The organism is Bathymodiolus japonicus methanotrophic gill symbiont (assembly GCF_019721995.1).
Taxonomy (GTDB): domain Bacteria; phylum Pseudomonadota; class Gammaproteobacteria; order Methylococcales; family Methylomonadaceae; genus Methyloprofundus.
In genome coordinates this window covers 1-83,576 of sequence record NZ_BLYC01000016.1, presented here as the reverse complement: position 1 = coordinate 83,576, position 83,576 = coordinate 1, and the positions used below count along the sequence as shown (strand labels likewise).

At 43.6% G+C, this 83,576-nt stretch carries 115 protein-coding genes, 12 pseudogenes and 1 riboswitch; of the genes and pseudogenes, 65 read left to right on the top strand and 62 right to left on the bottom strand.

Annotated elements, in window-relative coordinates:
- Both K6984_RS18725 and K6984_RS18720 read right to left on the bottom strand, forming a co-directional pair.
- Positions 1 to 314: pseudogene (locus K6984_RS18725) on the bottom strand (hypothetical protein); the annotation flags it as partial.
- Between the two features lie 151 nt (positions 315 to 465).
- A complete protein-coding gene (locus tag K6984_RS18720; RefSeq protein ID WP_221896887.1) occupies positions 466 to 618 on the bottom strand; it encodes a hypothetical protein in 153 nt (50 codons plus the stop codon).
- On the opposite strand from K6984_RS18720, the gene K6984_RS18715 reads away from it, so the two are divergent.
- Positions 575 to 805: a hypothetical protein gene (locus K6984_RS18715; protein WP_221894506.1), complete on the top strand. Its 231-nt coding sequence runs from the start codon at positions 575 to 577 to the stop codon at positions 803 to 805. The genes K6984_RS18720 and K6984_RS18715 overlap by 44 nt on opposite strands.
- On the opposite strand, the gene K6984_RS18710 is transcribed toward K6984_RS18715, so the two are convergent.
- A complete protein-coding gene (locus tag K6984_RS18710; RefSeq protein ID WP_221896886.1) occupies positions 782 to 1,108 on the bottom strand; it encodes a hypothetical protein in 327 nt (108 codons plus the stop codon). The two genes, K6984_RS18715 and K6984_RS18710, sit on opposite strands and share 24 nt — an antisense overlap.
- Between K6984_RS18710 and K6984_RS34180 the strand changes: the two genes are divergently transcribed.
- Together K6984_RS34180 and K6984_RS18705 are read left to right on the top strand one after the other, a co-directional pair.
- The gene (locus K6984_RS34180; protein ID WP_263458596.1) at positions 1,072 to 1,200 is read left to right on the top strand and encodes a hypothetical protein; all 129 of its coding nucleotides are present in this window, start codon (positions 1,072 to 1,074) and stop codon (positions 1,198 to 1,200) included. The genes K6984_RS18710 and K6984_RS34180 overlap by 37 nt on opposite strands.
- 27 nt (positions 1,201 to 1,227) lie before the next feature.
- Positions 1,228 to 1,434 (top strand): hypothetical protein, encoded by a 207-nt coding sequence (locus K6984_RS18705; protein ID WP_221896885.1) that lies wholly within the window; start codon positions 1,228 to 1,230, stop codon positions 1,432 to 1,434.
- Here K6984_RS18705 and K6984_RS18700 read toward each other — a convergent pair.
- From K6984_RS18700 to K6984_RS18675, 6 genes and pseudogenes are all read right to left on the bottom strand, one after another.
- On the bottom strand, positions 1,344 to 2,483 hold the full coding sequence (locus tag K6984_RS18700) for a transposase (protein WP_221896884.1): 1,140 nt from the start codon (positions 2,481 to 2,483) through the stop codon (positions 1,344 to 1,346). The two genes, K6984_RS18705 and K6984_RS18700, sit on opposite strands and share 91 nt — an antisense overlap.
- An 80-nt stretch (positions 2,484 to 2,563) precedes the next feature.
- Positions 2,564 to 2,857, bottom strand: coding sequence for a Rho-binding antiterminator (locus K6984_RS18695; RefSeq protein WP_221896883.1), 294 nt, complete (start codon positions 2,855 to 2,857; stop codon positions 2,564 to 2,566).
- 19 nt (positions 2,858 to 2,876) lie between these two features.
- Complete coding sequence (locus K6984_RS18690) at positions 2,877 to 3,701, bottom strand: symmetrical bis(5'-nucleosyl)-tetraphosphatase (RefSeq protein WP_221896882.1); 825 nt, start codon at positions 3,699 to 3,701, stop codon at positions 2,877 to 2,879.
- A gap of 2 nt (positions 3,702 to 3,703) precedes the next feature.
- A pseudogene (gene apaG, locus K6984_RS18685) lies at positions 3,704 to 3,943 on the bottom strand (Co2+/Mg2+ efflux protein ApaG); the annotation flags it as partial.
- A gap of 3 nt (positions 3,944 to 3,946) precedes the next feature.
- Complete coding sequence (locus K6984_RS18680; protein WP_221896880.1) at positions 3,947 to 4,255, bottom strand: hypothetical protein; 309 nt, start codon at positions 4,253 to 4,255, stop codon at positions 3,947 to 3,949.
- 403 nt (positions 4,256 to 4,658) lie between these two features.
- The gene (locus tag K6984_RS18675; RefSeq protein WP_420831687.1) at positions 4,659 to 5,006 is read right to left on the bottom strand and encodes a transposase; all 348 of its coding nucleotides are present in this window, start codon (positions 5,004 to 5,006) and stop codon (positions 4,659 to 4,661) included.
- A 57-nt stretch (positions 5,007 to 5,063) separates the two neighbouring features.
- Here K6984_RS18675 and K6984_RS34175 point away from each other — a divergent pair, with 57 nt between their 5' ends.
- The gene (locus K6984_RS34175) at positions 5,064 to 5,189 is read left to right on the top strand and encodes a hypothetical protein (protein WP_263458613.1); all 126 of its coding nucleotides are present in this window, start codon (positions 5,064 to 5,066) and stop codon (positions 5,187 to 5,189) included.
- A 41-nt stretch (positions 5,190 to 5,230) separates the two neighbouring features.
- On the opposite strand, the gene K6984_RS18670 is transcribed toward K6984_RS34175, so the two are convergent.
- Positions 5,231 to 5,749 (bottom strand): IS110 family transposase, encoded by a 519-nt coding sequence (locus K6984_RS18670; protein WP_263458804.1) that lies wholly within the window; start codon positions 5,747 to 5,749, stop codon positions 5,231 to 5,233.
- Between the two features lie 85 nt (positions 5,750 to 5,834).
- Between K6984_RS18670 and K6984_RS18665 the strand changes: the two genes are divergently transcribed.
- Entirely contained in the window at positions 5,835 to 6,053 is a 219-nt protein-coding gene (locus K6984_RS18665; protein WP_221896879.1) for a hypothetical protein, read from the top strand.
- Positions 6,054 to 6,232: 179 nt separating this feature from the next.
- Here K6984_RS18665 and K6984_RS18660 read toward each other — a convergent pair whose 3' ends face one another.
- The 3 genes from K6984_RS18660 to K6984_RS18650 form a co-directional block, all read right to left on the bottom strand.
- Positions 6,233 to 6,454: a hypothetical protein gene (locus tag K6984_RS18660; protein ID WP_221894859.1), complete on the bottom strand. Its 222-nt coding sequence runs from the start codon at positions 6,452 to 6,454 to the stop codon at positions 6,233 to 6,235.
- Positions 6,455 to 6,600: 146 nt separating this feature from the next.
- Positions 6,601 to 7,371, bottom strand: coding sequence for a glycosyltransferase family 2 protein (locus K6984_RS18655; protein ID WP_221896878.1), 771 nt, complete (start codon positions 7,369 to 7,371; stop codon positions 6,601 to 6,603).
- The gene (locus K6984_RS18650) at positions 7,371 to 8,669 is read right to left on the bottom strand and encodes a transposase (RefSeq protein ID WP_221894003.1); all 1,299 of its coding nucleotides are present in this window, start codon (positions 8,667 to 8,669) and stop codon (positions 7,371 to 7,373) included. Before K6984_RS18650 ends, K6984_RS18655 begins: the two co-directional genes overlap by 1 nt.
- 655 nt (positions 8,670 to 9,324) lie before the next feature.
- On the opposite strand from K6984_RS18650, the gene K6984_RS18645 reads away from it, so the two are divergent.
- Positions 9,325 to 9,696, top strand: coding sequence for a hypothetical protein (locus tag K6984_RS18645; protein ID WP_221896877.1), 372 nt, complete (start codon positions 9,325 to 9,327; stop codon positions 9,694 to 9,696).
- Between the two features lie 116 nt (positions 9,697 to 9,812).
- On the opposite strand, the gene K6984_RS18640 is transcribed toward K6984_RS18645, so the two are convergent.
- Positions 9,813 to 10,016: a hypothetical protein gene (locus K6984_RS18640; protein ID WP_221896876.1), complete on the bottom strand. Its 204-nt coding sequence runs from the start codon at positions 10,014 to 10,016 to the stop codon at positions 9,813 to 9,815.
- A gap of 263 nt (positions 10,017 to 10,279) precedes the next feature.
- Here K6984_RS18640 and K6984_RS18635 point away from each other — a divergent pair, with 263 nt between their 5' ends.
- Positions 10,280 to 11,206 (top strand): transposase, encoded by a 927-nt coding sequence (locus K6984_RS18635; RefSeq protein ID WP_338024554.1) that lies wholly within the window; start codon positions 10,280 to 10,282, stop codon positions 11,204 to 11,206.
- Positions 11,207 to 11,222: 16 nt separating this feature from the next.
- Positions 11,223 to 11,489 carry a PQQ-dependent sugar dehydrogenase gene (locus K6984_RS18630; RefSeq protein WP_221896874.1) on the top strand — a complete coding sequence of 89 codons (267 nt, stop codon included), beginning with the start codon at positions 11,223 to 11,225 and terminating at the stop codon, positions 11,487 to 11,489.
- Between the two features lie 14 nt (positions 11,490 to 11,503).
- Here the strand turns inward: K6984_RS18630 and K6984_RS18625 are convergent.
- A pseudogene (locus K6984_RS18625) lies at positions 11,504 to 12,160 on the bottom strand (IS66 family transposase); the annotation flags it as partial.
- Positions 12,161 to 12,392: 232 nt separating this feature from the next.
- Entirely contained in the window at positions 12,393 to 13,214 is an 822-nt protein-coding gene (locus K6984_RS18620; protein ID WP_221896873.1) for an IS66 family transposase, read from the bottom strand.
- A 314-nt stretch (positions 13,215 to 13,528) separates the two neighbouring features.
- Here K6984_RS18620 and K6984_RS18615 point away from each other — a divergent pair, with 314 nt between their 5' ends.
- On the top strand, positions 13,529 to 13,726 hold the full coding sequence (locus tag K6984_RS18615; protein WP_221896524.1) for a hypothetical protein: 198 nt from the start codon (positions 13,529 to 13,531) through the stop codon (positions 13,724 to 13,726).
- 319 nt (positions 13,727 to 14,045) lie between these two features.
- Here the strand turns inward: K6984_RS18615 and K6984_RS18610 are convergent, their stop codons facing one another.
- Positions 14,046 to 14,192: a hypothetical protein gene (locus tag K6984_RS18610; RefSeq protein WP_221896872.1), complete on the bottom strand. Its 147-nt coding sequence runs from the start codon at positions 14,190 to 14,192 to the stop codon at positions 14,046 to 14,048.
- Here K6984_RS18610 and K6984_RS18605 point away from each other — a divergent pair.
- Together K6984_RS18605 and K6984_RS18600 are read left to right on the top strand one after the other, a co-directional pair.
- Entirely contained in the window at positions 14,149 to 14,415 is a 267-nt protein-coding gene (locus K6984_RS18605) for a hypothetical protein (protein WP_221896871.1), read from the top strand. The two genes, K6984_RS18610 and K6984_RS18605, sit on opposite strands and share 44 nt — an antisense overlap.
- Complete coding sequence (locus tag K6984_RS18600) at positions 14,369 to 14,671, top strand: PQQ-dependent sugar dehydrogenase (protein ID WP_221896870.1); 303 nt, start codon at positions 14,369 to 14,371, stop codon at positions 14,669 to 14,671. The genes K6984_RS18605 and K6984_RS18600 overlap by 47 nt, the downstream gene beginning before the upstream one ends.
- A gap of 50 nt (positions 14,672 to 14,721) precedes the next feature.
- On the opposite strand, the gene K6984_RS18595 is transcribed toward K6984_RS18600, so the two are convergent.
- From K6984_RS18595 to K6984_RS18580, 4 genes and pseudogenes are all read right to left on the bottom strand, one after another.
- Positions 14,722 to 15,297, bottom strand: coding sequence for a hypothetical protein (locus tag K6984_RS18595; protein WP_221896869.1), 576 nt, complete (start codon positions 15,295 to 15,297; stop codon positions 14,722 to 14,724).
- Positions 15,298 to 15,307: 10 nt separating this feature from the next.
- Positions 15,308 to 16,255 carry a tRNA (adenosine(37)-N6)-dimethylallyltransferase MiaA gene (miaA, locus tag K6984_RS18590; RefSeq protein ID WP_221896868.1) on the bottom strand — a complete coding sequence of 316 codons (948 nt, stop codon included), beginning with the start codon at positions 16,253 to 16,255 and terminating at the stop codon, positions 15,308 to 15,310.
- Positions 16,255 to 16,518 (bottom strand): annotated as a pseudogene (locus tag K6984_RS18585) (GNAT family N-acetyltransferase); the annotation flags it as partial. The pseudogene K6984_RS18585 and the gene miaA, both read right to left, overlap by 1 nt.
- A complete protein-coding gene (locus K6984_RS18580) occupies positions 16,478 to 16,633 on the bottom strand; it encodes a hypothetical protein (protein ID WP_221896867.1) in 156 nt (51 codons plus the stop codon). The gene K6984_RS18580 and the pseudogene K6984_RS18585, both read right to left, overlap by 41 nt.
- On the opposite strand from K6984_RS18580, the gene K6984_RS18575 reads away from it, so the two are divergent.
- Positions 16,590 to 16,865 (top strand): hypothetical protein, encoded by a 276-nt coding sequence (locus K6984_RS18575; RefSeq protein WP_221896866.1) that lies wholly within the window; start codon positions 16,590 to 16,592, stop codon positions 16,863 to 16,865. The two genes, K6984_RS18580 and K6984_RS18575, sit on opposite strands and share 44 nt — an antisense overlap.
- A 99-nt stretch (positions 16,866 to 16,964) precedes the next feature.
- Here K6984_RS18575 and K6984_RS18570 read toward each other — a convergent pair whose 3' ends face one another.
- From K6984_RS18570 to K6984_RS18545, 7 genes are all read right to left on the bottom strand, one after another.
- Positions 16,965 to 17,102, bottom strand: a complete 138-nt coding sequence (locus K6984_RS18570; protein ID WP_221896865.1) for a hypothetical protein — start codon at positions 17,100 to 17,102, stop codon at positions 16,965 to 16,967.
- Positions 17,103 to 17,129: 27 nt separating this feature from the next.
- Positions 17,130 to 17,258, bottom strand: a complete 129-nt coding sequence (locus tag K6984_RS34170; protein WP_263458596.1) for a hypothetical protein — start codon at positions 17,256 to 17,258, stop codon at positions 17,130 to 17,132.
- Between the two features lie 67 nt (positions 17,259 to 17,325).
- Positions 17,326 to 17,598, bottom strand: a complete 273-nt coding sequence (locus K6984_RS18565) for a type II toxin-antitoxin system TacA family antitoxin (RefSeq protein WP_221896864.1) — start codon at positions 17,596 to 17,598, stop codon at positions 17,326 to 17,328.
- Between the two features lie 117 nt (positions 17,599 to 17,715).
- Positions 17,716 to 19,560 (bottom strand): DNA mismatch repair endonuclease MutL, encoded by a 1,845-nt coding sequence (mutL, locus tag K6984_RS18560; RefSeq protein ID WP_221896863.1) that lies wholly within the window; start codon positions 19,558 to 19,560, stop codon positions 17,716 to 17,718.
- 46 nt (positions 19,561 to 19,606) lie between these two features.
- On the bottom strand, positions 19,607 to 20,539 hold the full coding sequence (locus K6984_RS18555; RefSeq protein ID WP_221896862.1) for an ABC transporter ATP-binding protein: 933 nt from the start codon (positions 20,537 to 20,539) through the stop codon (positions 19,607 to 19,609).
- 41 nt (positions 20,540 to 20,580) lie between these two features.
- The gene (locus K6984_RS18550) at positions 20,581 to 21,501 is read right to left on the bottom strand and encodes an IS701 family transposase (RefSeq protein ID WP_221896861.1); all 921 of its coding nucleotides are present in this window, start codon (positions 21,499 to 21,501) and stop codon (positions 20,581 to 20,583) included.
- Positions 21,392 to 21,784, bottom strand: a complete 393-nt coding sequence (locus K6984_RS18545) for a hypothetical protein (RefSeq protein WP_221896860.1) — start codon at positions 21,782 to 21,784, stop codon at positions 21,392 to 21,394. The genes K6984_RS18550 and K6984_RS18545 overlap by 110 nt, the downstream gene beginning before the upstream one ends.
- Positions 21,785 to 21,796: 12 nt before the next feature.
- Between K6984_RS18545 and K6984_RS18540 the strand changes: the two genes are divergently transcribed.
- The 4 genes from K6984_RS18540 (at position 21,797) to rlmA (ending at position 26,303) form a co-directional block, all read left to right on the top strand.
- Complete coding sequence (locus K6984_RS18540; RefSeq protein WP_221896859.1) at positions 21,797 to 21,982, top strand: hypothetical protein; 186 nt, start codon at positions 21,797 to 21,799, stop codon at positions 21,980 to 21,982.
- A 555-nt stretch (positions 21,983 to 22,537) separates the two neighbouring features.
- A complete protein-coding gene (gene ppx / locus K6984_RS18535) occupies positions 22,538 to 24,049 on the top strand; it encodes an exopolyphosphatase (protein WP_221896858.1) in 1,512 nt (503 codons plus the stop codon).
- Positions 24,050 to 24,054: 5 nt separating this feature from the next.
- Positions 24,055 to 25,302 carry a YfiM family lipoprotein gene (locus K6984_RS18530; RefSeq protein WP_221896857.1) on the top strand — a complete coding sequence of 416 codons (1,248 nt, stop codon included), beginning with the start codon at positions 24,055 to 24,057 and terminating at the stop codon, positions 25,300 to 25,302.
- 176 nt (positions 25,303 to 25,478) lie between these two features.
- On the top strand, positions 25,479 to 26,303 hold the full coding sequence (gene rlmA / locus K6984_RS18525) for a 23S rRNA (guanine(745)-N(1))-methyltransferase (RefSeq protein WP_221896856.1): 825 nt from the start codon (positions 25,479 to 25,481) through the stop codon (positions 26,301 to 26,303).
- A gap of 292 nt (positions 26,304 to 26,595) precedes the next feature.
- Here the strand turns inward: rlmA and K6984_RS36375 are convergent, their stop codons facing one another.
- Positions 26,596 to 27,012, bottom strand: a complete 417-nt coding sequence (locus K6984_RS36375) for a DUF2066 domain-containing protein (RefSeq protein WP_420831688.1) — start codon at positions 27,010 to 27,012, stop codon at positions 26,596 to 26,598.
- Positions 26,990 to 27,367 (bottom strand): DUF2066 domain-containing protein, encoded by a 378-nt coding sequence (locus tag K6984_RS18515; RefSeq protein ID WP_221896854.1) that lies wholly within the window; start codon positions 27,365 to 27,367, stop codon positions 26,990 to 26,992. Before K6984_RS18515 ends, K6984_RS36375 begins: the two co-directional genes overlap by 23 nt.
- Positions 27,368 to 27,432: 65 nt before the next feature.
- Between K6984_RS18515 and K6984_RS34165 the strand changes: the two genes are divergently transcribed.
- From K6984_RS34165 to K6984_RS18430, 19 genes are all read left to right on the top strand, one after another.
- Positions 27,433 to 27,561: a hypothetical protein gene (locus K6984_RS34165; RefSeq protein ID WP_263458596.1), complete on the top strand. Its 129-nt coding sequence runs from the start codon at positions 27,433 to 27,435 to the stop codon at positions 27,559 to 27,561.
- Between the two features lie 27 nt (positions 27,562 to 27,588).
- The gene (locus K6984_RS34160; RefSeq protein ID WP_263458690.1) at positions 27,589 to 27,717 is read left to right on the top strand and encodes a hypothetical protein; all 129 of its coding nucleotides are present in this window, start codon (positions 27,589 to 27,591) and stop codon (positions 27,715 to 27,717) included.
- Positions 27,718 to 27,806: 89 nt separating this feature from the next.
- The gene (gene purM / locus K6984_RS18510; RefSeq protein ID WP_221896853.1) at positions 27,807 to 28,856 is read left to right on the top strand and encodes a phosphoribosylformylglycinamidine cyclo-ligase; all 1,050 of its coding nucleotides are present in this window, start codon (positions 27,807 to 27,809) and stop codon (positions 28,854 to 28,856) included.
- Positions 28,857 to 29,071: 215 nt separating this feature from the next.
- Positions 29,072 to 30,031, top strand: coding sequence for a Tim44 domain-containing protein (locus K6984_RS18505; RefSeq protein ID WP_221896852.1), 960 nt, complete (start codon positions 29,072 to 29,074; stop codon positions 30,029 to 30,031).
- A gap of 63 nt (positions 30,032 to 30,094) precedes the next feature.
- The gene (locus K6984_RS18500) at positions 30,095 to 30,331 is read left to right on the top strand and encodes an acyl carrier protein (RefSeq protein ID WP_221896851.1); all 237 of its coding nucleotides are present in this window, start codon (positions 30,095 to 30,097) and stop codon (positions 30,329 to 30,331) included.
- Positions 30,307 to 31,653, top strand: a complete 1,347-nt coding sequence (locus tag K6984_RS18495; protein WP_221896850.1) for a hypothetical protein — start codon at positions 30,307 to 30,309, stop codon at positions 31,651 to 31,653. Before K6984_RS18500 ends, K6984_RS18495 begins: the two co-directional genes overlap by 25 nt.
- A gap of 95 nt (positions 31,654 to 31,748) precedes the next feature.
- Positions 31,749 to 33,179: an amino acid adenylation domain-containing protein gene (locus K6984_RS18490; protein WP_221896849.1), complete on the top strand. Its 1,431-nt coding sequence runs from the start codon at positions 31,749 to 31,751 to the stop codon at positions 33,177 to 33,179.
- Positions 33,180 to 33,352: 173 nt separating this feature from the next.
- A complete protein-coding gene (locus K6984_RS18485; RefSeq protein ID WP_221896898.1) occupies positions 33,353 to 34,141 on the top strand; it encodes an ABC transporter ATP-binding protein in 789 nt (262 codons plus the stop codon).
- Positions 34,142 to 34,143: 2 nt separating this feature from the next.
- A complete protein-coding gene (gene mlaE, locus K6984_RS18480; RefSeq protein WP_221896897.1) occupies positions 34,144 to 34,926 on the top strand; it encodes a lipid asymmetry maintenance ABC transporter permease subunit MlaE in 783 nt (260 codons plus the stop codon).
- Positions 34,913 to 35,392: an outer membrane lipid asymmetry maintenance protein MlaD gene (gene mlaD, locus K6984_RS18475; RefSeq protein ID WP_230988174.1), complete on the top strand. Its 480-nt coding sequence runs from the start codon at positions 34,913 to 34,915 to the stop codon at positions 35,390 to 35,392. Before mlaE ends, mlaD begins: the two co-directional genes overlap by 14 nt.
- Positions 35,385 to 35,708 (top strand): STAS domain-containing protein, encoded by a 324-nt coding sequence (locus K6984_RS18470; protein WP_230988173.1) that lies wholly within the window; start codon positions 35,385 to 35,387, stop codon positions 35,706 to 35,708. The genes mlaD and K6984_RS18470 overlap by 8 nt, the downstream gene beginning before the upstream one ends.
- Before the next feature lie 6 nt (positions 35,709 to 35,714).
- Positions 35,715 to 36,980 carry a UDP-N-acetylglucosamine 1-carboxyvinyltransferase gene (gene murA, locus K6984_RS18465; protein WP_221896848.1) on the top strand — a complete coding sequence of 422 codons (1,266 nt, stop codon included), beginning with the start codon at positions 35,715 to 35,717 and terminating at the stop codon, positions 36,978 to 36,980.
- Between the two features lie 15 nt (positions 36,981 to 36,995).
- Positions 36,996 to 37,622 carry an ATP phosphoribosyltransferase gene (gene hisG, locus K6984_RS18460; protein ID WP_221896847.1) on the top strand — a complete coding sequence of 209 codons (627 nt, stop codon included), beginning with the start codon at positions 36,996 to 36,998 and terminating at the stop codon, positions 37,620 to 37,622.
- A 6-nt stretch (positions 37,623 to 37,628) separates the two neighbouring features.
- Entirely contained in the window at positions 37,629 to 38,930 is a 1,302-nt protein-coding gene (gene hisD, locus K6984_RS18455) for a histidinol dehydrogenase (protein ID WP_221896846.1), read from the top strand.
- A 221-nt stretch (positions 38,931 to 39,151) separates the two neighbouring features.
- Positions 39,152 to 39,481 (top strand): ASCH domain-containing protein, encoded by a 330-nt coding sequence (locus K6984_RS18450; protein ID WP_221896845.1) that lies wholly within the window; start codon positions 39,152 to 39,154, stop codon positions 39,479 to 39,481.
- A 10-nt stretch (positions 39,482 to 39,491) separates the two neighbouring features.
- Positions 39,492 to 40,571 carry a histidinol-phosphate transaminase gene (gene hisC, locus K6984_RS18445; RefSeq protein ID WP_221896844.1) on the top strand — a complete coding sequence of 360 codons (1,080 nt, stop codon included), beginning with the start codon at positions 39,492 to 39,494 and terminating at the stop codon, positions 40,569 to 40,571.
- Between the two features lie 218 nt (positions 40,572 to 40,789).
- Positions 40,790 to 41,389 carry a ubiquinol-cytochrome c reductase iron-sulfur subunit gene (petA, locus tag K6984_RS18440; protein WP_221896843.1) on the top strand — a complete coding sequence of 200 codons (600 nt, stop codon included), beginning with the start codon at positions 40,790 to 40,792 and terminating at the stop codon, positions 41,387 to 41,389.
- On the top strand, positions 41,386 to 42,783 hold the full coding sequence (locus tag K6984_RS18435; RefSeq protein ID WP_221896842.1) for a cytochrome b: 1,398 nt from the start codon (positions 41,386 to 41,388) through the stop codon (positions 42,781 to 42,783). Before petA ends, K6984_RS18435 begins: the two co-directional genes overlap by 4 nt.
- A gap of 1 nt (position 42,784) precedes the next feature.
- The gene (locus K6984_RS18430) at positions 42,785 to 43,507 is read left to right on the top strand and encodes a cytochrome c1 (RefSeq protein ID WP_221896841.1); all 723 of its coding nucleotides are present in this window, start codon (positions 42,785 to 42,787) and stop codon (positions 43,505 to 43,507) included.
- Positions 43,508 to 43,602: 95 nt separating this feature from the next.
- On the opposite strand, the gene K6984_RS18425 is transcribed toward K6984_RS18430, so the two are convergent.
- On the bottom strand, positions 43,603 to 43,752 hold the full coding sequence (locus K6984_RS18425) for a hypothetical protein (protein WP_221896840.1): 150 nt from the start codon (positions 43,750 to 43,752) through the stop codon (positions 43,603 to 43,605).
- A 144-nt stretch (positions 43,753 to 43,896) separates the two neighbouring features.
- On the opposite strand from K6984_RS18425, the gene K6984_RS18420 reads away from it, so the two are divergent.
- Entirely contained in the window at positions 43,897 to 44,238 is a 342-nt protein-coding gene (locus tag K6984_RS18420; RefSeq protein ID WP_230988172.1) for a hypothetical protein, read from the top strand.
- Between the two features lie 64 nt (positions 44,239 to 44,302).
- Here K6984_RS18420 and K6984_RS18415 read toward each other — a convergent pair whose 3' ends face one another.
- Positions 44,303 to 44,863, bottom strand: coding sequence for a thioredoxin family protein (locus K6984_RS18415; RefSeq protein WP_221896839.1), 561 nt, complete (start codon positions 44,861 to 44,863; stop codon positions 44,303 to 44,305).
- Positions 44,864 to 45,022: 159 nt separating this feature from the next.
- Between K6984_RS18415 and K6984_RS18410 the strand changes: the two genes are divergently transcribed.
- A complete protein-coding gene (locus K6984_RS18410; protein ID WP_221896838.1) occupies positions 45,023 to 45,217 on the top strand; it encodes a hypothetical protein in 195 nt (64 codons plus the stop codon).
- Positions 45,218 to 45,345: 128 nt separating this feature from the next.
- Here K6984_RS18410 and K6984_RS34155 read toward each other — a convergent pair whose 3' ends face one another.
- On the bottom strand, positions 45,346 to 45,468 hold the full coding sequence (locus K6984_RS34155) for a hypothetical protein (RefSeq protein WP_263458803.1): 123 nt from the start codon (positions 45,466 to 45,468) through the stop codon (positions 45,346 to 45,348).
- Positions 45,469 to 45,480: 12 nt separating this feature from the next.
- Here K6984_RS34155 and K6984_RS18405 point away from each other — a divergent pair, with 12 nt between their 5' ends.
- Entirely contained in the window at positions 45,481 to 45,645 is a 165-nt protein-coding gene (locus tag K6984_RS18405) for a hypothetical protein (protein ID WP_221896837.1), read from the top strand.
- Between the two features lie 31 nt (positions 45,646 to 45,676).
- Here the strand turns inward: K6984_RS18405 and K6984_RS18400 are convergent, their stop codons facing one another.
- The 5 genes and pseudogenes from K6984_RS18400 to K6984_RS31350 all read right to left on the bottom strand — a co-directional run.
- Entirely contained in the window at positions 45,677 to 46,357 is a 681-nt protein-coding gene (locus K6984_RS18400) for a Crp/Fnr family transcriptional regulator (protein WP_221896836.1), read from the bottom strand.
- Positions 46,345 to 47,052: a DNA polymerase III subunit epsilon gene (gene dnaQ / locus K6984_RS18395; protein ID WP_420831684.1), complete on the bottom strand. Its 708-nt coding sequence runs from the start codon at positions 47,050 to 47,052 to the stop codon at positions 46,345 to 46,347. The genes K6984_RS18400 and dnaQ overlap by 13 nt, the downstream gene beginning before the upstream one ends.
- A 33-nt stretch (positions 47,053 to 47,085) precedes the next feature.
- Positions 47,086 to 47,537 (bottom strand): annotated as a pseudogene (locus K6984_RS36370) (REP-associated tyrosine transposase).
- 65 nt (positions 47,538 to 47,602) lie between these two features.
- Positions 47,603 to 48,127: pseudogene (locus K6984_RS18385) on the bottom strand (Eco57I restriction-modification methylase domain-containing protein); the annotation flags it as partial.
- 563 nt (positions 48,128 to 48,690) lie between these two features.
- Positions 48,691 to 48,861 (bottom strand): annotated as a pseudogene (locus K6984_RS31350) (HNH endonuclease family protein); the annotation flags it as partial.
- A gap of 189 nt (positions 48,862 to 49,050) precedes the next feature.
- Positions 49,051 to 49,258, top strand: a riboswitch (cobalamin riboswitch).
- Positions 49,259 to 49,513: 255 nt separating this feature from the next.
- On the opposite strand from K6984_RS31350, the gene K6984_RS18375 reads away from it, so the two are divergent.
- Positions 49,514 to 50,866 carry an OprD family outer membrane porin gene (locus tag K6984_RS18375; RefSeq protein WP_221896834.1) on the top strand — a complete coding sequence of 451 codons (1,353 nt, stop codon included), beginning with the start codon at positions 49,514 to 49,516 and terminating at the stop codon, positions 50,864 to 50,866.
- A gap of 98 nt (positions 50,867 to 50,964) precedes the next feature.
- On the opposite strand, the pseudogene K6984_RS18370 reads toward K6984_RS18375, so the two are convergent.
- The 5 genes and pseudogenes from K6984_RS18370 to K6984_RS18350 form a co-directional block, all read right to left on the bottom strand.
- Positions 50,965 to 51,420: pseudogene (locus K6984_RS18370) on the bottom strand (IS6 family transposase); the annotation flags it as partial.
- 234 nt (positions 51,421 to 51,654) lie between these two features.
- Positions 51,655 to 51,903: a restriction endonuclease subunit S domain-containing protein gene (locus K6984_RS18365; protein WP_230988171.1), complete on the bottom strand. Its 249-nt coding sequence runs from the start codon at positions 51,901 to 51,903 to the stop codon at positions 51,655 to 51,657.
- Between the two features lie 70 nt (positions 51,904 to 51,973).
- Positions 51,974 to 52,249 (bottom strand): RhuM family protein, encoded by a 276-nt coding sequence (gene rhuM, locus K6984_RS18360; RefSeq protein ID WP_221896833.1) that lies wholly within the window; start codon positions 52,247 to 52,249, stop codon positions 51,974 to 51,976.
- Positions 52,250 to 52,457: 208 nt separating this feature from the next.
- Positions 52,458 to 52,580, bottom strand: a complete 123-nt coding sequence (gene rhuM, locus K6984_RS18355) for a RhuM family protein (RefSeq protein WP_221896893.1) — start codon at positions 52,578 to 52,580, stop codon at positions 52,458 to 52,460.
- Positions 52,581 to 52,659: 79 nt separating this feature from the next.
- Positions 52,660 to 54,795 (bottom strand): molybdopterin-containing oxidoreductase family protein, encoded by a 2,136-nt coding sequence (locus K6984_RS18350; RefSeq protein ID WP_221896832.1) that lies wholly within the window; start codon positions 54,793 to 54,795, stop codon positions 52,660 to 52,662.
- Positions 54,796 to 55,076: 281 nt separating this feature from the next.
- Between K6984_RS18350 and K6984_RS34150 the strand changes: the two genes are divergently transcribed.
- On the top strand, positions 55,077 to 55,205 hold the full coding sequence (locus K6984_RS34150) for a hypothetical protein (protein ID WP_263458802.1): 129 nt from the start codon (positions 55,077 to 55,079) through the stop codon (positions 55,203 to 55,205).
- A gap of 34 nt (positions 55,206 to 55,239) precedes the next feature.
- On the opposite strand, the gene K6984_RS18345 is transcribed toward K6984_RS34150, so the two are convergent.
- The 4 genes and pseudogenes from K6984_RS18345 to K6984_RS34145 all read right to left on the bottom strand — a co-directional run bounded on the left by K6984_RS18345 (position 55,240) and on the right by K6984_RS34145 (position 56,567).
- The gene (locus tag K6984_RS18345; protein ID WP_221896831.1) at positions 55,240 to 55,959 is read right to left on the bottom strand and encodes a DUF1566 domain-containing protein; all 720 of its coding nucleotides are present in this window, start codon (positions 55,957 to 55,959) and stop codon (positions 55,240 to 55,242) included.
- 135 nt (positions 55,960 to 56,094) lie between these two features.
- Positions 56,095 to 56,196, bottom strand: a pseudogene (locus K6984_RS18340) (IS6 family transposase); the annotation flags it as partial.
- A gap of 60 nt (positions 56,197 to 56,256) precedes the next feature.
- Positions 56,257 to 56,430, bottom strand: coding sequence for a type II toxin-antitoxin system RelE family toxin (locus K6984_RS18335; RefSeq protein ID WP_221896830.1), 174 nt, complete (start codon positions 56,428 to 56,430; stop codon positions 56,257 to 56,259).
- 14 nt (positions 56,431 to 56,444) lie between these two features.
- A complete protein-coding gene (locus tag K6984_RS34145; protein WP_263458801.1) occupies positions 56,445 to 56,567 on the bottom strand; it encodes a hypothetical protein in 123 nt (40 codons plus the stop codon).
- A 333-nt stretch (positions 56,568 to 56,900) separates the two neighbouring features.
- Between K6984_RS34145 and K6984_RS18330 the strand changes: the two genes are divergently transcribed.
- On the top strand, positions 56,901 to 57,584 hold the full coding sequence (locus K6984_RS18330) for an IS6 family transposase (RefSeq protein WP_221896829.1): 684 nt from the start codon (positions 56,901 to 56,903) through the stop codon (positions 57,582 to 57,584).
- Between the two features lie 100 nt (positions 57,585 to 57,684).
- On the opposite strand, the gene K6984_RS18325 is transcribed toward K6984_RS18330, so the two are convergent.
- The 4 genes and pseudogenes from K6984_RS18325 to K6984_RS18310 form a co-directional block, all read right to left on the bottom strand.
- Positions 57,685 to 58,401 (bottom strand): DUF1566 domain-containing protein, encoded by a 717-nt coding sequence (locus K6984_RS18325; RefSeq protein ID WP_221896828.1) that lies wholly within the window; start codon positions 58,399 to 58,401, stop codon positions 57,685 to 57,687.
- Between the two features lie 425 nt (positions 58,402 to 58,826).
- Entirely contained in the window at positions 58,827 to 59,552 is a 726-nt protein-coding gene (locus K6984_RS18320; protein WP_221896827.1) for a DUF1566 domain-containing protein, read from the bottom strand.
- A 15-nt stretch (positions 59,553 to 59,567) separates the two neighbouring features.
- Positions 59,568 to 60,389 (bottom strand): DUF1566 domain-containing protein, encoded by an 822-nt coding sequence (locus tag K6984_RS18315; RefSeq protein ID WP_221896826.1) that lies wholly within the window; start codon positions 60,387 to 60,389, stop codon positions 59,568 to 59,570.
- A 114-nt stretch (positions 60,390 to 60,503) separates the two neighbouring features.
- Positions 60,504 to 60,716, bottom strand: a pseudogene (locus K6984_RS18310) (DDE-type integrase/transposase/recombinase); the annotation flags it as partial.
- 247 nt (positions 60,717 to 60,963) lie between these two features.
- Here K6984_RS18310 and K6984_RS34140 point away from each other — a divergent pair.
- The 4 genes and pseudogenes from K6984_RS34140 to K6984_RS36365 form a co-directional block, all read left to right on the top strand.
- Positions 60,964 to 61,092 carry a hypothetical protein gene (locus K6984_RS34140; protein WP_263458600.1) on the top strand — a complete coding sequence of 43 codons (129 nt, stop codon included), beginning with the start codon at positions 60,964 to 60,966 and terminating at the stop codon, positions 61,090 to 61,092.
- A 27-nt stretch (positions 61,093 to 61,119) separates the two neighbouring features.
- Positions 61,120 to 61,278: a hypothetical protein gene (locus K6984_RS18305; RefSeq protein ID WP_221896825.1), complete on the top strand. Its 159-nt coding sequence runs from the start codon at positions 61,120 to 61,122 to the stop codon at positions 61,276 to 61,278.
- The gene (locus tag K6984_RS18300; RefSeq protein ID WP_221896824.1) at positions 61,275 to 61,478 is read left to right on the top strand and encodes a hypothetical protein; all 204 of its coding nucleotides are present in this window, start codon (positions 61,275 to 61,277) and stop codon (positions 61,476 to 61,478) included. The genes K6984_RS18305 and K6984_RS18300 overlap by 4 nt, the downstream gene beginning before the upstream one ends.
- A 226-nt stretch (positions 61,479 to 61,704) precedes the next feature.
- Positions 61,705 to 61,956: pseudogene (locus K6984_RS36365) on the top strand (IS701 family transposase); the annotation flags it as partial.
- Here the strand turns inward: K6984_RS36365 and K6984_RS18295 are convergent.
- Positions 61,899 to 62,048 (bottom strand): hypothetical protein, encoded by a 150-nt coding sequence (locus tag K6984_RS18295; protein ID WP_221894623.1) that lies wholly within the window; start codon positions 62,046 to 62,048, stop codon positions 61,899 to 61,901. The pseudogene K6984_RS36365 and the gene K6984_RS18295 sit on opposite strands and share 58 nt — an antisense overlap.
- A gap of 12 nt (positions 62,049 to 62,060) precedes the next feature.
- Between K6984_RS18295 and K6984_RS18290 the strand changes: the two genes are divergently transcribed.
- Positions 62,061 to 62,516, top strand: coding sequence for a hypothetical protein (locus K6984_RS18290; RefSeq protein WP_221896823.1), 456 nt, complete (start codon positions 62,061 to 62,063; stop codon positions 62,514 to 62,516).
- On the opposite strand, the gene K6984_RS18285 is transcribed toward K6984_RS18290, so the two are convergent.
- On the bottom strand, positions 62,426 to 63,385 hold the full coding sequence (locus K6984_RS18285; protein ID WP_221896822.1) for a transposase: 960 nt from the start codon (positions 63,383 to 63,385) through the stop codon (positions 62,426 to 62,428). The genes K6984_RS18290 and K6984_RS18285 overlap by 91 nt on opposite strands.
- A gap of 250 nt (positions 63,386 to 63,635) precedes the next feature.
- Between K6984_RS18285 and K6984_RS18280 the strand changes: the two genes are divergently transcribed.
- The 11 genes from K6984_RS18280 (at position 63,636) to K6984_RS18240 (ending at position 70,031) form a co-directional block, all read left to right on the top strand.
- Complete coding sequence (locus K6984_RS18280; protein WP_147883717.1) at positions 63,636 to 63,851, top strand: hypothetical protein; 216 nt, start codon at positions 63,636 to 63,638, stop codon at positions 63,849 to 63,851.
- Positions 63,852 to 64,159: 308 nt separating this feature from the next.
- Positions 64,160 to 64,888, top strand: a complete 729-nt coding sequence (locus K6984_RS31340) for a transposase (protein WP_230988170.1) — start codon at positions 64,160 to 64,162, stop codon at positions 64,886 to 64,888.
- Positions 64,849 to 65,565, top strand: a complete 717-nt coding sequence (locus K6984_RS31335) for a hypothetical protein (protein WP_230987978.1) — start codon at positions 64,849 to 64,851, stop codon at positions 65,563 to 65,565. Before K6984_RS31340 ends, K6984_RS31335 begins: the two co-directional genes overlap by 40 nt.
- Before the next feature lie 407 nt (positions 65,566 to 65,972).
- Positions 65,973 to 67,352 (top strand): cupredoxin domain-containing protein, encoded by a 1,380-nt coding sequence (locus K6984_RS18270; RefSeq protein ID WP_221896821.1) that lies wholly within the window; start codon positions 65,973 to 65,975, stop codon positions 67,350 to 67,352.
- Positions 67,353 to 67,372: 20 nt separating this feature from the next.
- Positions 67,373 to 67,591 carry a hypothetical protein gene (locus K6984_RS18265; protein WP_221896820.1) on the top strand — a complete coding sequence of 73 codons (219 nt, stop codon included), beginning with the start codon at positions 67,373 to 67,375 and terminating at the stop codon, positions 67,589 to 67,591.
- Positions 67,516 to 67,851: a hypothetical protein gene (locus K6984_RS18260; RefSeq protein WP_221896819.1), complete on the top strand. Its 336-nt coding sequence runs from the start codon at positions 67,516 to 67,518 to the stop codon at positions 67,849 to 67,851. Before K6984_RS18265 ends, K6984_RS18260 begins: the two co-directional genes overlap by 76 nt.
- A gap of 186 nt (positions 67,852 to 68,037) precedes the next feature.
- Entirely contained in the window at positions 68,038 to 68,166 is a 129-nt protein-coding gene (locus K6984_RS34135) for a hypothetical protein (protein WP_263458596.1), read from the top strand.
- Between the two features lie 27 nt (positions 68,167 to 68,193).
- Positions 68,194 to 68,355, top strand: coding sequence for a hypothetical protein (locus tag K6984_RS18255; RefSeq protein ID WP_221896818.1), 162 nt, complete (start codon positions 68,194 to 68,196; stop codon positions 68,353 to 68,355).
- 284 nt (positions 68,356 to 68,639) lie between these two features.
- Positions 68,640 to 69,053, top strand: a complete 414-nt coding sequence (locus K6984_RS18250; protein WP_221896817.1) for a hypothetical protein — start codon at positions 68,640 to 68,642, stop codon at positions 69,051 to 69,053.
- Positions 69,054 to 69,104: 51 nt separating this feature from the next.
- A complete protein-coding gene (locus K6984_RS18245) occupies positions 69,105 to 69,551 on the top strand; it encodes a multicopper oxidase domain-containing protein (protein ID WP_221896892.1) in 447 nt (148 codons plus the stop codon).
- A gap of 129 nt (positions 69,552 to 69,680) precedes the next feature.
- Positions 69,681 to 70,031: a BAR domain-containing protein gene (locus K6984_RS18240; RefSeq protein WP_221896816.1), complete on the top strand. Its 351-nt coding sequence runs from the start codon at positions 69,681 to 69,683 to the stop codon at positions 70,029 to 70,031.
- 184 nt (positions 70,032 to 70,215) lie between these two features.
- On the opposite strand, the gene K6984_RS18235 is transcribed toward K6984_RS18240, so the two are convergent.
- A complete protein-coding gene (locus tag K6984_RS18235) occupies positions 70,216 to 70,665 on the bottom strand; it encodes a DUF934 domain-containing protein (RefSeq protein ID WP_221896815.1) in 450 nt (149 codons plus the stop codon).
- Positions 70,652 to 72,307, bottom strand: coding sequence for a nitrite/sulfite reductase (locus tag K6984_RS18230; protein WP_221896814.1), 1,656 nt, complete (start codon positions 72,305 to 72,307; stop codon positions 70,652 to 70,654). Before K6984_RS18230 ends, K6984_RS18235 begins: the two co-directional genes overlap by 14 nt.
- Before the next feature lie 198 nt (positions 72,308 to 72,505).
- Here K6984_RS18230 and nhaD point away from each other — a divergent pair, with 198 nt between their 5' ends.
- Both nhaD and K6984_RS18220 read left to right on the top strand, forming a co-directional pair.
- Positions 72,506 to 73,840 carry a sodium:proton antiporter NhaD gene (nhaD, locus tag K6984_RS18225; protein WP_221896891.1) on the top strand — a complete coding sequence of 445 codons (1,335 nt, stop codon included), beginning with the start codon at positions 72,506 to 72,508 and terminating at the stop codon, positions 73,838 to 73,840.
- A 138-nt stretch (positions 73,841 to 73,978) separates the two neighbouring features.
- A complete protein-coding gene (locus K6984_RS18220) occupies positions 73,979 to 75,331 on the top strand; it encodes an AmpG family muropeptide MFS transporter (protein WP_230988167.1) in 1,353 nt (450 codons plus the stop codon).
- Positions 75,332 to 75,496: 165 nt separating this feature from the next.
- On the opposite strand, the gene K6984_RS18215 is transcribed toward K6984_RS18220, so the two are convergent.
- The 3 genes from K6984_RS18215 to K6984_RS18205 form a co-directional block, all read right to left on the bottom strand.
- Positions 75,497 to 76,354: a glycosyltransferase family 2 protein gene (locus tag K6984_RS18215; RefSeq protein ID WP_230988166.1), complete on the bottom strand. Its 858-nt coding sequence runs from the start codon at positions 76,352 to 76,354 to the stop codon at positions 75,497 to 75,499.
- A 113-nt stretch (positions 76,355 to 76,467) separates the two neighbouring features.
- Entirely contained in the window at positions 76,468 to 76,740 is a 273-nt protein-coding gene (locus K6984_RS18210) for a hypothetical protein (RefSeq protein WP_221896813.1), read from the bottom strand.
- 161 nt (positions 76,741 to 76,901) lie between these two features.
- Positions 76,902 to 77,081: a hypothetical protein gene (locus K6984_RS18205; protein ID WP_221896812.1), complete on the bottom strand. Its 180-nt coding sequence runs from the start codon at positions 77,079 to 77,081 to the stop codon at positions 76,902 to 76,904.
- Between K6984_RS18205 and K6984_RS18200 the strand changes: the two genes are divergently transcribed.
- Positions 77,038 to 77,346 carry a hypothetical protein gene (locus tag K6984_RS18200; RefSeq protein ID WP_221896811.1) on the top strand — a complete coding sequence of 103 codons (309 nt, stop codon included), beginning with the start codon at positions 77,038 to 77,040 and terminating at the stop codon, positions 77,344 to 77,346. The two genes, K6984_RS18205 and K6984_RS18200, sit on opposite strands and share 44 nt — an antisense overlap.
- Positions 77,347 to 78,052: 706 nt before the next feature.
- On the opposite strand, the gene K6984_RS18195 is transcribed toward K6984_RS18200, so the two are convergent.
- Positions 78,053 to 78,913: a transposase gene (locus K6984_RS18195; RefSeq protein WP_221896810.1), complete on the bottom strand. Its 861-nt coding sequence runs from the start codon at positions 78,911 to 78,913 to the stop codon at positions 78,053 to 78,055.
- The gene (locus K6984_RS18190; protein WP_221894278.1) at positions 78,850 to 79,014 is read right to left on the bottom strand and encodes a hypothetical protein; all 165 of its coding nucleotides are present in this window, start codon (positions 79,012 to 79,014) and stop codon (positions 78,850 to 78,852) included. Before K6984_RS18190 ends, K6984_RS18195 begins: the two co-directional genes overlap by 64 nt.
- A gap of 130 nt (positions 79,015 to 79,144) precedes the next feature.
- Here K6984_RS18190 and K6984_RS18185 point away from each other — a divergent pair, with 130 nt between their 5' ends.
- The gene (locus K6984_RS18185) at positions 79,145 to 79,726 is read left to right on the top strand and encodes a transposase (RefSeq protein WP_221896809.1); all 582 of its coding nucleotides are present in this window, start codon (positions 79,145 to 79,147) and stop codon (positions 79,724 to 79,726) included.
- A 566-nt stretch (positions 79,727 to 80,292) separates the two neighbouring features.
- Positions 80,293 to 80,523 (top strand): annotated as a pseudogene (locus tag K6984_RS36360) (hypothetical protein); the annotation flags it as partial.
- An 11-nt stretch (positions 80,524 to 80,534) separates the two neighbouring features.
- Here the strand turns inward: K6984_RS36360 and K6984_RS18180 are convergent.
- Complete coding sequence (locus K6984_RS18180) at positions 80,535 to 80,750, bottom strand: hypothetical protein (RefSeq protein WP_221896901.1); 216 nt, start codon at positions 80,748 to 80,750, stop codon at positions 80,535 to 80,537.
- On the opposite strand from K6984_RS18180, the gene K6984_RS31330 reads away from it, so the two are divergent.
- The 3 genes from K6984_RS31330 to K6984_RS18170 all read left to right on the top strand — a co-directional run bounded on the left by K6984_RS31330 (position 80,707) and on the right by K6984_RS18170 (position 82,759).
- Positions 80,707 to 80,994, top strand: coding sequence for a hypothetical protein (locus tag K6984_RS31330; RefSeq protein WP_230988165.1), 288 nt, complete (start codon positions 80,707 to 80,709; stop codon positions 80,992 to 80,994). The genes K6984_RS18180 and K6984_RS31330 overlap by 44 nt on opposite strands.
- Positions 80,958 to 81,656, top strand: coding sequence for a transposase (locus K6984_RS35795; RefSeq protein WP_338024553.1), 699 nt, complete (start codon positions 80,958 to 80,960; stop codon positions 81,654 to 81,656). Before K6984_RS31330 ends, K6984_RS35795 begins: the two co-directional genes overlap by 37 nt.
- 437 nt (positions 81,657 to 82,093) lie before the next feature.
- Positions 82,094 to 82,759 (top strand): precorrin-8X methylmutase, encoded by a 666-nt coding sequence (locus K6984_RS18170; RefSeq protein WP_221896807.1) that lies wholly within the window; start codon positions 82,094 to 82,096, stop codon positions 82,757 to 82,759.
- A 62-nt stretch (positions 82,760 to 82,821) separates the two neighbouring features.
- On the opposite strand, the gene K6984_RS18165 is transcribed toward K6984_RS18170, so the two are convergent.
- Positions 82,822 to 83,576, bottom strand: a 755-nt coding sequence (locus K6984_RS18165) for a M48 family metallopeptidase (RefSeq protein ID WP_420831683.1), incomplete at its 5' end; no start/stop codon positions are given.

Here is an 83,576-nt window from a genome sequence, read left to right as displayed (position 1 = left end):
AAAGTATAGGCAACGGCTTCGTGCATAAACACATATAGTTCTGGCTCATAAACACCCAGCACCTGTATATGCTCTAATAATGCACCCAGGCCTTTAGCTGCATAGATCAGCATTTCACGGGCGGCATGTAAATCAGCCGCATCGCCGGATAACTCTCCAGCTGCATTAACTCCAACTGTTTCGCCTTTTTTTACAAAAGCTGTTAGTTCAATACTGTCATATTGCCACTGAGCTTCAGCAGGCTCCTGCTCCTTGATATCAACGCCTTTAGTCTTTAACTGAAGTTTCCCAATTATTGAGTAGCTGAAGTACACAATGCTGGTGTATCGAGGTTTATTTTAGGTGGTTTTGCCATGTTTATAGCAAACCCCTACTTAATTCCCCTTAGGAAATAGCATTTGAAACGAATGAAAAGACTATTTTTTTCATATAGTTGTAGCATATTTTCAATTTTACCATAAATAATTATTGGGAAACTTCAGTTTTGATACACATTATACACTTACAGGCGCGCCATGCTACCTCACGAAATTCCGAGACTCCTGTCGCCATAATTCGTTCACCTACGCAGCGGATGGGAGATGCCCTGAACGCCCTGCGTCCGCAACGACTACGCACAAAAGCCGCTTCGTCATTACTACCTCACTGGCTGGACGGCTATTCGGAATGCAATTCTTGCTCCTCTCGCGTGCTGCTAGCACACGTCGAATCAGCGAATTGCCCTGTCGCCTATCACTCGATGTTCAAGTTTTTCCATCCCATTGCCATCAAACTCTTACCTTCACCCAGCAGAACAATACTTTAATGATGCTGTTGACCCTAAGCGCCCTAAATCTCTGCCAATCATATGTTTTCCTGATGGCATCAGTTGAAACACATCCTTTATTAATTCACCTAACTCTTTCAGCTTATCACCAGGATCTGGAAACTCTAGCAATGACGTGATGAACTCAAGCAGTACATCCATTTGAGACTTGCGCTGTAAGCTTCCTACGGTATACGCAGGTAGTTTGCTTTCAATGCGGGCTATTTGCTCTGGGTGAAGGAGAAGGCATCGGGGAGTCGCTATTTTTGCGAAAGCTTGTTTTGGGCATCCCAGCCCAAGCAAGCAGCAAAAACTTAACGCGACCACTTATGCCTCCGGCGGCCCCGATTCGTCCTCGCCACCTCGTCCCGACCCAACAAGGGGTCGGAACATAGGCTCCAAATGACTTGACGCCGTGTCGGATGGCCTTTTATTTTGTCTCCACCTTCGCTAACGCTCAGACTCCGAAAAAACAACGGCCCTACGGCTATCGCGGACTAAAAATCATCACTTCGCTTAGGCTACGTTTCCCTGATTTTCAGCGATGGTCAAACAAAAGACTCAGAATCAGGCCACGGCTTGACCCCTCTTCATCTAATTGTTTGGCCTCACGCCCCCATCCTTCATAAAGGTTCCAGTCCTCAAAGAAAACCTCAATCAGCCATCTCAACGTATAGGCTTGAATAATATCTTGTGTGCGCCAAGTCAGGTCTGTCGCCACTAAATAGCGGTAGTCGTTTTCACCGTCATATTTTAAGGCAATGACAAAGCGTTTTTTACTGTGAGAACTCACCTTTAATCGTGCACTGCTGACAGTCACTTTAAACTCTTTGCCGCCACGTACACGTATTATCTGATCAATGCCTTTGTTAATCGAATTAAAGTAGCTCTCGACTGACCTTATTCTACCTCTATATTCAATATTTTGGTTTTTACGTAATTGGCTAATCACCTGCGAGCCTCCAGATTCTTTAGCGGCTTCGTCCATAAAGGCTTTTTCACCATACAGCGCATCAGCCAGTACGCCTTTAATTTTAATCAGGCTATGCGCAACTTTAAACTCTTTTAATAAGCCTAATGCAATCTCTGTTTTGGTCGGGTAGGCACTGTCACGTTCAGGCTTAATAGGCCGATCTTTTCTTGCTATACCGCTCTTTTTCAACCGTTTATCTTCTTTATCCCACTGCTTTAAGGCTGGATCCGGCATATAAAAGAAAAAACCGACAGGCACTGTAATGGATGAGGTAACTAGCAGCAATAATACTATCGTTTGTCCATTAACATACCCGCCGGAGCCTTTGTGTTTCTGCTTGTAAACCTTATAAATACGTTTTGTAGACTTAGATCGTGCTCGGTCTGATTCATCAAAGGCCAACACACCTTCAGTAATGCCATAACGTTTTAAAATTAAGACCACACTCACCCGTAGCAACCAGTCCCAGGGTATACTTGCTTTACGAAACACCCAGGATAATGCGGCTACTTTGCAATCTCCAAGGCTTGCTCGCTCAAACTTAGCCCAGCAAACAGAGTTCATTAGCAGTATGCACGTTAAACAAGTGCCCAACCAAGCGGCTTGAATCCGTGTCAAAGCGGCTCCGGGTTTTAGCTGATTGAGCGCATCATTTAAATCGTCAATATAGCTTTGGATAAAGGTGGCTGGGGCATTCATTAACATGGGCTTACACCGATAAAATTACAACAACCTCAGAATACCTGATTTTACCTTCTCAATATCAAAAACTTGAACATCGAGTATCAGGGACTAAAAATCACCACTTCGCTAAGCTCCGTTTCCATGATTTTCAGCGTTTGAAATTTCGCCCCTGGCATCAATACCTGTAATTGCTTAATTTCAGTTAGTTCTATTTTTATAGGTGGCAGAGATTCCAGCAGCAAATATTCACGTTTTTCAGCACTGCTTATTATATCAACCGCCTTGCCGGTAATGGTTTGCTTATCATGCAATAGCAATTTTACCTGATAGCCATACAGGCAGGAAACTTCAATATAGTCATGTAACGCACATGAAATAGTACGGGCTTGCGGCATTTTCAGTTAGCTTACAGGGTTATTTATTCGGTACTTGATAGCCTTTGCAGGCGATGCTGATTCTTTGCATTTTTGTACCCAGTTTTAAAGCGGTTAGCTCTCCACCCCACAAACAGCCAGTGTCAATAGCATAGGTATTATTTGAGTGATGATAGCCCAATGCAGACCAGTGGCCAAAAATGATCTTCAGCTGCGCATTTTTTCTATTAGGTAAATCGAACCATGGCATTAAATGCTCAGGTTGGTCGCCCAGCTTGCCGCTATATTTAAAATCCAGGTGCCCGTTTTGATCACAAAAGCGCATGCGAGTAAAGCAGTTCACAATAAAGCGCAATTGAGCATAGCCCGTTAACTTATTGCTCCACAGCACAGGCTTATTTCCATGCATATGTTTAAAAAACGTGGTGTATTTATCCCCGCGTAACGCCTGCTCCACTTTTGCAGCCATTTTCTTTGCTGTGGCAAAGTCCCATTGCGGTGGCAAACCGGCATGTAACAAGCAAAAGTCATCATTGTAATGGAATAAAGGCTGGTGTCTTAGCCAGTCTAATAATTCGTTTTTATCCTTAGCATCCAGTATCGGAGTTAAAGTGTCTTTGGCTCGGATAGGCGAGTGTTTATAAGCAACCGCCAGTAAGTGTAGGTCGTGGTTTCCCAATACGCAAATAGCTGATTTACCAAGTGATTTAATAAAGCGCAGGGTTTCTAATGATTTTGGCCCGCGATTAACTAAATCGCCGACAAACCAGAGTTGATCCGATTTCTTATTAAAATCAATCTTGTCTAATAAGCGCAACAAGTCATCAAAGCACCCCTGCACATCGCCAATTGCGTATATAGCCATGTTTAGTGCAAAGTTCTGGGGATAGACAAAGTAAACCTGGGTATAGCTGCGGTAAAATTTTCTCCTGAATCGGAGCGCATAGTGTACTCTCCCTGCATCACCCCAACGGATGTTTCGATTAATGCCCCACTGGTGTAAGTAAAGGCCTCGCCCGGCTTTAGATAAGGTGTTTTACCGATTACCCCTGCTCCACGCACTTCTTCAACCTTGCCATTGGCATCGGTAATCAACCAGTGCCGACTGCATCAGTGTTCCCCTATCAATTGAGGCCGTGAAACTAACCTCGCCACAAGAGAGCTCATAAAGCACTGTAAAGACATTCCTGTTATTATTGCGTTTTGAACTGCCCGAATGGTATACGAGCTGATACGAGATATTCTTGCCTGGAAAAATAATGGATTCACAAAACGATCTCGTTTTTGAGCCTGTTGCTGCCTTATCTCCAGAGCCTCGCTATATTTTTTATCCGATGGATGAATCAATTCTGGCTGTTGTGTTTTTGAAATCTCTTCAAACACGCGCATTAAATTATAGCTCATTGCAGTCAGGCACATTTGATTTTCAAGTGAGCGGGTATTGGAAGACCAAGCTTTAGTTTCCTTGGAATTACTTTTAGTGTTATTGAATGTCTTTTCAGATGCTAATAACAGTGAACAAGATTGCAGCCATATATTCGGTCTCTAACAGAGGCTTTTTTGCCTCAGGACTCCTGATGAATCTATTCGCATACTTTTTGACCCTACCAGCCTAACGGTCTCGCAATGGACTCTCTGGGTTGCACGGGTTCTGTAAAAGTATCGGTCTGACCTGTTGTTGTCATCAATATTGGTTAACTTGCCTCCGCAATCTTGGTTACTCGGTTATCTCAGGGTTATCCACGCTTTGTCCACAGACGAAGAGCCCTCCTAGCTCGCAGTCGGTGGGCAAAGGGTGGGTAACCCTGCTTATGCACTCTAACTATGTCAGAGCTGCATCATATTCTTTATCCTGACTCGCCATCGCCCACAGTATTCGGGCATTTTCATTGGCCAGCGCAACGGCGGCTTTATTAAATCCACGCCGCTCAATGAGTGCTTGTAGCCATAGGCTTAATTTATCTTTTTTACCACTACAGTGCTTTAACACCGATCGTGCTCCATGAATTAACATCGTACGAATATAGCGGTTACCTCGCTTACTAATTCCTAAATAAACCTGATTATCACCACTGCTATGTTGTCTCGGAACAATCCCTAAGCTAGCTGCATAATCTCGGCTACTCTGATAGCTTTTACCTGTCCCTATGTCTGAGGCCAGGCGCGCCATGCTACCTCACAACATTCTGGGACTCCTGTCACCAACATTCATTCGCCTACGCAGCGAATGGGAGATGCCCTGGTCGCCCTGCGTCCGTCTCAACTACGCACAAAACCCTGCTCCGTTAAGACTACCTCAAATGGCTGGACGGCTATTCGGAATGCAATTCTTGCCTCCCTCGCGCGCTACTAGCGCACTTCGGATCAGCGAATTGCCCTGTCGCCTACCAGGGACTAAAAATCATCACTCCGCTTAGGCTCCGTTTCCCTGATTTTAAGCGAATGATGGTGTGCTGTTATTGCCCCAATACCTGGCACATCAAGAAAACGCTGGCTTAACTGATTGCTATTACATAGCCGGCTAATACGTCTGTCCTGTTGTTTAATCTCTTCATCTAGTGCAACTAGTTTTTCATATTGCTCAGCAAACATTTCCCGACTTAAATCAGTCAAATCATTGTCGCTATCTTCTAAAATCAACGGTAATTCTACTCTTACTTTCTTTATACCTTTAGGAATAACAATGCCTCTTTCACTGAGTAGCCCTCGCACTTGATTAACCAGCGCAGTACGTTTGCCAACAAGGCCTTCACGTATTCTATGAACAAGTTGAATGTCTTGCTGTTCAATCGTTTTTATCGACACTGTGCGCTTATTTGGACGGGTAACCGCATCAAATATAGCAGCGGCATCATTAAAGTCATTTTTGTTCCCCACCACAAAACCCTTTACATAACGGGCATTAAGAAAAATGACTTCATGCCCTTGTCAGGCGCGCCATGCTACCTCACGAAATTCCGGGACTCCTGTCGCCATAATTCGCTCACCTACGCAGCGGATGGGAGATGCCCTGAACGCCCTGCGTCCGCAACGACTACGCACAAAAGCCGCTTCGTCATTACTACCTCACTGGCTGGACGGCTATTCGGAATGCAATTCTTGCTCCTCTCGCGTGCTGCTAGCACACGTCGAATCAGCGAATTGCCCTGTCGCCTATCAGGGACTAAAAATCACCACTTCGCTAAGCTCCGTTTCCATGATTTTCAGCGTTAGCTGAAGTTTCCCAATAATTATTTATGGTAAAATTGAAACTATGCTGCAACTATATGAAAAAAATAGTCTTTTCATTCGTTTCAAATGCTATTGCCTAAGGGGAATTAAGTAGGGGTTTGCTATAAACATGGCAAAACCACCTAAAATAAACCTCGATACACCAGCATTGTGTATTTCAGCTACTCAATAATTGGGAAACTTCAGTTGTTTAGTTAACTCTCTTGCCCAGTGATGAGCTCCGCCACAGGCTTCTATTCCAATTAAGCTCACTGGATAATTTGCAAAAAATATTAAAAGCTCAGCTCGTTTTAGCTTTTTCTTAACAGGTTGTGATTTTTTTTCATCAAATGTATACATGTGAAAAATATTTTTTGCTATATCCAATCCAATTACGCTATTATTCATGTCGGGCTCCTCTTTGCTCCGTTATTACTCTTAGGTGCATTATACACTGTTGGTGGGAGAGGAGTACATATCATCAGCCTACAGTCTACCTCATTGAAATTTAAGAAATAATCTCTTAAGTAAGCAGTATTAGACTAAGGGGGAGGTTAGTCATCCTCTGCATGTCGATAATGTAGGGCGGAAACCTGTTCGGAGAGAAAGCCCATTAAGAAGGTAATGACCGAGGTGTTGAGCAAGAGTGCGCTCATATTGGTAAACCGGTGCTGTGTGGTGAATGTATAACCATAATACCCCATGCCGAGTAAGAACAGGGTAATGCTGACTGGCAGGAATAAGCGCATCGGGGAAAATAATGAACCGATACGCAGAATGATAATAAAGAAGCGAGTGCCGTCTCTGAATATGCGTATATGGCTTTTCCCTTTACGCTGTCCGGCATGTATTGGCACATAGGCTACCGGAAATCCCGAGCGAAAAAAAGCCATGGTACTGGTGGTCGGGTAGGAAAAGCCGTTGGGTAACAGGTAGAGGAATTTCTTGAATTTATCTTTTTTAACAGCACGAAATCCTGATGTCAGGTCATCAATTTTGTGCCCGGTCATGATGCTTGCAAAACGATTATAAAAGGCATTGCCAATACGCCTGAATAGCGACGCCTGAGATTTTGCATTTCTGGCTCCGACAACCATGTCATAGCCTTCGTCCATTTTTTGCAGAAACATGGGAATATCGACTGGATTATGCTGACCATCACCATCCATAAATATGATCACATCGCCTGTTGCATTTCTGGCGCCGGTTTTAATCGCTGCGCCGTTACCCTGGCAGTACGGGTGGGTGATGACTTTTGCGCCCGCCTGTCGCGCTAATTCAGCCGTATTATCAGTAGAGCCATCGTTAATAACTAATATTTCCATCAGTGTTCCCCTATCAATTGAGGCCGTGAAACTAACCTCGCCACAAGAGAGCTCATAAAGCACTGTAAAGACATTCCTGTTATTATTGCGTTTTGAACTGCCCGAATGGTATACGAGCTGATACGAGATATTCTTGCCTGGAAAAATAATGGATTCACAAAACGATCTCGTTTTTGAGCCTGTTGCTGCCTTATCTCCAGAGCCTCGCTATATTTTTTATCCGATGGATGAATCAATTCTGGCTGTTGTGTTTTTGAAATCTCTTCAAATACGCGCATTAAATTATAGCTCATTGCAGTCAGGCGCATTTGATTTTCAAGTGAGCGGGTATTGGAAGACCAAGCTTTAGTTTCCTTGAAATTACTTTTAGTGTTATTGAATGTCTTTTCAATCGTCCATCGCTTGAAATACAGCATGGCAATGGTTCCAGGGTTAATAGTCATTGGCAAGGTTGTCACAAACCGGTGAAGTTTTCCGGTTTCTGGATCACGGTAATCCACCACGTTAAATTTGATGCCCTTGTTTTCGTACACACTGTATGCTTCAACCCCTGTATTGATCTCATGGCGGGAGTCAAAAGGGATAGACTCAACCAGAGTCGCAATTGAATTTTCTTTTAGCATTGAAATCATGTAATTAGCATGTCGTTTCTGCCGATCCCACCAGACAAAGTCGGTGACGGCTTTATCGTAGACATAGAGATGTTTCTGAGAGCTGTTATTTCCCTTGTTTTGCTTTTCAATATGATCTCGTAACACAGGTATTTCTTGATGCCTCTGAGTTCCGTTTGTCACCAGACAAAGAAATCTGAGCAACCCACTTCTGAGATTCAACGCGTAAATCCCCCCGGCCGCATAAACTTTCCCCTTGCTGTTTTTTTCAGTATGGCAGGCATGATCAATAAAATGTCCATCCGCTGCTTCTATGGTGTATTCGTCAAGTTCTGGGAATGCTTTAAGATAATCAATGCCTTGCGATAGCAGTGTTTCAGAGTGAAGATGGTAGCTCTGCTGTTCAAATGCCTCAAGCATACTTGTTCGTCTATGCGACTTCAGTGATTTAAAATACGTTGAGTGGGGAAGCAGCTGGCCATAAATCTGTTCATTGGTTTGGAGGAAATGGCGACCACTATCGACTACACTGATACAGCGTAATAACCCAAGGCGAATAAAGTCGATATCCTTCAACTCTGGGCATGAACGAGCCCACAAAGGATGACGCTCTGCTAACAGGGCACGTTCCATACTTTCATTGCAGTGTTGGTGAATATGTTCAGAGAGTGGTAGGTCTTTAAGCATGGGTGATATCCGTTTATGAGGTGATTAAAACGGAAATTTTTAGAAAAATTTTTTCGGCAATTGCAAGCTTTATTTGAAATTATTTGTTGTTTTTTTACGGTGCCTACAGAGTGTCTATTTGCTGTTATAAGTGATTAAAATCAAAAAGATGGAAATATTCGAGTGGTGCTACCTTCAGGTAGGTTATAGGCTGCTTTGTTTAGGTACTTCTTCTTTCAATGGGAACACTGATGAATATTTCCGCATTAAGTTTCTGCGCTTGTATGTTCTGTAATACAGCGGTGATATTTTTTGCTTCGTTTTTTGCAGGAAGTACGATTGAAAGTTTCATTAATTATTTATAGCTCAGAGTAAAAGCTGCTGTGCGATGTGCAGAATTGTTAGAGTTAGGTTATACATTCAGGCCGGTATGCAGTATATCTCATCAGTGTTCCCATTGAAAGAAGAAGTACCTAAACAAAGCAGCCTATAACCTATCTGAAGGTAGCACCACTCGAATATTTCCATCTTTTTGATTTTAATCACTTATAACAGCAAATAGACACTCTGTAGGCACCGTAAAAAAACAACAAATAATTTCAAATAAAGCTTGCAATTGCCGAAAAAAATTTTCTAAAAATTTCCGTTTTAATCACTTCATAAACGGATATCACCCATGCTTAAAGACCTACCACTCTCTGAACATATTCACCAACACTGCAATGAAAGTATGGAACGTGCCCTGTTAGCAGAGCGTCATCCTTTGTGGGCTCGTTCATGCCCAGAGTTGAAGGATATCGACTTTATTCGCCTTGGGTTATTACGCTGTATCAGTGTAGTCGATAGTGGTCGCCATTTCCTCCAAACCAATGAACAGATTTATGGCCAGCTGCTTCCCCACTCAACGTATTTTAAATCACTGAAGTCGCATAGACGAACAAGTATGCTTGAGACATTTGAACAGCAGAGCTATCATCTTCACTCTGAAACACTGCTATCGCAAGGCATTGATTATCTTAACCCATCTTCGTCACTATTGATGATGTAGTTGTTATAAATCAATTGGTTGAAATTTTAAAAAGTAGCCAGTTGGCACTACAGATTTTGTGTTTTTGTATAAAACGTTGGATTTTTTAGAGTATTTTTGTCGCATGTAAATTACACTCAAATAATGATGATTTTTTTGACAAAAGTCAATGAATTTATCGACAAAAATAATATAAATGGCACTACAAACGCTGTCAGCCCCGGACGGGCTGATAGTCTCCAGAAGGCGCAGGGAAATTTGCCAATCCGAAGTGCGCGATAGCGCGCGAGGGAGGCTAAAATTTTATCCCGAATAGCCGTAGAGCCATTTGTGGTAGCCATGACTGAGCTGCTTTGTGCTCAGTCTGTGGCGGACGCAGGGCGGCTGGAGCATCTCCTATTCGCTGCGTAGGTGAACGAATTACGGCGACAGGAGTCCCGGAATTTCGTGAGGTAGCATGGCGCGCCTGACTTTCAAAAAAAACACCATTGATTTTAAAGAGAATTTTTCGACAAAAAATCGCTTAAACCGATGAATCAATGGCTTAGAAAGATGAAAGTGACGAAGATGGGTTAAAGCATTCCCGGAACTTGACGAATACACCATAGAAGCGGCGGATGGACATTTTATTGATCATGCCTGCCATACTGAAAAAAACAGCAAGGGGAAAGTTTATGCGGCCGGGGGGATTTACGCGTTGAATCTCAGAAGTGGGTTGCTCAGATTTCTTTGTCTGGTGACAAACGGAACTCAGAGGCATCAAGAAATACCTGTGTTACGAGATCATATTGAAAAGCAAAACAAGGGAAATAACAGCTCTCAGAAACATCTCTATGTCTACGATAAAGCCGTCACCGACTTTGTCTGGTGGGATCGGCAGAAACGACATGCTAATTGCATGATTTCAATGCTAAAAGAGAATTCAATTGCGACTCTGGTTGAGTCTATCCCTTTTGACTCCCGCCATGAGATCAATACAGGGGTTGAAGCATACAGTGTGTACGGAAACAAGGGCATCAAATTTAACGTGGTGGATTACCGTGACCCAGAAACCGGAAAACTTCACCGGTTTGTGACAACCTTGCCAATGACTATTAACCCTGGAACCATTGCCATGCTGTATTTCAAGCGATGGACGATTGAAAAGACATTCAATAACACTAAAAGTAATTTCAAGGAAACTAAAGCTTGGTCTTCCAATACCCGCTCACTTGAAAATCAAATGCGCCTGACTGCAATGAGCTATAATTTAATGCGCGTGTTTGAAGAGATTTCAAAAACACAACAGCCAGAATTGATTCATCCATCGGATAAAAAATATAGCGAGGCTCTGGAGATTAGGCAGCAACAGGCTCAAAAACGAGATCGTTTTGTGAATCCATTATTTTTCCAGGCAAGAATATCTCGTATCAGCTCGTATACCATTCGGGCAGTTCAAAACGCAATAATAACAGGAATGTCTTTACAGTGCTTTATGAGCTCTCTTGTGGCGAGGTTAGTTTCACAGCCTCAATTGATAGGGGAACACTGATGGCGATAGTAGCGATATGGAAATAATCGCGCGTGGCATTCGTAATACGGTAGGGTTTGACTGGCATCCGGTGACAAAAACTTTATATTTTACTGAAAATGGACGAGACTGGTTAGGCGATGATATTCCACCAGACGAACTAAATAAGTGGACCAAAAAAGGCCAGCATTTTGGCTATCCCTATTGTCATGGCGGTGAGCTTCTGGATCCAGAATTTGGTAAAGGCAAGCACTGTAAAGACTATACAACTCCTAAATGGAAGGTAACTACTCAGCGAAGCTGAGTAGTTCAATGAAATTATAAAGAAAATTCAGGTAACTTTCCCTCAAAGACCAAGGTCATTGCCTGAGTTGCACTTAGACCTTGTTTACGGCACGTTGATAAATACCCTCTGACACGACAAAATATCTCTGCACCCTTGGTACTACGAAAGCAGCCGGATATTTTCTGTTGAACCTTGGTCATCCGAATCGAATTTTCTGCGGCATTATTGGTAAATGGCACCCAGGTATTTGTCATGAAGCGCAAGACATCCTCTTCATAATTAATCAGCCTTTCCAGTAAGTTTCTAGCTTTACTGCGTTTTATTCGCTCCCGTTTTACTTCTTTAGGCTTATCGGGTGGTGGGCATTCGATCTCCGCTTTGCCAAGTAATTCTCTGTATTGTACCTTCCATTTTTCTGCTTCTTTATGTAGTAGCATGCCACCTGCTTCATTGACGGCATCATTCATTTTTTCAAGTAGTCGTTTCATTTCAAGCGCCCACTCCTGTTTATCCTGCTCCCAGGCGCGCGTTAATTCCCTCAAATGATGTGCATTACAAAGCGAATGAGTACAATCATATTTATAGTAGGGCTTCCAATGATCATGACATAAAATCCCATGAAAATGGGGTAAAATACCAATGTCATTCATTGCCTCTGTGCCACGTTTGGCATGGGGAAAGAAGTGTGTCCACTGAACAGCGGGGAGTCGCTATTTTTGCGAAAGCTTGTTTTGGGCATCCCAGCCCAAGCAAGCGGCAAAAACTTAACGCGACCACTAATGCCTTCGGCGCCCCAGACGTCCTGCGTACGTGCCACTTCGCCATTACCATCGTAAACTCGGTGCTGGCTTCGTAACACTCCCTCAAATGACTGGACGGCGTTTCGGAATGCCTTTTATTTTGTCTACACCTACGCTAGCGCTACGATTCCGACAAAACAACGGCTCTACGCCTTCTGGGGACTACCAGCCCTCGCTTTCGCTCTCCATGGCTGGCAGCGTTGGAGGCCCCATGTAGCCAATGGCGCTTACCATTAATATTAATGCCTGTTTCATCCGCATGAATGCACGCTGATTCGACTAAGTGTTCTTTACTGATAGTTTCAAACCCAGCCAACTTCTCATAGGCCAGTTCATTGAAATTATAGATAGAGCCTTCACTAATCGGCATACCTAATTGATCAGCGAAATACTCCTGTATTCGGTTGTAGGGCAATAACTGATATTGCGAAAGATAAACCACATGGGCTTTTATCCCATTACCATATTGCGCAGCCTTAGTAACCTCATCTGGAAAAGGAGCGATAAAACACTGACCTTTTCCATTTATCAACCGTTGCGCCTGGTATTCTGTCACTACCCTTGAGATATCAATATCGAATACCTGGCGTGTTTCAAAGCCATCTGCCGTGTATCGCCCTTTTGGCAAGGTACGGCGATCAATGGTAATGATCTCGATTTCATCCGAGTCATCTATTTTTTGAAGTGTCGTGCCGACATGCGATTTTTGTCCGCCAGAAGGCTTATCTGATTTTTTTCGATTCCCTTTTTTACGGTTGGGATCACTTGCAGGTGGTTTACTGCTATTTTTGCTGTTCAGTGTCACTCGATTGAGTAATACCGTGACTAATAATAGAATCACTTCCAGTGCTGATTTTAGCGCAGGCGATATATCACGCTCAGTTTCAAGTAACTGTTTGGCATGACTGATTGCGGAATCAACATCGATGAAGTCTATTTTCAAAAGGTAACCTGTATTGCTTTAAGGACAGGCTTATTATCTCATGGGTTTTAAATCCCGAATTTTCCTTGTTTTAAGCGATTGTAAGGCGAATAAAAAAGTTCTTCGAGGTCGTAGATGTTTAAGGGGACATTTTGTGATGACTATAGCGATAGAAGCAATAAAGCGTGGATTAATCGACTGTTGGGCAGTTTACTAAAAATCACAAAAACCAGACTAAAACCCTGTCAAGAACTTTTTTAATTATTCAGGCGCGCCATGCTACCTCACAACATTCTGGGACTCCTGTCACCAACATTCATTCGCCTACGCAGCGAATGGGAGATGCCCTAGTCGCCCTGCTTCCGTCTCAACTACTCAACTACGCACAAAACCCTGCTCAGTTAAGTCTACCTCAAATGGCTGGACGGCTATTCGGAATGCAATTCTTGCCTCCCTCGCGCGCTACTAGCGCACTTCGGATCAGCGAATTGCCCTGTCGCCTACCAGAGACTAAAAATCATCACTCCGCTTAGCCCATCTTCGTCACTATTGATGATGTAGTTGTTATAAATCAATTGGTTGAAATTTTAAAAAGTAGCCAGTTGGCACTACAGATTTTGTGTTTTTGTATAAAACGTTGGATTTTTTAGAGTATTTTTGTCGCATGTAAATTACACTCAAATAATGATGATTTTTTTGACAAAAGTCAATGAATTTATCGACAAAAATAATATAAATGGCACTACAAAACTTTCAAAAAAAACACCATTGATTTTAAAGAGAATTTTTCGACAAAAAATCGCTTAAACCGATGAATCAATGGCTTAGAAAGATGAAAGTGACGAAGATGGGTTAAGCGTACGCTGAGTAGTTACAATGGAAGTTCCAGGCGCGCCATGCTACCTCACGAAATTCCGGGACTCCTGTCGCCATAATTCGTTCACCTACGCAGCGGATGGGAGATGCCCTGAACGCCCTGCGTCCGCAACGACTACGCACAAAAGCCGCTTCGTCATTACTACCTCACTGGCTGGACGGCTATTCGGAATGCAATTCTTGCTCCTCTCGCGTGCTGCTAGCACACGTCGAATCAGCGAATTGCCCTGTCGCCTATCAGGGACTAAAAATCACCACTTCGCTAAGCTACGTTTCCATGATTTTCAGCGAATGCCCATATGGCACCTTTAGGCATACGCTTTTATCGTGGTCAGCAATTTCCTGAAATCTATCAGCAACAGCTCCTTGTTGCTCAACATGGCTCGTGGAACAGGACTATACCCCATGGATATCGGATTGCCCTGTTGACATTCAAATGGGGCAAGGTTGTTTCTGAGCAGGTTTTTGCCGAGGGCTGGCTGGGTGAAAATGGCAAGGCAATAGGTCGCCCAGTAGATATACTTGAATTAGACGATGGTAGCTTATTAGTATCGGATGACCTTGCAGGTGTTATCTATAAAATCACTTATCACGGCTTGTAGGGCGTGGCTTTAGCCCGCCTTGCAATGATGTTGCCCACTTAAATCGCAAGTCATTTAAAAAACCTGGCAACATAAGGTTTAAAAGCCTGGTAATGAGCTTTAACACTTGCAATAAAACCCGCTTCGCCAAAATACTGGCGAATAATCTGCCGTATTCGCTGCCTGATTGCCATTATTCTAGCCTTGATATAGACATGAATGGCCGAATTGAGAAACTTATCTATTACGCCCATAATCCATTCATAGGCAGTTTTCAGCCAGGAGAAGGTCATCAGTTGCGACCGGGTTAAATCAAATAACCAGAAGGTAAATGCCGCCACCGGAATTTTTACCCCATACACCAGAATTCCAGTTATAAAATAACCTTCAATAAAACAATAGCCGGCCAGGAACCCCATTGCCTCAGCCACTAACAAAATAAAAATAAACACCGTCAGCAATAGATGACGGTTCATCTGTAAAAATGTCTGTTTTAGAGAATCTAAAACAATAAGGCGCTTAAAATAATGAAAAATCGGCTGCGCGAAAACATTCCAGATCAGCTCTTCAAACAAGATGAAGCCAATTACCAGGATGCTTTCCAGTGTTTTAGCTACAAAGGCTTTGGTTTTATTATCTGGTTTCATATTGCGTTTATTAATTTGTAATCATGTGCTGCTTTATAGAGCTTAAGATATGTGCATAAACCTGCATATCTTCACTATAAAAAATTTCTGCATCTGTTTCCCTGCGTAACCAGGTAAATTGCCGTTTCGCTAACTGGCGTGTGGCGATAATACCAAGCTTCTGCATTTCTTGCGCATTAATTCCACCCGCTAAATACGCCCAGACCTGACGATAACCGACCGCACGTACCGACGGCATTTGCTCAGTTAAGTCGCCACGATGATATAAAGCCTCGACTTCTGCGACAAATCCCTGTTGCAGCATCTCCTTAAAACGCTGGGCTATTTTCTTATGCAACACGCTACGGTCGCGCGGTGCGACTATCAACTTGATTTGCTGATAGGGTATTTGCTCTGCATTAGCTTCATTATGTAGCTGGGTAATAGTCTTGCCTGACAGTATCTGCACTTCCAGTGCGCGCTGCACACGCTGAGGATCATTGGGATGTATGCGTGCCGCAGCCGCCGGGTCTACAGCCTGCAATTTTGCATGCATGGCGGCTTTACCAATTCTGTTGGTTTCTGCATCCAGCTGTTTGCGTAACTCAATATCTGCAGTGGGCAATTCTGCTAATCCATAAAACAGAGAATTAAAATACAGCATGGTACCGCCAACCAATAGCGGTAGTTTTCCTCTTGCCGTTATCTCTGCCATTAATTCCAGCGCACGGGTTCTAAACGCACCCGCAGAAAAACTCTCTGCCGGGCCTAGAATATCGATTAAATGATGTGCAATTCCTGCTCTTTCTTCTACTGTCGGCTTTGCAGTCCCGATATCCATGCCTTTAAAAACCAACGCCGAATCAACACTGATTATTTCAGCATTCAGTTGTTGTGCTAATTCCACAGATAACGCCGTTTTGCCCGAGGCGGTAGGACCCATCAGGAAAATTGCGGGGGGAAGCACTCTAGAGTTCATTATGATAACTTTAAACTCACGCGCACATCTGCCATGCTAATAAACAATTTATTGGGCGCATCAAGAAACGCTGTAAAACCAAATTTCTCGTAAAATTCAATAACGCCATCTTTAGCATCAACGATAATAATAGGAAAAGCAACCGTTTTACTTGCAGTAAATAATTTTTTTAACGCATCGATCAACATCCATTCACCATAGCCTTGTCTTGCATAACTCTTATCAACTGCCAGGCGTGCAATGAGCCCTCCCGTCTGTGCGTTTACAGGCGCGCCATGCTACCTCACGAAATTCCGGGACTCCTGTCGCCATAATTAGTTCACCTACGCAGCGGATGGGAGATGCCCTGAACGCCCTGCGTCCGCAACGACTACGCACAAAAGCCGCTTCGTCATTACTACCTCACTGGCTGGACGGCTATTCGGAATGCAATTCTTGCTCCTCTCGCGTGCTGCTAGCACACGTCGAATCAGCGAATTGCCCTGTCGCCTATCAGGGACTAAAAATCACCACTTCGCTAAGCTCCGTTTCCATGATTTTCAGCGTATGTTTTTTTTGTAATCTTTCTGGTAGTGCATCCAGATTGAAAGGGGTCATCGTCAGCGTGTAATATGCAATGATACGCTCGGGGGGATTGTCATCGAGTAAGACAAAGGTTCTGGAATTATCTTTTTTGACTGCTGGTCAGCCATCATACGCAAATAGTTATTTAAAACATCAACAGCCGCTGAAAATCCTGGAAACGGAGCTTTAGCGAAGTGAAGATTTTTAGTCCGCGATAGCCGTAGGGCCGTTGTTTTGTCGGAGTCTGAGCGTTAGCGAAGGTGGAGACAAAATAAAAGGCCATCCGACACGGCGTCAAGTCATTTGGAGCCTATGTTCCGACCCCTTGTTGGGTCGGGACGAGGTGACGAGGACGAATCGGGGCCGCCGGAGGCATAAGTGGTCGCGTTAAGTTTTTGCTGCTTGCTTGGGCTGGGATGCCCAAAACAAGCTTTCGCAAAAATAGCGACTCCCCGAACAATCGAATTGATTACGCTTATGCTTTTTCTTATCCAGTGGCACCGTTATCATAACGAACTTTCATCATACCTTTCCGCTGCCTGCTGTAAACGCGAATGCACTTTTGCATTTGCATCCAGTGCATTAACTAGCAGCATCGCATCCCGCTCAGTCAGTTTAAGCGAGCTCTCATGCTCAATAATTTTCTTTGCTTTTTCAACAGCCGCACTTAATACAAATGCATTAATGCTAGGCAAGCCAGAAACAGCGGTCGCCTGAGATAATAATGCCTGAGTATCACTATCAACTCTAGCAGTAATTCGAGGTAGAGGAGTTGTCATTATCAGATCCTATGGCCAAACTATAGGAGCCAGTTTAGCACATCAAAAGTATGCCATGCCATCTGCTACTTAGCAATAGTTATTTGGCATGGCTCTTGTGGTAGAGGCACTCATTACTTACTGCCCGCGCAAAAATAACTTATCCAGCTCTTTTTTACTCAATTCTACCCACGTAGGCCGGCCATGATTACACTGACCACTACGCTCGGTTTTTTCCATATCTCTGAGCAAGGCATTCATTTCCGGAACCGTCAAACGGCGGTTGGCACGCACCGATCCATGGCAGGCTATGCTCGATAGAATCTCATTGCTGCTCTGCTCTATGCGCTGACTCATGCCATGTTCAATAATATCTGCAAGCACATCTTTGACCAGTAAGGCGATATCCACATCGATTAATAAAGCGGGGACTGCCCTAACTACTATCGTCTCTTCGCCCATACGATTAAGTTCCAGCCCCAGGCTCATAAAAAAAGCCTGCTGATCATCGGCCAGGTCGGCTTCCCGGCTGCTTACCTGAATTTGTACCGGCAATAATAACGGCTGAGAAGGTACTGAACCTTGCTGATACTGGATTTTAAATTGCTCATAGGTCACCCGCTCATGCGCTGCATGTGCATCGACCAGAATAATGCCATTTTTAGTTTCAGATAGAATATACACATCATGTAAGTGTGCCACTGCATATCCTAAGGCAGGCATAGGCTCGGTATTAGACACCTCGGAAACTTGCGGCTCATGTATATTAATTGCCTTGCTGGGCGCAACAACCCGGGTATATGCCTCGATTTGAGCATCGACATTTAACGGTAACGCCGACTGACATGATGCGCTGACAGGCTGATAATTCTGCCGCGCAGTCGACTTGTTCTCAAGCGTGGGTAAAGGCTGAAAATCAACTACCTGCTGCACATCAGGTCGGGCTGCAGCCGTTGTTGCTGTTTCATCTGTCTGTACTTGTGGACGTACATCCGCCAAACAGCGATGCAAGGCCTTAAACAGGAAGTCATGTACGGTACGCCCTTCACGGAAGCGCACTTCCAGCTTTTGCGGGTGTGCATTGACATCGACTAAGCCCGGATCTAGCACTAGATATAAAATATACACCGGATGGCGGCCATGAAACAGCACATCCTGGTATGCCTGCTTAATCGCATGGGTTACCAACCGATCTTTAATCAGGCGACCATTGACATAGAAATACTGCATATCTTGCTGGCTACGGGAAAAGGTCGGTAAGCCGACCCAGCCATATAAATGCATTCCCGATGCATTAAAGTCAATTCCCACAGAATTTTCTAAAAAGGCTGAGCCGAAAATGTGTGCAACACGCTGCTCCTTTTCGGCTTGTGTTTCGGCTATTTTGAAATTAAATATTTCACGCTGATTATGCTTCAGTTCAAACGCTATATCAAAGCGACTTAATGCCATCCGCTTAAATAGCGTGTCTATATGGCTAAACTCTGTTTTGTCGGTTTTTAAGAATTTACGCCGTGCAGGGGTATTATAAAATAAATCACAGACTTCAATAGTGGTGCCAGGAGGGTGTGGATCGGGCTGTGGATCTAGCGCTTGCTCGGAGCCATCCGCCTGTACCCGCCAGGCACACTCAGCATCGGCAACTCTGGAAATAAGGCTTAAGCGCGACACCGAACTAATGCTTGGTAGGGCCTCGCCACGAAAGCCCATCGTTGCAACCTGTTCCAGGTCTTGCAGTGATTGAATTTTACTAGTTGCATGACGCGATAAGGCGAGGGGTAAGTCGTCTTTGTCTATCCCACAGCCGTTATCGCGAATTTTAATGAGCCGCGCGCCACCCTGTTCTATTTCTACGCTAATCTGACTAGCACCGGCATCAAAGCAGTTCTCCACTAACTCTTTGACCACCGATGCGGGTCGCTCTACCACCTCGCCTGCGGCAATCTGGTTAACTAATTGGGCAGGTAAAGCATGTATACGCATAGGTCTTACTCAGTATTCGTAATCTATAAATATTCTGGCGCAATGTCTAATTAATGCTCAGCTTGTTTTTATCCGCATCGATCAAACCCAGAAACAATTGTTCTAAACGGTTGGAGCCATTTTTTAAACTAAGCACTTCAATCTGCTGCTCCGACAAGCCCTTAAACAACGGGTTTAAGCCCTGCGCTTTAGGCACAGAAATGCTTAATTGCATGGCATTTAGCAGTTCAATTTTATATCCGGGTATTTTGCTGATTGTTGTCAGCGACTGTTTTACATCACAGACAAAATGCTCTTCGTTTAATCGCGACAGCAAACTTTGCATCGCCGTATTTTCAACAATTTCACCCTGATTAATAATGGCAATATTGCGACATAAGCTCTCAGCTTCTTCCAGATAATGCGTGGTTAAGATAATCGTCGTGCCCTGTTCATTCACCTGTTTCATGGTCTCCCACATGGAGCGGCGAATCTCGATATCAACACCGGCTGTCGGTTCATCTAAAATTAATAATTTCGGCTGATGCACCATTGCACGAGCAATCATTACCCGGCGCTTCATTCCCCCCGACAAGCGTCTGGACACTGTATCGCGGTGCTCCCACAAGTGCATTAATTTCAGACAGTGCTCCGTGCGCTTAACCGCCTCTTTTCTCGACAGGCCGTAATAACCTGCCTGGTTCATCACTATATTTCGCGTCGTTTCAAACTGATTAAAATTTACTTCCTGAGGCACCAGCCCCAGATAACTTTTCGCCAATTGCTTATCACGCTTTAAATCTGCATCAAAAATCCGCACATCACCACTGCTGGCATTAACCAAGGAACTCACAATACTGATCAGGGTCGACTTTCCCGCTCCATTAGGCCCTAACAACGCAAAAAAATCGCCTTCTTCTACATCCAGATCTATGCCTTTTACAGCAACCAGGCCATTTGCATAAACTTTTTTTAAATTACGAATAGTTAAAGCTTTCATTAATAATTAGTCTATATAAACTGAAGTTTCTTAGAAATTCATCAAGCAACCATTCGCAATAAAACGGCTACCACCGAATTTACAGGGGAGTTGCTGTATTTGGGGCAAACCCTTTCAAAATCCGGATCCAAAGCCGCTTCGGCAATGATGCGGCGGATATCTGAAAAGGCGAAACTGGCTCGCCCCTTCACTTTGTGCCGACGTTCCGGATCGGTTTTTAAACGATCCGCGTAAATCCACGTCAGCGCTGTTGCCATCATACAGAAGTTCAAATGGTTGGTCACTGCCTGCGCATTTCGACACTGACTTTTCTGACTCCCTATGTCTTGCTTGAGCGCTTTGAACCCAGATTCGATTTTCCATCGCGCACCATAATACTCAATAATCTGTGTGACGGATAAACTTAGATCGGTCGTAAACAAAGCAATCCACTGTGTGCGACGAAACACCCAGACAACCTGAACGGGTCGTTTCAATGTTTTCAGCATGACAACGCGACTATAAGCCCTGACTTCACGCTGTTTTCCATAGAGATTCACGGTATACGATCGGGCCTTTTGTTGTACTGTTTTTGCCATGTCTGTGGCTGCCCCCAGACGCTGCCCGTACTTTTTATTCCACCCCCTCTGCTTGGGTTTTCTTTTTTCTGGACGATCGTACAGTACATTATTGCACCTTAACCTAGAGAGAATATTAAACCGGCTTCCGATAGCTTTGTAAACAGGCTTCCATAGGCCATTGTTGCCAAACCAGCTATCAGTGACTGTCAATATCGGAGCGGTGGAAAAATGTTCTGCAATTGCAATCAGCATTTGAGCCGCCTGAGCCATCTTGGTCTGGAAAGGAACGACATCACCTCTTATCGTGGCGGTTTCTTTTTTTGCCTGAATTGTTTTTAAGGGCAGATAAAATCGGAAATCTAAAAATAAGCACGCCCAGCGACCTTTGACCTGTTTCAGCAACCCTACCGATACAATATTTTGTGCCCATGGATATTTGCTTTGATTCGGCCGCATGGTCAAAAATGGCTTCACAGCCGAAGATATTTTTGCCTACTTTAGTGATAATGGAGTCATCCAGTGCAACCAATATGCGCCCATCTGTTTCAGGAGACGGAATCAGCTCCCAGCAGGCGCGCCATGCTACCTCACGAAATTCCGGGACTCCTGTCGCCGTAATTCGTTCACCTACGCAGCGAATAGGAGATGCTCCAGCCGCCCTGCGTCCGCCACAGACTGAGCACAAAGCAGCTCAGTCATGGCTACCACAAATGGCTCTACGGCTATTCGGGATAAAATTTTAGCCTCCCTCGCGCGCTATCGCGCACTTCGGATTGGCAAATTTCCCTGCGCCTTCTGGAGACTATCAGCCCGTCCGGGGCTGACAGCGATAGTTTTCCACAGCCCAGCCCACGGCAAAGTTGAAGAAGCCATGAAAGTGTAAAAGCGCTTATTCTTGATCTCAAACCCAAACAACGTATCAAGGCAACGCCAAAGATTAGAGGTCCTTGATGACGTAAAAGGAACGATAATGGACAGGATCGTGTAAACGAACAGAGAGGCTCGTTCGCGGCCTAAAGTGGTTTTGGAAAAATGATCTTGAAGCGGGAGTAAAATATCGCGTAAAATGAACATGAATGAGGTCGTTTTATTTGTATAATCAATGTGTTATAAACTTTCATTATACAGTAAGACTAGGCCTCATTCACGATTAACCTGTTGTTTTTAAAAAGAATTCAAGGCTTTTAGTCAACGGAATGCCACTAATATTAGTAATATCTAATATTTAATATAAATAAGCATTAGCTGATATTCTTATGCTTTAAAAACTAGGAAACTTCAGTTTATAAAAACAGTCTACTAGCAAGAATATCTGCCCCAGCATCAACACCAGCCTTGCTAATAATCACACTCAATGCTTAACGTAGTCCACTAAATGCGTTACATTATGCGAAAATCAGCTAAATTTTAACAGAAAATCTATTCGTACTATAGACAAATGACCCCGACCACTGAACAGGAACAAGCTCCAGAACTCGTTGCCGCTGTTGATTTAGGCTCAAACAGTTTTCACATGATCGTCTGTAGCGTACATAAGGGACAGCTCAAAACCTTAGACCGGCTACGCGAAATGGTCAGACTGGCATCTGGCTTAAATGACAAAAAAATTCTGGATGAGCCCACCCAGCAGCGCGCTTTGGCTTGCCTGGAACGCTTTGGTCAGCGCATTCAAAACTTTTCCGAAAGCAATGTGCGTATTGTCGGTACTAATACCTTACGTACCGCTAAAAATTCCAAGCAGTTTTTACAAAAAGCAGAGCGCGCAATCGGCTATCCAATTCATATTATTTCCGGGATAGAAGAAGCGCGGCTTATTTATCAAGGTGTTGCTCATAGCCTGCAAAGCAATGCCAATCGCCGCCTGGTCATGGATATTGGCGGTGGCAGTACCGAATATATTATCGGCACTAATTCTGACCCGGCGCAAAAAGAAAGTCTACGCATGGGTTGTGTTACTGTCAGTAATCAGTTTTTTACCGATGGCGCAATCAGCTCGCGGCGCTTCAAGCAGGCGCAGATCTTCGTCAATCAACAACTTAACACTTACAGAAACCTGTTTAATCATAACCGCTGGGATGAGGCTATCGGTGCATCGGGGAGTATACGCGCCATTCGCAAAGTTCTGCTCGCCACAGAGTGGAGCAAGGGTGGCATTACCCTTGATGGCCTGGAAAAACTAAAGGAGCATGCACTGAATTGCAAACATGTCTCGGAACTGGACTTACCAGAACTGGATCAGGAGCGACTACCTGTATTTATGGGCGGGCTGGTTATCCTGTACACAACATTCAAAACTCTGGATATAGACAAGATGAGTGTTTCAGACGGCGCGCTACGCGAAGGACTGATCTACGACTATCTGGGCCGCATGTTTAATCATGATGTGCGTTCAGACACCGTCCAATTGCTGGCCGAACATTATCATACCGATCGCCCGCAAACTGAACGCATTAAAACCACCATAGAAGCTATCTTACAGCAGGTCGGCCCCTTCCTCGGCGCACAATCCAGAATTATGCACCAATATTTAAACTGGGCAGCGGAACTGCATGAAATCAGTCGAAATATAGCACACAGTCAGTATCATAAACACGGTGCCTATATTATTAAACATGGTGACCTGGCAGGCTTTTCACAGCAAGACCAGAACCTGCTCGCTACACTAGTGCTTTCTCATCGACGCAAGATCCCACTAAAAACTATAAAGCATTTACCCCCAACGTGGAATAAACTCGCGATATATATGGTTATCATCCTCAGGATTGCAGTGATCCTACAGAGAAACCGCAGTCATTCGGATATTCCAGAATTTACCATAACCCTGACACCCAAAACTATCGACATCGAATTCCCCGAACACTGGCTGGACAATGCACCATTAACACAAGCCGATTTAAAACTGGAAGAAGCTTATCTGGCCAAAGCCAAATTCAGCTTGCATACTAGCTGAGCCTAATGCTATTTCTGTTGCGCATTATTTTATATGCCATCGGTATTCCTGCCTTAATTCTTGCTCTCTGCTTCGCGCTTGCAACCAGCAACAAAGAGCTGTCACTGCCTAAATGGGAGTTGAATAGTGCTGATCTTCAACGCGCTAAAAATATCTTACAGGCTAGTAAACGCGCATCAGGCAAGCCTGTTAGCTTGTACCTGACCGAGCGCGACCTTAATATTGCCAGCGCCTACCTGCTTAATACTTACCCAGGTAGTCAGTCACAAATACGCCTGCACAACGATTATATTTTCTTTTCACTACGCTTTCCGTTGCCGGAAAATCTGTTTGGTCGCTACCTGGATATCCAGTTCCAGCTACATACTCCAGACACGCGCCCCCCGGAAATTAGCACCTTGCAAATAGGCAAAATCGCTATACCTGATACCTATGCTGGCTTAATAATAGATACCGCAATAGAGCAAACGCGGCTCAACAAATATTTACAATTGATCAGTCAAAACTTAAAAGTCTTTCGCATCCAGAATCAGCAACTGCATATCGTCTACCAATCACCTGCAACGACTAATAGCAATATACAGCGCTTATTGACCCCAAAAACAGACACACAGGCTATAGCTAAATACCAGCAAGCACTGGATAAAGCGCTACGCGAGCATGACCCTGGGTGGCGCTTATCGCTAAGTAATGTACTGCGCCCCTTATTCCGACTTGCGCTGCAACGTTCAAACCCAGGCAATGCCATTGCAGAAAATCGTCTGGCAATCTTTGTTGCCAACCGCTACGTAAATTATTACCCGGGCTCAACGGCGCATAGACAGGATAGTACAATATCGCCCAGATATTCCGTATTCTTATACAAGCGCATCGATATGACGCAACACTTTATGTGGTCAGCCACACTCACTGCTTTAGGAAATAGTCAACTGGCGAATATCCTGGGCATAGAAAAAGAACTCAGTGATGCCAAAAAAGGCAGCGGTTTTAGCTTTATCGACCTTGCCGCTGACCGCGCAGGTACGAGATTTGGCGAACAAGCCACCGCCAGCCCGGAATCCGCCCTGCAGATGCAGCAAAAAATGGCCGAGGTGGAAAACTACCATGCATTTATGCCAGACATAAGAGACCTGCCGGAAAGCCTTAGCTCACAAGCGTTCACCCAACAATATCAATCTATCTACAGCGCCAAATACCAGACTGTATTAGAAGACATAGACCGGCGCATTGCCGCGTGCGCAATCTATCAATAAGGTGATTGTCGGAAAAGAATATACCAGATTGCGCAGGATTTTTGTTTGTATTCAAGGCACGATAACAGGCACATAGTCAATCTATGTAACTGCTGTCGCAATGCCGAAGACGGACAAAAAGACCAGTAAAGTGGTATATTCTTTGACAGAAATCACCTAAATAGCCTACGAAAATCATGCCCTATATCTGCCCTATTTGCCAAAGCCCACTGCTGCAACACCTGCCTTCAAAAGGCTATTTTTGCAAAAACAAGCACCATTTTGATCTGGCAAAAGAGGGCTATTTAAACCTGTTACCTGCACAATATAAAAAATCTAAAGAGCCCGGAGACAGCCGTGCGATGATGCGCGCCCGGCGTAATTTCCTCGAAGCTGGATTTTATCAGCCTATGGCACAGGCCCTTGCAAAGATCATCGACAGCCATAAATCAGCAACCACCCCTATGCATATTCTGGATGTCGGCTGTGGCGAGGGATACTATTGCAGACAGCTAGAAGCCCTGGCTGAAAATCCAGAAAGCCTTGATCTGCACGGAATTGATATCGCAAAAAATGCCATTTTTGCCGCCGCAAAAAAACAACAAAACGCGCGCTTTATCGTTGCCAGTAATAAAAACATGCCTTATGCCGACCAGTATTTTGATTTATTACTTAGAATTTATGCGCCATCTAATGACCAGGAAATTACCCGTCTGTTAAAACCCGATGGTCTTTTATTAATAGTCACGCCCGGCCCACGACATTTATGGCAACTAAAAGAATTTATCTACAAAGAAGTGAAAGAGCATTCAGTAGATGTTGCTCTCCCAGCAGGTTTTGCACAAATAGCTAGCCAGCGAGTCAGCTATAAAACACAACCCGACTCGGAGCAACGCATGGCATTATTACATATGACCCCGTTCGCCTGGCGCGCAAATGCAACGACACAACAACAAATACAACGCGTGCATAATCTAGAGATTGAAGCGGACTTTATTTTAACCCTGGCAATGCTACGGTAATTATCGACTGAGTTCCTCTATTTTTTTAGCTAGCCGGACTAAGAAACTCATGCGCACTTTTGAATTATCATGTTTTTAGTGACAAGAAAGACATCAGTGTCCCCCTATCAATTGAGGCCGTGAAACTAACCTCGCCATTCAGGCGCGCCATGCTACCTCACGAAATTCCGGGACTCCTGTCGCCGTAATTCGTTCACCTACGCAGCGAATAGGAGATGCTCCAGCCGCCCTGCGTCCGCCACAGACTGAGCACAAAGCAGCTCAGTCATGGCTACCACAAATGGCTCTACGGCTATTCGGGATAAAATTTTAGCCTCCCTCGCGCGCTATCGCGCACTTCGGATTGGCAAATTTCCCTGCGCCTTCTGGAGACTATCAGCCCGTCCGGGGCTGACAGCGGTTGCATTGCATGGTCTAGGTTGGTTTTTAAATCGCTACAGGCATTCGTCCAGCGCTCGACCTTATTATTAAAATGTAAAGCCCATTCCGAGCGCCAGCATCTGCGTTGCTTGACCAGCTTTGCGGATAATATTGAAGCGACATCATAACGTGCAGATACCACTAATATTTTCTCCGCATCAGTAGCTAGTAACTCTTTAACAGAGATAGACTGTTTTTCTTCCAGATCCATTAAGGGCAATAATGGCGGGATACCGTGAGCTTTTGCAGCATTTTCCAAGGCTATATTAATCTCGATATCCTGTTCCACATCCAAAAAAACCTTGCTTACCTCCTTGCTCGATAACTAGCCATAATAGCGTTTTATCACGGTCAGCACCCCAGATAGCTAAGCCACTATCACACATAAACGCCATTACTGCGTCTTGATTAAAAGTAACACGCAACACGCGTGACGAGTTTTTTCCAGTACGATCAGGAATTTGTAAATATTGATACTGATCCTCATACGCAGCCGCATTATCCAAGGCAGATTTGACGACTGGGTTCTGGGTGAACTCATTATCGCTAGTCAAGCGACTGGTGACTTTCTCCAGTGCCTTGCCTAGTGCTTTATTTCGATCTTCACGCGATTGACTATGCACGCTCACTTCAACAGCAAACAACCCTTCCACTTCCCCCCGCAACAACACTGTATGTATTAAGCAAGCAATGCGGGGAGTCGCTATTTTTGCGAAAGCTTGTTTTGGGCATCCCAGCCCAAGCAAGCAGCAAAAACTTAACGCGACCACTTATGCCTCCGGCGGCCCCGATTCGTCCTCGTCACCTCGTCCCGACCCAACAAGGGGTCGGAACATAGGCTCCAAATGACTTGACGCCGTGTCGGATGGCCTTTTATTTTGTCTCCACCTTCGCTAACGCTCAGACTCCGACAAAACAACGGCCCTACGGCTATCGCGGACTAAAAATCATCACTTCGCTTAGGCTCCGTTTCCCTGATTTTCAGCGAAAGTAATAAAAACCTGATAAGCAATTTCGTATCCTTAGTTTGTCTTGTACAATAAGCGCTCACTATAATTTATTTTGACTGTTAAGAGTACCCTTGTGAGCGAACATAAACCAGAGAGCTTAAACTATAAAAGTGCAGGCGTTGATATAGAGGCAGGTAATACACTTGTCGAGCGCATTAAGCCAATTGCGGAAAAAACCCGGACGCCTGGCGTTATGTCTGGCCTGGGCGGTTTTAGCTCGATGTTTGAGCTGCCCCTGGAGCGTTATAAACAGCCTATTCTGGTGTCTGGTACTGATGGTGTGGGCACAAAACTTAAACTTGCCATAGATCTCAATACACACAATACAGTCGGCATAGACCTGGTTGGTATGTGTGTTAACGACATTATCGTACAAGGCGCTGAATCACTTTTTTTCCTGGATTATTTTGCTACCGGTAAACTGGATGTCGATACCGCTGCCGCCGTTATTGAAGGTATCGGTAAAGGTTGCGAACTGGCAGGAGCCGCTTTAGTCGGTGGCGAAACTGCCGAAATGCCGGGTATGTATGCAGATGGTGAATATGACCTGGCTGGTTTCTGTGTCGGCATTGTAGAAAAAGCGGCAATTATTGATGGTAGCAAGGTCGCTGCGGGTGATAAATTAATCGGCATAGCCTCTTCAGGCCCTCACTCAAATGGCTATTCCTTAATTCGTAAGGTGATAGAACGTAGTAATATCCCGCTGACTGAAACACTGGATGACAAGCCCCTAGCCGAGCACTTACTCGAACCTACGCGCATTTATGTTAAGTCGCTATTGGAACTAATTAAACAAGTGCCCGTGCATGCCATGGCGCATATTACCGGTGGCGGCATTACCGAGAATTTACCGCGCGTACTACCTGAAGGCATAAGTGCCAGCATCAATCTTAATGCCTGGCAGTTTCCAGCTATTTTCCAATGGCTACAAGAGCAGGGAAATATCACCCAGGCGGATATGCTGACTACATTTAACTGCGGTATCGGCATGATAGTCTGTGTTGCAGCAGAGGATGAAGCAGCTACTATCGCCTGCTTAATTGAACAAGGTGAGCAAGCTTTTAGCGTCGGTGAAATTGTCAATTCGCCAAATCAAAAGCAAGTAAATTACCACGCGGTGTAGAGCGGACTTCAGTCCGCTGTTTTTTCCGCAAATATTCATTTAGGGGAATTAAGTAGGGGTTTGCTATAAACATGGCAAAACCACCTAAAATAAACCTCGATACACCAGCATTGTGTATTTCAGCTACTCAATAATTGGGAAACTTCAGGTTTTTTAAGTAATTGGCCATATATTAATAACATGTTTTATAGACAATAAATTACCTACGGGTCACTATGAATAAATTATCCAGCTTCTTTTTAGCCATTATTATTACAGCCAGCCTGTCTTTTGCAGGCATATCCGATGCTGAAGCCAAGCGTTTTGACGGTGCCCGCTCATTTGGCAGCATGTCAAAATACAATAAGTCATACTCTCGCAAAGCATCCCGCCCAGCGAAAAAAACACCCAGCCAGCAACAGGCTTATAATAAAAACCAATCAGCCCGACAAACCATGTCTAGACGTGGAGGCCTAATGGGCTTATTGGGAGGCCTGGCACTAGGCGGTTTATTAGGTTCGCTATTTTTTGGCGGTGCGTTTGAGAACTTTAACTTTATGGATATCCTGGTCTTTGGTGGAATTGCCTACCTGCTATTTAAGCTCTTCGCTGCTAAAGCCAGAAGTCCTATAAGTCGCCGCAATAATTATGCAGGTTACACGCATGCGAAGCCTGTATCTAGCAACTACCCGCGCGCAAATACTACACCTGCAAAGACTGCCGACTTTGATACCGATATATTTTCCAGCAAGACTCAGACAAACTTCAATACAGACAACGACCAGCTTGACGAAAAGCTGATTGAGGATGCTATTGTATTACCCAAAGATTTCGATGAACAGGATTTCCTGGAAGGTGCAAAAGGGGCATTTAAAATGCTACAAGCTGCCTGGGACAAAAGAGACCTTGCTGAAATTCGTGGCTTGACGACTGACAAGGTATTTGCCGAAATTCAGGCACAGTTGCGCAATTTGCCTAGCGAGAATCATACAGATGTCTTAAAAGTTGAAGCTGAACTACTGGAAGTCCGGGAAATAGGGACTGACCTGGAAGCCGTGGTCCTATTTGACTCCCTGATGCGTGAAGATATCAGCGCCCATCCAGAGAAAGTACGTGAAGTATGGACTTTTATCAAACCAAAAAACAGCATGCAGGCTAAATGGTATCTGGATGGTTTGCAACAGCTAGAAGATTAGCCACACCTGTATAGAACCTTTTTCCCTCTCGCACAACACAGTGAAACTTACCAGCACGCTGATATGAAACAACAACTACGCGAATTTATTTTTAACGAACTTATTTTTGTCGCAGAGCCGGATAAATTTTCTGATGATGATGACTTACTGGAAGCAGGTCTGGATAGCATGGGGATTATGCGCCTGATTATGCATATAGAAGAACAATTTAATATCACCCTTCCTGACTCTGAAATTGACCCTGATAATGTCAATTCATTTAACGCCCTGGAACAGTGGATACTGCAGCACAAAACATGAGCACCGCCACTGACGATATTATCCAGATCCTCAACCCTTCTGATTGCTTTACCCTGGCTATGGATGAGGAAATCCGCCAGGAAAACATGCCAGGCAGTCAGTGTGGCTTTGCCCTAGAGCTTGCTAGCGCGCCTGATAGTACTGCCATAGAGCAACGCATTCACGAATTTAGCCAGCGTTTTCCACTGGTTTTTGCCAGCTTGCAGCAGCGTGGCAAGCGTTTCTTTTGGTGCCAACGCGAACATAAGCACCCCTTATTTCATCAACACAAAACTACCGACAGCTCAAACGAAGCAGAGTTTCATCATCAAACGGTACAGCAATTACTTAATCACCTGCAAGCACGCGAAACCATTCCAGCCCTGGAATTCCACCTTATTCAAAGTGCCAATAAAAACACTTTCTTAATGCGCTGGATTCATCCTTTTTGCGATGCCAAAGGAGCTGATTTAATTTTAAGGTACCTCTGTACTGATGATGCAGAGCAACGGAAACAATTTGATTTTCCTAAACTTGAGCCGCTAGTAAACCAGCAGTTAGCTAAATATAGATGGTGGCAAAAAGTGCTCATGTTTATTAAAGCTAAACGCTATATTAGCCAGCTTGATACACTACAAAGTATTATTCATGCCGATACCAGCAAAGCCCCCAAACAATTAAATTTTAAAACATTCACACTTAGCATCGGGCAAACTCAGGCCATTAATAAACTGAACCGACAACACGTAGGCTTAACCGGGGGCAGCTTATATTATATAGGCTGCTTTATGCGCGCCTTGAATAAGATGAACCCTGACCAGGCTGGTGAAGCATATTGCACGCCATACGCCTTCAATTTACGCAGGAACAAAGCGTTAAGCCCTTTGCTAAGCAATCATGTTGCCCCCTTATTTGCCCAGGCACCGAAATCACTATTACCGGACAGAGCCGCCCTTTTTCAGCATTTAAAACAACAAAACACAAACACCATACGCGAGAAGCTCGACTATGCTTTTCTGCCTATTATGTGGGCAGCCAGCTGGTTGTCTTTAGCGCAACACGGAGAAAAACTACGTAACTCTATGCGCACAGGCACTGATCGTAGCTCATTCTGGTTTTCTGATATCGGCAATGTGAACTTATCCAATGCGTCTTTTTTTAACTCCGATATTACAAAAATTTATCACCTGTGCCAGATTAGCAGCCCGCCCGCCATTGCCTTTTTAAGCTGCCAATTTAACCAGCAATTAACACTGAGTTACAATTTTATCGAACCTTTGTTTACTGAAGAGCAGATTGAGGCATTGCATAAAAATGTGCTGGAAGAGTTATTGACAGAGTAGATCTCAAAACACTAATAATTAATCGAACTATAGGTCGTGGCTTTAGCCCGCTATACAAGAATGGCGGGCTAAAGCCACGACCTCATTACTGCCACATGAATATCATTAGCCCTTTTTTTCAACAATGCGATCAATCGCCTGATAACTCCGCGCTTATTGAAGAAAACACAAGCATCAGTTATGCGGAATTTAAAACGCGTATAGAAAAAATAGCAACTTTCTTAACCAATAAACACGTAAAAGATCAGTGTATCGCCATTGCCCTGGATCGTGGCATTGATGCGGCAAGCTGTATTTATGGCGTGTTACATGTCGGCGCAATCTATCTGCCACTGGATATTAAAAACCCTGCAACACGCTTAAACTTTATTATCCACGATGCCCGGCCCAGCTTTATTATCGGCCGAGGCTCAGCTCCTGACTGGCTAGAAAACAAACACCTGTGGCTGGATATAAGCCAGCTACTCTTAAACGACGTGCACATCCATACCCCCCCCCAAGCCAATAACACCGACCTTGCCGCCATACTCTATACCTCAGGTTCTACGGGCAAACCTAAAGGCGTTGCATTAAGTCATCAGGCATTGTTAAATTTTTCCAGTTGGGCGAGCTATACTTTTAAACTGGATCAGCAAGACCGCATTGCCAGCCTGGCTCCATTTCATTTTGACTTATCTATTTTTGATTTATTCAGTAGCCTGGCATCGGGTGCAAGCGTGTATTTTCTCCCCGCACGCTTTAGCTTGTCGCCTAGTCGTTTAACTGCCTGGCTAAGCGAACATAAAATAACAATATGGTACACAGTACCTTCTATATTGAGCTTTGTCGCCCTTAAAGGCGCATTAGCAACAACCCCCTTACCTCATTTAAAACGCTTATTATTTGCCGGTGAAGTGTTCCCTAGTCAGAATTTAATCAAACTAGCTTATTTACTGGCTGATACAGCACTGTATAATTTATATGGTCCTACCGAAACCAATGTTTGTTGTTACTGGCAAGTTGAGCGTCAGCGCTTAAGCCCCGACCATACTATTCCTATAGGGCGTGCAGCTGGTGCCGCAAAATTAGACATCGACCCTGTGACAGCTGAGCTTTTAGTTGATAGCCTAAATAATTTTTCCGGCTACTGGCAACAGGGCCAGCTTAAACCACAGACTACACAATACTACCCGACGGGCGATAAAGTCTCGCTAAATGTGCAAGGCGAATTGCTCTATCATGGCCGCCTGGATCGCATGTTAAAATGCTCCGGCTACCGAGTAGAACCCGCTGAAATAGAGCAATGTATCAACCAGCTTAACGGCGTGCAAAATAGTGCAGTGGTGGGTATTAAAGATCAGGCCAGTGGCCAGCGTCCTGCTGCTGCAATCGTTTTAAAAAGCAGCTCGAACCTCGCGGAAACAATTAAGCCCTTACGTCAGCAACTTCCCCCTTATATGCAGCCCTGTAAATTTTTAGTGCTGGATACATTACCCACTTTATCTAACGGCAAAACTGATTATCCGTCAGTACAAAAGTTATTTTGATACACTCCTGCATTCCGCCATAGGCCAAAACAACTACCTCCGTTATTCGCTAACTCTTTAATGACTCATAACATGATCAATCTGATGCAACGCACTAAGGATTTAAAATAGCTGTAAACACTTGTTTGCACTATAATAGTCTATTTTTTCGGGGCGCTAATAAATATATTCCCATGATTTGCATCCGTAATTTAACTTTCTCACGTGGCGACAGAAAAATTTTTGATGATATCTCTATGGATATCCAGCCGCATAAAATTACTGCGATCATGGGGCCAAGTGGCACTGGAAAAACCACCTTATTAAAATTGATCGCAGGGCAACTGCAACCGGATAGCGGTACAATTTTAATTAACCAGCAAAACGTACACCAACTATCCCAGGCTAAATTGTATCAGCTGCGCAAGCAAATGGGCATGCTATTTCAAAGTGGCGCGTTATTAACCGATATGTCCGTGTACGACAATATTGCCTTTCCCATCCGAGAGCATACCCAGCTTCCCGAATCGATGATACGCACCCTGGTGTTAATGAAGCTCAATGCAGTAGGCTTACGCGGGGCAAGAGAGCTAATGCCTAGCGAGCTATCTGGCGGCATGGCGCGGCGCGTGGCTATGGCAAGAGCGCTGGCACTGGATCCTGAAATGATCATGTATGATGAGCCCTTTACCGGACAAGACCCGATTTCCCTTGGGGTACTGGTCAAACTTATTCAGACACTGAATCAAACCTTACATTTAACTAGCATCGTTGTTTCTCATGATGTGCAGGAAACAGCGACTATCGCGGATTATATTTACCTTATTTCGGAAGGAAAAATCACCGGACAAGGTACGCCCAAAGAACTTTACAATGCATACTCAGAGTGGGTTAGACAATTTATGCACGGTAAAGCCGATGGCCCGGTGCCGTTTCATTACCCGGCACCGGGCCTCGCTGATGACCTGCTTGACAGCCCCTAATCATTATGAAATTCTTCCAGTCACTGGGGCATTCCAGTTTACAATTTATCGCAAAATTAGGCCGCAGCAGCCTTTTTTTGTGGGCGATACTTAGCGGACTGGGCTACACATTAAGCCGCCCTAGCCTACTGATTAAACAGCTCTACAATATCGGCGCACTGACTTTCTGGCTGATTGCAATCGCCGGACTATTTGTCGGCATGGTTCTCGGATTACAGGGAGTCTACACCTTATCAACTTTTGGTGCCGAGTCCGCTCTAGGAGTTATGGTCGCAGCGTCTTTGGTCAGAGAACTAGGGCCAGTGGTTAGCGCCTTATTATTTGCCGGGCGCGCTGGCTCTGCCCTAACTGCAGAAATTGGCTTAATGAAAGCAACCGAGCAACTTTCCGCGATGGAAATGATGGCAATAGATCCGTTAAAGTATATTATTGCACCTCGTTTTTTTGCCGGCTTTATATCCCTACCTTTATTAGCCGCCTTATTTAGTGCTATCGGGGTCATGGGCGGATATCTGGCCGGCGTGGAATTACTCAACGTAGATGCTGGCTCTTACTGGTCACAAATGCAGAGTGCGATTGATTTTCATGAAGATATTATTAATGGCATTATCAAGAGCATTATTTTTGCCTGGCTGGTTTCCTGGGTTGCCCTGTTTGAAGGCTATGATGCAACACCTACCTCAGCTGGCATTAGTCGCGCCACTACTCGTACCGTAGTCAACTCTGCTTTTGCCATTCTACTATTTGATTTTTTATTAACTGCGCTTATGTATGGAGCAAACTAATATGCACAGCAAATCCATAGAAATTTTAGTTGGCCTGTTTGTTAGCCTGTGCATTGCTGCGCTGTTCTTTCTTGCTCTGCAAGTCAGTAATTTCAGCGACTTGCAAGATAATGGCAGCTATACTCTCAACGCCCACTTTGACAATGTCGGCGGCCTAAAAAGCAAGGCACTGGTGTCTATGGCTGGAGTGCCTATAGGCCGTGTAACAGCAATCAGTTTCGATACTGCAAATTATGATGCGCTGGTGACCATGCGCATTGATGCGCGTTATAACAATCTGCCTAGCGACACCTCGGCGAGCATCCTGACCTCAGGCTTGCTAGGTGATAAATATATCGGCCTAAGCCCTGGCGGCCTGGACGATTTTTTACAGCAAGGCGACAGTATCGAGCTTACACAGTCAGCGCTTGTGCTGGAGCGGCTTATTAGCCAGTTTCTGTTTAATCCATCGGATAAAGATGAATAGCTCAATGTCCGCGATAGAAATTCTCTCAACTGCACGGGGTCACTATCTCATTAAGGGTGACTTGACTTTCAGCAGCATTAATAAAAACAGTGCAAAGATGTTAAATTTTGCGCAATCACCTGCATTGATTAAAATAGACTTACGGCAACTAGGTAAAATTGATAGCGCAGGATTAGCTTTGCTTATAGAATGGATCAGATTAGCACGCACATTGCAAACAGAACTCAGCTTTGAACATATTCCCGCGCAACTCTCGGCCCTGGCTAAGCTCTGCGATATTGCTGAAATCAACTTATTTAACTCCACGACCCAATAAACACCCATGGATAAATTACTCATTACTGGTGGTAAACAACTGACTGGTACACTGACGGTATCGGGCGCTAAAAATGCTGCGCTACCGATTTTAGCTGCGACCCTGCTCAGCGATACGCCAGTTTTGGTAGGTAATATTCCGCATTTGCATGATATTACCACCACCATGGAATTACTAGGCTGCATGGGTGTAGAATTATCAGTTGATGAAAAGCTGAATATTGAAGTCAATAGCAGTACCATCAATAAACTTGAAGCGCCTTACGAGCTGGTACGCACCATGCGTTCATCAATCCTGGTTCTAGGCCCCTTATTAGCACGTTTTGGTCAAGCTGATGTTTCACTTCCCGGTGGTTGTGCCATCGGAGCGCGCCCGGTCGATATACATATTAATGGTCTGATTAAAATGGGCGCGGATATTAAAGTAGAAAATGGCTATATTCATGCCACAGCCAAGCACCTGAAAGGTTGTCGCCTAGTATTAGAGCAAGTCACCGTTACCGGCACAGAAAACCTGTTAATGGCTGCGACTCTGGCAGAAGGTGTAACCATTATTGAAAATGCAGCTCGCGAACCTGAAGTCAATGACCTGGCTAACTTCCTCAATAAAATGGGTGCAAAAATCACCGACATAGGCTCAGATATCCTGCAAATTGAAGGTGTTGAGCGCCTGGGAGTAGAGGGCCTGCACTACAATGTCCTACCGGATCGTATTGAAGCAGGCACCTATTTAGTAGCTGCCGCGATGACTCGCGGACAAATCCGGCTGAATAAAATCCAGCCAAAATTACTCGATGCCGTGCTGGATAAGCTTAGCGAAGCAGGTGCACAAATCACCACTGGCGAGGACTGGATAGAGCTGGATATGCAGGGCAAGCGCCCCAAAGCAGTCTCTATTCGAACCGCGCCATTCCCCGCGTTCCCAACCGATATGCAGGCACAGTTTACGGCCATGAATGCCATTGCTGAAGGCCTTAGCACCATTACCGAAACCGTGTTTGAAAACCGTTTTATGCATGTTCAGGAAATGCAGCGTATGGGTGCCAATATAAAACTTGAGTCCAATACCGCCATTTGCTCCGGAGTAGATAGCCTGACTGCTGCCCCTGTGATGGCAACAGACTTACGCGCCTCCGCAAGCCTGGTACTTGCCGGTCTGGTCGGTAAAGGCGAAACGCTGGTGGATCGTATCTGCCATATAGATCGAGGTTACGATCATATCGAAGAGAAACTTTCCCAGCTCGGCGCAACTATACGCCGCATTCCACGCTAATACAGGCTTTTATTCATGTTAACTATCGCCGTTTCAAAGGGCAGAATTTATGACGAGGCACTGCCCTTATTGGCAGATGCCGACATCGTTCCACTGGACGATCCAAAAACCAGTCGTAAACTGATTCTTAAAACCAACCATGCCGATGTACAACTGGTTATCATTCGTGCCACCGACGTGCCTACATTTGTCGAGTATGGTGCTGCAGATATAGGTATTGCCGGTAAAGATGTGCTGATTGAGCATGAGTCGGACAACTTATACGAACCTATCGACCTGAATATCGCTTGCTGCAAACTAATGACAGCAGCACCCACTAATGCGCCAGATATTTCTGGGCGCGTACGCGTAGCAACTAAATACATCAAAACAGCTGAGCGCTATTTTGCCAGCAAAGGCATACAGGCTGAAATCATTAAACTCTATGGTGCTATGGAACTGGCACCCATCGTTGGCCTAGCCGATTGTATCGTCGATGTGGTCGATACCGGCAATACTTTAAGGGCTAATGGTCTGGAGCCACGTGAATTGATTATGAATATCAGCTCACGCCTAGTGGTCAACAAAGCCTCGATGAAAATGAAGCACCAGATTATCCAGCCCTTACTGGATCAATTCGAAAAAACAATTGCAGCAAGATAAATCACTATGACGCAAACTATCACTCGTTTAAATAGCTCTGATGCCAATTTTCAGCAGCAACTCCAACAACTACTAGCCTTTGAGGAAAGTTCAGACGATACGGTACACCAGCGCGTCCTGGATATTATTGCCAATGTTCGTAGCAAGGGCGACCAGGCCGTACTCGATTACACCAATCAGTTTGACCAATGTTCACTGACAAACGCTGCTGAAATGGAACTTACTCAAGAGCAATTAAAAGCCGCCTGGGATAGCCTGCCGGAAGATAAAGCTGACGCATTGCAAACCGCTGCAAACCGCGTGCAAGCCTATGCCGAAAAGCAAAAAATGGAGTCCTGGCAATACACCGAAGCCGATGGCACGATACTGGGTCAAAAAATAACCCCACTAGACCGTGCCGGCTTATATGTCCCAGGAGGCAAAGCTTCCTACCCTTCGTCAGTATTGATGAACGCTATTCCTGCAAAAGTAGCCGGAGTACGCGAGCTAATTATGGTGGTCCCTACACCACAGGGTCATACCAACGAACTTGTCCTGGCGGCCGCTTATCTTTCAGGTGTAGACCGCGTATTTACCATCGGTGGAGCACAAGCAGTTGCTGCTCTGGCGTATGGCACAGAAAGTATTCCCGCAGTAGAGAAAATTGTCGGCCCAGGTAATATCTATGTAGCCACGGCAAAAAAGCTGGTCTTTGGCCAGGTAGGCATTGATATGATTGCGGGGCCTTCTGAAATACTGATAATTTGTGATGGCAAAACCGATCCAGACTGGATTGCGATGGATTTGTTTTCTCAGGCCGAGCATGATCAAGATGCCCAGGCTATCTTATTATCAGATGATGCTGACTTTCTTGATGCCGTTGCTCAAAGTATCGAAAAATTACTACCAGAAATGGAGCGTGCTGAAATTATCAAAGCTTCATTATCAACACGCGGCGCACTGATAAAAACAGAGTCATTAATAGAGGCTGCTGAAGTAGCTAATACCATTGCCCCTGAACATCTGGAGTTATCTGTAGCTGACCCGGAAGCACTATGCGCACATATCCGAAATGCCGGCGCTATCTTTATGGGGCGCTATACTGCAGAAGCATTAGGCGATTACTGTGCAGGACCGAATCATGTACTGCCTACATCGGGTACAGCGCGCTTTTCATCGCCGCTAGGTGTCTACGACTTCCAGAAGCGCTCCAGTTTGATCTTCTGCTCAGCTGAAGGTGCTAATACGCTAGGTAAGACAGCATCAGTATTAGCTCGCGGAGAAAGCTTAACTGCGCATGCGCGTTCTGCAGAATACAGACTAAAATAACACATATCTCCCAACGCTAGAACATTGCTTCATAAACTTAAGGACTTATTATTTTAAAATCAATGAATTACTTTGTAGACTGGGTTATATTTTTTGCGCATTAATAAAAACGTAACCCAGCATACGATATAACACATTGTTTAAAATAGCTTTAGCTCTTAACTTAATGGTCGTAGTGCTCTAGCATCGGAAACTGAAAATAATACAACAAGAGAAGAATAATGACCGATCTACCTGAAAAAACCTGTGGCATTGAGCGCCTGGTAACCCACCCTAAATTAGTTGAAGCTGCACTTAGCGGCAGAAAAACCCAGCAGCGCCGTGATGGTGTGTATGCCTACCCGAATGAAACTTTTACCCTGGAAGGACAGGAATTTATTATCACTGACTTAACCCGTGAAACTATCGGCGATATGGGTGATGCAGAAGCTCAGGCGGAAGGTTACCCCAATCTGGAAATGTATAAAAACCTGATTCTAAAAATGCATAAAGGCATGCAATGGAATGAATCTGCACCAGTCTGGGTACACCACTTCAAGCGTGTTGATTAAGCATTTACCCATGAATGAACAAGAGCTTATATCTACAGTAATACGCCCAGAAATTAGAGCGCTCACTGCATATAAAGTTGCCGATGCCTGCGGATATGTAAAACTTGATGCGATGGAAAACCCTTATACCTGGCCAGAAGAAATTAAAGCTGAATGGTTAAAAATCGTTCATGATGCAGAAATTAATCGCTACCCTGACCCGGAAGCCAAAACACTTTGTCGTATTCTAAAAGATTATAACCAGATTCCTGCCGACAGTGAGATTTTATTAGGTAATGGGTCAGATGAGATTATCCAGCTATTGCTGATGGCCTTACCTGCCAATGCGACAGTCATGGCACCAGAACCCAGTTTTGTCATGTATAAGCAAGTTGCACAATGTCTGGGCTTAAAATACCAGGGCATCCCTTTACAAGCTGACACTTTTGAACTGGATATAAACCTTACCCTGGCCGCAATAAAAACACAGCAACCCGAAATTATCTTTCTTGCTTACCCGAATAATCCCACCGGGAATTTATTTGATAGCGATGCTATCGAGCAAATTATCCAGCATGCCAGGGGTTTAGTAGTTATTGATGAAGCCTATGCGCCATTTACTGATTGTAGCTTTATCCAGCACCTGTCAAAATATAAAAATTTACTGGTTATGCGCACGGTTTCCAAGCTCGGCTTGGCAGGCTTGCGTTTAGGTTTTATTACTGGGGGTAATTTTATTATCAGCCAGTTAAACAAAGCCAGATTACCTTATAATATCAATATCCTGACCCAGTGCAGCGTTGAATTTGCCTTAAACCATCCGCAGATGTTTGCCACACAAACCAAAACTTTACGCCAGGAACGCGCGCGAATGTTTCTGCAATTAAGCACCCTGAAAGACATAAGGCCTTGTCCAAGTGCTGCAAATTTTATTCTTTTCCGAACCGCTAAAGATATGGCGACCGATATTTTTAATGCCTTAAAAAAGCAAGGCATATTAATAAAAAACCTATCCCCCAAAAAAGGTCTGCTGAGTGACTGTTTACGCGTCACAATCGGCAAACCAGATGAAAACGGTGCGTTTATTAAAGCACTAAAAAATGCATTATAAATTGCAATAATGTAGTGCGTGGTTTTAGCTCGCCTATATTTCGGGAGTACCTTAACAGGCGGGCTAAAGCCACGCCCTACACACCGTTAAGCTATAAAAAAACAAAGCCATACTAAAAGTTTATTAAAACTAGCTTCAAAATACAGCGGCTCTCATGTAACATTGAGCCGATAATAAAATAAAAAAGTTACAAATAATCACCTCGAGGAGCGTTATACATGAGCGAACAAGGCGTCGACAATTCAAAACGCCAATTTCTAACCACGGCTTTAACTGTCGTGGGTGCAGTGGGTACCGGCTATATTGCCGTCCCATTTCTGGCGCAAATGCAGCCTAGTACCAAGGCTAAGGCGGCTGGAGCCCCAGTAGAAATTGATATAAGCAAGATAGAACCCGGTCAACTAATTCGTGCCGCATGGCGTGGCAAGCCAGTCTGGGTTCTTTTCCGTACTCCGGAAGTTCTGGAAATTCTAGCAACTGACACTGGTAAGCTAGCAGACCCTGATTCACTAGAGTCTATCCAACCAGAGTCCAGTCAAAATGAATTTCGCTCTATAAAACCGGGAATTTTTATTGCTGTAGGCTTATGTACCCATCTAGGCTGCTCGCCTACTTTTCGGCCAGAAATTGCTCCTAATGACTTAGGTCCCACATGGAATGGCGGCTTTTTCTGCCCTTGTCATGGTTCAGGGTTTGATCTAGCGGGGCGTGTCGTCAGAGGCGTTCCAGCTCCTACCAATTTAGACGTACCACCCCACCATTATATTACTGACACGCTTATTCTGATCGGTGAAGATGCTTCGGAGGCAAGCACATGAAATCAAATTACTTAAATGATTGCACTAGCTGGGTTTGCCGTCGCTTTCCAATGGCCAAACTATGGAATGATCATATGGCGCAATATTACGCGCCGAAAAATTTCAACTTCTGGTATTTTTTTGGTTCACTTGCATTATTAGTGCTGGTAAACCAGTTTATTACCGGCATATTACTGACCATGAACTACAAGCCTGATGCCAGCCTAGCATTTGACTCTGTAGAATATATCATGCGCGAAGTCCCATGGGGCTGGCTAGTGCGCTATATGCACTCCACGGGGGCATCTGCCTTTTTTATCGTGGTTTATCTGCATATGTTCCGTGGGCTGATTTATGGCTCTTACAAACAACCTAGAGAGCTGATCTGGATCTTTGGTATGCTGATCTTTCTAGCTCTGATGGCTGAAGCCTTTATGGGCTACTTGCTTCCATGGGGTCAAATGTCTTACTGGGGAGCACAGGTCATTATCTCATTGTTCAGCGCTATTCCAGTGATAGGCGATGATTTATCCTTATGGGTAAGAGGTGACTACGTAATCTCTGATGCGACCTTAAACCGCTTCTTTGCTTTCCATGTGATTGCTATCCCGCTGATTTTAGTAATGCTGGTATTCTTGCATATTATCGCCTTACATGAAGTCGGCTCAAATAACCCTGACGGCATTGAAATAAAAGATTCCAAAGACCCATGGGGACACCCGGTTGATGGCATTCCTTTTCACCCGTACTACACGGTAAAAGATATCGTCGGCGTAGCCGTCTTTATGTTCTTTTTTGCTACGGTAATTTTCTATATGCCTGAAATGGGTGGATACTTTCTGGAACATGCCAACTTTATCCCGGCTGACCCGTTAGCCACGCCTGAGCATATTGCACCGGTCTGGTATTTCACGCCTTTCTATGCAATTTTAAGAGCGATACCGGATAAATTTGCAGGGGTTATTGCCATGGGCGGTGCGATTGTCGTCTTATTCTTGCTACCGTGGTTAGACCGTAGCCCAGTACGCTCAATACGTTATCGTGGTGGTATTTACAAAAAAGCAATCGTTCTATTCGTGATTAGCTTTATCGGATTAGGCTACCTGGGTATGCAACCGCCTACAGCTGGAGCCACCATTTTTGCACGAATTCTTACCGCGATATATTTCGCTTTCTTCTTATTGATGCCAATTTATACCCGCTGGGAAAGACCGAAACCTTTACCTAAGCGAGTGAATGAAGAACCCGGTCTTGAAGATCGAATTCCGGCAATCAAGCAATCTTTTGCAGCAATGACCCACGATGTGCCAGAAACCAGAGATGGGCACACTGTCATGCATACACGACCCGATGCTTCTGGCATTGCTCACGAATTAAGCAAGCTTGGAAGAAAAATCATAAGGAGCCTGGACTAATATGAAAAAATTATTGCAAATCTGTCTATTAACCTTGATCCCACTAGGAGCATTTGCTTCAGGGGGGATGGACCTGGACTCAGCGGATATAGATTTAACTGATAAAGATTCCTTAGAAAATGGAGCTCACCTTTATGTTCAATATTGCCTAGGTTGTCATTCAACTAAATATATTCGCTATCTGAATCTAGCGGATGATTTTGGAGTAGAGCAGCAAGAAATTTTAGATAAAGTTGCTCCAGAAAGAGCGGGTATTTATGACAAAATGCTCACAGCCATGAACGGCCATGATGCTAAAAAATGGTTTGGTGTTCGCCCTCCTGATTTATCTTTGATTGCCCGCTCAAGAGGCGCTGACTGGTTATATAGCTACTTAAGAAGTTTTTATGCTGACCCCAATAAACCTCTGGGTGTTAACAATGCTATATTTCCTGATGTGGGTATGCCTAATCCACTATGGAAACTTCAAGGTAAGCAGACAGCAGTCTTTGAGACCGTTGACGACCAGCAAGTCATTACTGAACTGGTACTCGAAAAACCCGGCACTATGAGCGCTGAAGAATTCGATAAATCAGTTAATGATATAGTGAACTTCCTGGTATATGCCGGTGAACCAGCGCAAGTAGAGCGCCAAAGCATGGGTAAATATGTGCTCTTCTTTATCCTTTTATTTGGTGTAATCGCCTACTTATTGAAAAAGGAATACTGGAAAGACATACACTAAGCTAATGTAGAGCGGACTTTAGTCCGCCTTATTTAAGTGTAGCTACCTAAAGTAGTTATCTTTGCAGAAACAAAAAAAGCGCTACTTCTCACGAACTAGCGCTTTTTTTCATCCGCTGTCAGCCCCGGACGGGCTGATAGTCTCCAGAAGGCGCAGGGAAATTTGCCAATCCGAAGTGCGCGATAGCGCGCGAGGGAGGCTAAAATTTTATCCCGAATAGCCGTAGAGCCATTTGTGGTAGCCATGACTGAGCTGCTTTGTGCTCAGTCTGTGGCGGACGCAGGGCGGCTGGAGCATCTCCTATTCGCTGCGTAGGTGAACGAATTACGGCGACAGGAGTCCCGGAATTTCGTGAGGTAGCATGGCGCGCCTGTTAGCCAAAAATTATCATGAAAAAATTTATACTCTTCAGCCTGCTCAGCTGTTTTTTCTTTATCCAGCCGGTACACGCTAAAACTAAAGCAACACCCCAATCAAAAGATTACAACCCCTGGTTTGTGCCCGCTGATATTTTAATCACACGCCCCTTAGGCCTGGCTGCAACTATTACAGGGACAGCATTATTTATTGTCTTCTCACCATTCACAGCGCTCAGCTCAATAGCACCACCGCATGACGCATTTGAACGCGTAGCCGATGTATTTATTATTGTCCCTGCCACCTATACATTTTTGCGCCCAGTGGGCAAATTCCTCTGCCCTGGAGATTGCCGCCCAGAGGACATTAAGTAAGTCTGAATATTGTAGGGCATGGCTTTAGCCCGCCATAAGCGGGCAAAACCACGCCCTAATTGATTTAAGTTTTCCACTTAATATTACAACCAATACTGGGAGTCTGTGGCTCGATAGCAGGCTTGCCCGCTAACAGTGCGTCCAGAGCACAGCGTAAATCTTCTCCTGTTAATGGTACATCATTCTTGGGTGTCGAGCCATCCAGCCGTCCCCGATACACACAGTTCAGATCTTTATCAAACAGAAAAATATCCGGTGTACAGGCAGCTTGATAGGCTTTTGCCACCGCTTGAGTTTCATCATATAAATACGCTGCAAATGGATTGCCCCACTCGGCCATTAATGCCTGCATCTTATCCGGTGCATCCTGAGGATAATTTTCTACATCATTGGCGCTAATCGCAATAGTATTAATCCCCAGCTCAGCATACTGCCGCGCTATCGCGATCAGCTGCTCTTTAATATGAATCACATACGGGCAATGATTGCAGATAAACATCACCAGCGTACCCTCACTTCCTTGCAGACTGGCAAGGCTTAACTCTTGTCCCGACATGGTATCGGGCAAACCAAACTCAGGTGCTGTTGTGCCTAAAGGCATCATATTTGATTGTGTTGCTGCCATAATAAACCCTCTAAAAATTAATATTGTTAAAAACCCAGTAAATTACTCACCAATGTGACATAGTCACTGATAAACATTTCATAATACTCTAATATATGGTCACGCTGTTGTTCAAGTCAGCATTCCGCGCTCTAGCGCATTATAATAAAAGGGTGAACTATGATTGATTTTTTTCTGAATATTTTTTCTACCATGTTTCAAATGAATATGCGCGACCATCACGAAATACCATTTGCCATGCCATTACTGATGGCTTGTTTAGTCGGTGGCTTAATTGGCTTTACCATCGTCAGATTTGTCGTTAAAGAACAATTAGAAGATACGGAACGCGCCAAGGAAACCGCTGTACATTAGTATTTATCGGCGCCTTTTCTTAAACTGAAGTTTCCCAATAATTATTTATGGTAAAATTTAAACCATGCTGCAACTATATGAGAAAGATAGTCTTTTCATTCGTTTCAAATGCTATTGCCTAAGGGGAATTAAGTACAGGCGCGCCATGCTACCTCACGAAATTCCGGGACTCCTGTCGCCGTAATTCGTTCACCTACGCAGCGAATAGGAGATGCTCCAGCCGCCCTGCGTCCGCCACAGACTGAGCACAAAGCAGCTCAGTCATGGCTACCACAAATGGCTCTACGGCTATTCGGGATAAAATTTTAGCCTCCCTCGCGCGCTATCGCGCACTTCGGATTGGCAAATTTCCCTGCGCCTTCTGGAGACTATCAGCCCGTCCGGGGCTGACAGCGGGGGTTTGCTATAAACATGGCAAAACCACCTAAAATAAACCTCGATACACCAGCATTGTGTATTTCAGCTACTCAATAATTGGGAAACTCCAGTTCTTAAAGCTTCAATGTCTAATAAAGTAATCGTACCTCTAGTTAGACTAACCCAGCCATACGCCTCAAAGCGTTTTAAATGCCTGGAAATCACTTCACGAGCTGAGCCCAGTTTAGTGGCCAGCTCCTGGTGAGTGTAGCTGATAACGGCTGATTCTTCTGCTAGCAGTGCCTTGCTTAAGCGCGTATCAATTGCGCTAAAAGTCACATCTTCTAGCAGCGCGATCACATCCGATAAGCGCGCTGAAAACTTTTTAAACACAAACTCACGAAAAAATGCAGACTGCTCTATACAGCGGTAAAAGGCATGTTTAGAAATCGCAAAAGCCAGCACCTGGTCCTCGGCAATCCCTTCAGCAGGATAATTATCACCACTCAGCAAACATGAAGTCGTCAACACACAGGAATCGCCGGACCTAACGTGATACAGCAACATTTCTCGCCCACCTTCAGAAATAATCTGCGCTTTAACACTGCCCTGTAAAACTAATAAATACTGCTCACAAACAGCCCCCGGATAAAAAACCTGCTGCCCTGCAGGGAGTTCAACTAATTTTACCGATGCCATCAGGCTATTCATACCTGCTTCTCCAGCTTGAATAAACTCGGAAAAATGCCTGCTCCATAAAGCCTTAATACTTACTGATTCCATAAACAGGCACCACTGGATTTTTCTAACAATTGCAGCATTTTCTGATGTTCAAGTAATTCCTCCTCGCAACACTGAATTACTTTCAACGGCGGCCTGTCGCTACTTAGGCGCTGAATAACATGCTCTGTTGCACCATCGGTTAAATCATCGTCATCCAGCATGGAAATCTGTCCACCGGTCATTAACAGATAAACATCGGATAAAATTTCGGCATCTAATAGTGCGCCATGCAAATCACGGTGGCTATTATCGATGCCATAACGCTTACATAAAGCATCCAGACTATTACGCTGCCCTGGGTGTTTTTTCCTGGCATACACCAGACTATCAAAAACGGTACAGATATCTTTGGTTTTAACAGCTGAATTTACTAAAGAAAATTCATGATCGATAAAGCCGACATCAAACGGCGCATTATGAATAATCAATTCCGCGCCATGAATAAAATCGACAAAATCATCGACCACATCTTTAAATAAAGGCTTATCGAGTAGAAATTCATTAGTGATACCATGTACCTCAATCGCACCATCATCAATATGCCGCTCTGGATTAATATACATATGAAACTGCCGGTCAGTTAAGCGCCGATTCACTAGCTCCACACAACCAATCTCGATAATCCGGTGCCCTTCTTTAGTATTTAACCCCGTGGTTTCCGTATCTAAAACAACCTGCCTGCCTTTTTTTCTCATAATCATAACCTCTTTGTACGCCCTACACCAACTTTAATCAACCACCCAGGCAGCATCCCAATGCGGATATTCACCAATTGTTTCCACTAACCCAGCTCGTAATGGATTTGCCACAATATAGCGTGCAGCCGCTCTTAAAACCTCTTCTTTGCGTATGGCATGATCATAAAACCCGCGTTGCCAGAGCGCCCCCTTATGGCGAAAAGATTTCTTTAAATCAAAACTACTTTCCCCTTAAATATCCGCACCACCTCTGATAACTCAGCCTTGTTTACAATTAATAACCAATGCAAGTGATCCGGCATCAACACCCAGGCTAATGATTCTAGCAATCCAGTTTCATGTAACACACGCATTTCATTAATCAAATAACGTGCCTTTGCAAAATCGGCAAAATGCGGAATTCGCTTATCAGTTACCATAGTCAACGAATAAGCACGCCCGCTTTCAGAGTATCGCCCTATCGTTAAATCCTGATAACTCATAATTACTCCTAAATATTATTGATACGCCCTGTCATGCCCAACTGTAGGGCGCGGCTTTAGCCCGCCATCAGACACTTGCGCATTTGCCGATGAATAATGCCATCGATAAAGCTATTATTAGAAATATAGGCCAGTATGCCTTCACCATTTTTGTCTATATAGTGCTGACCGTAACGGATAAATTTAATGTAATCATCCGACAGCGGCTGAATATTACGCTCGTTTAAGTCCTTTTTATAATCTTTAAGTAATTCTTGTATCCAGTCACCTTTATTGCTACTACTGACGGCATAGGGTGGATTACCCATCACCACCATGACCGGTGCATCACGCTTGATACGATTAGCCTCGCTGGCTTCATTAGATAACCAGGTGGCAAATAAGGTGCCCGTATCAGGATGCTCTTTTTCCAGGCTATTGGTTAAAAACACATTGAGCCTCTGCTGTTTTTTGGCAGTGTATCCGGTTTCTTTTAATAATAAGTCCAGCTTTAAATGCGCCATCGCATAGGATGCCATCAGCAGCTCAAAGCCATTCAGCCGTGGAGTTAAATGCTCTTCTACATAGCCGCTCCAGATGCCCTGCTGGCCTTTAACCCATCTTCGTCACTTTCATCTTTCTAAGCCATTGATTCATCGGTTTAAGCGATTTTTTGTCGAAAAATTCTCTTTAAAATCAATGGTGTTTTTTTTGAAAGTTTTGTAGTGTCATTTATATTATTTTTGTCGATAAATTCATTGACTTTTGTCAAAAAAATCATCATTATTTGAGTGTAATTTACATGCGACAAAAATACTCTAAAAAATCCAACGTTTTATACAAAAACACAAAATCTGTAGTGCCAACTGGCTACTTTTTAAAATTTCAACCAATTGATTTATAACAACTACATCATCAATAGTGACGAAGATGGGTTAAAATCTTGGTAAATATGCTTAATGGTTTCAGCTAGAAACGTGCCTGTGCCGGTTGCAGGATCTAGTATCTGTACCTTATGTACTTGTTTATCGACTTTTCCAGGCGGGTGGCTTTGTGTTTACCACGCCCTTTAATCACCGGAACTTCAACTTGTATGGTGGTTTTGCTGGTATCGGCTAAACCTTTAGCTAGCTTAAATTCCGTTTTTAAGATTTCATCTACCGCGCGCACGATAAAGTTCACTCAGGTTGGCATTGGCAAATTCCCGGGAGCAGCGGCCACATACCCAGGGGTACATTTTCAGAGCCTGACCGCGGTAGGTTTTTTCCCGGTCTGTTTGATGCTTACGAGCCTCTGCAACAAGGCGCTCGCTGGCACTTATATTTTGTTGATTATTGCTTGCCATATCACTTTCATCTATCAAATATAAAAAACTCATTATATACTTCACAGGGTTTAGTTTGTGGAATTTCCAAAGATGAATGTAGGGCGTGGCTTTAGCCCGCCTAATACTACAGGCGGGCTAAAGCCACGCCCTACAGGGTACCTTCATTACTATCATGCAAATAAGACTTGTTCTCATTTGCACTCAAATGTATAATGCGCCGTTTCAGGTGTCTTGTTTTTTCAAGATTAAAAGGGAAGTTGGTGCATTACGCAAATAAAACCAACGCTGCCCCCCCGCAACGGTAATTGAGTTAAAAGTCTATTTTATACCACTGTTCTTTTTTGAATGGGAAGGTGTCGATTCTGGAGTATGTCCGCTCATCAGCCCGGAGGCCTGCCTGAAATCGACTAGGAAACCCTAAAGGTTTCCTCTATAAAACTTGTGCGGGTGAGCACATTAATCAGGCATCCACCATGACCACTTTTTGTTTTTTTCTTAGCTTCAATTCGCTTTTCTTATTATTCAATCTATTTGCTTAGGCACAGATTATTATCTGAAGTTTCAAATGCTATTGCCTAAGGGGAATTAAGTAGGGGGTTGCTATAAACATGGCAAAACACCTAAAATAAACCTCGATACACCAGCATTGTGTATTTCAGCTACTCAATAATTGGGAAACTTCAGTTTATTATTATCGCGACTTAAAACCCGCACCACATCTCTGCCCTACATTCTCAAATTGAATTATATGCAAGCTTATCTTTATAGTTTGTTGCTGGTGTTAATCATGCTGCAAACTGCCTTTGCCGAAGAGCAAAGCACTCAATCCGATATCCCGTCCAAAGAAAACCTATCGCCTGGCCAACCGTACAATATCAATAATTCGGTGCGCGTAGAAGGTATTAAACATGGCTTAAAATATAATGGCTGCAATGGTTTTATCCGTGGTGGTTATATTCAGACCCATACCAAAACCGTTAGCAATCAACAAGCCTATGGATTAGGCGGTGAGCTAGGCTGTGGTATTTCCTGGGGGCCATATTTTAAGCTTCATGCCAGCGCCTTTACCGCTATTAATCCAGGTTTTAATAGTGGCAATAAAGATGAAATTCAGGGTGATTTTTTCGACGAAAACAAGAACCGCTATATTACCCTGGGTGAAGCTGTCATGAGTTTATCCTATGCCGATTTTCAGGCACATTTAGGTTCTCAGCGTTTTAATTCACCGCATATGGATCAGGATGACTTACGCTTATTACCGAATATTTTTGAGGCCTACTTACTGGACTATCACCTGAATGATGAGATTTATCTGGGCAGTGGTTTTATTCGCACGGCTAAAGGCTGGGAAAATAATGGCAATGCAGCGGATTTTGTTGATATCGGTGAAGCATTTGGTGGCACTGGCGCGCAGTCATGGATAGCCTGGGGAAAGTATCAGCAGGGCTATATCAGTGCTAGCGCTTGGTACTACTATATTAAAGATGTACAGCAAATTTTCTTTCTTGATGTCACGTACCAGAACAGCTTTAATGATTATATTTTCTATGAATTAGGAGGGCAATTTGATCTGGGACGTTCTGTGGGCAAGCAGTCGATAGGTGTGGTTGATGCTAACACACTTGGGGCATATGCCACTATCAGCTCTTATGGCGTATCATTTACCACCGCTTATAATAAGAACTTCGGCCAGTCAGCTGCTGTAAATAGTGTCGGGGGTGGACCTTTTTTTACTTCTATGGAGCAAATGACCCTGGATGCAGTGAGTGCAAAAAATGCCCAGGCCTTGTTATTTAATCTGGAATACCAGCCATACTTTATAAAAAACATGAATATAGGTGTTGCTGCTGGCGATTTTCAAGGCGGAAAGGCCGCTGAATTTCACACCCAGGAATTAAATACCTATCTTAGCTACCAGTATAAGCAAATGATTACCGTAGATGTTATGTACGCCTATATTAAAGATTTGCAGGCCGATCTGGTGACCGAGCAGTTGCGGGTGATTTTAGGCTTTCAATTTTAGTGCTTAACCATAATACCTTTTTTATCACCATGACGGGCATGAAGTGGCTCTGTCGCAATAATTATCAAAAGCGCAGACCTCCTGGTCTTCAGGCATAACTATCCTGCTAAAGCCATAAACTGCTTATAAGCAGGAATATTTTCCTCAGACAACTGCCCCTTTCGGATCATATGTGCCGTTTCAATTCCATCAATGGTTGCTTGAGCCGAGTGAAACGCTTTAAAGCCCATCATCGGTTTTGTTATTTTTTTGATAAAGCGGTGATCCTGTTCGATGATGTTATTCAAATATTTAACCTGTAATATGTCGATCATATTGGCAAACCAAGCGAGGATTAACAAGAGGTTAATGTTGGCTAATCCTGCATAGTTAGCGCCACTTTTATCCATAACGACCTTATCAGGAAAGCCATTATTGTTAATCGTTTGTTTGAAAAATGCGGTTGCAGCCTCTTCATCACGGCGCTCAGAAAGCATGAAATCAAGCGTATCCCCGCGACTATCAACAGCTCGGTATAAATAGATCCACTGCCCCTTCACTTTGATATACGTTTCATGGTTCTGTCCCAAAACCCAAAAATAGCCTATTACCTACGATCATAAGATTTAATTTCACCCAAAGTAGGTTTGCATGCTCAACTAAAAATGGTGCTATTTTCTTAAGTAATTATTTTCCTGAACACCAGATCATACCTGGCTTATCCATTCAATTATCCCGATGAGTTGATAATATTTTCTCCTGCATGATGCTTTTTTCATGAGAGACATAAAAACAGGGTTATAGCCAGTTTAACACAAATACTTATCGTTTGCGACAGAACCAAAAATACAATAAACTCGTTGATGATAGTCAAATCTTCCGTTTATATAATGAAAATTTTTACCCACTCCAACGCCATCACCTGATGTTAATATTGCTTCTCCATCATAAGAAAAAGAATTGATTTTTCCCACGGTTTGAGACCTAACAAAAAATAGATATACTCCACCATTCACTTTATTTTGAGTATCCTTATTTCCAGTTGTAATATCTGCCAATTGCTCTAACTTCTTAACCCCCCATTCCCCCGAAAACCCTGGAAACCTCAATGCAGGTACTTTTTTTAAATTATCCATTTTTTAGTTTTTTAGCAGTATTATCTATTGTTTTTATAAAATACTTTTCAGCTAAAGAGAGATTATTTTTTGTTCTTTCCTTAAATTCTTCATACTCTTTTTTTGATTTTTCAATAGCTTGGTTATGACTTATTTTTCCTGCATGGTCTAGGATTTCATAGCCTGTCATCTTTAAAAATTCATCAAGCTTATTTATCCAGTCATTCATATACATTAGCTTTCTATTAGTTGCTTGTAAGTCTGCAATATCCAGATAAGCCGTTACCATCTTATTTAACTGAAGTTTCCCAATTATTGAGTAGCTGAAATACACAATGCTGGTGTATCGAGGTTTATTTTAGGTGGTTTTGCCATGTTTATAGCAAACCCCTACTTAATTCCCCTTAGGCAATAGCATTTGAAACGAATGAAAAGACTATTTTTTCATATAGTTGTAGCATAGTTTCAATTCTACCATAAATAATTATTGGGAAACTTCAGTTATTTAAAACATCCAATTCTTGTTCATTAAGATAATTTTTAGCTATTTGTGTTTCTTGTTTTGTAGGTTTTTCAGCTTTAAAATTAGTTAAGCCTAAAAATGGTTTTGAGGCATCAATTGGTTCTGTCGCCTACCACGGACTAAAAATCATCACTTCGCTTTGGCTCCGTTTCCCTGATTTTCAGCGATTGCAAGGTTCATGCGTCAGGGCTGCCTACCAGCTCTATCTGCACCAAGTTATCTGAGTAGGTCGGCCCATGCCCCATATTAACAAATTCTGCGGAGCTAATGCAGTTGACCGTGCCGGTATTAAGCTGTCGCCAATAACCCAAGGTTGCGACCACAATTCCGATATTCACATCATCCGTAATTCTGGCGTCGCTTTCAAATGCACCTCGATCATTAAAGACTCGAACTTTATCCTTTTCTTTAATTCCCCGAGAGATTGCATCAGATGCATTAATTAAAACAAATTGCTCACCTTGCCCACTGATTTTATTATCCATATTGGCATAACAGGAATTCAGAAAACCATGGCTTTTAGGTGAGATGATATTCAGAGGGTATTTTTTGGCCAGTTCCGGATTGGTTTCAGGTGTTTCTTTAGGCGCAACATAATCAGGCAGACTATCTAATAATTCGCCCGACTGGAATCCCTCATACATCTGCCGGAATGGGCCTACTAGAAAGTTACTTGGAGCGTCTAATTTGAATTCGCATTTACCTGATGGCGTGGAAAAGTTGCCTTCTTTGTGCGGAGTTCGATCATCTTTGTTACCTAATGTTAATCGGGCATAACCCTGTTTTTTCAAATAAGTCAGATCTATGCCATCACAAGCGGGTGACTCCCAGTCCACATAGTGCTCAAGACATTCACTATCTGACCATGTGAAATTCTCTTCTTCATACCCCATACGTTGCGCTAAGCGACGAAAGATTTCATTATTCGGGATAGCTTCGCCTGGGGATTCCACGCATTTTTCATTATAAGTCAAATACAGATGCCCCCAGGATAAGATCATATCCTCCATTTCCGCCCCCATTGACGCGGGCAAAACAATATCGGCATAAGCGGCAGTATCAGAGATAAAATGTTCAGCTGATACCATAAACAGATCTTCGCGTTTTAGCCCTTCAATAATTTTATCTGTTTCAGGTGACTGCGTGACTGGATTGTTATTCCAGCACATCAAAGATTTAATCGGGGTCGCAAGCTTTGTTTCCCCTGTGAGAACTCGCCCCAACTGAAGATTATTAACCACCGGAGTTCCTTCGGGGATTAAATCAGGGCGGCAGATAACATCAAATTTATAGGGATGCTCCCACACCGACATTTGCATTGCGCCACCGCCAACATGCCGCCAGGCACCAATTAAGGCAGGCAGGCAAGAAACTGCACGAATAGCTTGACCTCCACCACGACTTCTTTCTAAGGCGACTCCAAGACGAATAGCGGCAGGCTGTGTTGTCGCATATTCTCTGGCTAATTTACGAATATCGGTAGCAGGAATGCCGGTAATCTGCTCAGCCCATTCTGGTGTTCTATCTTTAGCGCGTGCGGATAATTCAGTAAAGCCAACGGTATACTGATCAACATAATCTTGATCCACTAAGCCTTCTTTAATGATGGTATGGATCATCGCCATCGCTAATGCACCATCCGTCCCTGGCTTTGGCGCAATATGCCAGTCAGCTTCTTTCGCAGTTTTAGAGGCATATGAGTCTATAACAATAATTTTGGCACCTTTTTTATGAGCCTGTTTAATGGTATGCCAATGATGCAAGTTGGTACTGACTGAATTACATGCCCAAATTACGATGTACTTAGAGTGAATAAAACTTTCCGGGTCTACTCCCGCAGTGGGTCCGACTGTCAATAGCCAGGCCGTTGCCGAAGCTTGACCACAGTAGGTTCGCTCACAAACAGTTGCTCCCATGCGGTTAAAAAAAGCATCACCACCATTTAAGCCATGCACCAGCCCTTGATTGCCAAGATAACTCGTCGGTAAAATGGCATGCGCTCCATGTTCTTCTATAATGGCTTCCCATTTTCTGCTAATCTCATCCAGCGCTTCATCCCAACTAATTCGTTCAAACTGCTTACTGCCTTTGGGACCCTTACGGCGTAACGGGTATAACAAACGATCTGGATGATGGTGGCGCTTTTCGTAATCTTTTAATTTGACACACAGGCCACCCCGAGTCATTGGATGTTCAGGGTTACCTTTGACACCCACCAATTTTCCATCCTCAATTTCATAAACCATTGCGCAGGTATCAGGACAGTCATGCGGACAACCACCGTGTGCAGTTTTTGTTATTATTGCAGACATCGTATATTCCTCATTATTTACATCGGTTTTTAGAACTCTTCTGCTAGCAAACACTAATACTCGATGTTCAAGTTTTTTAACTGATTGATTTTATTGATAATTTTACTGACAAAGAAAGCATCAACATCATTGTAAATCAATCACTTATAAAACAAAGCTGGAAAAATTTACTTTTCTTAGCCCAGTTATAGCTGAAAACTTGAACATCGAGTAATACAGTATTAGTGTTCAATACATTCGCCAAAATAAGGGAGATAAAAAACTGCGAGGAGTCGCTATTTTTGCGAAAGCTTGTTTTGGGCATCCCAGCCCAAGCAAGCAGCAAAAACTTAACGCGACCACTTATGCCTCCGGCGGCCCCGATTCGTCTTCGTCACCTCGTCCCGACCCAACAAGGGGTCGGAACATAGGCTCTAAATTATTTTTAGCGTATGCGGACTGTAATTAAAAAGTCCTAATAGGCTTGACGCGGACTCTCAGGCTTTTCTCGCCATATACGTACCCGCCGGAACCAAAATTTACCATCCAACTGAATGTACCCCATGCTTCTGTAGAAGCCCAATAACAAGATTTAGCAAAGTTACCGAGATCCTTAACACTCAACTCAGACTTCATAGTCAGCAACTCGTCACGAGAGGGCACGTACCAATCCAGATATCCATGTAATTTATAATCCTTAACTACATCGAAAGCAACTCTTCCGCCCCAGCGACTTTTACAGTTAAATTCTGCATGTGCATCAGAGTTATCTTTCCCCCCACCAATCTCTGTATGATTAGTTCCTTCTACCTTAATTCCATGACAGCCCCACTCAACACCACTAAAATCATCGGGAGCAGCTTCTAATCCATGTTTTCCTTCATCGTCCGAAATATAAAATACACGACCTCCCGCGGGCCCCTCATCACCAACCTCATAAATTCTGGCACAAGGACCATCCTGCAAAGATGTTAGATACTTAGACATTTCTTCTTCATCCATTTCTAAAGCTCCATAAGGAGCAAACGATGATGTACAAAAATCATCGTACTCAGGTTCCTGAGTAAATTCTACTATAGGATTATCATAAAGAGCGTACGGGATGAACACCTCAAGATCATCTGCTCGCGCAGGGAATAACACTAAAACACTTACTAATAACACTAAAAAATTATATCTCTTCATTTTACACCTCAATTTATATAAAAAATAACACCGTAGAGCCTAAGTTTCTCAGAAAGATTACTGAGTTTTGCGTAACTTAAGCTTTTGGGACTCCATGTCACAAAATCTATCATGAGGCACGCGGTGGCGCGCCTAAATTTCTTCAAGGTCGCGATACGAAACGCCATACCTGACATAAAAGAAAACAGCATAAAGAATGACATCTTTTGGAAAGTGAGTGCCTTTGAAGCTGAGCATATGATCCACCTTTTATTGAAATTGAGAATTATGATAGCAGATAACGTCGGGAAGGGGAATTTATGCGACAGAACCTTTATAAAGCCCTGCCTTGTTTCCAGCTAAAGGAATTAAATATTCTTTTGGGTTTACAGATAGTTTTTCGTCAATAGCCTCTGTAAGCCTTTCTTGCACTTCACGACTTAGCTTATAAAACTGCTTTTTAGCTCTTTGCTCAAATTCTATTTTGTACATTCAGAAAGCTTATCTTATAAATTAAGTTCTTTTCTCATATCTTCAAAAGGCACAGATTTTTCACCAGAGGCTATAAATTCATCATGCGCTTGCTTTGCGTATTGATAGCCCTCTAAATCCTCTAGCCTATCTCTCAATAATTGCTCTAGCCTTTTTTTTATGTAGTAACTTTTAGATCTTTATTCAGCCCGTGAAACTTTATTCAGCATTTCTCCTAGCTCTACAGGGATGTTGGCAGAAACACTTATAGATGTAGCAGTCATAATCACACCTCATTAAAAAATAAACCAATTGTAGAGATGATATAGCATATATTGCAAGTGTCAATATTTTTTGCAAAAACTTGCAAGATTAAAATATCCGCAATATAAGATCAACAATTATAACTCATAATAGGTTCTGTCGCATAAATCCCCCTTCCCGACGTTATCTGCTATCATAATTATCAATTTCAATAAAAGGTGGATCACATGCTCAGCTTCAAAGGCACTCACTTTCCAAAAGATGTCATTCTTTATGCTGTTTTCTTTTATGTCAGGCATGGCGTTTCGTATCGCGACCTTGAAGAAATTATGGAAGAAAGAGGTGTTGAAGTGGATCATGCTACGCTCAATCGTTGGGTTATCCGTTATTCTCCTGCCATTGCTGTAAAAGCTAAATCTCAGAAACGAGAAACCAATAAATCGTGGCGCATGGATGAATCGTATATCAAAGTGAAGGGCCAGTGGACCTATTTATACCGAGCTGTTGATAGTCGCTGGGATACGCTTGATTTCATGCTTTCTGAGCGCCGTGATGAAGAGGCTGCAACCGCATTTTTCAAACAAATGATTAACAATAATGGCTTTCCTGATAAGGTCGTTATGGATAAAAGTGGCGTTAACTATGCAGGATTAGCAAATATTAACCTCTTGTTAATCCTCGATGGGCTTGCCAATATGATCGACATATTACAGGTTAAATATTTGAATAACATCATCGAACAGGATCACCGCTTTATCAAAAAAATAACAAAACCGATGATGGGCTTTAAAGCGTTTCACTCGGCTCAAGCAACCATTGATGGAATTGAAACGGCACATATGATCCGAAAGGGGCAGTTGCCTGAGGAAAATATTCCTGCTTATAAGCAGCTTATGGCTTTAGCAGGATAGTTATGCCTGAAGACCAGGAGGTCTGCGCTTTTGATAATTATTGCGACAGAACCCCTTTGGTTCAAGGTTTCGGATCCGCCAACCTCACAGGAGTATAAATTTAAAAAGAGCGGACAGCCCGAACACGTAAGAAAATATATTTAAAAGACACGTCCTGCACCCCTGTTGGGAAGTATTGATACCATGACATATCACCCGTATTCTGTGAAGAACTTGAGTACATACTACTCCAAAAATCCCCTAAGCCACTTTGATATAAATGGGTTTGCATCAGATTTAACTCATCTCGTGATGGAAGGTACCAGTCATCAAAACCATTTAACTCGTAATCATCTGTCATTTGTACGGCAGTCCTACCCCCCTCACGGCTTGCACAACCAGCAGCCAATATAGCCCTAGTGTTTTTCGCACCAGAACCAACTAATTCACTTCCAGCATTATGGACATAATTCCCATGACAACCCCATTCCGCCCAACCCTGGTCGACAGGGGAGGATTCTATTCCATGCATACCCTCATCCGTTATGTAGAACACAAGTCCCCCAGAGGGACCTGTATCGCCAATCTTATAAGTTGTTTCACAAGACCCCCAACGGATTTCATTACTATCTTTACAAATAAAAAGTTTCATTCCTTTATCCGCACCCCGTGGTAAAGTAGGGATAGTACCCTCCACATACTGAATAGAAGCTGCGTTAGAATTTATCAAGTCTTTGTTTTTAGCAATACCGGCCGTGTTTTGAGCCACCTGATCTGCAAAGATCGGTAATGACAACATTAATAATACAGCGCTCACAACTATCTTTATTTTTTCCATTTTTATATCACCTATTTTATTGGGTTTCTTGGCTTCCCATCTAAAGCGGGACACCTACGCTCAGAAAAGGTAGGCCTAAGGTTGATCTAGATCCCTTAAAATTACGAGCTGTCCCGGCTTAGACGGGACAGCCCGTTTCTGTCGCAAAAATTTATTATGAGTGTAAAAACCAGCCATAACCAATTTTTATGCGGCTAGTACAAAAAACTATCCTACAGGAAATAAATCGTATTCTCCTTTATTTTCAGAGACTGAGTGAATAATCCAAGTATTACCCGACATTTATCAATACCTTCGCCAATTTTAATTTAATCCAAAAATGATAATCTTACACCTATATAAATCAATCGCTTATAGGCTGTAAAATTCATAAAAATGAGTGTATTTTCATTTTGGCGAAGGTATTGATTTATCAGAACATTTTTTTAAAATGATCGTACTGGACGAACATGTCCATGAAGATTCCTATAAATAAGAACTTTCAGACCACTTGAGAACCTCATTGCCCATGATCTAATATTTGATTCTTCCTGTTGTGATGAGCTAATGTAACGTCCATAACCAGCAAAGTCACCTATCTTTTTTTCTTTCAACTCACTATACATCAAGCCTAATTCACCCAAAGATGGTAAATACCAATCCTCAAATCCATTTAAGGTGTAGTCATATGCTATCCGTGCGGCTATATCTCCACTGTAAACATAGTCCTGAACACAACCTCCATCTAAGATAGCATTAGTATTTGTCTTACCAAATCCAACTTCCTGACTCTCTGCACCTGCAACCTCAACAGTGTAACAACCCCATTCAGATTGTCCTTGATCTGTTGGAGATGCTTCTATTCCATGCCTACCCCCATCTGTAGTATAGAAAACCAATCCACCTGCAGGTCCAGTGCCACCGACTTCATACAAACATTCCCCCCATTGAGGAGTATCCTTCTCAGGGCAAAGAATTATAGCCATATCTTGACCCACTACCTCAGGAAGCTCAGGTAAAATCTTCTGTAGATTCTGTAGCGTTTTCGTATTAATTACAATAGCCGCCGCATTCCTAGCTTGACCAATTTTATTCTTCTCAACTTGATCTGCAAATACCGAGTTTACTGTGAATATTAACAATAGCCCTGTAACAACCTTTAATTTTTTCATTATTATCTCCAATTATCAAAAAGACCTTATAGATCTCACCGGAAGCTCGCCAAATCTACTGACTCCATAATTTCCACCACCAAAATACTGAATCCAAGCAAACTCATCTGGACGACTACTTTTCGTATAGTTAGATGAACTCCAGTAACTACGACCCTTAAAATCACCCAAACCTTTTGCGTTTAAGTTTTTGTCCATTAAATACAGCTCATCACGCGAGGGTAAGTACCAGTCATCAAAGCCATTAAGCTCATAATTATTTGACACTCTAGCCGCAATCTCACCACTGTATGAATACCTTCCCACACAATTCGATTCAGAAATTATCTTAGTATTAGCCGCACCTGATCCGATAGCCGTGCCCGTCACACCCTCAAATTCTGTATTATAACAACCCCACTCATAGTTACCCTGGTCCTCCGGAGACGCTTCTAACCCTCGCATTCCGCTATCCGAAACATAAAATACCCAACCACCCGCGGGGCCTCTACCACCAAGTTTATAGGTAGGACAATCACCCCACTGAATTTCATCAGTGTTAGAGCAAAAGGTTAAGGCTAGAGGTTCGGTTCTATTCTCAGGAATAGGGGGTAATAATTCATTCAACCCCTCAAGGGCGACTCTATTTACCTTCAGTCCTTTCGAGTTCGTAAAAACACCCTCGGTGTTGGACGCTATAGCAACGAGTCTCCTTTCCTCCTCAATGTCAAGAACTAGACCCCCACCAGGAACACCAGGAACACCAGGATTCACAGGGGTAACACCATAAGCCATCACGGGTCCAGATAAAACCATCCCCATAACGCAAACCACTTTTTTCAATTTAAATACATTCATATTAACCAATACCTTCTCCAAAAATCATACAACATTTTCATGCATCCTACCAAGTTCTGCGGGTTCTATCGCAATAATTATTAAAAGCGCAGACCCTCTGTCCTTCAGGCATAACTATCCTGCTAAAGCCATAAACTGCTTATAAGCAGGAACATTTTCCTCAGACAATTGTCCCTTTCGGATCATATGTGCCGTTTCAATTCCATCAATGGTTGCTTGAGCGGAGTGAAACGCTTTAAAGCCCATCATCGGTTTTGTTATTTTTTTGATAAAGCGGTGATCCTGTTCGATGATGTTATTCAAATATTTAACCTGTAATATGTCGATCATAGTAGCAAACCCAGCGAGGATTAACAAGTGGGATAAAGAAGATAAACGGTTGAATAAAGAGCGGTATAGCAGAAAAAGATCGGCCTATTAAGCCTGAACGTGACAGTGCCTACCCGACCAAAACAGAGATTGCATTAGGCTTATTAAAAGAGTTTAAAGTTGCGCATAGCCTGATTAAAATTAAAGGGTACTGGCTTGAAGCGCTGTATGGTGAAAAAGCCTTTATGGCGGGGAGTCGCTATTTTTGCGAAAGCTTGTTTTGGGCATCCCAGCCCAAGCAAGCGGCAAAAACTTAACGCGACCACTTATGCCTCCGGCGGCCCCGATTCGTCCTCGTCACCTCGTCCCGACCCAACAAGGGGTCGGAACATAGGCTCCAAATGACTTGACGCCGTGTCGGATGGCCTTTTATTTTGTCTCCACCTTCGCTAACGCTCAGACTCCGACAAAACAACGGCCCTACGGCTATCGCGGACTAAAAATCATCACTTCGCTTAGGCTCCGTTTCCCTGATTTTCAGCGGACGAAGCCGCTAAAGAATCTGGAGGCTCGCAGGTGATTAGCCAATTACGTGAAAACCAAAATATTGAATATAGAGGTAGAATAAGGTCAGTCGAGAGCTACTTTAATTCGATTAACAAAGGCATTGATCAGATAATACGTGTACGTGGCGGCAAAGAGATTAAAGTGGCGGGGAGTCGCTATTTTTGCGAAAGCTTGTTTTGGGCATCCCAGCCCAAGCAAGCGGCAAAAACTTAACGCGACCACTAATGCCTTCGGCGCCCCAGACGTCCTGCGTACGTGCCACTTCGCCATTACCATCGTAAACTCGGTGCTGGCTTCGTAACACTCCCTCAAATGACTGGACGGCGTTTCGGAATGCCTTTTATTTTGTCTACACCTACGCTAGCGCTACGATTCCGACAAAACAACGGCCCTACGCCTTCTGGGGACTACCAGCCCTCGCTTTCGCTCTCCATGGCTGGCAGCGACTGTCAGCAGTGCACGATTAAAGGTGAGTTCACACAGTAAAAAACGCTTTGTCATTGCCTTAAAATATGACGGTGAAAACGACTATCGCTATTTAGTGGCGACAGACCTGACTTGGCGCACACAAGATATTATTCAAGCCTATACGTTGAGATGGCTGATTGAGGTTTTCTTTGAGGACTGGAAGCTTTATGAAGGATGGGGGCGTGAGGCCAAACAATTACAGGCGCGCCATGCTACCTCACGAAATTCCGGGACTCCTGTCGCCGTAATTCGTTCACCTACGCAGCGAATAGGAGATGCTCCAGCCGCCCTGCGTCCGCCACAGACTGAGCACAAAGCAGCTCAGTCATGGCTACCACAAATGGCTCTACGGCTATTCGGGATAAAATTTTAGCCTCCCTCGCGCGCTATCGCGCACTTCGGATTGGCAAATTTCCCTGCGCCTTCTGGAGACTATCAGCCCGTCCGGGGCTGACAGCGGATGAAGAGGGATCAAGCCGTGGCCTGATTCTGAGTCTTTTGTTTGACCATTGCCTTCTCCTTCACCCAGAGCAAATAGCCCGCATTGAAAGCAAACTACCTGCGTATACCGTAGGAAGCTTACAGCGCAAGTCTCAAATGGATGTACTGCTTGAGTTCATCACGTCATTGCTAGAGTTTCCAGATCCTGGTGATAAGCTGAAAGAGTTAGGTGAATTAATAAAGGATGTGTTTCAACTGATGCCATCAGGAAAACATATGATTGGCAGAGATTTAGGGCGCTTAGGGCCAACAGCATCATTAAAGTATTGTTCTGCTGGGTGAAGGTAAGAGTTTGATGGCAATGGGATGGAAAAACTTGAACATCGAGTGGAAAATAATGGATTCACAAAACGATCTCGTTTTTGAGCCTGTTGCTGCCTTATCTCCAGAGCCTCGCTATATTTTTTATCCGATGGATGAATCAATTCTGGCTGTTGTGTTTTTGAAATCTCTTCAAACACGCGCATTAAATTATAGCTCATTGCAGTCAGGCGCATTTGATTTTCAAGTGAGCGGGTATTGGAAGACCAAGCTTTAGTTTCCTTGAAATTACTTTTAGTGTTATTGAATGTCTTTTCAATCGTCCATCGCTTGAAATACAGCATGGCAATGGTTCCAGGGTTAATAGTCATTGGCAAGGTTGTCACAAACCGGTGAAGTTTTCCGGTTTCTGGATCACGGTAATCCACCACGTTAAATTTGATGCCCTTGTTTTCGTACACACTGTATGCTTCAACCCCTGTATTGATCTCATGGCGGGAGTCAAAAGGGATAGACTCAACCAGAGTCGCAATTGAATTTTCTTTTAGCATTGAAATCATGTAATTAGCATGTCGTTTCTGCCGATCCCACCAGACAAAGTCGGTGACGGCTTTATCGTAGACATAGAGATGTTTCTGAGAGCTGTTATTTCCCTTGTTTTGCTTTTCAATATGATCTCGTAACACAGGTATTTCTTGATGCCTCTGAGTTCCGTTTGTCACCAGACAAAGAAATCTGAGCAACCCACTTCTGAGATTCAACGCGTAAATCCCCCCGGCCGCATAAACTTTCCCCTTGCTGTTTTTTTCAGTATGGCAGGCATGATCAATAAAATGTCCATCCGCTGCTTCTATGGTGTATTCGTCAAGTTCCGGGAATGCTTTAACCAATCTTCGTCACTTTCATCTTTCTAAGCCATTGATTCATCGGTTTAAGCGATTTTTTGTCGATCGCTGTCAGCCCCGGACGGGCTGACAGCGCATGCGACAAAAATACTCTAAAAAATCCAACGTTTTATACAAAAACACAAAATCTGTAGTGCCAACTGGCTACTTTTTAAAATTTCAACCACAGGCGCGCCATGCTACCTCACGAAATTCTGGGACTCCTGTCGCCATAATTCGTTCACCTACGCAGCGGATGGGAGATGCCCTGAACGCCCTGCGTCCGCAACGACTACGCACAAAAGCCGCTTCGTCATTACTACCTCACTGGCTGGACGGCTATTCGGAATGCAATTCTTGCTCCTCTCGCGTGCTGCTAGCACACGTCGAATCAGCGAATTGCCCTGTCGCCTATCAGGGGCTAAAAATCACCACTTCGCTAAGCTCCGTTTCCATGATTTTCAGCGATTGATTTATAACAACTACATCATCAATAGTGACGAAGATGGGTTAAGATAATCAATGCCTTGCGATAGCAGTGTTTCAGCGTGAAGATGATAGCTCTGCTGTTCAAATGCCTCAAGCATACTTGTTCGTCTATGCGACTTCAGTGATTTAAAATACGTTGAGTGGGGAAGCCGCTGGCCATAAATCTGTTCATTGGTTTGGAGGAAATGGCGACCACTATCGACTACACTGATACTCGATGTTCAAGTTTTTGATATTGAGAAGGTAAAATCAGGTATTCTGAGGTTGTTGTAATTTTATCGGTGTAAGCCCATGTTAATGAATGCCCCAGCCACCTTTATCCAGAGCTATATTGACGATTTAAATGATGCGCTCAATCAGCTAAAACCCGGAGCCGCTTTGACACGGATTCAAGCCGCTTGGTTGGGCACTTGTTTAACGGGCATACTGCTAATGAACTCTGTTTGCTGGGCTAAGTTTGAGCGAGCAAGCCTTGGAGATTGCAAAGTAGCCGCATTATCCTGGGTGTTTCGTAAAGCAAGTATACCCTGGGACTGGTTGCTACGGGTGAGTGTGGTCTTAATTTTAAAACGTTATGGCATTACTGAAGGTGTGTTGGCCTTTGATGAATCAGACCGAGCACGATCTAAGTCTACAAAACGTATTTATAAGGTTTACAAGCAGAAACACAAAGGCTCCGGCGGGTATGTTAATGGACAAACGATAGTATTATTGCTGCTAGTTACCTCATCCATTACAGTGCCTGTCGGTTTTTTCTTTTATATGCCGGATCCAGCCTTAAAGCAGTGGGATAAAGAAGATAAACGGTTGAAAAATAGCGGTATAGCAAAAAAAGATCGGCCTATTAAGCCTGAACGTGACAGTGCCTACCCGACCAAAACAGAGATTGCATTAGGCTTATTAAAAGAGTTTAAAGTTGCGCATAGCCTGATTAAAATTAAAGGCGTACTGGCTGATGCGCTGTATGGTGAAAAGCCTTTATGGACGAAGCCGCTAAAGAATCTGGAGGCTCGCAGGTGATTAGCCAATTACGTAAAAACCAAAATATTGAATATAGAGGTAGAATAAGGTCAGTCGAGAGCTACTTTAATTCGATTAACAAAGGCATTGATCAGATAATACGTGTACGTGGCGGCAAAGAGATTAAAGTGACTGTCAGCAGTGCACGATTAAAGGTGAGTTCTCACAGTAAAAAACGCTTTGTCATTGCCTTAAAATATGACGGTGAAAACGACTATCGCTATTTAGTGGCGACAGACCTGACTTGGCGCACACAAGATATTATTCAAGCCTATACGTTGAGATGGCTGATTGAGGTTTTCTTTGAGGACTGGAAGCTTTATGAAGGATGGGGGCGTGAGGCCAAACAATTAGATGAAGAGGGATCAAGCCGTGGCCTGATTCTGAGTCTTTTGTTTGACCATTGCCTTCTCCTTCACCCAGAGCAAATAGCCCGCATTGAAAGCAAACTACCTGCGTATACCGTAGGAAGCTTACAGCGCAAGTCTCAAATAGATGTACTGCTTGAGTTCATCACGTCATTGCTAGAGTTTCCAGATCCTGGTGATAAGCTGAAAGAGTTAGGTGAATTAATAAAGGATGTGTTTCAACTGATGCCATCAGGAAAAAATATGATTGGCAGAGATTTAGGGCGCTTAGGGCCAACAGCATCATTAAAGTATTGTTCTACTGGGTGAAGGTAAGAGTTTGATGGCAATGGGATGGAAAAACTTGAACATCGAGTGATACAGCGTAATAACCCAATTATGGAAATATTCGAGTGGTGCTACCTTCAGGTGGGTTATAGGCTGCTTTGTTTAGGTACTTCGTAACTACTCAGCGTAATTTAAACTCATAACAGATTGATTTAAAATAATAATTAATGTATCTCTCTGCATTTTAGCCCAATTTTCACCCCTTTTTAAAGGTGAAAATGACTAAAGTCAGGTTAAATTAAAATATATCCATTTGATTTTAAAGTTAAAAAATACGCTGAGTAGTTACGGTACTTCTTCTTTCAATGGGAACACTGATGGATCATATGCAATTACTTATCTATGATTCCAACACGGTGCTGCCCTAGCAATAGTCAGGAGTCATAATAATGTCTAAAAAAACCATCTCCGAACAAGCGGAAAAACCAGCCTCTTCTACCGAGCAACCTCAATATAGCCGGCGCGAATTTATTCTCACCTCTGCCAAAGGTGTCGGTGTAACCGCATTTGCTGCGACTAGCCTTAACGACAGCGCTAAAGTATCTGCTGAAACTAGCGAGGCAGGCTCGGATTCAGAAATGCGACCGGTACCTAGATTAGCCAGTTTGTCTGACTTTGATCCAGATACTGCAGTTGATACCTGGTCAGAACTCTGGGTTTGGCGGCCTGATGATTGGCCTGGCAAGCAACTCAACTTAACCGTAGTCGAAAATGCCTCGCCTATTGCCATTACTGGTACCGGTTTTGAAAATATACGGCCCTTATTATTCAGCTATGGCGGTATTACTCCAGGCCCTACTATCCGCATGCCTGGAGATTCAACTTACTATCTAGAGCTGCGTAATTTGCTAGGTCTGGATGCTGGAAAGAGCTTTGTCGGCCCCTATCCAGATCCCAACGCATTACCCAAAGGCGTTAGTAAAGATGATATACCGCAAGACCCTCAAGATGACTGGTGTTTAGGTGAGCACACTAATGGCATTCATTCCGTGAATACGACCAATATGCATACCCACGGCTTACATGTACGCCCAGGATCCAATCCTGACGGTTCAATCTCTGACAATATCATCCTCAGAATCATGCCGCAGGCAGATTTTGTAGCCAGAGAAAATTCTGCAGACTCAGATTGTCGATTCTTGCGTGTTAACGAGCAGGTGGGAGATGCTAATTATGAATTTCGCTTAGGGGATATCGGTGCATCAGGAGCACCTCACCCACCAGGCACGCACTGGTATCATCCTCACGCGCATGGAGCGACACATAATCAGGTTGCTAGTGGCATGGCTGGTTTTTTTATTGTTGAGGGTGATGTCAATGAAGCAATTAATGAGCAACTTGTAGGCCCCGAATCTGAATACCCTAACTCTGACCCTCAGGTTCCAACCGGCCGTTATAAATATCGTGAGCGGCTGATGTTTATGCAAAATGTAAACCCAGGCAATGTTGCCGTGGATCCAGATGCAAATGGCGGAAAAGGTCAAGGTGCAGCATCATTTCCCACCGTTAATGGTAGATTTCTACCGAAAGTCATAACCATGCAACCGAGAGCAATTGAACGCTGGCGAGTCCTTAACGGCAGTGTCGATAGACGTAGCTATATTCGTTTTTTTATTTTAAAAGGACCACTCACTGTCTTCGAAAATGGCCAGATTGGACGCATTAATGCTTATGGTGGCTGCACTCCTCTGGATACATCAATAATTGAAAGCCTCAAACACAGGCGCGCCATGCTACCTCACGAAATTCCGGGACTCCTGTCGCCATAATTCGTTCACCTACGCAGCGGATGGGAGATGCCCTGAACGCCCTGCGTCCGCAACGACTACGCACAAAAGCCGCTTCGTCATTACTACCTCACTGGCTGGACGGCTATTCGGAATGCAATTCTTGCTCCTCTCGCGTGCTGCTAGCACACGTCGAATCAGCAAATTGCCCTGTCGCCTATCAGGGACTAAAAATCACCACTTCGCTAAGCTACGTTTCCATGATTTTCAGCGGCCGATAACGCAACTTGCTATGGATGGTGTTACCCTGGTGCGCGCTACTGCGAATGGCGGTTATGAATATTATATAAAAGACCTAAACTTTGATGCACCGCCTAATCCACTTGATTTCACCAATAAAGATACACCGCAAGATCGCATCGATAGAATTTCCGCCTGTTTTGCTAATGAAGAAAATGTCAAAGCAGCGTACAACCGCCCTAATGAAATTATGATGGCTCCAGCAAATCGAGCCGATATATTTTTCAGGCGCCACAGTTAAAAGGCGCTGAGACCAGTTTGGTTTACACCGTTGTGGCGCATTTTGATATCTTGCATAACGATAATTACGAGAGCGGGGAGTCGCTATTTTTGCGAAAGCTTGTTTTGGGCATCCCAGCCCAAGCAAGCGGCAAAAACTTAACGCGACCACTAATGCCTTCGGCGCCCCATTGGGGAGTCGCTATTTTTGCGAAAGCTTGTTTTGGGCATCCCAGCCCAAGCAAGCAGCAAAAACTTAACGCGACCACTTATGCCTCCGGCGGCCCCGATTCGTCCTCGTCACCTCGTCCCGACCCAACAAGGGGTCGGAACATAGGCTCCAAATGACTTGACGCCGTGTCGGATGGCCTTTTATTTTGTCTCCACCTTCGCTAACGCTCAGACTCCGACAAAACAACGGCCCTACGGCTATCGCGGACTAAAAATCTTCACTTCGCTAAAGCTCCGTTTCCAGGATTTTCAGCGGACGTCCTGCGTACGTGCCACTTCGCCATTACCATCGTAAACTCGGTGCTGGCTTCGTAACACTCCCTCAAATGACTGGACGGCGTTTCGGAATGCCTTTTATTTTGTCTACACCTACGCTAGCGCTACGATTCCGACAAAACAACGGCTCTACGCCTTCTGGGGACTACCAGCCCTCGCTTTCGCTCTCCATGGCTGGCAGCGAAGGCCTGCGCAAACTGGTAGCTCAGAATAATACTACGCTACCTAACTGGCCTGGAGATATTATTGTTGCCACCGTTGTCGTTTCGGGTGAACCGGTAGAAGGTGGCGACATAGATGTAAATGCTTTACCCCCAAGTCCCTGATTATCTGATACCAATCAGCGATGAAGACTTAACCGTCAACACTGCTGCCGAGGCTAATGCGCGTGACGTGGAACTCGGTAGTTTTCGTACTCGTGTGGTGAGCTATTCAGGCTGGGGCAATGCTGATTTCCCGATTATCGATGCACCTGCAAATTTTGTGGCAAAAAACCCGGAGTTGCTTAATATTACCTACGGTCCTATCACTCCAAATAGTGAGCGAATGGTGGTATTACCCCCTAATATTCGTACCATGGCAATCGACGGGCTCAAGTTTGACCCAACGGGCATACATCCGCAAATGTGGTTAGACAGCTCTGAAGAATGGGCTGTGTACAATAACTCACTAAGCTTATGGTCGGATAGAATCAATTCGGTTTGGCAGCCACATTAGGCAGGCAGAGCCGTTACACGAGCACAGGCAGAAGCTGAAGGCTTAAAGGCTATCAGTACCACTACCGTTGATCACCCGTTTCATATACATGTCAACCCCTTCTGGTTAAGTCGTGTGGATGTGCCGATTGCTGATGGCTCGCTTGTGAATATACTTACCGAACCGCGCTGGCTGGATGTCACCTGGCTACCTAGAAACCGTGGTCGTGCAGTATTTCGTTCGCGTTTTACTGATTATGTGGGCGAGTATGTCAACCATTGCCATATTTTAAAACATGAAGACAACGGTATGATGCAATTAGTGGAAGTTGTCGCCAGTGCGGCAGATAGTAATTATGTAGCCCGCTTTAAAGTGACCCAGAGCAATATGAGCACTGCTCAAGTCACTGCTATTTATCCGCGTGTCAGCCTGGCAGAAGCATTTTCTCAAAGTGGCTCTTTTGTTGATACAAATTCAGGTACTGGGCAAGTTTTTCCTGGTTTTGATATTCCAGGCTAAATTCACACACATAAACTCAACTAGCTGCCATTTGGAGTATTTTTTCAAAAGCTGTGCTAGAATCAGTCTAGGCGCATATCTGAGGATTGTTATGTGCCAATAATAATAACCACAACGAAGGTAATATCTATGAAATTTTTAAAAAGCACTATCGTAGCAGCCATGCTTGCTGTTTTTTTAGGTTCATTTTCATTGGCTGCTTTTGCTACGCCAAATGATGACGCTGTAAATCGCATTAGCGCCCATGTCGATGAAGCAATCAAGAGTCTTGATGCTAATGACCCAGATGCAGCTAAAGCTCATATCAAGCAAGCGAAACGCGCCAAGAAAGAACTTAACAGCGAACAAAATGCGCCTAAGATAGGCCGACTTTCAGCGCATTTTACTAAAGCTAATAAGTTTATTAAGAAATCTGACTATGCGAGTGCAAAGTCTGAGCTAGAAAAAGCTAAGCACGGGTATAAAGCGATTCAGTTCTAATCCATTTAGTACGTCATTGTATTGCATAGGTTATTAGATTAACATAAAAACTAATATTAAATTTTAGTATAGATGCTTCTTTGTGCATCCTGCAATACGGTGCTGAATCCGTTTAAAAATAAGCAATCAAATTAGATTTAACTTGATTGCTTATTTTTTTCAACCATCGGACAGAGCCTAAAACTTAGGCGATTGAATCTTGATAGTCCACAGAAAAATCATCCATCGATTTTATAACTTCTTCTGCATTATCCTGGTCATTAAGCTCAAAGCTGCTGACACCCACGCGGCTTAGATAATAAACCTGATCGCGCATATAGTCACCACTCACACGAATATCACCCTCAAATCCATAACGACTGCGTAATACGCGGGCATGAGTAAACGCACGACCGTCGGTAAACACTGGAAAATATAACTCTATTAACTGAAAGTAAACTAAATCATCGGCAATTTCTTCCAGCACAACATCAGGTTCTAACCTTAGCCCCAGGTGCTTAACCTTGGAAAGTTGATCGCGTTCTTGCTGCCACCGGACTAAAGACACAATAATATAATCAGCCTTTAATGGTGTTTCGTCGAAAATATATTCCCAGTTATCCTGAATAATTTTTTTTTCTTTAATGAGTTGCATAGACTTTCTCCTTGAATGGGCTAACGCCAACACGTCTGACGGTACTAAGAAAAGACTCATCTTCATGACTGCGCTGCGCAAGATAAACCTCAAGTATGCTCTTAATAACCGGGGTAATATCCTTTTTGCTTACAGCAGGTCCCAATCGTTCACCAATCGCAGCGTCATTTTCCGAACTTCCGCCCAGCGTAACCTGATACCATTCTACGCCTTTTTTATCCACACCCAGTATGCCGATATGTCCAACGCTTTGATGTGCACAACCATTCATACAACCTGAAATATTGATTTTCAGATCACCTAAATCATGCACATAATCCATAGAATCCAGCGTTTCATTAATCTCTTTAGCTACCCCGATCGAGCCAGCATTGGCTAAAGAGCAATAGTCCAGTCCCGGGCAGCAAATCATATCTGTTGCTTTGCCGATATTCGGCGTCGCCAGGTTTAATGCCTCCAGCTTTTGCCATAAATCAAATAAATCGGCTTGCGGCACATCAGCTAGCACTAAATTCTGTCGGTGCGTAGTGCGCACCATACCAAAGCTGTACTGATCCGCTAGATCAGCTATGGCATCTAGCTGACTTTCAGTGCAATCCCCGGGAGGACAGTCCGGTGCTTTTAGTGATATGTAAGCGGCACGGTAACCGGTTACTTTATGATCAGCAGTATTATGCTTGACCCATATTGCAAAATCCGGGTTATTTGCCCTTTTATCGTCATAACTTGTATCTTGTGCCGCACTCGCCAGATAAGCAGGCGGTGCAAATTGTGCCTGAATTTCTTTAATACGCTCAGAACTTAGCTCTAGCTTGTCTTTAATGAGTTCCCATTCAGCTTCAATTTTCTGCGTAATTTCGGCTAACCCGGTTTCCCTTACCAGAATTTTTATGCGTGCTTTATATTTATTATCTCTACGACCATAAAGATTATAGATGCGTAAAATAGCTTCCAGATAAGAGAGTAAATGTTTTTTCTCTAAAAAAGGCCTGACTACCTGGCCAATGACAGGAGTACGGCCTAAGCCACCACCAACGAAGACGGTAAAACCAACCTCACCTTGATCATTTTTAACTAACTGGAGTCCTATATCATGGAAGCGAATCGCTGCCCGGTCATGCTGTGCGCCAGTGACTGCAATTTTGAATTTACGTGGTAAATATGCAAATTCAGGGTGCAATATTGTCCATTGGCGAATGATTTCACAGTACGGGCGCGGGTCTTCCAGCTCATCGGTGGCAACACCAGCTAGTTGATCCGATGTGGTATTTCTAAGACAGTTACCACTGGTTTGAATAGCATGCATTTGCACACTAGCTAATTCCTCAAGAATATCAGGTACACGCTCCAGTGCTGGCCAGTTATACTGGATATTTTGCCGAGTGGTAAAATGACAAAACCCCTTATCATAATCACGGGCAATTGATGCCAGTTTTCTAATTTGTTTGCTGGATAGTAATCCATAGGGGCCTGCCACACGTAATAAAGGCGCATGTGTTTGAACATACACACCGTTCATTAAACGTAAGGCACGGTATTTATCTTCTGGAATTTCCCCTTTTAAAAAACGTTCGGTTTGATCACGAAACTGAGTGACGCGCTCGTCGATGAGAGTCTGATCTTTATCGCTATATTGATACATACAAATGTGCTTATGCAGGCAGGTTACATTGAATTAATAATCATATACTGCCAGCCATTAAATGACAATTTAAATATAAAATGCTAACATTAGGGGTTGAATTTAATGTAGTTTCATAATAAAAATAATTTATAAATTAAGAACCTAGAGGGAGGTCGTGTGTTTCGTTTATTTTTGATTTTTGCTGCGCTGTTTTGTATGCCGCAGTTGGCAATGGCTGAAGAGCAAATTGTTAGTTTAGGTCTTACTGGGACCGAGCGTGGTATTTATACTGTGCTGATTTTTATCATTGCTTATGGCTTTGTCATGGCGGAAGAATTTACCGGGTTACGCAAATCCAAGCCGGTTATTATCGCGGCTGCCGTTATCTGGGCTCATGCTGCTGTGCTAGCTGCAGAAGCAGGGGTTTCCACCGAAGCTTTGCATGAGGCGTTTGAGTTTAACCTGAAAGAATATGCGGCATTGATGCTGTTCTTGCTGGTTGCAATGACCTATATCAATGCTATGGCCGAGCGAAATGTATTCGAAGCACTGCGCTCCTGGATGATTAGAAAGGAGTTTGGTTATAAAAAATTATTCTGGATTACCGGTATTATCACTTTCTTTTTATCCGCTGTTGCCGATAACCTGACCTCAGCCCTATTAGTTGGCGCGGTAGTTCTTGCGGTTGGTAAAGATAATGAGAAATTTGTCGCCATAGGCTTTGTCAATCTGGTTGTTGCCGCTAATGCGGGGGGTGCGTTCAGCCCATTCGGTGATATTACTACCTTGATGGTATGGCAGGCAGGTTATGCGGAATTTTTTGATTTTTTCCAGTTATTTATTCCATCTGTCGTTAACTATGTTGTGCCGGCTTACTTTATGTGGCTAGCAGTACCCGATGAACAACCCGCTGCAACCAATGAAGCCGCAGTGGTATTAAAGCCCGGTGCGATCCAAGTCTGTGTCTTGTTTGCATTAACCATTGTTACCGCTGTTAGCTTTAAGCAGGTTCTGCATTTACCTCCTTTTATGGGCATGATGGCTGGTCTTGGTGTATTAATGGTTTATGGCTACAGACTTCAAGTACTGTATAAATCTGGCAGACATGAAGGACATAGTGAGTTTGATATCTTCGATAAAGTGCGTGATGCCGAGTGGGATACACTGTTTTTCTTCTTTGGTGTGGTTTTTGCTGTCGGTGGTTTAGGCTATATCGGTTATTTAGAGCTTATTGCTGCGGGTATGTATGATGGGCTCGGTCAAACGCCAGCGAATATTATCGTCGGGGTTGTTTCAGCGATTGTAGATAATATTCCAGTTATGTTTGCTGTGTTAAGCATGAACCTGGATATGGATTTATATCAATGGTTATTAGTCACATTAACTGCCGGTACGGGTGGATCAATACTATCAGTAGGCTCAGCAGCCGGAGTTGCGTTAATGGGCTCATCTAACCATAAGTATACTTTCTTCAGCCATATAAAATGGACGCCAGTCATTGCGCTGGGCTATATCGCCAGTATTATTGTGCATTATTTAATTAATGGTTAATAGCTGCACTAACAGGTACATCTAACGTGTAATATAGATGTAGGGCGTGGCTTCAGCCCGCTATTATCCTTATATAGAGGGAGTGGGAATTAAATTCTGCTCCCTTTTTTTATTTCTGAAACTATAACCCACATTGATATGACCGAGCATAGCTGGAAACAATCATTTTCTGCTTATTTTCGCCCCAAGATCCTAGGCATGTCTTTTCTAGGCTTTTCAGCCGGACTACCCTTTTTACTGGTTTTCTCCACGCTCTCTGCCTGGTTGCGAGACTCGGGCGTCACTTTGTCTGTTATCGGATTTTTTAGCTGGGTAGGCTTAACTTATTCCATTAAGGTGATCTGGGCACCCATAGTCGATCGCTTGCCCTTGCCTTTCTTAACCAGGCTACTTGGTAAGCGGCGCAGCTGGATGTTACTTGCGCAAGTAGGAATTTCCGCTGGTTTAATGACCTTGGCCGAATTAAACCCGCAGCTAGAAATTGAATTGATTGCCGTAACCGCAGTGTGGATTGCTTTTTGCTCTGCAACTCAGGATATTGTGATCGATGCCTATCGTATTGAAGCGATAGAGCCTGAGTATCAGGCGGCGATGGCAGCCATGTATGTATTTGGCTATCGGGTTGCCCTGCTTGTTTCCGGTGCAGGTGCTTTTTATATTGCCGAATACATCGGCTGGAATGCCGCTTATTCTGCTATGGCTTTATGTATGTTTATCGGCATTATGGCAACACTACTCAGCTCAGAGTCTAAGCACCCTATCAAGCAGCAGACTACTGAACTGGAAAACAAAATTGAAACGGCACTGGGCGTACAAGCGCTTCGAGGCATATTGCAGCGATTAAGCGACTGGTTTTCCGATGCGGTTATCAGCCCCTTTGCCGATTTTTTTGTCCGTAACGGCAAGACAGGTCTCTGGATTTTAGCTCTGATTGCGCTGTATAAAATGAGTGATATTACCATGGGCGTGATGGCTAACCCGTTTTATCTAGACCTAGGTTATAGCAAGACCGAAATCGCCGATGTCAGTAAGATATTTGGCTTTTTTATGACTATTTTCGGCGCCGCACTGGGCGGCGTATTAGTGATCCGCTACGGCTTGATGAAGCCCCTGCTATTAGGTGCAGTACTCGTTGCCAGCACTAATTTATTATTTGTTCTACTCGCACGCTCCGAGCCGAATCTGCAATTACTGGCAATCGTTATCAGTGCCGATAATTTAAGTGGGGGTATTGCCACATCGGTATTTATCGCCTACTTATCCAGTTTAACTAATAGTGCCTATACTGCTACGCAATATGCATTATTTAGTTCATTAATGACTTTGCCGGCAAAATTAATGGGTGGCGCGTCTGGTTTAATCGTTGATGCCTATGGTTATGCGATGTTCTTTTTATATGCTTCGTCAGTGGGTTTACCTGCTATATTTTTAGTGCTGGTATTGATGCATTTGCAAAACGACACTAAAAAAGCTCAAAACACCCCATCGTAGAGCGGACTTCAGTCTGTGTTCAACCAGTACTTGCAGTTGACGTTAGTAATTTTGATATGGAGAACGTAATGAGTGGATTACCATCAATACCAATGTATATTGTGCATTAGCTTATTAGCTTATTAGCTTATTAGCGGACTGAAGTCTGCTCTAGAGCGGAGGCAATCATGTTTGATACTTATCAAGCAACTGCTGATAGTATTGTGCTGACTCATTATTTCCTCGTTTTAAAGCACCACTGCTAAAGATACGTGCTTTTTTTAGCAGCATTTGTATGGCATCTTGCTTATTTTCTTCGCTTAGCTCACCTTGACTAATAATTTTTTCCAGGGTCTGTATTCTGAACCTATCCATGCCCCAGTATTTGTGCGATAGCTGATCTTCATGTCCGCCATATTTTTTGATTAGTTGCTGCTCTATAAACAAGACCGGGTATTTTGCACTAATACGTAACCATAGGTCGTAATCCTCGCAGGCCGGCAGGCTTTCATCAAACAGGCCGACATCATCAAAGACCGAGCGATGAATAATAATTGATGAGGGTGACATTGCACATAAGGGCAGGCATTGCTTGAAAATCCAGCCTCCTGCTTTTTTATGCTTGTGCATGGCATTGACTCTTACGCCCTTTCTAATCCATATTTCTTCAGTATGACAAATCTTGGTGTCAGCTGACCTTTGTAATGCCAGGAACTGGGTTGCCAGTTTTTCAGCCTGCCAGGTATCATCCGAATCCAGCAAAGCGATCCAGTCGCTTTTCGCCTGCTGTATACCTGCATTTCTTGCGGCACTTACGCCCTTATTGCTTTGCCTGATAACTCTCACCAGTGGAAATTCATCCGCGAGCATTTCCGCAGTGTTATCGATAGAGCCATCATCGACTACAATGATTTCATCCGGCTTCCTGCTCTGTTTAAACACCGAATTCAGCGCGCGCTTAAGTAGCGAGCAACGGTTATAAGTCGGGATAATCAGGGAAATTTCCATGCACGGTTTAATAGTTGTTTCTGCAAGCCCAGCCATAAGGCTTTATAAGTGCGCAATTTTACCGCAAGCAGTGACCTTAAATTATGTGGCAGATATTTTTTTTAAAGCAGCCCATTAGTGTGCTTGCTAAAGAATGAAGCTATTTTAGGCTAAATGCCACGGGGTTTTAGGTGATTTAACTTGTTTATTTGCAAGAAAAAGCAGATAAATGGTGTTTTCATTGAATTTACTTCTGTCCAATAGCAATACATAGCAGCTATTATGCCAAAACTGGCGACAAATTGTCGCGCGTCAAAATGCCACATTTGCAAAGTGTTTTTGCTCACATAAACTACGCCTAACTCTTGAATGCGTTCCTCTTCGGAATAATCAGAGCTATCTCCTTCCTCTAATGCGGCTGTAATGGCCGCATTTTTTTTCAAGAGGTTACCTATTATGAAACGAACAAATCACTCCCTCCCCAACACACCACTGTGTGCCGAGGAATTACTTAAACAGATAGTCTTTCACGAGGCTGGACATGTCGCGGCAATTTTTATCCGCAACCAGCAACAAAAATTACCGCCGGTTTACTTTCAGATTATTAATAAGAAGCAGCAAAAGCATCATGCCTATTTTGCCCAGATTTTAGGTGGCAGGTTAATTGATAACAGGCGCGCCATGCTACCTCACGAAATTCCGGGACTCCTGTCGCCATAATTAGTTCACCTACGCAGCGGATGGGAGATGCCCTGAACGCCCTGCGTCCGCAACGACTACGCACAAAAGCCGCTTCGTCATTACTACCTCACTGGCTGGACGGCTATTCGGAATGCAATTCTTGCTCCTCTCGCGTGCTGCTAGCACACGTCGAATCAGCGAATTGCCCTGTCGCCTATCAGGGACTAAAAATCACCACTTCGCTAAGCTCCGTTTCCATGATTTTCAGCGGGCGAAGTTTCCCAATAATTATTTATGGTAAAATTGAAACTATGCTACAACTATATGAAAAAATAGTCTTTTCATTCGTTTCAAATGCTATTGCCTAAGGGGAATTAAGTAGGGGTTTGCTATAAACATGGCAAAACCACCTAAAATAAACCTCGATACACCAGCATTGTGTATTTCAGCTACTCAATAATTGGGAAACTTCAGTTGATAATCTACCGGTGGTGGAAATAGAAAATAATTATCTAGGCTCGGATGCTGAAAGACTAAGTCTACAAAAAGCCTATGAGGCTGATGTGATTAATCTATTAACGGGGCCTTTGACAGAAGCAAAATATGTTGCTCAGCGGGACGGTGAAATATTTAATGCACACCTGGTTAACTGAAGTTTCCTAGTTTTTAAAGCATAAGAATATCAGCTAATGCTTATTTTTCTGAAATATTAGGTATTACTAATATTAATGCCATTCCGCTGACTAAAAGCCTTGAATTCTTTTTAAAAACAACAGGTTAATCGTGAATGAGGTCTAGTTTTACTGTATAATAAAAGTTTATAACACATTGATTATACAAATAAAACGACCTCATTCATGTTCATTTTACGCAATATTTTACTCCCGCTTCAAGATCATTTTTCCGAAACCACTTTAGGCCGCGAACGAGCCTCTCTGTTTGTTTACACTCGATGTTCAAGTTTTTTAACTGATTGACTTTATTGATAATTTTACTGACAAAGAAAGCATCAACATCATTGTAAATCAATCACTTATAAAACAAAGCCGGAAAAATGTACTTTTCTTAGCCCAGTTATAGCTGAAAACTTGAACACCGAGTTTTAGTGTTATTGAATGTCTTTTCAATCGTCCATCGCTTGAAATACAGCATAGCAATGGTTCCAGGGTTAATAGTCATTGGCAAGGTTGTCACAAACCGGTGAAGTTTTCCGGTTTCTGGATCACGGTAATCCACCACGTTAAATTTGATGCCCTTGTTTTCGTACACACTGTATGCTTCAACTCCTGTATTGATCTCATGCTGGGAGTCAAAAGGGATAGACTCAACCAGAGTCGCAATTGAATTTTCTTTTAGCATTGAAATCATGTGATTAGCATGTCGTTTCTGCCGATCCCACCAGACAAAGCCGGTGACGGCTTTATCGTAGACATAGAGACGTTTCTGAGAGCTGTTATTTCCATTGTTTTGCTTTTCAATATGATCTCGTAACACAGGTATTTCTTGATGTCTCTGAGTTCCGTTTGTCACCAGACAAAGAAATCTGAGCAACCCACTTCTGAGATTCAACGCGTAAATCCCCCCGGCCGCCTGAACTTTCCCCTTGCTGTTTTTTTCAGTATGGCAGGCATGATCAATAAAATGTCCATCCGCTGCTTCTATGGTGTATTCGTCAAGTTCTGGGAATGCTTTAAGATAATCAATGCCTTGCGATAGCAGTGTTTCAGCGTGAAGATGATAGCTCTGCTGTTCAAATGCCTCAAGCATACTTGTTCGTCTATGCGACTTCAGTGATTTAAAATACGTTGAGTGGGGAAGCAGCTGGCCATAAATATGTTCATTGGTTTGGAGGAAATGGCGACCACTATCGACTACACTGATACAGCGTAATAACCCAAGGCGAATAAAGTCGATATATCCTTCAACTCTGGGCATGAACGAGCCCACAAAGGATGACGCTCTGCTAACAGGGCACGTTCCATACTTTCATTGCAGTGTTGGTGAATATGTTCAGAGAGTGGTAGGTCTTTAAGCATGGGTGATATCCGTTTATGAGGTGATTAAAACGGAAATTTTTAGAAGAATTTTTTCGGCAATTGCAAGCTTTATTTGAAATTATTTGTTGTTTTTTTACGGTGCCTACAGAGTGTCTATTTGCTGTTATAAGTGATTAAAATCAAAAAGATGGAAATAATGGAAATATTCGAGTGGTGCTACCTTCAGGTAGGTTATAGGCTGCTTTGTTTAGGTACTTCTTCTTTCAATGGGAACACTGATGCCATTATCACTAAAGTAGGCAAAAATATCTTCGGCTGTGAAGCCATTTTTGACCACGCGGCCAAATCGAATCAAAGCAAATATCCATGGGCACAAAATATTGTATCGGTAGGGTTGCTGAAACAGGTCAAAGGTCGCTGGGCGTGCTTATTTTTAGATTTCCGATTTTATCTGCCCTTAAAAACAATTCAGGCAAAAAAAGAAACCGCCACGATAAGAGGTGATGTCGTTCCTTTCCAGACCAAGATGGCTCAGGCGGCTCAAATGCTGATTGCAATTGCAGAACATTTTTCCACCGCTCCGATATTGACAGTCACTGATAGCTGGTTTGGCAACAACGCTGACGTGGATTTACGCGGATCGTTTAAAAACCGATCCGGAACGTCGGCACAAAGTGAAGGGGCGAGCCAGTTTCGCATTTTCAGATATCCGCCGCATCATTGCCGAAGCGGCTTTGGATCCGGATTTTGAAAGGGTTTGCCCCAAATACAGCAGCTCCCCTGTAAATTCGGTGGTAGCCGTTTTATTGCGAATGGTTCCTTGATGAATTTCTAAGAAACTTCAGCTGGTTAATATCATCGCCTTAAAAAATTATGGTGGGCACTCAGACATAGAGCAGGCATACCGTTATTTAGAATACTTTATCCCTTGTGCTGCTGAGCGTGAATTAAAAATTAGTGAACTTTTTATGAACTGAAGTTTCCCAATAATTATTTATGGTAAAATTGAAACTATGCTACAACTATAGACTTTCAGAAAATTAATTTCCGAACAAACAAAAACGACAGAGGGGAAACTGGCTTATAATTTTCGTCCCAACACTAACGGAAACAGTCAAAAATGGTATCCCTCACTTTTTCAAAGTCAATTGTAGACCGACTAAAAAAAATATGGCGACAGCTCTCAAGCTAAGTAATATTTGTTTATATCGATTAACTCAAGCTCTACTCTGGTTCAGTGAATGCATGGGAATCAAAGAAATAGCACGCCTAATGTGAGTCTGTGAAAAAACCATTATAAATTGGCTGAAAACATTCATGCATAAAGGTGTCGGTTGGTTAATAGGGCAACACTATCAAGGACGTGGTCGGAAGTCAAAGTTAACTAAAGACCAGAAAAATAAATTGGTTGAGTTGATAAAGAAAGGCCCAGAAGACAATGGATTTCATTGTGGAATATGGAATACTGCGATGATTGCCGAGCTTATTTGGTTAAAATTTGAAGTTCGTTATAACTTGAACTATTTATCAAGCCTAATGAAAAAACTGGGCTTCAGTTATCAAAAAGCTCGTTTTGTGACTGATCGCCAAGAAGAAGAAAAGTACGAGCTTGAAAGAAAAACGTGGCTGGAAGAAACATTGCCTGCCATTATGGAAAAGGCGCAGGCGCGCCATGCTACCTCACGAAATCCCGGGACTCCTGTCGCCATAATTCGTTCACCTACGCAGCGGATGGGAGATGCCCTGAACGCCCTGCGTCCGCAACGACTACGCACAAAAGCCGCTTCGTCATTACTACCTCACTGGCTGGACGGCTATTCGGAATGCAATTCTTGCTCCTCTCGCGTGCTGCTAGCACACGTCGAATCAGCGAATTGCCCTGTCGCCTATCAGGGACTAAAAATCACCACTTCGCTAAGCTCCGTTTCCATGATTTTCAGCGAAAGAGTGTCGTTTTATTCGGTGATGAGGTGTCATTTGCTATGTGGGGTTCATTGGCACGAACCTGGGCTCCAATAGGAGAGCAACCCACAGTGAAAACATCAGGGATTCGAAAAGGGTTGAAAATGTTTGGTACGATCGAACTCGAAGGAGGGAGTTTTCAATACCGAGAATCATTGGCTTATGAGATAAAACCAAAGTCACTTAGACTTTTAAAAGAAGCTGGGCTGCCTCAAGAATTTTTAGCTATTCTTAAAAGCTTAAAAAATGAGAAATATCCAACACAGAAGCTTTTTATGGAAGCGATATATTCTATTGCCGACAACGTCTTAATCGAGAGTTATAAGCCAATGATATTACAACACGCTGAAACATCTGGGCGTTTTAATGGTGAAAGCTATGTTGAGTTTTTAACACAATTGCTGGCTTATTATAAAGGCAAGATTATTCTAATTGAAGATGGTGCCCCGTATCATGGAAGCGGTGTTATTAAGGAATTTAAGTTAGCTAATGTAGATCGTTTGACAGTAGAACGTCTCCCTGCGTTCTCGCCGGATTTTAATCCGATTGAGAAATTATGGAAAAATACGAAACGCGATTCGACTCATATGAAGTATTTTAAAACTTTTGAAGATCTTCATGATTCAGTTGTGCAAACTTTTAACACTTATATGCATGATGCCAGTAAAGTGATTTGTGTTATGCAAAAATTGCGGGAAGATTTCGTTGTTACCGCCTAAGTTTAAGCGCTCCAAATTTGGAAATTATTTATCTGAGAAACTATATATGAAAAAAACAGTCTTTTCATTCGTTTCAAATGCTATTGCCTAAGGGGAATTAAATAGGGGTTTGCTATAAACATGGCAAAACCACCTAAAATAAACCTCGATACACCAGCATTGTGTATTTCAGCTACTCAATAATTGGGAAACTTCAGTTTATGAAAGCATTCCGCTTTATAGATAAGCCACGCAACTGGAAATGCATCAAGACCTTTGCTAATTATTTACTTGAAAATGACCAGATGAATATTTCATGTGAGCAAGCCAGTGAAGTATTGCAGCCATTTTTAGTGGTCATTGACCAATACTTCGTACCGCTACCGTGAGCGCGCGAAGTCTGTACATAACTGCTATGATAGTGAGGCAACTAGCAGCAAATAACTCGCGGGAAAAACATGCAACAAAATACTATTACAGAGCAAATGACCCAGGCAGGGCAAAAGATTGAACATGACTCATTTGCCATAGTCGACCAGGAAGTCGGCAGCCACAATTATTCAGCGTCTGAATGGAATATCGTGCGCAGAATGATCCATGCTACGGCTGATTTTAAATTTAATGGGCTGACAAAATTTCACCCGGATGCGGTATCGTCAGGTCTGCATGCTATTCAGCAGGGCGCAAATATTGTTGCCGATGTAGAAATGATCTGTGTAGGCTTATCCAAACCCCGGTTAGGTCATTTTGGCGTGAGCACGCATCATTTTATTTCTGATGCGGATGTAATTACTCAGGCAAAAGCGGAAAATACTACACGTGCAGTACAGGCGATGCGCAAGGCTCAGCGCTTGGATTTACTGCAAAATAGCATTGTTGCCGTTGGTAATGCGCCGACGGCTTTGCTGGAAGTCATCCGCATGATAAAAGCAGAAAATGTCCGTCCAGCATTAATTGTCGGTATGCCAGTAGGCTTTGTTTCTGCAGCAGAATCTAAAGCAGAAACGGCATTATTAAAAGATATTCCCTGGATTATTACTCAAGGACGTAAAGGCGGTTCGACTCTTGTTGTGGCTGCTAATCACGCGCTATTAGCGCTCGCAGAGCAGGCAAAAAATGGGTAGAGCGGACTTTAGTCCGCAATAACCATTTTATAGAGCAGGCGGACTGAAGTCCGCTCTACAGTCTAGTTACATTGCGGATATTTGCCTTGAGCCTGTGCCTCACTGCGTAGCTTTAATGCTTTGGGCATTTGCTCTTGCAAGTCTGTAATACGGGCTGCATGTGCAGGATGCGTGGACATGAATTCAGGTGGTGCTTCGCCACCTGCTTTACCCATATTAACCCAGAGCGTCACACTTTCCTCCGGGTTAAAGCCAGCTTTTGCCATCAAATCCAGCCCGTAAATATCAGCCTCCGATTCATGCGCCCGACTAAAGGGCATGATAATGCCATATTCAGCGCCAACGCCTAATAGTCCCATACCTGCTTGACCTAGTTCTGACTGTGGGTTAATGATAGCCTGACTAATAGATAAACCCTGATTAACCATGGTTTTTTGCGAAACACGCTCGTTACTATGGTTTGCTAAAACATGCGCGACTTCATGGCCTAATACTGCGGCCAGCTGGTCCTGATTTTGCGCAACATTCAACAGTCCGGTATGTACGCCAATTTTTCTACCCGGAAGTGCAAATGCATTGGCAGATGGCTCTTTAAATACTACCACTTCCCAGTCGCCGCCCACTTCATTGGTGATAGCCGTAGCGACACAGCGCACATAGGCATTGATTTTTGCATCGTGTTCTATGGGCATTTCTTTTTTTAGGTTATTAAATGACTGCTCCCCCATTTGCTGCATTTCACTATTAGACATCATCAGTAATTGACTGCGTCCAGTAGGTGATGTTGCACAGCCTATTAATAGGCTGGTTGTTAGCG

Bases quoted from the DNA above. Each gene is read 5' to 3' on its own strand.
- K6984_RS18645 (WP_221896877.1), top strand. From the start codon at position 9,325: ATGCTTAAAGACCTACCACTCTCTGAACATATTCACCAACACTGCAAT.
- hisG (WP_221896847.1), top strand. From the start codon at position 36,996: ATGTTAACTATCGCCGTTTCAAAGGGCAGAATTTATGACGAGGCACTG.
- K6984_RS18705 (WP_221896885.1), top strand. From the start codon at position 1,228: ATGGCCTTTTATTTTGTCTCCACCTTCGCTAACGCTCAGACTCCGAAA.
- K6984_RS18240 (WP_221896816.1), top strand. From the start codon at position 69,681: ATGAAATTTTTAAAAAGCACTATCGTAGCAGCCATGCTTGCTGTTTTT.
- K6984_RS18230 (WP_221896814.1), bottom strand. From the start codon at position 72,307: ATGTATCAATATAGCGATAAAGATCAGACTCTCATCGACGAGCGCGTC.
- K6984_RS31340 (WP_230988170.1), top strand. From the start codon at position 64,160: ATGTTAATGAATGCCCCAGCCACCTTTATCCAGAGCTATATTGACGAT.
- K6984_RS18640 (WP_221896876.1), bottom strand. From the start codon at position 10,016: ATGGCTACCACAAATGGCTCTACGGCTATTCGGGATAAAATTTTAGCC.
- K6984_RS18540 (WP_221896859.1), top strand. From the start codon at position 21,797: ATGGCTACCACAAATGGCTCTACGGCTATTCGGGATAAAATTTTAGCC.
- K6984_RS18405 (WP_221896837.1), top strand. From the start codon at position 45,481: ATGGCTACCACAAATGGCTCTACGGCTATTCGGGATAAAATTTTAGCC.
- dnaQ (WP_420831684.1), bottom strand. From the start codon at position 47,052: ATGAGAAAAAAAGGCAGGCAGGTTGTTTTAGATACGGAAACCACGGGG.
- K6984_RS18600 (WP_221896870.1), top strand. From the start codon at position 14,369: ATGGCACCTTTAGGCATACGCTTTTATCGTGGTCAGCAATTTCCTGAA.
- K6984_RS18565 (WP_221896864.1), bottom strand. From the start codon at position 17,598: ATGACAACTCCTCTACCTCGAATTACTGCTAGAGTTGATAGTGATACT.
- K6984_RS18675 (WP_420831687.1), bottom strand. From the start codon at position 5,006: ATGGCGCGCCTGGCCTCAGACATAGGGACAGGTAAAAGCTATCAGAGT.
- K6984_RS18170 (WP_221896807.1), top strand. From the start codon at position 82,094: ATGCAACAAAATACTATTACAGAGCAAATGACCCAGGCAGGGCAAAAG.
- K6984_RS18615 (WP_221896524.1), top strand. From the start codon at position 13,529: ATGGGAGATGCCCTAGTCGCCCTGCTTCCGTCTCAACTACTCAACTAC.
- K6984_RS18220 (WP_230988167.1), top strand. From the start codon at position 73,979: ATGACCGAGCATAGCTGGAAACAATCATTTTCTGCTTATTTTCGCCCC.
- hisD (WP_221896846.1), top strand. From the start codon at position 37,629: ATGACGCAAACTATCACTCGTTTAAATAGCTCTGATGCCAATTTTCAG.
- K6984_RS18490 (WP_221896849.1), top strand. From the start codon at position 31,749: ATGAATATCATTAGCCCTTTTTTTCAACAATGCGATCAATCGCCTGAT.
- K6984_RS18200 (WP_221896811.1), top strand. From the start codon at position 77,038: ATGGGAGATGCCCTGAACGCCCTGCGTCCGCAACGACTACGCACAAAA.
- K6984_RS18435 (WP_221896842.1), top strand. From the start codon at position 41,386: ATGAAATCAAATTACTTAAATGATTGCACTAGCTGGGTTTGCCGTCGC.
- K6984_RS18500 (WP_221896851.1), top strand. From the start codon at position 30,095: ATGAAACAACAACTACGCGAATTTATTTTTAACGAACTTATTTTTGTC.
- K6984_RS18505 (WP_221896852.1), top strand. From the start codon at position 29,072: ATGAATAAATTATCCAGCTTCTTTTTAGCCATTATTATTACAGCCAGC.
- K6984_RS18215 (WP_230988166.1), bottom strand. From the start codon at position 76,354: ATGGCTGGGCTTGCAGAAACAACTATTAAACCGTGCATGGAAATTTCC.
- K6984_RS18655 (WP_221896878.1), bottom strand. From the start codon at position 7,371: ATGGAAATATTAGTTATTAACGATGGCTCTACTGATAATACGGCTGAA.
- K6984_RS18555 (WP_221896862.1), bottom strand. From the start codon at position 20,539: ATGAAAGCTTTAACTATTCGTAATTTAAAAAAAGTTTATGCAAATGGC.
- K6984_RS18410 (WP_221896838.1), top strand. From the start codon at position 45,023: ATGATTGATTTTTTTCTGAATATTTTTTCTACCATGTTTCAAATGAAT.
- K6984_RS18330 (WP_221896829.1), top strand. From the start codon at position 56,901: ATGCTCAGCTTCAAAGGCACTCACTTTCCAAAAGATGTCATTCTTTAT.
- K6984_RS18270 (WP_221896821.1), top strand. From the start codon at position 65,973: ATGTCTAAAAAAACCATCTCCGAACAAGCGGAAAAACCAGCCTCTTCT.
- K6984_RS18430 (WP_221896841.1), top strand. From the start codon at position 42,785: ATGAAAAAATTATTGCAAATCTGTCTATTAACCTTGATCCCACTAGGA.
- K6984_RS18425 (WP_221896840.1), bottom strand. From the start codon at position 43,752: ATGGCTACCACAAATGGCTCTACGGCTATTCGGGATAAAATTTTAGCC.
- K6984_RS18415 (WP_221896839.1), bottom strand. From the start codon at position 44,863: ATGGCAGCAACACAATCAAATATGATGCCTTTAGGCACAACAGCACCT.
- K6984_RS18690 (WP_221896882.1), bottom strand. From the start codon at position 3,701: ATGGCTATATACGCAATTGGCGATGTGCAGGGGTGCTTTGATGACTTG.
- murA (WP_221896848.1), top strand. From the start codon at position 35,715: ATGGATAAATTACTCATTACTGGTGGTAAACAACTGACTGGTACACTG.
- K6984_RS18255 (WP_221896818.1), top strand. From the start codon at position 68,194: ATGGCCTTTTATTTTGTCTCCACCTTCGCTAACGCTCAGACTCCGACA.
- mlaD (WP_230988174.1), top strand. From the start codon at position 34,913: ATGGAGCAAACTAATATGCACAGCAAATCCATAGAAATTTTAGTTGGC.
- K6984_RS18695 (WP_221896883.1), bottom strand. From the start codon at position 2,857: ATGCCGCAAGCCCGTACTATTTCATGTGCGTTACATGACTATATTGAA.
- K6984_RS18420 (WP_230988172.1), top strand. From the start codon at position 43,897: ATGAAAAAATTTATACTCTTCAGCCTGCTCAGCTGTTTTTTCTTTATC.
- K6984_RS18265 (WP_221896820.1), top strand. From the start codon at position 67,373: ATGGGAGATGCCCTGAACGCCCTGCGTCCGCAACGACTACGCACAAAA.
- K6984_RS31330 (WP_230988165.1), top strand. From the start codon at position 80,707: ATGGGAGATGCCCTGAACGCCCTGCGTCCGCAACGACTACGCACAAAA.
- K6984_RS18595 (WP_221896869.1), bottom strand. From the start codon at position 15,297: ATGAAACCAGATAATAAAACCAAAGCCTTTGTAGCTAAAACACTGGAA.
- K6984_RS18680 (WP_221896880.1), bottom strand. From the start codon at position 4,255: ATGTGCCTGACTGCAATGAGCTATAATTTAATGCGCGTGTTTGAAGAG.
- K6984_RS18450 (WP_221896845.1), top strand. From the start codon at position 39,152: ATGACCGATCTACCTGAAAAAACCTGTGGCATTGAGCGCCTGGTAACC.
- K6984_RS18305 (WP_221896825.1), top strand. From the start codon at position 61,120: ATGGCCTTTTATTTTGTCTCCACCTTCGCTAACGCTCAGACTCCGACA.
- K6984_RS18485 (WP_221896898.1), top strand. From the start codon at position 33,353: ATGATTTGCATCCGTAATTTAACTTTCTCACGTGGCGACAGAAAAATT.
- K6984_RS18325 (WP_221896828.1), bottom strand. From the start codon at position 58,401: ATGGAAAAAATAAAGATAGTTGTGAGCGCTGTATTATTAATGTTGTCA.
- K6984_RS18400 (WP_221896836.1), bottom strand. From the start codon at position 46,357: ATGGAATCAGTAAGTATTAAGGCTTTATGGAGCAGGCATTTTTCCGAG.
- K6984_RS18700 (WP_221896884.1), bottom strand. From the start codon at position 2,483: ATGTTAATGAATGCCCCAGCCACCTTTATCCAAAGCTATATTGACGAT.
- K6984_RS18650 (WP_221894003.1), bottom strand. From the start codon at position 8,669: ATGCTTAAAGACCTACCACTCTCTGAACATATTCACCAACACTGCAAT.
- miaA (WP_221896868.1), bottom strand. From the start codon at position 16,255: ATGAACTCTAGAGTGCTTCCCCCCGCAATTTTCCTGATGGGTCCTACC.
- K6984_RS18715 (WP_221894506.1), top strand. From the start codon at position 575: ATGGGAGATGCCCTGAACGCCCTGCGTCCGCAACGACTACGCACAAAA.
- K6984_RS34175 (WP_263458613.1), top strand. From the start codon at position 5,064: ATGGGAGATGCCCTGGTCGCCCTGCGTCCGTCTCAACTACGCACAAAA.
- K6984_RS18190 (WP_221894278.1), bottom strand. From the start codon at position 79,014: ATGCTTAAAGACCTACCACTCTCTGAACATATTCACCAACACTGCAAT.
- K6984_RS18315 (WP_221896826.1), bottom strand. From the start codon at position 60,389: ATGAATGTATTTAAATTGAAAAAAGTGGTTTGCGTTATGGGGATGGTT.
- K6984_RS18335 (WP_221896830.1), bottom strand. From the start codon at position 56,430: ATGTACAAAATAGAATTTGAGCAAAGAGCTAAAAAGCAGTTTTATAAG.
- rhuM (WP_221896833.1), bottom strand. From the start codon at position 52,249: ATGGTAACGGCTTATCTGGATATTGCAGACTTACAAGCAACTAATAGA.
- K6984_RS18530 (WP_221896857.1), top strand. From the start codon at position 24,055: ATGCTATTTCTGTTGCGCATTATTTTATATGCCATCGGTATTCCTGCC.
- K6984_RS18350 (WP_221896832.1), bottom strand. From the start codon at position 54,795: ATGTCTGCAATAATAACAAAAACTGCACACGGTGGTTGTCCGCATGAC.
- K6984_RS18195 (WP_221896810.1), bottom strand. From the start codon at position 78,913: ATGCCCAGAGTTGAAGGATATATCGACTTTATTCGCCTTGGGTTATTA.
- K6984_RS18605 (WP_221896871.1), top strand. From the start codon at position 14,149: ATGGGAGATGCCCTGAACGCCCTGCGTCCGCAACGACTACGCACAAAA.
- K6984_RS18250 (WP_221896817.1), top strand. From the start codon at position 68,640: ATGCTTTACCCCCAAGTCCCTGATTATCTGATACCAATCAGCGATGAA.
- K6984_RS18320 (WP_221896827.1), bottom strand. From the start codon at position 59,552: ATGAAAAAATTAAAGGTTGTTACAGGGCTATTGTTAATATTCACAGTA.
- K6984_RS18665 (WP_221896879.1), top strand. From the start codon at position 5,835: ATGGGAGATGCCCTGAACGCCCTGCGTCCGCAACGACTACGCACAAAA.
- petA (WP_221896843.1), top strand. From the start codon at position 40,790: ATGAGCGAACAAGGCGTCGACAATTCAAAACGCCAATTTCTAACCACG.
- nhaD (WP_221896891.1), top strand. From the start codon at position 72,506: ATGCCGCAGTTGGCAATGGCTGAAGAGCAAATTGTTAGTTTAGGTCTT.
- K6984_RS18345 (WP_221896831.1), bottom strand. From the start codon at position 55,959: ATGAAGAGATATAATTTTTTAGTGTTATTAGTAAGTGTTTTAGTGTTA.
- K6984_RS18570 (WP_221896865.1), bottom strand. From the start codon at position 17,102: ATGGCCTTTTATTTTGTCTCCACCTTCGCTAACGCTCAGACTCCGACA.
- K6984_RS18660 (WP_221894859.1), bottom strand. From the start codon at position 6,454: ATGAATAATAGCGTAATTGGATTGGATATAGCAAAAAATATTTTTCAC.
- rlmA (WP_221896856.1), top strand. From the start codon at position 25,479: ATGCCCTATATCTGCCCTATTTGCCAAAGCCCACTGCTGCAACACCTG.
- K6984_RS18575 (WP_221896866.1), top strand. From the start codon at position 16,590: ATGGGAGATGCCCTGAACGCCCTGCGTCCGCAACGACTACGCACAAAA.
- ppx (WP_221896858.1), top strand. From the start codon at position 22,538: ATGACCCCGACCACTGAACAGGAACAAGCTCCAGAACTCGTTGCCGCT.
- K6984_RS35795 (WP_338024553.1), top strand. From the start codon at position 80,958: ATGTGGGGTTCATTGGCACGAACCTGGGCTCCAATAGGAGAGCAACCC.
- K6984_RS18290 (WP_221896823.1), top strand. From the start codon at position 62,061: ATGGCTACCACAAATGGCTCTACGGCTATTCGGGATAAAATTTTAGCC.
- hisC (WP_221896844.1), top strand. From the start codon at position 39,492: ATGAATGAACAAGAGCTTATATCTACAGTAATACGCCCAGAAATTAGA.
- K6984_RS18235 (WP_221896815.1), bottom strand. From the start codon at position 70,665: ATGCAACTCATTAAAGAAAAAAAAATTATTCAGGATAACTGGGAATAT.
- K6984_RS31335 (WP_230987978.1), top strand. From the start codon at position 64,849: ATGGACGAAGCCGCTAAAGAATCTGGAGGCTCGCAGGTGATTAGCCAA.
- K6984_RS18280 (WP_147883717.1), top strand. From the start codon at position 63,636: ATGGGAGATGCCCTGAACGCCCTGCGTCCGCAACGACTACGCACAAAA.
- K6984_RS34160 (WP_263458690.1), top strand. From the start codon at position 27,589: ATGGCCTTTTATTTTGTCTCCACCTTCGCTAACGCTCAGACTCCGACA.
- mutL (WP_221896863.1), bottom strand. From the start codon at position 19,560: ATGCGTATACATGCTTTACCTGCCCAATTAGTTAACCAGATTGCCGCA.
- K6984_RS18630 (WP_221896874.1), top strand. From the start codon at position 11,223: ATGGAAATAATCGCGCGTGGCATTCGTAATACGGTAGGGTTTGACTGG.
- K6984_RS18470 (WP_230988173.1), top strand. From the start codon at position 35,385: ATGAATAGCTCAATGTCCGCGATAGAAATTCTCTCAACTGCACGGGGT.